79 protein-coding genes (1 of these 79 running past the window's edge) are annotated in these 115343 nt (G+C 69.1%); 44 read left to right on the forward strand and 35 right to left on the reverse strand.

The window, feature by feature from the left end; genetic code table 11:
- Nucleotides 1–11 precede the first annotated feature (11 nt).
- A complete protein-coding gene (locus ACJ8AT_RS09690) occupies nucleotides 12–386 on the reverse strand; it encodes a two-component system response regulator (protein WP_407737371.1) in 375 nt (124 codons plus the stop codon).
- Nucleotides 383–1885: an RAD55 family ATPase gene (locus ACJ8AT_RS09695; RefSeq protein ID WP_407737372.1), complete on the reverse strand. Its 1503-nt coding sequence runs from the start codon at nucleotides 1883–1885 to the stop codon at nucleotides 383–385. The genes ACJ8AT_RS09690 and ACJ8AT_RS09695 overlap by 4 nt, the downstream gene beginning before the upstream one ends.
- Nucleotides 1886–2352: 467 nt before the next feature.
- On the opposite strand from ACJ8AT_RS09695, the gene ACJ8AT_RS09700 reads away from it, so the two are divergent.
- Nucleotides 2353–3105: a hypothetical protein gene (locus ACJ8AT_RS09700; RefSeq protein ID WP_407737373.1), complete on the forward strand. Its 753-nt coding sequence runs from the start codon at nucleotides 2353–2355 to the stop codon at nucleotides 3103–3105.
- A 36-nt stretch (nucleotides 3106–3141) separates the two neighbouring features.
- Here the strand turns inward: ACJ8AT_RS09700 and ACJ8AT_RS09705 are convergent, their stop codons facing one another.
- The 6 genes from ACJ8AT_RS09705 to ACJ8AT_RS09730 form a co-directional block, all read right to left on the reverse strand.
- Nucleotides 3142–4095: an endonuclease/exonuclease/phosphatase family protein gene (locus ACJ8AT_RS09705; RefSeq protein ID WP_407737374.1), complete on the reverse strand. Its 954-nt coding sequence runs from the start codon at nucleotides 4093–4095 to the stop codon at nucleotides 3142–3144.
- Between the two features lie 111 nt (nucleotides 4096–4206).
- Nucleotides 4207–5382, reverse strand: coding sequence for an MlaD family protein (locus ACJ8AT_RS09710; RefSeq protein WP_407737375.1), 1176 nt, complete (start codon nucleotides 5380–5382; stop codon nucleotides 4207–4209).
- Entirely contained in the window at nucleotides 5379–6197 is an 819-nt protein-coding gene (locus tag ACJ8AT_RS09715; RefSeq protein WP_407737376.1) for an ABC transporter ATP-binding protein, read from the reverse strand. The genes ACJ8AT_RS09710 and ACJ8AT_RS09715 overlap by 4 nt, the downstream gene beginning before the upstream one ends.
- Before the next feature lie 4 nt (nucleotides 6198–6201).
- Entirely contained in the window at nucleotides 6202–7026 is an 825-nt protein-coding gene (locus ACJ8AT_RS09720; protein WP_407737377.1) for an MlaE family ABC transporter permease, read from the reverse strand.
- The gene (locus ACJ8AT_RS09725) at nucleotides 7023–7529 is read right to left on the reverse strand and encodes a hypothetical protein (protein ID WP_407737378.1); all 507 of its coding nucleotides are present in this window, start codon (nucleotides 7527–7529) and stop codon (nucleotides 7023–7025) included. The genes ACJ8AT_RS09720 and ACJ8AT_RS09725 overlap by 4 nt, the downstream gene beginning before the upstream one ends.
- Before the next feature lie 86 nt (nucleotides 7530–7615).
- A complete protein-coding gene (locus tag ACJ8AT_RS09730) occupies nucleotides 7616–10750 on the reverse strand; it encodes a two-component regulator propeller domain-containing protein (protein WP_407737379.1) in 3135 nt (1044 codons plus the stop codon).
- Between the two features lie 236 nt (nucleotides 10751–10986).
- Between ACJ8AT_RS09730 and ACJ8AT_RS09735 the strand changes: the two genes are divergently transcribed.
- Nucleotides 10987–11850 carry a DMT family transporter gene (locus ACJ8AT_RS09735; protein WP_407737380.1) on the forward strand — a complete coding sequence of 288 codons (864 nt, stop codon included), beginning with the start codon at nucleotides 10987–10989 and terminating at the stop codon, nucleotides 11848–11850.
- A gap of 50 nt (nucleotides 11851–11900) precedes the next feature.
- On the opposite strand, the gene ACJ8AT_RS09740 is transcribed toward ACJ8AT_RS09735, so the two are convergent.
- Genes ACJ8AT_RS09740 through ACJ8AT_RS09755 form a run of 4 tightly spaced genes read right to left on the reverse strand, consistent with a single transcriptional unit; the run spans nucleotide 11901 to nucleotide 21359 of the window.
- Nucleotides 11901–13448, reverse strand: coding sequence for a hypothetical protein (locus ACJ8AT_RS09740; RefSeq protein ID WP_407737381.1), 1548 nt, complete (start codon nucleotides 13446–13448; stop codon nucleotides 11901–11903).
- Between the two features lie 19 nt (nucleotides 13449–13467).
- Nucleotides 13468–15156 (reverse strand): multicopper oxidase family protein, encoded by a 1689-nt coding sequence (locus ACJ8AT_RS09745; protein ID WP_407737382.1) that lies wholly within the window; start codon nucleotides 15154–15156, stop codon nucleotides 13468–13470.
- Between the two features lie 35 nt (nucleotides 15157–15191).
- On the reverse strand, nucleotides 15192–16679 hold the full coding sequence (locus tag ACJ8AT_RS09750) for a hypothetical protein (protein WP_407737383.1): 1488 nt from the start codon (nucleotides 16677–16679) through the stop codon (nucleotides 15192–15194).
- Between the two features lie 33 nt (nucleotides 16680–16712).
- Nucleotides 16713–21359, reverse strand: a complete 4647-nt coding sequence (locus tag ACJ8AT_RS09755) for a molybdopterin cofactor-binding domain-containing protein (RefSeq protein WP_407737384.1) — start codon at nucleotides 21357–21359, stop codon at nucleotides 16713–16715.
- Nucleotides 21360–21505: 146 nt separating this feature from the next.
- On the opposite strand from ACJ8AT_RS09755, the gene ACJ8AT_RS09760 reads away from it, so the two are divergent.
- Nucleotides 21506–22558, forward strand: coding sequence for a ribonuclease T2 family protein (locus tag ACJ8AT_RS09760; RefSeq protein WP_407737385.1), 1053 nt, complete (start codon nucleotides 21506–21508; stop codon nucleotides 22556–22558).
- A gap of 132 nt (nucleotides 22559–22690) precedes the next feature.
- Nucleotides 22691–23074, forward strand: a complete 384-nt coding sequence (locus tag ACJ8AT_RS09765) for a hypothetical protein (RefSeq protein WP_407737386.1) — start codon at nucleotides 22691–22693, stop codon at nucleotides 23072–23074.
- Nucleotides 23075–23086: 12 nt separating this feature from the next.
- Here ACJ8AT_RS09765 and recF read toward each other — a convergent pair whose 3' ends face one another.
- Both recF and ACJ8AT_RS09775 read right to left on the reverse strand, forming a co-directional pair.
- On the reverse strand, nucleotides 23087–24208 hold the full coding sequence (recF, locus tag ACJ8AT_RS09770; RefSeq protein WP_407737387.1) for a DNA replication/repair protein RecF: 1122 nt from the start codon (nucleotides 24206–24208) through the stop codon (nucleotides 23087–23089).
- Nucleotides 24209–24304: 96 nt separating this feature from the next.
- Nucleotides 24305–25495: a hypothetical protein gene (locus tag ACJ8AT_RS09775; protein ID WP_407737388.1), complete on the reverse strand. Its 1191-nt coding sequence runs from the start codon at nucleotides 25493–25495 to the stop codon at nucleotides 24305–24307.
- Nucleotides 25496–25630: 135 nt separating this feature from the next.
- Between ACJ8AT_RS09775 and ACJ8AT_RS09780 the strand changes: the two genes are divergently transcribed.
- Nucleotides 25631–26188 carry a toxin-antitoxin system YwqK family antitoxin gene (locus tag ACJ8AT_RS09780; protein ID WP_407737389.1) on the forward strand — a complete coding sequence of 186 codons (558 nt, stop codon included), beginning with the start codon at nucleotides 25631–25633 and terminating at the stop codon, nucleotides 26186–26188.
- A gap of 64 nt (nucleotides 26189–26252) precedes the next feature.
- On the opposite strand, the gene dnaN is transcribed toward ACJ8AT_RS09780, so the two are convergent.
- Nucleotides 26253–27359, reverse strand: coding sequence for a DNA polymerase III subunit beta (dnaN, locus tag ACJ8AT_RS09785; protein WP_407737390.1), 1107 nt, complete (start codon nucleotides 27357–27359; stop codon nucleotides 26253–26255).
- 345 nt (nucleotides 27360–27704) lie between these two features.
- On the opposite strand from dnaN, the gene msrB reads away from it, so the two are divergent.
- Both msrB and ACJ8AT_RS09795 read left to right on the forward strand, forming a co-directional pair.
- Nucleotides 27705–28118 (forward strand): peptide-methionine (R)-S-oxide reductase MsrB, encoded by a 414-nt coding sequence (msrB, locus tag ACJ8AT_RS09790; protein ID WP_407737391.1) that lies wholly within the window; start codon nucleotides 27705–27707, stop codon nucleotides 28116–28118.
- A gap of 150 nt (nucleotides 28119–28268) precedes the next feature.
- Entirely contained in the window at nucleotides 28269–28637 is a 369-nt protein-coding gene (locus tag ACJ8AT_RS09795) for a DUF6748 domain-containing protein (RefSeq protein WP_407737392.1), read from the forward strand.
- Nucleotides 28638–28718: 81 nt separating this feature from the next.
- Here ACJ8AT_RS09795 and ACJ8AT_RS09800 read toward each other — a convergent pair whose 3' ends face one another.
- Together ACJ8AT_RS09800 and ACJ8AT_RS09805 are read right to left on the reverse strand one after the other, a co-directional pair.
- On the reverse strand, nucleotides 28719–30017 hold the full coding sequence (locus ACJ8AT_RS09800) for a universal stress protein (protein ID WP_407737393.1): 1299 nt from the start codon (nucleotides 30015–30017) through the stop codon (nucleotides 28719–28721).
- 52 nt (nucleotides 30018–30069) lie between these two features.
- Nucleotides 30070–31149: a 2-hydroxyacid dehydrogenase gene (locus ACJ8AT_RS09805; RefSeq protein ID WP_407737394.1), complete on the reverse strand. Its 1080-nt coding sequence runs from the start codon at nucleotides 31147–31149 to the stop codon at nucleotides 30070–30072.
- Nucleotides 31150–31435: 286 nt separating this feature from the next.
- Here ACJ8AT_RS09805 and ACJ8AT_RS09810 point away from each other — a divergent pair, with 286 nt between their 5' ends.
- From ACJ8AT_RS09810 to ACJ8AT_RS09825, 4 genes are all read left to right on the forward strand, one after another.
- On the forward strand, nucleotides 31436–31786 hold the full coding sequence (locus ACJ8AT_RS09810) for a thioredoxin family protein (RefSeq protein ID WP_407737395.1): 351 nt from the start codon (nucleotides 31436–31438) through the stop codon (nucleotides 31784–31786).
- A 43-nt stretch (nucleotides 31787–31829) separates the two neighbouring features.
- The gene (locus ACJ8AT_RS09815) at nucleotides 31830–33170 is read left to right on the forward strand and encodes a nicotinate phosphoribosyltransferase (RefSeq protein ID WP_407737396.1); all 1341 of its coding nucleotides are present in this window, start codon (nucleotides 31830–31832) and stop codon (nucleotides 33168–33170) included.
- A complete protein-coding gene (locus ACJ8AT_RS09820; protein WP_407737397.1) occupies nucleotides 33167–33856 on the forward strand; it encodes a phosphoribosyltransferase in 690 nt (229 codons plus the stop codon). Before ACJ8AT_RS09815 ends, ACJ8AT_RS09820 begins: the two co-directional genes overlap by 4 nt.
- A gap of 259 nt (nucleotides 33857–34115) precedes the next feature.
- The gene (locus ACJ8AT_RS09825; protein ID WP_407737398.1) at nucleotides 34116–35999 is read left to right on the forward strand and encodes a GNAT family N-acetyltransferase; all 1884 of its coding nucleotides are present in this window, start codon (nucleotides 34116–34118) and stop codon (nucleotides 35997–35999) included.
- A 51-nt stretch (nucleotides 36000–36050) separates the two neighbouring features.
- Here the strand turns inward: ACJ8AT_RS09825 and ACJ8AT_RS09830 are convergent, their stop codons facing one another.
- The 6 genes from ACJ8AT_RS09830 to ACJ8AT_RS09855 form a co-directional block, all read right to left on the reverse strand.
- Nucleotides 36051–36848, reverse strand: coding sequence for a hypothetical protein (locus ACJ8AT_RS09830; RefSeq protein WP_407737399.1), 798 nt, complete (start codon nucleotides 36846–36848; stop codon nucleotides 36051–36053).
- A gap of 35 nt (nucleotides 36849–36883) precedes the next feature.
- A complete protein-coding gene (locus ACJ8AT_RS09835; protein ID WP_407737400.1) occupies nucleotides 36884–37948 on the reverse strand; it encodes a nicotinamidase in 1065 nt (354 codons plus the stop codon).
- 124 nt (nucleotides 37949–38072) lie between these two features.
- Nucleotides 38073–39944: a hypothetical protein gene (locus ACJ8AT_RS09840; RefSeq protein ID WP_407737401.1), complete on the reverse strand. Its 1872-nt coding sequence runs from the start codon at nucleotides 39942–39944 to the stop codon at nucleotides 38073–38075.
- A gap of 4 nt (nucleotides 39945–39948) precedes the next feature.
- The gene (locus tag ACJ8AT_RS09845; protein ID WP_407737402.1) at nucleotides 39949–40752 is read right to left on the reverse strand and encodes a protein phosphatase 2C domain-containing protein; all 804 of its coding nucleotides are present in this window, start codon (nucleotides 40750–40752) and stop codon (nucleotides 39949–39951) included.
- A 56-nt stretch (nucleotides 40753–40808) separates the two neighbouring features.
- Nucleotides 40809–41498 carry an NUDIX hydrolase gene (locus ACJ8AT_RS09850; protein WP_407737403.1) on the reverse strand — a complete coding sequence of 230 codons (690 nt, stop codon included), beginning with the start codon at nucleotides 41496–41498 and terminating at the stop codon, nucleotides 40809–40811.
- A gap of 132 nt (nucleotides 41499–41630) precedes the next feature.
- Entirely contained in the window at nucleotides 41631–42635 is a 1005-nt protein-coding gene (locus ACJ8AT_RS09855; protein ID WP_407737404.1) for a diacylglycerol/lipid kinase family protein, read from the reverse strand.
- Nucleotides 42636–43190: 555 nt separating this feature from the next.
- On the opposite strand from ACJ8AT_RS09855, the gene ACJ8AT_RS09860 reads away from it, so the two are divergent.
- From ACJ8AT_RS09860 to ACJ8AT_RS09875, 4 genes are all read left to right on the forward strand, one after another.
- Nucleotides 43191–44936, forward strand: coding sequence for an Ig-like domain-containing protein (locus tag ACJ8AT_RS09860; RefSeq protein WP_407737405.1), 1746 nt, complete (start codon nucleotides 43191–43193; stop codon nucleotides 44934–44936).
- 101 nt (nucleotides 44937–45037) lie between these two features.
- Nucleotides 45038–46549, forward strand: coding sequence for a PEGA domain-containing protein (locus ACJ8AT_RS09865; RefSeq protein ID WP_407737406.1), 1512 nt, complete (start codon nucleotides 45038–45040; stop codon nucleotides 46547–46549).
- An 87-nt stretch (nucleotides 46550–46636) separates the two neighbouring features.
- Nucleotides 46637–48052, forward strand: coding sequence for an IgA Peptidase M64 (locus ACJ8AT_RS09870; RefSeq protein WP_407737407.1), 1416 nt, complete (start codon nucleotides 46637–46639; stop codon nucleotides 48050–48052).
- A gap of 122 nt (nucleotides 48053–48174) precedes the next feature.
- The gene (locus ACJ8AT_RS09875) at nucleotides 48175–51624 is read left to right on the forward strand and encodes an Ig-like domain-containing protein (RefSeq protein ID WP_407737408.1); all 3450 of its coding nucleotides are present in this window, start codon (nucleotides 48175–48177) and stop codon (nucleotides 51622–51624) included.
- Between the two features lie 75 nt (nucleotides 51625–51699).
- Here ACJ8AT_RS09875 and ACJ8AT_RS09880 read toward each other — a convergent pair whose 3' ends face one another.
- A complete protein-coding gene (locus ACJ8AT_RS09880) occupies nucleotides 51700–52242 on the reverse strand; it encodes a hypothetical protein (RefSeq protein WP_407737409.1) in 543 nt (180 codons plus the stop codon).
- Between the two features lie 409 nt (nucleotides 52243–52651).
- Between ACJ8AT_RS09880 and ACJ8AT_RS09885 the strand changes: the two genes are divergently transcribed.
- From ACJ8AT_RS09885 to ACJ8AT_RS09895, 3 genes are all read left to right on the forward strand, one after another.
- Entirely contained in the window at nucleotides 52652–54067 is a 1416-nt protein-coding gene (locus ACJ8AT_RS09885) for a methyl-accepting chemotaxis protein (protein WP_407737410.1), read from the forward strand.
- A 90-nt stretch (nucleotides 54068–54157) separates the two neighbouring features.
- The gene (locus ACJ8AT_RS09890; RefSeq protein ID WP_407737411.1) at nucleotides 54158–55990 is read left to right on the forward strand and encodes a sigma 54-interacting transcriptional regulator; all 1833 of its coding nucleotides are present in this window, start codon (nucleotides 54158–54160) and stop codon (nucleotides 55988–55990) included.
- Between the two features lie 56 nt (nucleotides 55991–56046).
- On the forward strand, nucleotides 56047–56646 hold the full coding sequence (locus ACJ8AT_RS09895) for a hypothetical protein (protein WP_407737412.1): 600 nt from the start codon (nucleotides 56047–56049) through the stop codon (nucleotides 56644–56646).
- Nucleotides 56647–56669: 23 nt separating this feature from the next.
- Here the strand turns inward: ACJ8AT_RS09895 and ACJ8AT_RS09900 are convergent, their stop codons facing one another.
- Together ACJ8AT_RS09900 and ACJ8AT_RS09905 are read right to left on the reverse strand one after the other, a co-directional pair.
- Nucleotides 56670–60302, reverse strand: coding sequence for a two-component regulator propeller domain-containing protein (locus ACJ8AT_RS09900; protein ID WP_407737413.1), 3633 nt, complete (start codon nucleotides 60300–60302; stop codon nucleotides 56670–56672).
- A gap of 402 nt (nucleotides 60303–60704) precedes the next feature.
- Nucleotides 60705–62252, reverse strand: coding sequence for a hypothetical protein (locus tag ACJ8AT_RS09905; RefSeq protein WP_407737414.1), 1548 nt, complete (start codon nucleotides 62250–62252; stop codon nucleotides 60705–60707).
- Nucleotides 62253–62514: 262 nt separating this feature from the next.
- Here ACJ8AT_RS09905 and ACJ8AT_RS09910 point away from each other — a divergent pair, with 262 nt between their 5' ends.
- The 4 genes from ACJ8AT_RS09910 (at nucleotide 62515) to ACJ8AT_RS09925 (ending at nucleotide 68041) form a co-directional block, all read left to right on the forward strand.
- Nucleotides 62515–62973, forward strand: a complete 459-nt coding sequence (locus ACJ8AT_RS09910; RefSeq protein WP_407737415.1) for a response regulator — start codon at nucleotides 62515–62517, stop codon at nucleotides 62971–62973.
- A 23-nt stretch (nucleotides 62974–62996) separates the two neighbouring features.
- Nucleotides 62997–65657 (forward strand): bifunctional lysylphosphatidylglycerol flippase/synthetase MprF, encoded by a 2661-nt coding sequence (gene mprF, locus ACJ8AT_RS09915; protein WP_407737416.1) that lies wholly within the window; start codon nucleotides 62997–62999, stop codon nucleotides 65655–65657.
- Nucleotides 65654–67174, forward strand: a complete 1521-nt coding sequence (locus ACJ8AT_RS09920) for a virulence factor family protein (RefSeq protein WP_407737417.1) — start codon at nucleotides 65654–65656, stop codon at nucleotides 67172–67174. Before mprF ends, ACJ8AT_RS09920 begins: the two co-directional genes overlap by 4 nt.
- A 186-nt stretch (nucleotides 67175–67360) precedes the next feature.
- Complete coding sequence (locus ACJ8AT_RS09925; protein WP_407737418.1) at nucleotides 67361–68041, forward strand: RDD family protein; 681 nt, start codon at nucleotides 67361–67363, stop codon at nucleotides 68039–68041.
- 9 nt (nucleotides 68042–68050) lie between these two features.
- On the opposite strand, the gene ACJ8AT_RS09930 is transcribed toward ACJ8AT_RS09925, so the two are convergent.
- Together ACJ8AT_RS09930 and ACJ8AT_RS09935 are read right to left on the reverse strand one after the other, a co-directional pair.
- Nucleotides 68051–70456, reverse strand: coding sequence for a serine/threonine protein kinase (locus tag ACJ8AT_RS09930; protein WP_407737419.1), 2406 nt, complete (start codon nucleotides 70454–70456; stop codon nucleotides 68051–68053).
- Nucleotides 70457–70589: 133 nt separating this feature from the next.
- Nucleotides 70590–70976 (reverse strand): DUF2750 domain-containing protein, encoded by a 387-nt coding sequence (locus ACJ8AT_RS09935; protein ID WP_407737420.1) that lies wholly within the window; start codon nucleotides 70974–70976, stop codon nucleotides 70590–70592.
- A 265-nt stretch (nucleotides 70977–71241) separates the two neighbouring features.
- Here ACJ8AT_RS09935 and ACJ8AT_RS09940 point away from each other — a divergent pair, with 265 nt between their 5' ends.
- The 3 genes from ACJ8AT_RS09940 (at nucleotide 71242) to ACJ8AT_RS09950 (ending at nucleotide 74733) form a co-directional block, all read left to right on the forward strand.
- Nucleotides 71242–72969, forward strand: a complete 1728-nt coding sequence (locus ACJ8AT_RS09940) for a S8 family serine peptidase (RefSeq protein ID WP_407737421.1) — start codon at nucleotides 71242–71244, stop codon at nucleotides 72967–72969.
- 22 nt (nucleotides 72970–72991) lie between these two features.
- On the forward strand, nucleotides 72992–73414 hold the full coding sequence (locus ACJ8AT_RS09945; protein WP_407737422.1) for a hypothetical protein: 423 nt from the start codon (nucleotides 72992–72994) through the stop codon (nucleotides 73412–73414).
- Between the two features lie 158 nt (nucleotides 73415–73572).
- Nucleotides 73573–74733 carry a cytochrome-c peroxidase gene (locus ACJ8AT_RS09950; RefSeq protein ID WP_407737423.1) on the forward strand — a complete coding sequence of 387 codons (1161 nt, stop codon included), beginning with the start codon at nucleotides 73573–73575 and terminating at the stop codon, nucleotides 74731–74733.
- Here the strand turns inward: ACJ8AT_RS09950 and ACJ8AT_RS09955 are convergent, their stop codons facing one another.
- From ACJ8AT_RS09955 to ACJ8AT_RS09965, 3 genes are all read right to left on the reverse strand, one after another.
- The gene (locus tag ACJ8AT_RS09955) at nucleotides 74734–76119 is read right to left on the reverse strand and encodes a hypothetical protein (RefSeq protein WP_407737424.1); all 1386 of its coding nucleotides are present in this window, start codon (nucleotides 76117–76119) and stop codon (nucleotides 74734–74736) included.
- A 141-nt stretch (nucleotides 76120–76260) separates the two neighbouring features.
- A complete protein-coding gene (locus ACJ8AT_RS09960) occupies nucleotides 76261–77652 on the reverse strand; it encodes a M24 family metallopeptidase (protein ID WP_407737425.1) in 1392 nt (463 codons plus the stop codon).
- Between the two features lie 119 nt (nucleotides 77653–77771).
- The gene (locus tag ACJ8AT_RS09965; protein WP_407737426.1) at nucleotides 77772–79052 is read right to left on the reverse strand and encodes a Kelch repeat-containing protein; all 1281 of its coding nucleotides are present in this window, start codon (nucleotides 79050–79052) and stop codon (nucleotides 77772–77774) included.
- 120 nt (nucleotides 79053–79172) lie between these two features.
- Between ACJ8AT_RS09965 and ACJ8AT_RS09970 the strand changes: the two genes are divergently transcribed.
- Nucleotides 79173–80831: a DUF2339 domain-containing protein gene (locus tag ACJ8AT_RS09970; RefSeq protein ID WP_407737427.1), complete on the forward strand. Its 1659-nt coding sequence runs from the start codon at nucleotides 79173–79175 to the stop codon at nucleotides 80829–80831.
- A 46-nt stretch (nucleotides 80832–80877) separates the two neighbouring features.
- Here the strand turns inward: ACJ8AT_RS09970 and ACJ8AT_RS09975 are convergent, their stop codons facing one another.
- Entirely contained in the window at nucleotides 80878–81333 is a 456-nt protein-coding gene (locus ACJ8AT_RS09975) for a hypothetical protein (RefSeq protein WP_407737428.1), read from the reverse strand.
- Between the two features lie 217 nt (nucleotides 81334–81550).
- On the opposite strand from ACJ8AT_RS09975, the gene ACJ8AT_RS09980 reads away from it, so the two are divergent.
- From ACJ8AT_RS09980 to ACJ8AT_RS10030, 11 genes are all read left to right on the forward strand, one after another.
- A complete protein-coding gene (locus tag ACJ8AT_RS09980; RefSeq protein ID WP_407737429.1) occupies nucleotides 81551–84289 on the forward strand; it encodes an AAA family ATPase in 2739 nt (912 codons plus the stop codon).
- Entirely contained in the window at nucleotides 84286–85515 is a 1230-nt protein-coding gene (locus ACJ8AT_RS09985) for an McrC family protein (protein ID WP_407737430.1), read from the forward strand. The genes ACJ8AT_RS09980 and ACJ8AT_RS09985 overlap by 4 nt, the downstream gene beginning before the upstream one ends.
- A gap of 129 nt (nucleotides 85516–85644) precedes the next feature.
- Nucleotides 85645–86592 carry a HipA domain-containing protein gene (locus ACJ8AT_RS09990; RefSeq protein ID WP_407737431.1) on the forward strand — a complete coding sequence of 316 codons (948 nt, stop codon included), beginning with the start codon at nucleotides 85645–85647 and terminating at the stop codon, nucleotides 86590–86592.
- A 24-nt stretch (nucleotides 86593–86616) separates the two neighbouring features.
- Entirely contained in the window at nucleotides 86617–87801 is a 1185-nt protein-coding gene (locus tag ACJ8AT_RS09995; RefSeq protein WP_407737432.1) for an acyl-CoA dehydrogenase family protein, read from the forward strand.
- Between the two features lie 91 nt (nucleotides 87802–87892).
- On the forward strand, nucleotides 87893–89749 hold the full coding sequence (locus ACJ8AT_RS10000; protein WP_407737433.1) for an SIR2 family protein: 1857 nt from the start codon (nucleotides 87893–87895) through the stop codon (nucleotides 89747–89749).
- Nucleotides 89746–94251, forward strand: coding sequence for a hypothetical protein (locus ACJ8AT_RS10005; protein WP_407737434.1), 4506 nt, complete (start codon nucleotides 89746–89748; stop codon nucleotides 94249–94251). Before ACJ8AT_RS10000 ends, ACJ8AT_RS10005 begins: the two co-directional genes overlap by 4 nt.
- A 287-nt stretch (nucleotides 94252–94538) precedes the next feature.
- Nucleotides 94539–95570 carry a YbhN family protein gene (locus ACJ8AT_RS10010; protein ID WP_407737435.1) on the forward strand — a complete coding sequence of 344 codons (1032 nt, stop codon included), beginning with the start codon at nucleotides 94539–94541 and terminating at the stop codon, nucleotides 95568–95570.
- The gene (gene mgtA / locus ACJ8AT_RS10015; RefSeq protein WP_407737436.1) at nucleotides 95563–98118 is read left to right on the forward strand and encodes a magnesium-translocating P-type ATPase; all 2556 of its coding nucleotides are present in this window, start codon (nucleotides 95563–95565) and stop codon (nucleotides 98116–98118) included. The genes ACJ8AT_RS10010 and mgtA overlap by 8 nt, the downstream gene beginning before the upstream one ends.
- A 139-nt stretch (nucleotides 98119–98257) precedes the next feature.
- Nucleotides 98258–98620, forward strand: coding sequence for a nuclear transport factor 2 family protein (locus tag ACJ8AT_RS10020; RefSeq protein WP_407737437.1), 363 nt, complete (start codon nucleotides 98258–98260; stop codon nucleotides 98618–98620).
- Between the two features lie 492 nt (nucleotides 98621–99112).
- Nucleotides 99113–99385 (forward strand): hypothetical protein, encoded by a 273-nt coding sequence (locus ACJ8AT_RS10025; RefSeq protein ID WP_407737438.1) that lies wholly within the window; start codon nucleotides 99113–99115, stop codon nucleotides 99383–99385.
- Nucleotides 99382–100218: a hypothetical protein gene (locus ACJ8AT_RS10030; protein ID WP_407737439.1), complete on the forward strand. Its 837-nt coding sequence runs from the start codon at nucleotides 99382–99384 to the stop codon at nucleotides 100216–100218. Before ACJ8AT_RS10025 ends, ACJ8AT_RS10030 begins: the two co-directional genes overlap by 4 nt.
- Nucleotides 100219–100279: 61 nt before the next feature.
- Here the strand turns inward: ACJ8AT_RS10030 and ACJ8AT_RS10035 are convergent, their stop codons facing one another.
- Nucleotides 100280–100759 carry a diguanylate cyclase domain-containing protein gene (locus ACJ8AT_RS10035; RefSeq protein ID WP_407737462.1) on the reverse strand — a complete coding sequence of 160 codons (480 nt, stop codon included), beginning with the start codon at nucleotides 100757–100759 and terminating at the stop codon, nucleotides 100280–100282.
- A 99-nt stretch (nucleotides 100760–100858) separates the two neighbouring features.
- Here ACJ8AT_RS10035 and ACJ8AT_RS10040 point away from each other — a divergent pair, with 99 nt between their 5' ends.
- The 5 genes from ACJ8AT_RS10040 (at nucleotide 100859) to ACJ8AT_RS10060 (ending at nucleotide 110296) form a co-directional block, all read left to right on the forward strand.
- On the forward strand, nucleotides 100859–101023 hold the full coding sequence (locus tag ACJ8AT_RS10040) for a hypothetical protein (RefSeq protein ID WP_407737463.1): 165 nt from the start codon (nucleotides 100859–100861) through the stop codon (nucleotides 101021–101023).
- Nucleotides 101024–101377: 354 nt separating this feature from the next.
- Complete coding sequence (locus ACJ8AT_RS10045) at nucleotides 101378–103921, forward strand: GAF domain-containing protein (protein WP_407737440.1); 2544 nt, start codon at nucleotides 101378–101380, stop codon at nucleotides 103919–103921.
- A gap of 72 nt (nucleotides 103922–103993) precedes the next feature.
- The gene (locus ACJ8AT_RS10050) at nucleotides 103994–105328 is read left to right on the forward strand and encodes an amidohydrolase (protein ID WP_407737441.1); all 1335 of its coding nucleotides are present in this window, start codon (nucleotides 103994–103996) and stop codon (nucleotides 105326–105328) included.
- A 268-nt stretch (nucleotides 105329–105596) separates the two neighbouring features.
- Entirely contained in the window at nucleotides 105597–109625 is a 4029-nt protein-coding gene (locus ACJ8AT_RS10055; protein WP_407737442.1) for an immunoglobulin-like domain-containing protein, read from the forward strand.
- Between the two features lie 23 nt (nucleotides 109626–109648).
- On the forward strand, nucleotides 109649–110296 hold the full coding sequence (locus ACJ8AT_RS10060) for a phospholipid-binding protein MlaC (RefSeq protein WP_407737443.1): 648 nt from the start codon (nucleotides 109649–109651) through the stop codon (nucleotides 110294–110296).
- A gap of 9 nt (nucleotides 110297–110305) precedes the next feature.
- Here ACJ8AT_RS10060 and ACJ8AT_RS10065 read toward each other — a convergent pair whose 3' ends face one another.
- Nucleotides 110306–111289, reverse strand: a complete 984-nt coding sequence (locus ACJ8AT_RS10065; protein ID WP_407737444.1) for a 2-dehydropantoate 2-reductase — start codon at nucleotides 111287–111289, stop codon at nucleotides 110306–110308.
- Nucleotides 111286–112815, reverse strand: a complete 1530-nt coding sequence (locus ACJ8AT_RS10070; protein ID WP_407737445.1) for an acyl--CoA ligase — start codon at nucleotides 112813–112815, stop codon at nucleotides 111286–111288. The genes ACJ8AT_RS10065 and ACJ8AT_RS10070 overlap by 4 nt, the downstream gene beginning before the upstream one ends.
- Before the next feature lie 225 nt (nucleotides 112816–113040).
- Here ACJ8AT_RS10070 and ACJ8AT_RS10075 point away from each other — a divergent pair, with 225 nt between their 5' ends.
- Complete coding sequence (locus tag ACJ8AT_RS10075) at nucleotides 113041–114969, forward strand: hypothetical protein (protein WP_407737446.1); 1929 nt, start codon at nucleotides 113041–113043, stop codon at nucleotides 114967–114969.
- Between the two features lie 102 nt (nucleotides 114970–115071).
- Nucleotides 115072–115343 carry the beginning of a hypothetical protein gene (locus ACJ8AT_RS10080; RefSeq protein WP_407737447.1) on the forward strand. Its footprint extends 751 nt past the window's final position, so the window shows 272 of its 1023 coding nt (coding positions 1–272); the start codon lies at nucleotides 115072–115074; the stop codon falls past the right edge of the window.

A 115343-nucleotide genomic window follows, 5' to 3' on the forward strand; every position in this document is an offset into this window, starting at 1 on the left:
CCCGCCCGAACTCAATGATGCTCGTGCATGCCCGTCAGCTCGCGGAGCCGATCGAGGAGCTTCCACAAGTCGAACGGCTTCTGGAAGAAGTCGGCGCAGACGAGCGGCCCGTCGCGGGTGAGGATGGACTGAGACACGGCGCTCATCATCACCACGGGGATGTCCCGCCACCGGGCGTCCGCGTGCATCTCGCGCAGCAGCTCGCGCCCATCCATCACGGGCATCATCACGTCCACGAGCGCCACGTCCGGCTTTGCCTGCTCCATGCGGGCGAGCGCCTCCCGCCCATTCCCGGCTGTCACCACCCGGAAGCCCTCGTCTTCGAGGATGCCGGAGAGCGCATCAAGGATGGCGTGCTCATCGTCGACGAGGAGAACAGTCTTCACTTCCTGCTCCCTCGCCGCTTGCGAGCGGTGGAACCGCGGGTGCTCCGCCGAGTCGAGGGCGACAGCCCCTGGTCGGTGAGCACGGCCCCCGTGCTGTCGAAGCGGCCCCCAAGCTGGAGGCCACGGTCGGTGATGAGCAGCTCGCGCACGCCCGGGTCATGCCCGCTCTCGCGCGTCTTGAGGATGGCCAGCACCCGCCGCAGCTCGCCCTTCCACTCGAGCTGGCGCAGGAACAGGTGGTTCTCCACCAGCGCGGACAGCCCCTTCACCGGCGTCTCCACCTCCGGGCCAAAGAGCACCCGCATCTCCTCGGTGAAGACCGTGGTCACCTCCAGCGCGCGCAGCTCGTTGGTGAAGGCCGCGAAGAAGCGGTTGATGCGCTCGGGGTGAACGGTGGACTCCTTGAAGCCCACCAGCCCGTCGATGAGCAGCCGGTGCACACCCCGGCGCTTGATGGCCGCGACGATCTTCACCGCCAGCGCATCCAGCACCAGCTCCACCGGCGGCTGCCAGATCATCTCCAGCAGCCCGCCGCGCACCGCCTCCGCCATGTCCAACCCGATGGCCTGCCCCTTGCCCACCAGCCGCGGCGGCGACTCGTAGAAGCCAAAGTACAGACAGGGCTCGCCCTGCCGCGCGCCCTCGGCCAAAAACTGCAGGCCCAGCAGCGTCTTGCCGCTGCCCGAGGGGCCCATGATGAGCGTGGCGCTGCCGCGCTGCAGCCCGCCGCGCAGCATCTCGTCCAGCGCCGGCACCCCTACCGGCACGCGCGCGCTGTACTCGCCCGGGACCGCGACGGGGTCCGACAGCATCGCCTCCGAGCGTGGGTAGACGGTGATGCCTTGATGGGAGATCTGAAAGACGTGGCGGCCCCGCAGGTGCGCGCTGCCGCGGAACTTGCGGACGATGAGCTCGCGCACGGCGCGCACGCCGATGAGCTCGTCCGTCAGCTCGATGAGGCCGTCCACCATGGTGTGCTCGGGGTGGACGTCCTCGGGCGTATGGCCGTTGGTGAGCAGGAAGGTGGTACAGCCGATGACGCTCACCAGCGTGTTCAGCTCGTGGACGAACTCCTTGAAGGCCAGCTCGTTGGGCGCCGAGGCGCTGGCGCTCACCAGCCCGTCCAGCACCAGCATGCTGGCGCGGTGCTCGCGGATGAGCTGGCGCAGCATCTCCAACAGCCCCTTCAGCCCCTCCTGCGTGAGCACCCGGTAGGCGCTCACATAGTGCAGCGCGGAGGCCAGCGGCTCCTCGGAGAAGAAGGCCATGCCGCGCAGGTGCGCCAGCATCCGCCCATGCGTCTCCGCCAGCAGGGTGACGTAGACCACCCGGCCGCCATGGGCCACGTGGTGGAAGCAGATCTGGTTACCGAGGATGGTCTTCCCCGTGCCCGGCATGCCCGCGACGATATAGGTCCCTCCCTGGAGGAACCCTCCATCGAGCACGGCGTCCAGTCCAAGGACACCGCTGGGGATGCGCTGAAGCACGGGTGGAGCCACGGCCGTCATTGCAGGGAGCCTCGGTGCCCCGAGGGGGAGAGGCTGAGACCCGCCAGGCCAGAGGGGCGGGCCGCCGGGGGCACGGCGGAGCGGGTCACCCTGGCCTGGAAGCGCCAAGGCGCGCGCAAGCTAGCACCCGGAACATGCCCTGTGTGCCACTGAATAGAGCGGAGGAGGGACGCAGGGAGGAATGAGCGCGGAGGGGGACGAGGTGACATCACGGTGGCTTTCCGCTTGATCAGGCAACAAGTCGTACGAAGGTGCACCGGCATTTTTCGGATCTGGACTGAAAAGCGACATGCCGAGGCAGGCGGGCGTCTTCCAGCAGACACCGTGTCCGAGCCCTGAGGGGAAAACCCCAGGGCCTGGAGTGGCGTGGCCGACGGGCCGAAGCGTTCTGGTTCTACCCAGCCCTTCGCCCTCGTGGACACACGCCAAGCCGCACGGAGCATGCTTTCGTGCGTGGCATGAGACGACTCCACCTCCTGCTCTTCGCCCTCCTGCTGCCCACCGGCGTCGCGCTGGGTCAGGAGGGAGCTCAGCCCTCGGCGCCGCCTCCTCCGGCCGAGCCCGCTCCACCGCCACCGCCACCACCGCCTCCGCCGGAGGCGCCGAGCCCGCCCGAGGCGCCCCCCACTCCCAGGGCGGAGCGTCCTCCCCCCGAGGAGCAGAAGCCGGGCATGGAGACGCTGATCTCCGGCCAGGCCACTCAGGGCGCTTATGGCGCCCCCGTGCTCATGTACAGCCGCGTCATGGACCGGGATGCCCTCTTCTTGGGCGGCCAGGGCGGATGGATCGCCAACCACCAGTTCGTCATCGGCGCGGCCGGCTATTTCATGGCGACCCGCATCCCCGCGCCCCCTGGCGTGGTGAACCTGGGCGAGGACCTGCGGCTCGAGTTCGGCTACGGCGGCCTCTGGCTCGAATACATCTTCCTCCCCGACAAGATCGTGCACGCCTCGCTCGGCACGCTCCTGGGAGGAGGAGTCACCAACTACGTCCGGCTCCACTACAGCTCGCATGAGGATCGAACGCGGGAGAGCGATGTGGTCCTGGTCGCCGCGCCCGTCCTTGCCGTGGAGCTGAACATCACCCGCACCATCCGGCTGTCCGTGGGAGCGGGCTACCGCTACGTGGGCAGTGTCGACCTGACGGGGATGCACTCGCAGGACGCGAACAGCTTCACCGGCTCGGTGCTGGTGAAGTTCGGCCGGTTCTGAGGCAGGGCTCTGGGCACGGGCGAGCCTCTGGCCGCCTCACCCGCGGGGCAGCTCGAAGTCGGCTTGGATGGCGGCGTGGTCCGAGCCCGCCAGACCGCTGCCCGGAGCATCCCGGTCCACTCGGAACGAGCCCGGGGCCTCGTGGCCGGCGGCATCACGAGCCCGGTAGAGATGATCGATGGCCTGCGAGGCCCCCTGGAACCACACCGTGCCGATCTCCTCCAGGGGGAGGCTGCTGGAGACCCGCTGAAGCGCTCCACCCTGCTCCAGCGCGTCGAGCGGCGGCGAGCCCGGGACATCGTTGAGATCTCCCCCGAGCACGATGAGCGCTCCCGGGCGCTCGGCGGCCACCGCGGTGATGATGTCATGCGCGGCCGCGGCCTCCGCGTAGCGGCGGCCCGGATCGTCGTCCACCTTGGAGCGGAAGTGGGCGGCGAAGACGATGACCTCGGCGCCCTCCACGCCGAGGCGCACCTCGAGAAACTCCCGAGCGAACGACGTGGCCGTCCCATCCGGCCGGATCAAGACGGTTTGAGCCCGGTGACGGCGCACCTCCCGGAGCGGGTACGGAGAGAGGACGGCCACGTCCACCGAGGCGGCCGTACCAAGCTCTCCGAGCACCGCCGTGGAGAACCCCGGCAGCCGGGCTTGGAGCGCGTCCAGACACGCCTGGGTCTCCACCTCCGAGAGCAGCATCACCCCGGCCTTCATCGAGGCAATGCCTCTGGAGAGCTGCTCCGCGCGAGCGGTGAAGGCCTGGAGCGTGGGCAACTCCTCGTAGGCCGAGCCCCCGCAGCTTCCGGAGTCACAGACCGTGTCGAAGAAGCGATGCACGTTGAAGGCGGCGATGCGGACCGTGCCGGAGGCCGGCTCCTGCTGAACGTTCGGATCCGGCTGCGCCCCTCCATCGTCGGAAGAGGGAGCAGGAGAGCCCGGGCTCTGCGGAGCGAAGCTCTGGCCTTCGAGGCACCCCGCCGAGCCCACGAGCACGAGCAGCAGGCCCGCGAAGAGCCACCTCCCAAGGAGGAGGGGATGCGCCGAGGCACGCGAATCACTCAGGAGCCACACAGGCTCAGCCTAGCCCGGGCGCCGAGGCATCGCTCACTTCTTCGAGCCAGAGCCTCCGATTCCCGTCTCCGTCTCCTCGGGGGCCTGCTTCACCTTGCCAACCTGATCCAGGTTCTCGTGCTTGTTCACCGAGAAGCGCACCAGCGCGCGCAGCAGGCGGTTGCGCTTCACGTTGCCGATCACCTGCTGGAGATCCTCGTACACCGTGGGATCGGAGATCAGCCCGCCCACCGTGCCCTCGCCGCTGGCGATCGTGGAGGTGATCTTCTTCAGGTCCGCCGCCGCGCTCCCCAGGTCCGCGAACATGCCGCGCGCATCCCCGTAGACGAGCTGGTGCACCGCTCCGTTCGGGCTCGCCTTCGCGTCCTCGATGAGCCCCGCGAGCTGCCCGGCCGCCGCGCCCAGCTCACTCAGCGCCTGGGCGCCCTCCTTGCCGTAGATGAGCGCGTGCGCCGTGCCGTTGCCCTTCTGCACCTCCGCCAGCAGCGCCTCCACGTGCCCCACCGCCGTGTCCATCCGCTGCGCCATCTGGGACGCGCTCGCCAGCAGCCCCCGCACCTGCCTCCCGGATTCCTTGTCGTAGACGAGGGCGTGCAGCACGCCGTCCCCCTTCTCGACCTCTTCCAGGAGCGCGCGCAGGCTGTGCAGGCTGGCCGACACGTCCTCCGCCAGCCGCGGATCCGCGTACGTCTCCACCGCGGCCCTCAGCGAGTGGCTGATGGCCCTGGAGTCATTCAGCACGTCCCCGGCCGCCTGCATCAGCGTGTTCAGGTCTCCGCTGGTGTCCGTGCGCAGCTCTCCCCCGGGAGGAATGGGCGGCGTCTTCATCGTGCCCAGCGAGATGTCCACCGCCTTCTCGCCCAGCATGCCCAGGCTCGACAGCCGCGCCACCGAGTCCTGCCGCACCCGCTCCGCGTACTTCCGCGTCACTCGGATGCTCACCTGGATGCCGCGCTCCGCCGAGTCCTCGGTGAAGGCGATGCCCACCACCCGGCCCACCTCCAGGCCGCCGATCCACACCGGCGACTTGTCGGTCAGGCCCTGCACGTTCGGGAAGAAGGCGCGGTAGGTGATTTGCTCCTCGAAGAGCTGCGTCTCCTGACCGATGAAGGAGACCACCACGCCGGCCAGCACGAGCCCCGCCGCCACGAAGAGCCCCGCACGCCAGGCCATGCGCCGCTCACGCGGAGTGGACGTGAACAGGCTCATGACACCACCTCCTGCCGCTGGAGCTCCGCCCGCCGCGCGTCCATGAAGGCGCGCACCTCGGGCACGGTGGAGTGACGCACCTCCTCGGGGGTGCCCACCTGGACGATGCGCCGGTTGGCCAGCATGGCGATGCGGTCCGCCACCTCGAAGGCGCTCATCATGTCGTGAGTCACCACGATGGATGTACAGCCCAGCTTTTCCTTCATCGAGTTGATCATCGCGTTGATGCTCTGGGTGGTGACGGGATCCAACCCCGTGGTGGGCTCGTCCCAGAGGATGACCTCCGGGTTGGTGGCGATGGCGCGCGCCAGGCCCACGCGCTTGCGCATGCCACCGGACAGGTCCGCGGGCATCATGTTCTCGGTGCCCGGCAGGTTGACCCAGGACAGCTTCTCGGCCACGCGGCGGGCCACCTCCTCGGAGGGCAGCTCCGGGAAGTGCTCGCGCAGCGGATAGGCCACGTTCTCCCCCACCGACAGCGAGTCGAAGAGCGCCGCGCCCTGGAACACCATGGCCACGTGGCGGCGCACCGCGAAGAAGTCCTCCTCGCGGAAGCGCGTCACGTCCTGCCCCTGGAAGAGGATGCGCCCCTCGTCCGGGGACAGCAGCCCGATGAGGCACTTGAGCAGCACGCTCTTTCCCGAGCCCGAACCGCCAATGACCGCCAGCGTCTCCCCGGCGCGCACGGACAGCTCCACATCGTCGTAGACGCGCTTGGTCCCGAAGGACTTCTTCAGGTGCTCGAAGTGAATGAGCTCATCGCCGGCTGCGGGCGGGTGGAACTCCAGCTTGGGACGGGGTGCGGACAGGCGCATGGCGCTAGAGGTAGAGGGAGAGCTTGGTGATGAAGAAGTCGGCCAGGCAGACGGTGACGGAGGTGATGGCCACCGACTGCGTGGTGGCGCGCCCCACGCCCTCGGTGCCGCCCTCGACGGTGAGCCCCTTGAAGCAGCCCACCAGCCCAATGGTGACGCCGAACACGGCGCCCTTGATCACCCCCGAGACAAAGTCGCTCATGATCACCGAGTCCAGCGCGCCCTGGAAGAACAAGCTCAGCGAGATGCCGTACTGCACGTTGACCACGAGCGCGCCGGCCACCATGCCGATGACGTCCGCCAGCACGGTGAGCGTGGGCAGCACCAGCAGGCACGCGAACACCCGAGGCACCACCAGCTTGCGCAGCGGATCCGCGCCCAGCGCGCGGATGGCGTCCACCTGCTCCGTCACCGTCATGGCCCCCAGCTCGGCCGCGATGCCCGAGCCGATGCGCGCGCCCACGGTGAGCGCGGTGAGCACCGGGGCCAGCTCGCGGAACAGGGTGAGGATGACGACGCGGCCCACGGTGTATTGCACCCCGAAGCGCGCCAGGAAGAAGCCGAACTGCAGCGAGATGACGAGCCCCGCGAACGTCGACGTCAGCAGGGCGATGGGCATGGAGCGCACGCCCAGGGACTCGGTGTGGAACACGAGCGCGCCCCAGTCGTACGGCGGGCGCACGGCGCGGGAGAAGACCTTGCCCGCCATCACCATCATGGCCCCCAGCGCCTCCAGCCGCTGGCGGAGGCGCGCGCCCACCGAGAGCCGGGGCTCCGCGGGCGAGAGCTCGGCGCTGCCGGCCGGGGAAGTCTCCACCAGGGTGCTCATGACTTGCGCTCCGCATGGAAGCCCGCGACCAGCTGGTCGAAGTCCCGCATGCGAGGCTCGGCCTGCCCGGGCGGGGCGACGTAGGTGAAGTCGAAGACGCAGCCGTCCTTCTTGAGCACCACCAGCTCCAGCTCCACGGGCACGCCGTCCAGCTTCGCCAGGTGGCGCGAGCGCAGGGCCTCGCGGCCGTCGAGCGGGATGAGCTGCTGGGACACCTCCCGCCGCTCGGTGAAGCCCATCAGCAGGTGGCGGGTGAGCACCGGCAGGGGCGGATCATCATACCCCTCGCAGGTGGAGTTGACGGAGAGCGCCCGGCCGGTGTCCGCCTCCGAGAAGGCCAGATCATTTCCCTCCACGAAGACGCGGTGCCAGTAGTCCGGCAGCTCGCCGATGCGGTAGCCCACCTGCTTCTTGGACAGGACGGAGTCCTCGAAGCTCACGCGATGACACCCCGTGGCGGCGAGCAGGACCATCAGTGTCAGGAACAGGGGAAGCCGCGTCATCACTCCGTCTCCGAGGAAACGAAAGCTAGGCACGGACTCCCAGATGACTAGGGGTCCCCCAAGGCAAAGGTTGATTCGGCGGCACTCTAGGAGGCAACCTCGGGCGCGGCCTGGACGGGCGGCAGGAGGATCCGGAACGTGGAGCCTCGGCCGGGCTCGCTCTGCACCTGGATCTCTCCGCCCATCGCCTCGATGGTGGCGTGGCAGATGGACAGCCCGAGCCCCGTGCCTTCCCCCGCCTCCTTGGTGGTGAAGAAGGGCTCGAAGATGCGAGGGAGGATCTCCGGGGCAATGCCCTGGCCCGTGTCACTCACCTCGATGACGGCGCGCCCTCCCGTGTCCCGGCGGGTGGTGACGCGGATCTCGTGGCGCTCGGGGTCGCCCCCGGGGATGGCGTGCACGGCATTGGCGAGCAGGTGCAGGAAGACCTGGCCCAGCCGCCCCTCATCCCCCATCACCGGCTGGGACACCCCATAGTCCTTCACCAGCCGCGCGCGGCCCCGCAGCTCCTGCTCCATCATCCCCAGGGTCCGGTCGAGCACGGTGTGGAGATCCACCTGGCTGGGGGGCTCGGCCTGCGCGCGGGCGAGCGTCCTGAGCGCCTGGACGATCTTGCGCACCCGCTCGGCGCCATGGAGCGCGTCGGTGAGCGCCTCCTCCACCTCCTGCCAGCGCTCGCGCTCCTCCTCGCGCTTCGTCAGGGCGCGCAGCTCCGTGGAGAGGTAGCGGAGGTTGGACAGGATATAGGCGAGCGGGTTGTTGATCTCATGCCCGACGCCAGAGGCCAGGGTGCCCACCGCCACCAGCTTCTCCGCGTGGGCGAGCCGCTCCTGGGTGGCCTCGAGCTGCCGCAGGCGCATGGCCAGCTCCGCGGTGCGCTCGTCCACACGGGCCTGGAGCTGAAGCTCGCGCTGGCGGGCCTGATAGAGGCGGAACCACACCAGGCCCGCCGCGAGCAGCACGGCGGCCAGGACGCATCCGACACGGAAGAGGATCGTCTCGACGAAGCGAGGCCGCAGGCGGAACGACACCACCGCGCTCTGCCGGGGTTCCCCACGGCCCGCCGCGGTGAAGGCCTCGACGAAGAAGCGGTGCTCTCCCGGAGGCAGCCGGGTGTAGTAGGCGACGCGCCGGGCCCCGGCCTCCACCCAATCCGCGTCCACGCCCGCCAGCTTGTAGCGAAAGTGCAGCCGCTCCGAGGCGCCCAGCGCCGCCGAGGTGTAGTGGATCTCCACGCGGCCCTCTCCGGGAGGAATGCGGGGCCACTCGGAGGCGGGCACGAGACGCCCGTCCACCCACAGCTCCTCGATGAGCAGCGGTGGCAGGGAGGTGGACACCTTCTCGTGCCTCGCTTCGTAGGCCACGGCACCGCGGATGGTGGGGAACCACAGCCGGCCGTCCTGGGCGCGGATCCCCGAGGGACCTCCCAGCGCGTTGCATTCGGCGGCTCGCATCCCATCGTCCACGCCGTAGACGCGGGGCGTGACGCGGGCGAGCCGCCCGTCCGCCACGGCCTCCAGCTCCTGCTGCGAGACGCGGGAGATGCCCTTGTTGCAGGTCATCCACAGGTTGCCCTTCCCGTCGGGAACCAGCGCGAGGACGACATCGTCGAAGAGCCCCTGGGCGCGCGTCAGGCGGACGAAGCGCCCCTGCTTCCAGCGGTAGAGCCCATCCGAGGTGCCGACCCAGAGCGTGTCGCCGTCCTCGAGGAGGCTCCGGATATCGCCCTGGATGGGGGCGCCCTGGGAGGACAGCGGGGTGGCCTGGCCCCGGTCGAACCAGGCCAGGCCTCCTCCCTGGGTGCCGATCCAGAAGCCTCCCGCGGCCCGCCGCTCCAGCACGCGAATGGAGGCGCCGAGCACCTTGTCCTGCGGAGCCACCACCACGAACTGCTGCCCATCCCATCGAGCCAGCCCCTGCTGGGAGCTGACCCAGAGCGTGCCCTGCTCGTCCTCGTAGACGGCCTGCCCCAGGGGATTTCGGGGGGGCTGGCCCTGCTCGGGGAGGGTGGTGAACGCGCCATCCCGCCAGCGGATGAGGCCCTTGCGCGTGGCGAACCAGACGCTCCCGTCGTGGCCCTCGGCGATGCCGAAGACCATGTCGTCGACGAGCCCATCGCGCTTGGTCCAGCTCGTCATCTGCCCGTCCTTCCAACGGGCGACGCCGCCGCCCAGCGAGCTGAACCAGAGGCTGCCGTCCCGCGCCTCGAGCAGGGCGCTGATCATGCCGCTGCCCATCCCCTCGGGCGGGCCATAGGGAATGAAGGGAGCGTCCTTGAGGCGGTACAGCCCTTGGGTGCCCATGCCCAGCCAGAGGTTCCCCTCGGAGTCCTCCAGCAAGGACAGGATGGAGCCGCTCTCCAGGCCGTTCGTGGTGTTCAACACGGAGCGCTGGCCGTTCACCCAGCGCAGCAGCCCCTGGCCCCTGCTCGCCACCCAGAGGGCGCCATGATGATCCACGAGCAGCTTGGAGATGGGACTGCCGAGCAGGCTCGCCGCCGGGACCGGGAGCATCATCCCGTCTTGCAGCCGGTACACGATGCCGCCGAGATCCGCCGCCCAGAGGACTCCCCGCGCATCCACCACCAGGGACGACACCAGCGGTGGAGGCCCCTGGAAGGAGGGGCCGGGGAGGAACGCCGAGCCATCCCAGCGCTGCAGCCCCTGGGAGGTGGCCACCCAGAGGCCGCCGTCCTCGCCCTCGGTGAGCGCCAGCACGTGATTGTCCGCCAGCCCCTGCTCGGTCTTCCAGACCTGGAACTGGCCTCCGGACAGCCGCATGAACCCGCTGCCGAGGGTGGCGATCCACACGCCCCCGTCCCGCGCCGGCTGCAGCATGTGCACGTCGCGTGCGATGACACCGTCAGGCAGGGGGACGGAGAAGAAGCTCCCCGCTCGCAGGCCGGCCAGCCCCTGGTTCGTGTTGATCCACAGCGTCCCATCCCGGTCGAGCGCCAGGGCCGTGACGGAGCGGTCCTGCAGTGCGGGCGTGTTCGCCGGATCGAAGACGGTGAAGCGCACCCCGTCGAAGCGCACCAGGCCCTCGTAGGTGCCAGCCCAGAGGTAGCCATCCGGCGTCTGCGCCAGGGCCTGGGTGCTGTTCTGTGGCAGCCCGTTCTCCGCCTGCCAGATCCGGTGGGGGAATTGGTTGAGTTCCTTCCCCGGCTCCAGGGCGGACGCGCTCCCCGCCACCACGAGCACGCCCACGAGCACGCCTGCCATGAGCCGGCGAGCATGGGCATCAAGGAGGGCAGCGGGGGGACTGCGCCTCCGGCGAGGGCTTCGGGGGAGACGGCGCATGGGGTGGGCGATCCGGATTCTACGCCCGAGCCGCCGTGCGAGTGGAGCACTCTGCCCAGGAAGTGGGTCCCTTGGAAGCTGACGCGCCGGGCTCGCGCAGTGCGTCGAGGCAGTGGCGTTCGTCTCCCAGCCAGCATATGCCCCGGCCCAGCCACACCATGATCCGCCCTCGCCTCTACCTCCTCGCCGCCGCCGTGCTTTGGTCCACGGCGGGCGCGGCCGTCAAGCTGTCCACCCTCAGCGCCTACCAGATCGCCTCGGGGCGCTCGTTGATCGCGGCGCTGGTGCTGTGGCTCGCCTTCCCGGCTGGGCGCAAGCGGCCCTCGCTGCGCGCGCTCGGGATCGCGGTGGCGTACGCGGCCACCGTGGTGCTGTTCATCATCGCCAACAAGCTCACCACCGCCGCCAACGCCATCTTCCTGCAGGACACCGCGCCGCTCTATGTGCTGCTGCTGTCGCCCTTGCTGCTGCGCGAGAAGCCCACGCGGGGAGAGCTGACGGCGGCGCCCATCTTCCTCGTCGGCCTGAGCCTGTTCTTCCTGGATCAGCTCCAGCCCGGCCAGCTTTTGGGCAATGGAATCGCGCTGGGCTCGGGCGTGGCGTTCGCGCTCACCATCCTCGGGCTGCGGGCAGCCAGCGCCGAGGGGCAGGTGGTGCTGGTGTGGGGCAACCTGCTGGCGGGGGTGAGCGTGCTGGTGCCCGCGCTGAGCGGCCCCACGCCCACGGTGCTGGATGGAGGGATCCTGCTCTTCCTCGGCGTGTTCCAGCTGGGGCTGGCGTACACGCTCTTCAACCTGGGCATCCGCGAGACGCCCGCGGTGGAGGCCTCGCTGCTCATCCTGCTGGAGCCCGTGCTCAACCCGGTGTGGACCTTCATCCTCGCTGGGGAGCGGCCGGGCCCCTGGGCCGTGGTCGGGGGCCTCATCATCCTGCTGGCCACCGCGTGGCGGACGGTGCTGGGCGCACGGAGCGCGGGCGCCTCACCGCCCAAGCCCGGGCCCCCCGAGAGACAGCCGGGCTGAGCAGACATGGGAGGGAGGCGGCGCACCGCCTCCACTCCCCGCCCGTGGGCTTACCGCGCCGGCAGGATGCCCTCCATCACGCGAGGCCCGGTGGGCTCGTCCACCTGGTCCGACTGCCACTCCGCCCACTGGTCCAAGCCGATGGAGAGCTGCAGCGAGAAGTCCGTGGAGACCCACTGCGTGGCGCCGTTGGCGTACTGCGGCTTCTTCACGCCGGTGCCCGAGAAGGGGGTGCTGCACGCGAGGTTCGCGAAGTACGTGGCATCCACGTCCGGCTGACCGGGCGCCTCCGCGCACTGGCCCTCTTTGGGCTTGTCATTAGGCGTAACGATGAAGGCGGGCGTCGCGCGCGTCTTGTCCGGCACGGAGCCCGTCATGTGGCAGGACAAGCAGGAACTGCGCGTGCTGTCGGCGGGGCCATCGAGCCGGCTGTTGCAGCCCAGGTGGCCACCGTCCGAGTCCGCGTTCCAGCGATCCACCACATCCCACTCGATGACCTCCTGCGTGAAGCCGTTCTTGCGAGGATCCACCGGCTCGAATTTGGCCAGTTTCCCCGCGGGCGGCGGATCGTTGAACCACATCAGCCCCAGGGTGGACAGCCGGTCCCAGGGGTTCTTCTCCGAGGCCTTGGCCTGCCCATCCGCGACGAAGGTGCCATACACCCAGCCCGAGGGCGAGCGTTTGTCCGCCACCGCGATGTCGACCTGCATCAGCGTCACCTCGCCCAGGGTGCGCTTGCACTCATTGCTGATCTTCTGGAACGAGCAGGGCTCGCACATGCAGAACTCCGCACTGCTGATGTTGGCCTTCCACTTGGGCATGTTGGCCAGGATGGGGAGTTGCTTCTCATTCGCCGTGGTGAACAGCAGCTTGCCGATCACCGCCCCGTCCGGGAACGCCACGTTGCTGGTGGGAAACACCGGGGTGCCGTTCGGCTTCCAGACCTGCCCCAGCGTGTACGCGGCGCGGGGGTTGTAGAAGCCCACCGCCCAGACGGTGCTCTTCAGCTCGCTCTTATCCTTGAGCTTGAAGGTGACGGGCGCCTCGCGCGTGAGCCCGTGGACGAACTCGCGCCCGCTGAGCGGCTCGTAGGTCTGGAAGGGCATGTGGACCCAGTGGCGCACCGGGTTGTTGCACAACGTCCAGTCCTTCTCGATATCGCCTCCGGAGGCGCCCTGATCCACGTTGCCTTCCTGGATGTAGTGCAGCACGGCCCAGGAGTACTCATGGGCCTGCTTGTGCATCTCCTCCTGGCTCAGCCCCGGCTTGAAGGGGTTGAACGCCATCCAGGGCTCGTTCTGCTCGGCGGGCAGCTCGGAGGGGTACTGCTGGCTCAGCCGGAAGACGGGGCCATTCCAGTCAGTGGGCGGCTGGTTGGAGATCTCCTGCCCCATCCACATGCCCGTGCTGGTGAACTTCGGATCCTGCCAGTAGTTGGGATAGGGCCCCTCGCACGTGCCCGGAGCGCTGATACCGCCGCCTCCCTGTTGGCCGCCACCTCCCTCTTGGCCGCCTCCATGGCCCATGGTCGCGCACGCCCAAAGCGTGGCCGACGCCGCGACGGCCCCGACGGCCAGCATCCACTTCATTCTCGTCATGTGTGTCTCTCTCTCTCAGCTACTTCGTCACCAATAGGTTCTGCATCATCCCCGCGTCCTCGTGGGGGATAATGTGGCAGTGGAAGACGTCCTTGCCGGTCCACTCCTTGAACTTGATGCGGATGACGACCGGCGTGTTGTGGGGGACCCAGACGGTGTCCTGGATCGTCCCGGGCTCCATGAGCTGGTCTCCCACGGAGATCACCTCGAAGGAGTTGGTGTGCAGGTGGAAGGGGTGTCCCTCGTTGGAGCTATTCGTGTGGTGACCGTTGTCGTGGATGGTCCACTCTTCCACCGCGCCCAGCTTCACCTGCACGGGCGTGGCCGTCTCCTCGTACAGCGAGCCGTTGACGGCGAAGTCCAGGCCCACCACCAGGTTCTGCGTGGGGGGGAACATCATGTCGAAGCTGATGTCGCGCCGGGTCCCTATCTCGCTGATGAGCGGGTAGTGCCGCTTCGGCAGGGGCAGGCTCTTGGGCAGCGGCATGTCCATGGGGTCGCCGGTGATCTTGATCTGGGCCAGCACCTTCGCCTGGCTCTCGAGGAACTGCTGCTTCTGAGCCAGCTGCATGATCGAATAGACGCCCGGCGTGGTGCTGCCCTTGATGAGGAACTCGGCGCGGCCACCGGGGGCCAGCAGCACCTGCTCCTGGCCATCCACGGCGTCGGGGTTGTAAGGGCGCTCACGCGGCGCGGGGTAGTTCACCCCGTCCATGGCCAGCAGGTACATCGTGTGCCCCTGGACCTCCAGGGGGATCATGTTGTCGCTGCAGCCGTTCAGCATGCGGAAGCGGACCACCTCGCCGGGACGCACCTTGTAGATCGGCACGGTGTCAAGGAGCTCCTTGCCCAGGGGCTGGGTGGGGCTCGCCGCGTTGTGCGTCTCCTGGAAGACGGGCGCGCCGTTGACGAGGAATAGCCGCAGCGGGAAGTCGCCCGTCGTGAAGCCGCTATCCGCCGGAGCAATCGTGGCTCCCTGGCCATTCTTGACGGAGGCGGTGCCGGCGAAGGTGTCCCAGATGGCGTTCTGCGGAGGATCGTAGCTCCAGACGCCCGGCTGGCTCTGGGACTCGAAGAGGCCGACATCCTGAACAGCGATCGGACAGTCCTTGGCGGCGGCGATCTCCGGCACCTCGTCAATGGCGCCCTTGACGATGATGAGCCCCGCCATGCCGTTGCCCACCTGCACGGCGGTCGAGCCGTGGTGGTGGGGGTGGTACCAGTAGAGCCCGGTCGGGTGATCGTCCGGGAGCTCGAAGGTGTAGTCCTTCTGCGACCCGGGCTCGATGGCGATCATGCGGGCCGACGGATCCTCGGTCCCGACGGGCTCGAAGAGGTGCGGGACGACCTCCAGCCCGTGCACGTGCAGGTTGGTGGTGTTGAGGTGGTGCGGAATGTTCATCTTCACCGTGTCCGAGAGGCCGGTGAGGCTGGCCCAGGCCGTCGAGTCGTAGGGCGGCAGCTGGTTGTCGATGTGGAAGGAGAGCTTCGCGCCCGGCTTGGTCCGGACCGTGGGGCCAGGGATGGCACCGCCGTAAGTGCGCAGCCGCACGTTGTAGCCAGCGAGCGTGAGGTTGGCGAACTGGACCGTCAGGTTGGTGGGCTCGGAGGGCTCGGGATCCGGGCAGCCGGTGAAGTTGGTCAGGCTGACCCCGGCCACCAGGCCGGTGCCAGCCTTCAGAAGACTCCGCCGCGAGAAGGGATTCATGAGAGGGACTCCAGGGACAAGAGGTGGCGGAGCTTCTACTTCTTCATGGGCAGGCCGCTGCGGACGACGGGGACTCGGTCCAGCTGGTAGTCGTTCGCGTAGGAGCCCTGCAGCAGGCCCGTCTTCACCGTGTAGAAGTTCTGCAGGCTGATGGCGACCTGGAACGAGAAGTCCGTGGAGTAGACGCGCGGATCCATGGAGGTGGCGGCCGGCACGTTCTGGAACCACTTCATCCACTCCTTCGAGCCCCCCCCCTTGGGCGGCGTCGCGCCGCCGTCCGGAACGGAGCCCGGCGGCACCAGCGCCGTCACCGCGGGGTACTGCGCCGTGATGTGGCAGCCCAGGCACGAGGTGGTGTTCAGGTCCGCGGGCCCGTTCAGCCGCCCGTTCCACCCCAGGTGCTGCGGCGGCAGCTGCTGCGAGGCGAAGATGACGCCCTGCTTCAGGTCCGGGTTGATCTTCGTCTGGGTGGGCGGGAACGGATTGGTGGCGTTCACCGTGTTCTCGGGATCATTGCCCCACATGAGCCCCACCGGCACGAGGTTCAGGAACTTGTTGGGGTTGTTCACCTGGCCGTTGTACGCGAACGTCCCGAACACCCAGCCCGTCCCGTCCTTGCCCTCGGCGCGCACGTCGCGCACGGCGATGTCCATCTGCAGCAGGTTGACCTTGCCCACCACGCGCGGCTTGGTGCTGTAGAAGGACTCGGTGATGTACGCCGTCCACTGCAGGGGGTTCTCGAGGAACGGGAGCTTGTCGTCACCCTGGGGCGCGTCGGTGAACAGCAGCTTGGCGAACACGGTGCCCGGCGGGAAGCCGCCGCCGTAGCGCGCGTCCGTCGTCTTGGGGTCCGGGTTCATGGGGTCCTTCCACATCCGGCCCAGCGTGTACCCCGCCATGTCGTTGACCAAGGTGATGGCGTAGACGGAGTAGCTCCCGTCCTTGCCCTTCTGGCCCGGCCCGAGCTGCAGCGGGCTGAGCGGCGCCTCCTTGATCAGCCCGTGGAAGCCCTCGGTGCCCCCATTCGGAGGATAGGCGTTGGGCCCCGTCGCCGTCGGGTGGAGCCAGGGGATGTGGTACCAGCCACGCTTCGAGTTCTTGAAGGGATCCCAGTCCGGCAGGTTGCCCTCGAAGGCGTAGTCCCGAACGGCCAGCAGGTACTCCAGCGGGTTCTTCCGGAAGTCGATCTTCTGGACGAAGTCGGGCTGCTTCTTCGGCTTGACGGTGGGGAAGTCCGTCTTCAGGCGGAACAGCGGCTGATCCGAGTACTTCTGCATGTACTCGTCGACGGGGACCATGAAGCCAAAGTCCGGGAAGGGGCTCTGCTCGAGCTTGTAGCCCTCGGGCTTGCGCAGCAGGGCCGCGGCCTCGGCCGGATCCTTGGCCAAGGCCGCCGGTGCGGGCGCGGTGACCTGGGCGAGCGCCCCGCTCGAAACCACTGACAGCGCCACCGTAACGCCCAGCAGGGCGGACCGCGAGAAGCCGCGTCGGCAGAGCCGGGCGGCCAGGGTTGGGGAGTTCATTCCGTGTCTCCTGACTTGGAGTGGGGGATCGCGTTACACCGTGAGATCGCTCGGGCTGACCTCGCAGGCCTCGCGCACTGCCTGCACGGTGGCCGGGGCATCCAAGCGGAAGAGTCCATTGAGCTTGCGCTCCAGGCGAGAGGCGCGGATGGCCGCCTTCACCGCCAGGAACACGCTGGTGGCCAGCACCAGCGGCGGCTCGCCGATCTCCTTCGAGGAGAAGATGCCGTCGGTGGGGCTCTCCGGCACGTCCACCGAGTCGCGCGGGAACAGGTACACGTTGAGCTGCAGCGGGATGCTGGTGATGGCGGGCGGCTTGTAGCGCCAGGTGTTCAGCGAGTTGAGGCGCCCGGCCTCTGGGCCATTCGGCTCGAACTCCAGCTTCTCGGACAGCACGTAGCCGATGCCCTGGACGAAGGCGCCCTCCACCTGGCCCACGTCGATGGCCGGGTTGAGGCTCCAGCCCATGTCGTAGACGAGATCCGAGCTGATCACCTTCGTCTCGCCCGTGAGGATGTCCACCTCCACCACCGAGCACGCGGCCGAGTAGGTGAAGCCGACGAACGAGTCGAACGCGCCGGGGTTCTTGTCCTTGGGGAACTCTTTGGCCTCCCCATAGGCGTTCTGGTAGTCGGGCAGGGTGCACTGCTTGTACGGGGGCTTGTAGGTGATCACCGGCACCGGCGTCTCTCCTCCTGGGATGGGAGCGGTGAAGGTGGCCACCAGGCTCACGCGGTACTGGTAGGCCAGGGCCACCAGGTTCTGCCAGATGAGCTTCGGCGGCGCGTCATTGATCTTCACCTTCGTGTTCCAGCCCGCCTGACCGTGGTTCCAGAAGTCGATGCCCAGCCCCTTGCACCAGTCGTTGCCCTTCTCCTTCAGCATCTCGTAGCCGAAGGCCATCAGGCGCGCGCTGAGCTCCTGGCAGGTGCGCTTGACCGCCTCGCCGTTGTAGGCCGTTCCGGTCGACGCGCCGGTGCTGGACGGGTTGGGGGTGACGAGCGTCTTCGGGGCCTCCACCTGGATGAGCTCCATGGGCACGTTCAGCACGTAGGCGGCGATCTGGCGGACCTGCGTCAGCAGGCCCTGTCCCATCTCCACGCCTCCCTGGTGGATGACGATGCTGCCGTCGGCCTGGAACACCGAGACGACCGCGGCCGCCTGCTCCAGCATCACCAGGTTGTAGCCCGAGCCGTACTTGACGGGCATCATCGCCAGCCCGCGCTTGCGCCACTTGTTCTGCTTGTTGAAGTCGTCCACCTCTTGGCGCTTCGTCTTGTAGTCGCACTGCTTCTTCAGGTAGGCCCAGACCTCACGCATGTAGCAGTACGAGAGGGCCTGGCCGAACGGCGTCACATCCCCGCGCTGATAGAGGTTCTTCTCCCGCACGTCCTCGGGCAGCATGCCGATGGAGAAGGCCGCGTCATCCACGGCGTTCTCCAGCATCAGCTTGCCCTGGATGTCTCCGAACGCCCGGAACGCGGTGCTGGGCGCGGTGTTGGTGCGGCACACGTCGATCTGGCTCTCGAAGTTGGGGATCAGATACGCGTTGTCCGAGCGCGCCTGGATGCAGTTGGAGACGATGAACGAGCAGTCGTAGAAGGCGCCGCCGTCTCCCCACATCTTGTTGAGCAGGCCGCGGATGCGGCCCTTGTCCTCCGGGTTCACCTCGCCCTTGTCGATGGCGATCTGGTACTGGCTGAAGTAGGCGTGGCGCTTGCCAATCATCGCCGTGTCCTGCTCGCGCGAGAGGACCAGGCGCACCGGCCGCTTGGTCGCGTACGCGGCGATGGCCGCCGCGCCCACCACGAAGCGGGTCTGCTCCGTCTTGCCGCCGAAGCCGCCGCCCACCGGAGGCACCTGCACGTCGACGTTGTTGTACTGCACGGCCAGCGTCATGGCGGCTGTCGTGTGCATCTCCTGGGGGCTCTGCGTGGAGGGCCGGATCAGCATGCGCTGGCCGTCCAGGGGCTCGGCGATCGCCGCCTGCGTCTCCATGTAGAAGTGCACCTGGCCACCGCACGTCTGCGTGCTCTCGATGACCTGACAGGGGATGCCGTCCAGCGTCGCCTGCCGGTTGACGGGTTTCCGGTTCACCTGCTTCTTGTCGGTGCCCTGGGGGATGATGACCGGGTCCTTGGGGGTGACCCAGTCGAACCGGCTCCCGTTGCGCGTCACCTTCCAGACGTGCGACACGAAGGGGGCCTGGGTGGGCCAGTCGGGGTAGATGCTCTCCTTGACGATGGCATCGTCCAGCGTCAAGACGGGCTCGGCCCACCAGGGCGGGCCCCCCTTGGGCGGCTGGTACGGGCCGTAGGCGATGCACCGCTCGCTGACGTACCCGGCGATGCGCTCGGCCTCCTGCTCCGTGCCGGCGAGCACCAGCGCGATGGACTGGCCCACGTAGTCGACCTGGCCCTCGGCGAGGATCGGCTGGTCGGAACCCATGCCCTGCTTGTTGATCCGGCCGTCCTTGAAGACTTCGCAGGTGACCAGATCGACGAAGCCCCTGTAGCGGCTCGAGAGGTGCTCGCGCAGCTCGCTGACGTCGACCTCCTCGTCACTGCCGGGGATGACGAAGTGGTAGGTGGCCAGGGCCCGCCGGCTCTGGACGAACGAGGCATTGACGGTGCGCGGCGGGACCGCGAGCTCGTGGGTGTAGTGAAGCTGTCCCGAGGCCTGCTGCATCGCGGTGGACTTGATGTAGGGCAGCGCGACCGGGGCCTTGTAGTACTGGGGCTCGTAGTGCTGCGTGCCGTCGCTGACGCCCCAGTGGCCCCAGTTGATCTCTCCGGCCGACTGGACCGGCTTCGGGACATCGCCTCCGCGCTCGACCAGCGCATTCACCACGGCCTTGTAGAGGAACGCCGTGGCGAGCTGTATCCGGTACTTGTCCGTGAAGCCCTCCGACGGCAGCCCTTGCATGCGCTTGGACCAGCGCGCGAGCTCGGCGCCGACCTCGGCGTCCAGGCTCTTGGCCAGGGACGGGACGGCGGCCAGGGACAGCGGCTTGCCCACCATCAACTTCTCCGTCTTCCGGGCGCGCCACGGGTAGGGCGCGATGCCGCCGAACACCAGCACGGCCTCCTCCACCTCCAGCGAGCGCGACAGGTGCAGCCGGCTGGTCCCGTTGATGATGCTGTGCGCGTTCACGTCGCGCAGCGCCACCTTCTGCGCGAGGACGACCTCGTTCCGCTTGCCGAAGGGCACCAGGTAGGTGAGCAGGACGATGGAGTCGGCCAGCTCGGGCCTGGCGATGACCCGATCCACCAGCTCCTGGGTCGTGCAGCGCTCGGGCTTGGCGTCCTCTCCTCGCTCCGTGTCCAGGAACTCGATCGCCGCGTCGATGGCGGCCAGCACCGTGAAGACATCGGACGGGAACGGCTCGCCGGTGCCCGCGGCGATGTGCTTGAGCACCAGCATGGAGTTGCCGCCCAGCGACGCCGCGTTGCGCACGATGCGCCCGGCGGTCCGCCGCGCCATGAAGCGGGTGGCGCCCAGCCGCGTCGTCTCCGCGTAGTGCGTCTCTCCATCCTTCCGGGCCTTGGCCTCGCCGCGCGAGAGCATCGTGCTCTCCAGGATCTGGATGAACTCGCTGTAGTTCATGCCCGCCCCGACCCTCAGCCCGCCATCCATCTCCTTGGGCGGCGCGTTCAGCTCGGGGATGAACCGGATGTCGAGGAAGATCTCCGTCTCCAGGTACTCCTCCTTGTAGATGCCGTAGGAGGTGTTGGAGTGGATGAGGCGGAACTTCTTGCCCTGGTACTGGCGCATGAGGCCCGCGAGCTCGGCCAGGGCGGTGGGAGTCCGCCAGACGCGCGAGCCGTCCTCCACCGAGACGCCATTGGCGGACGTCTGGGCCTCGGGCGGGAACGGGATCACGACGTTCGGAGCGGGGAGCTGCGAGGCGGCGTAGTCATCCGGCAGGCACTTCATCCGGTTCTCTTCGTCCTCCTTGGTCCAGTTGGAGGCGAACGTCTTCATGCCGGTGAGGATGGAGCGGTAGCCCGTGCACCGGCAGAGATTGCCGTCGAAGATGTCCTCGATCTCCTGCTTGGTGGCCTTAGGGTGGTTGACGATGAACTCGGACATGTTCATCACGAAGCCCACGGTGCAGTAGCCGCACTGGGTGCCGTTGTTCATGGCCAGGCGGTGGGCCACGGGGTTCATGCCCTGGTGCGAGAACTCCGTGGGGTGAACCGGCACCTCCTCTCGGAGCGTCGCCTTCAGGGCCTTGGGCTTGGCCTTGTTGACGCTGGCAATCACCTCGAGGCGCTTCTTGTTGGCATCTTCCTGGGCCTTCGTCAGCGTCGGCTGGGGAGGGTTCTTCATCTCCGGCACCGCGGAGGCCCGGAAATAGGTGGCGGAGTGAACCAGGTGCGCGGGGTTGGGCCGCCGCGCGGCGCCGGTGCCCTCCACCGTCGTCACCACCATGCCCTCGATCGCGAGGACCGGGCGCAGGCACGAGTTAATGGCGCGATGCTCGGCGCGATGCTTCTTCTCGTTCCAGTTCGAGAGGATGACGGTGCATCCACCGCATCCGCCCTGGCCGCAGGGCTTCTTCGGGCCCGCTAGCGCGACCTCGGGAGATCGCAGGTAATCGATCAACAGCAGGTCTGGAGATGGATCCTCGATGGTGACGGATCTGCCATTGAGAAAGAACGAGACTTGCTTGGCCATGACACTCCCCGACGTGAAAGCGGGCCACACTAATGGTGCATTTCTGACAGAGCAATCGTTGTCCTGTTTTCTTTTCGAAGAAACGGCCTTGCGCTGCGCGCGAAAGCGTCAGTGTGGCCGCGCTTCAACTCCCCAGGGTCCTTCCCATGCGCCGAATCATCCCAAGCCTCGTCCTCGTCAGCCTGTGGTCCGCCTGCGTCCGTACGACGCCCGCGCCCTCGGAGTCCTCGGAGTCGAAGAAGCCGAGCGCCCAGTCCATCCGCGCGGCTCCCGACAAGGTCGCCCGGGAGTTCAACCTGCGTCCCCTGGAATCAGGAGTCACCCCGGCCGTGGAAGGCGCGACGGGCAGCCCCAACGGAGGCCCCGGCAGGGCGGCCACCTTCGGGCTCTACGTCCTGGCGCTCTCGTGGTCTCCCAACTTCTGCTGCAGCCACTCGGAGAAGCAGGAGTGCCAGGGGCTGGATGGCAGCTTCGGAGCCACGCACCTGACGATCCACGGCCTGTGGCCGAACTACACGGACGCGCAAGCGCAGAAGGCGGGAGCCAGCTGGCCTCAGTACTGTGCCCCCTACAGCTCCTGCAACTCGAAGAGCCCCGCCGCTGGCTGCGACCCGGACCCCGCCACCATTCCGGCGGACATGAAGACCTATGGTCCCGGCTACGTGTCCGATAACGACTTCCTGGCGGACCACGAGTGGCCCAAGCACGGCAGCTGCACGGGGCTGGACTCCGGCACCTACTTCTCCTCGGCCATCTCCGCGTTGAAGGGCCTGCCGGGCGACCAGGGCACTCCGGCGCTGCTGACGCAGAGCGTGGGCGGCACGGTGGCGGCCACGGATCTACAGGCTGCCTTCGGCTCCCCCGAGTCCGTCATGCTCAGCTGCGACTCGAGCTGCAACCTGACGCAGGTGAGCATCTGCCTGGCGAATGCGGCCTCGGGCCAGCCTTCGACCCGGACCGCCTGCCCGAGCAACACGACGGGCTCCGCCTACGACAACGGCTGCTTCGTCAACCATTGCCAGAACGTGACGGTTCAGGCCGCGGGCCAGTGTTCTTCCGGCAGCTCTGGCTCCAGCGGCAGCGGCGGTCAGTGCAGCAGCCCTGGCCAGGGGCCCGCCTGCACCGAGGACTCGTCCTGTGTCTCTCAGGGCTACCTGCGCTGCGCGAAGTCCGGCTGCTGCACCACCGTGCCCCACTAGGCCTCCCCGTCCGGCGCCGAACCTCCGCCGTTGCTCTCCAGGCAGGCGTGGCCTTGCGCTCGCTCGTGCCGTGCCCCGCCCTGCCGCAGTGCGGATGTTTCTCCTTGGACACTTCAACCCGGAGGGAAACCCATGGACGGAGGACTGGCCATCTTCGGCTTTGGTCTTTTCTTGCTGTCGATCGCGGGCCTGTATGCTCGATCGGCGTTCGGGCTGGCGTTGTTCGTGCTCGCCCTCTCGCTCGTGTCGATGGGCATGGCCTTCAGCGAGTCGAAGCGCCTGCGGGAGGTGTCGCTTGGGATCGGCGTCCTGCTGCTCGGCGCCACCATCGTGAGCCTCATCGTCGGCGTCGTGTGGTGGATGGTGCTGGCCACGGCCCTCTTCGCCCTGGCCTTCGGGGTGCTCTGGGCGGAGTTCCGCTTCTCCGGCTTCGGCAACGTCACCGCGGACCAGGTGCCTCACCACGAGCGCGGCCGGTGGCGCATCCACTGGCCTCGCCGCGCTCACCGTATGTAGGCGCGTGGCACCTCACGGGGGCCGCGGCGTCACCTGTCCCGCGTGCACGTCCATCCACAGCGTGTCCGCGGCCGCCGCGCCCCGCACCAGCGAGCCGTCCGTGGTGGTGAGGAACACCTGCGCGCCGCTCTGGGCCAGGTAGCTCATCAGGTACGCGTTGCGCTCTGGATCCAGCTCGCTCGACACGTCGTCCAGCAGCAGCAGCGGCAGGAAGCCCATGGCGGTGTGCAGGTTTTCGATCTCGGCGATCTTCCACCCGAGCACCAGCGCCCGCTGCTGGCCCTGGCTCGCATAGGCCCGCGCGCTGCGCCCGCCCAGCGTCACCGTCACGTCGTCCACGTGCGGCCCCACCGAGGTGAAGCCTCGCTCCAAGTCCCTGCGCCGCCGCCCCGCCAGCGCCTCCAGCAGCGCGTCCGCCAGGCCTGTCTCTTCCGCCTCGGCGAAGTCCTGCCCCAGGTGCGAGGGGTGGTAGCCATACACCGCCGGATCCGGCGTGCGGCCAATGGAGGCGAACGTGGCCTGCGCCCGAGGCGCCAGCTCCGCCATCAACGCCCGCCGCCGCACGTACACCCGAGCCCCCGCGCGCGCGAGCGTCTCGTCATACGCGTCCAGGTACGCGGGATCCGCCGCGGGCCCCTCGCGCAGCAGCCGGTTGCGGTTCTTCAGCGCCCGCGCGTAGTCCCGGCTCTCCTTGAGGAAGGCGGGGAAGCGGTTGAACACCGCCCGGTCCAGGAAGGAGCGCCGCGCGTCCGGCCCGCCCTTCACCACCTCGAGATCATCCGGCGTGAAGGCCACCACCGAGACACCGCCGAAGTAGTCCTCCAGGCTCGCGGCCTTCTTGCCGTCCACCAGGGCCTGGCGCACCCCGTTGCTCACCTCCACGGAGATCTCCCGCTCGGCTCCCTTGAGGAGGAAGCGGCCCGTCACTCGAGCGCCCTGCGCGCCCCAGCGCACCAGCTCCGCCAGCCGGCCCGCGCGCAGCGGCTTGAGCGTGGCGAGGAAGTAGAGCGCCTCCAACAGGTTCGTCTTGCCCTGGCCGTTCTGCCCCACGGCGATGGTGGCGTGGGGACTCGGCGCCAGGGAGACCTGGTGCAGGTTGCGGAAGTCCTGGACGTGGAGCGCGAGCAGGCGCATGGCCTCACACACCCTAACGCTCTCGGGGCGGCCGTGGGGGCTCAACCTGCTCCCCTGCCCAGGGGCTGGCCGAACCTGGACGTCCTTCCGGCGGCGTCACCCTCCCGGGCGAGCCACGGCCCGGGCCGCCTGGACGAGCTCCACCAGCCCCTTCGCCTCCGAGCTGAGCTCTCGGGAAGGCAGCGCCGCGCGCTCGGGAGAGAACAGCCGGGCGGGGGTGCGCGCCTGGCCTCGGAGGCGGATGAACAGGTGCAGCGCGTCTCGCAACGGCTCCACGTCCGGGCCGGCCTCGCTCCGGGCCCGGAACGCCGCGCTGCCCAGGCGGGCCCAGGCGGCCTCTTCGTTCCACACCCCCACGGGCCGGGCCCGGGACAGCCGCGCCAGCTCGGCGGCCAGCTCGAAGAGGCCCGCCCTGCCCTCACCGAAGGCGCCTCCCGCCGCCAGCCGCGCGTCCGGAGAAGTCTCGCTCGCCGCCAGCCACACCAGCAGCTCCGGCACCTCCGCCTCGCGCGCCTCCAGGGGGGCGAGCCGCGCCTCCAACAGCTCGCCCAGCCGGGCGCGCGCCACGTCGTGCCAGAAGGCCGCGTGCAGCAGCAGCTCCGGCCCGCTCCGAGGCGCTCGCACCGGCGCACGGCGCACGCGGCGCTGGAGGAAGGCACGAACCTTGCCGCTCCCATCGAAGTGATCCAATCGCTCCCACAACGCCCGCAGCGCCACCTCGGCCAGGGGGAGCGCGCGGCAGAGCTCCTCCGCCTCGGGGACGTTGAAGGGCAAGGCCCCCTCGGGCGTGGGCCGCTTGAAGACGCGCTCGAAGGCCTCGGCGGCGGCGCACGCGGCGCGCAGCTCCGGAAGGTTGCGCGGCAGCACCTCCACCGCCCGAGCCCACGCGCGCCGTCCCAGCAGCGGCCCGGTGTTGAGCACCTCCTCCTCGAGCCGCAGCAGCGCCGCGCCCAGAGAGTCCGGCGGCTCGCCCGGGGCCAGCCTGCGCCCCACCGCGTGAGCCACCTCCTCGCGCAGGTGTTTCACCTCCTCCATCAGCTTCACCGGGGCCAGGTGCCGAGGCCACCCTTCGGCGGCGGCGCGACGGCCCACGGCGGCCAGGGTGACATCCACCTCCGGCTGGGCCAGGGCCACCTCGCGCAGCAGCTCCAGGTTCGACCGGACGCGATCCCTCCAGAAGAAGGCGTTCAGCAACCCCCGCAGCGCGCGGTAGCGCAGGCGCGTGGCCTCCAGGAGGTCCGCTCGGTCCTCCAGCCTTGCCCGCAGGGTGTCGGGGTGGGTCGCCACGATTCCTCCACTATAAAGAGGAGTCGGGCTGTCGGCAGGCCTCCCCTCTCGAGCCCGAGGCTGGTGAACGGTCAACCCCCCTTGGCAGGAGCCTGTCGCACCGGCGATGTTGACTGTCTTGAAACGAGGCCACCCATGAAGCTCCCGCCGTCTCCCCTCGCCGCTCTCGCCGTCGCGCTCCTGGCCGCACCGCCGGCCCTCGCCATGGATCAGCGACAGGCGGACGCCAGCTGCGCCTCATGGAAGCTCGAGTGTCCGAAAGGCGCCACGGCCCCCACCGGCCCGGCCAAGAAGGCGGGCGTGCTGGAGTGCAAGGCGAAGGGAGGCGCCGTGAAGGAGGGCCCGTCCGTGTCCTGCAAGGACGGGAAGGCGCTGGCCTGGGGGGATTGGAAGGCGGGCAAGAAGCACGGGCTTCAGGTGACGATTCGCCCCAACGGCTCGTGGATAGAGGAGCTCTTCGCGGAGGGCAAGCAGGAGGGGCGCTCGGCGGAGTACAGCGCCGACGGTCAGCTCCTGAAGGAGACGTACTTCCAGGCCGGGAAGAAGCACGGCCCCGAGCGCACCTTCCAGGTGGACGGAACGCTGGCCACCGAGGAGCTCTGGGACAAGGGCGTGAAGGGCAAGAAGCCAGCGCCCACGGCCGCGGCGAAGCCCAAGGCGCGGGCGGCGGCTCCGGCGGGCGAGACCCCGTAGCGCTCGAGGAGCCAGGCCGCCAGCGGAGGAGAACCCGGCCGGCGAGCCCGTACCGCCCCGCGCGTCAGACGCGCATGGGCATGACGACGGCGGTGAAGCTGCGGTCGCCGGGGGCGTGGATGACGCCGGGGCTGTGCTCGTCACCCAGCTCGAAGGACACCTCATCGGTCTCCAGCACGGAGAGCACGTCGGTGAGGTAGCGCGCGTTGAAGCCGATGGTGATGTCCCCGCCGCGGTAGGCCACGTCGAGCACGTCCTTGGCCTCGCCCAGGTCCGGGTTGTTGGAGGTGATGAGCAGCTTGTTCTCCTCCAGGCCGATGCGCACCGCGTAGCTCTTGTCCGCCGAGAGCAGCGCGATGCGCTTGAGGCTCTCGAGGAAGCTCGTCTTGGGCACCATCACCACCTTCTCGCCTTCCTTGGGGATGACGCGCTGGTACTCGGGGAACTGCCCGTCGATGAGGCGCATCACCATGGTGAGGCCCGGCTTCTTGAAGAGCGCCGAGTTCTCCGCGAAGCCCAGGTGGCACTCGGCGTCGGGGGCCTCATCCAGCAGGCGCTTGAGCTCCATCAGGCCCTTGCGGGGGATGATGACGCCGCTCTTGAGCTTGAAGTCGCCGGTCAGCTCACGCTCGATGAGCGAGAGCCGGTGCCCGTCCGTGGCGACCATGCGGACCTTGCCGCCGGCCTGGGGCTCGAAGAAGACACCGTTGAGGATGTAGCGCGTCTCGTCCGAGGAGATGGCGAACTGGGTCTTCTTGATCATCTCCAGCAGCACGTTGCCGGAGATCTGCACCAGCGGAGCGTTCTCCTCCTTGGGCAGCTTGGGGTACTCCTCGGCGGCCATGCCGACGATCTTGAAGTGCGCCGAGCCGCTGGAGATGTCCACGTAGTTGTTGGCCAGCTTCTTGAGCGTCACCTGCGCGTCCGGCAGGTTCTGGACGATGTCGAAGACGTACTTGGCGCTGAGGGTGACGGAGCCGGGCTTGGAGACCTCGGCGGGGTGCTCGGAGACGACGCCGATGTCGAGATCGAACGCGGTGACGGTGACGCCGCCCTTGGTGGCGTTGACGAGGACGTTGGCGAGGATGGGCATCGTCGTCTTGCGCTCCACGATGCCCTGGGCGCGGTAGAGGGCCTTCTTCAGCTCGTCGGTAGCGATGCGGAATTCCATCGGGGGGCTTCCTCGGTCCTCTGAAAGACGAATCGACCTGGGGGGGTGTAGCCTGGGGGAAGGGGTGCGTCAACGAACCGGCTCGCGGCGGTGTGAACCAGTGCCCCAGGCTGGCCGATCAGCGGCGCAGTCCGGCCCCCACCTGCTCGGACATTCAGGTGGGACAAACACGGATCGTGAAGACGGGTCCACGCTGCCCTCTTACGGCGTCCAACCCGTCCAGTCACCTGAATTCTTCACGCCCTGGTGGGTAGGGCGCCGCTCCACCCATCCCCGGGCATCCAGGCGGGCCTGAAACTGGAAGAGGGAGCGCTACGTATAGAAGAGGAACCCAGGAGGTCACCCATGGACATGCCCGCCACCGCAGCGCCGCTGACAAAGACGGACGACGAGTGGAAGAAGCAGCTCAACCCGGAGCAGTACCGCATCCTCCGCAAGAAGGGGACCGAGCGGGCATTCACGGGGGCGTACTGGAACAACCACGAGGCCGGAACGTACCGGTGCGCCGGCTGCGGCCAGCCGCTGTTCACCTCGGAGACGAAGTTCGACTCGGGCACGGGCTGGCCCAGCTTCTGGGCCCCGGCGGCCAAGGGACAGGTGGCCGAGCATGAGGACAGCTCGTTCTTCATGCGGCGCACGGAGGTGGTGTGCAGCCGCTGCGAGGGGCACCTGGGACACGTGTTCCCGGATGGCCCGGCGCCCACGGGGCTGCGCTACTGCATCAACTCGGCGGCGCTGACGTTCGACAAGAAGGGGTGACAGTCGACACTCGGACTGGCCTCCACGGCGGAGAGGACCGAGACTGAGGCCCCTTTTTCGAGGGCCTCTATGACCGTGCGTCCCTTCTTGCTGTCCATGCTGTGCCTCGGCCTGGTGGTCGGGTGCTCCACTCCTGTGACTCCTGACCCCATGCCCACTGACTCGAAGACTCCCACGCAGCAGACGAACCCCTCGGGCGGTACGCCCTCCACCGGAGCGGCCACGCAGGGCCAACAGCCGGTGGCCTATGTCGTGAAGAACAGCGGCATCCGCTGCATCGCGGCGCCCTGCCCCACGCACATCGCCAGGCCTGTGAATGATCCGAACGCGGAGGGGATCCAGATCCACCAGATCGACTTCCAGGACATCAACCCCTCGGACGACAAGCGGGCGGAGCTGATGAACCAGGCGGACGGCACTCCGGAGGGCCTGAAGGTGGAGGCCGTGCTGGAAAAGAAGCTGAAGGCCGGCCCCGCGGGAGACGCCACGGTGCTGCGTGTGAAGAAGGTTCTTCCGTAGCTCGCTGAGCCCGAGTGGCTCACCGGCCCGGGGGCCTCACGGCCTCCGGGCTTTTTCATGCCCGTGGACTCCACCGCCCGCTCACGGCGTGGGCGCGCGCACCATCACCACGGGCCGATCACTGCGCGCCATCACCGCCTGCGCCACTGAGCCCATCACCGCCCTCACCAGGCCCGTGCGGCCATGAGTGCCCATGCAGATGATGTCCACGCAGTGCCGCTCGGCGGCCTGGGTGATGACCCCCGCCACGTCATGCCCGGCCACCACCTCCACCTCCACCTTGCACCCGCGCTGAGCCGCCGCGCGAGGCACCCGCTCCTCGAGCTGCCGCCGCAACGCGCTCAACTGCTCCTCCGTCATCTGCTGCGGAGGCGTGACGTTCAGCAGGTGCACCGTCCCCCCCGGGGGCGCCAGCGCGCACGCGTAGGCGATGGCGCGATCCCCCAGCTCGGAGAAGTCCGTCGTCACCAGCACGGTGCGCACCTGCGGCAACTCCACGTCCACCCCATGCGAGGCGGCCTGCGTCGGCACACACGCCACCGACATCCTCGCCAGCCGCAGCGCGTGGTGAGACACGCTCCACAGCCTGCCCAGCGCCCGCCGGTGGTGCGTGCCCACCACCAGCAGATCCACCTTCTCCTCCGCCGCCAGCGCGACCAGATGGTCCGCGATGCGGCCCATGCCAATCTCCACCCGCACGCGCACCGGCTGGCCGCTCTCCGCCAGGGGCTCCACCAGCGCCGCCGCCTCCCGCTCCAGCGCGTCGCGCAGCTCCGGCGTCACATCCCCGAAGCCCAGCGGATTCTCCAGCCCCAGCCGCACCGCCTCCTCCTGGGCCCAGAAGACCCGGCCGCCAATCACCTCCACGGGCCCCAGCTTGCGCAGCGCCTTCACCCAGTCCCGTGCCGCCTCGAAAGGCAGCGAGCGATCCACCCCCAGCATCACCCGGAGCGGCCGCTCCCCACGCCCCCAGGCCTCGAGTGCCGGCACCTCCCGGACGATGAGCATCGGCACCTCGAGCGACTGCGCCAGCCGGTCCACCGTGCCCCCCAGCCCGAGGAAGGGCGTCTCGTGGCTGGGCGCCGCCGTCACCACCAACGTGGCCCGCTGCTTCATCGCGAAGTCCTGGAGCGCGGAGGCCGGCTCTCCGGTCAGCAGCGTGCGCTGGACCTGGGTGCCCTGCTTCTGCAGCCGCTTCGCCTCGTCTCCCAGCGCGGCCTCGGCGGCCTCCAGCAGCGGCTTGCCGAACGCCCGCACCGAGTCCGGCAACAGCACATGGACGAGCCACAGCGGCTGGCCCTCCTTCCGGGCGAGCAGGGCCGCGGCATCACAGGCCGCCTGGGCGGCCTCGGAGAAGTTGGTGGCGCAGACGATGGGCATGGTGCCTCCGCATGGAACTTCTACTCTTCTGTTCACACCGCGTGCCAGGCTCCTAACGCGCGGGCACCCGGAGCACCTGTTCCGCCTTCACCTCGTGCACGAGCGGCTCGCCGCGCTCGAAGGCCTGAACGCTCGCCAGGGTGGTCTCGGCGATGTTGCCCAGCGCCTCGCGCGTGAGGAAGGCCTGGTGCGAGGTGACGAGCACGTTGGGGAAGGTGAGCAGCCGCGCCAGCACATCGTCCTGCAGCACCTTGCCGCTCAAGTCCTGGAAGAAGATCCCTTCCTCCTCCTCGTAGACATCCAGCCCCGCCGCGCCGATGTGCCCGTGCTTGAGCGCGTCGATGAGCGCCCGGCTGTCGATGAGCGCGCCACGGCCGGTGTTGATGATCATCACCCCGGGCTTCATCTTCTCCAGCGCTCCGGCATCCACCAGGTGATGGGTGCCGGGCGCCAGCGGCACGTGCAGGGTGATGATGTCCGCCTCGCGGTAGAGCGTCTCGAGCGTCACGTAGCGCGCCCCCAGCTCGCGCTCCAGCGCGGCATCCGGCGCGGCGTCGAAGCACAACAGCCGGCACCCGAAGCCATGGAAGATGCGCGCCGCCGCCCGGCCGATGCGCCCCGTGCCCACCACGCCCACCGTCTTGCCGTGCAGATCGAAGCCCACCAGCCCATCCAGCGAGAAGTTCCAGTCGCGCACCCGCGCATAGGCCTGGTGGATGCGGCGGTTGAGCGCCAGCACCAGCGCCACCGCGTGCTCGGCCACCGCGTAGGGCGAGTACTCGGGGACGCGGACCACCTTGAAGCCCAGCCGGCCCGCGGCCACGAGATCCACGTGGTTGTAGCCCGCCGAGCGCAGCGCCACCAACCGCGTGCCCCCGGCGTACAGCGCCTCCAGCGTGGCCGCGTCCAGCTTGTCATTGACGAACGAGCACACGCCCATGAAGCCCTGGGCCAGCTGCGCCGTCTGCGCCGTGAGCCGCGGCTCGAAGAAGACGAGGGAGTGTCCGTGGCGGGCGTTGGCCGCCTCCAGGGCCTCCCGGTCGAATCGGTGTGTGTCGAAGACGGCCAGCCGCATGTTCGCTCCCGCTCTCAAGGTGGGGATGCGCCCGGAGCCCATCACCCTTCGTTGCAAGGCGCGCTCCCATGGTTGACGGGCGTCCGAGCGTGAAAATCCTGCGTGAGGCGGGGCTCTCCCGCGAAATTTGCGCCGCGCTATCGAGAATCCGCGGGCCTGGACGGGAGGCTCCCAAGCCCCATCGAGAAAGCGGGCGAGCGTCTTCCATGGGCCGCTTTATCTTCAATAGAGGCGCGGAGGTGTCCCCATGTTTCGCTGTCCATCCTGTGGTGCTTTCAATCGTGTGCCCCAGCCTGCTCCAGCGGGGACTCCCTCTTGTGGCCGCTGTCAGGGCGTACTGGATGTGTCGGGCAAGCCGCAGGAGGTGAACGGAGAGGCGCTCGCGCGGGCTGTCGCCTCATCCCCGGTGCCCGTGCTGGTGGATCTCTGGGCGCCCTGGTGCGCGCCGTGCCGGGCCGCCACACCCGTGGTGGAGGCCGTGGGGAAGGCCCAGGCGGGCCGGCTCCTCGTGCTCAAGCTGAACACGGATGAGCACCCGCAGGCGGCCTCGGCGCTGGGCGTGCGAGGCATCCCCACCTTCGTCGTCTACGCCCAGGGCCGCGAGGTGGCGCGGCGCAGCGGGCTCATGCCCCGAGCGGAGATGGAGCGCTGGGTGATGGAGGCCCAGGGAGGTTCAGCGGGCATGCGCACGTAGAGCAGGAGCGTTGGAAGGCTGGGGCCGAGGAAGGAGCCGAACCATGGACGACAGCGTCGCGCTGCTCACGGACCTGTACGAGTTCGCGATGGTAGACACCTACCTCGACGAGAACCTGCACGACGAGGCGGTGTTCAGCCTCTTCGTCCGCCGCCTCCCGGCGCGCCGCAACTTCCTGCTCGCCTGCGGCCTGGAGGACGTGCTGCGCTACCTGGAGACGCTGCGCTTCACGCCCGAGCAGCTCGACTACCTGGCCTCGCTCGACCGCTTCTCGGATCGGCTGCTGCGCTACCTCGAGCGCTTCCACTTCTCTGGAGAGGTCTGCGCGGTGCCCGAGGGGACTCCCATCTTCGGTGAGGAGCCCATCCTGGAGGTGGTGGCGCCGCTGCCCGAGGCGCAGCTCGTGGAGACGTACCTCCTCAACCAGATCCACCTGCAGACGCTGGCGGCCTCCAAGGCCGCGCGGGTGGTGGAGGCCGCGGGGGGCCGGCCGGTGATGGAGTTCGGCCTGCGTCGCATGCATGGCTCGGATGCGGGGGTGAAGGTGGCGCGTGCGGCCTTCATCGCCGGCATCGACTGGACTTCCAACGTGCTGGCCGGGCAGCGCTACGGCGTGCCGGTGGCGGGCACCATGGCGCACAGCTTCGTACAGGCGCATGACGACGAGCTGGAGGCCTTCCGGGCCTTCGTCCGCTGCTTCCCCGAGACCACCCTGCTGGTGGACACCTACGACACGCTGCGCGGCGTGCAGCACGTCATCCGCCTGGCCCGCGAGCTGGGTGACGGCTTCCATGTGCGCGCCATCCGGCTGGACTCGGGAGATCTGCTGGCGCTGTCACGCGCGGCGCGGCAGATGCTGGACGATGCGGGGCTGCAGCGCCTGAAGATCATCGGCAGCGGCAACCTGGATGAGGACTCCATGGCGCGGCTGCTCTCGCAGCAGGCCCCCATCGACGGGTTCGGCGTGGGGACCGCCCTGGGGGTGTCCTCGGACGCGCCCTGCCTGGACATGGTCTACAAGCTGGTCGCCTACGGGGGGAAGGATCGCATCAAGCTGTCCGCCTCCAAGGTGCTCTTCCCTGGGCGCAAGCAGGTGTTCCGCATGGAGGAGGAAGAGGTGGCTCGCCGGGACGTGCTCGCCCGCCATGGGGAGCAGCGGCCGGGCCGGCCCCTGCTGCGCCCGGTGATGCGCGCTGGGAAGCGGGTGGAGGGAACGTCGCCCTCGCTGGCGGAGATCCGCGAGTACTCCCGGCGCGAGCTGAAGCGGCTGCCTCCCGCGCTGCGGGGCCTGGAGCCCGTCACCCCTCCCTACCGCGTGGAGGCGAGTCCGGTGCTGGCCTGGACGCGCGAGCAGCTGACGGAGGCGTGGGAGGCGAGCCCATGAACGCGAGACGAGGAGGGCTGGAGATGCGGTTCCGAGATCGAGAAGAGGCGGGGCGGCTGCTGGCGGAGCGGCTGCGGGAGCACGTGGGAGAGACTCCGGTGGTGCTCGCGCTGCCCCGCGGTGGCGTGGCCGTGGGGTACGAGGTCGCCCGAGCGCTGGATGTCCCGCTGGACGTGATGATGGTGCGCAAGCTCGGCGTGCCGTGGCACCCGGAGCTGGGCATGGGCGCGCTCGCGGAGGGCGGCGCCCTGTACCTCAACCGGGAGGTGCTGGGCTCGGTGGACCTCACCGCCGAGGAGATCGCCAACGTGATCGCCGAGGAGACTCGGGAGCTCGAGCGGCGCGTTCAGCGCTACCGCGGAGGCCGGCCTCTCCAGGACCTGAGGGGACGCACGGTCATCCTCGTGGACGATGGGCTGGCCACCGGAGGCACGGCGCGTGCGGCGGTGGGAGCGCTCCGGGGCCTCGGAGCGCGGAGCGTCATCCTGGCGGTGCCGGTGGCAGCCTCCCAGACGGCGGAGGCGCTCCGCCAGGAAGTGGACAAGCTCGTCTGTGTCCAGGAGCCGAGCGACCTGTGGGCCATTGGCACCTGGTATGAGGACTTCCACCAGATGAGCGATGAAGAGGTGCTCGTGCTGCTGGATCAGGCCCACCGCCACCTGGGAGCGAGCCCGGCGAGCCCGTGACAAAGCGGACCTCCGCGTGCGACCCCCATCTCACGCGGAGGCCCGCCCCCACGAAACTCATGCGCCGCCCCCGGCGCCTCTTCAGCAACCCGCGTGCCGAGACCTCTCTCCCTGAGAAGACGCGCCCAGGCCCGCAAGAACTGCGTCACGGTCGGCCGCTCAACGCAAAGCATGCGGGGGCGTGAAGGCATGGCCTCACCGGAGGTTTCTGGAATGAAACCTGCTCCAAGCGAGCACTCTCAATGGAGGTTTCTGGCACGTGAGGGACTGGAGAGAGCGGTACGCGGACAAGGTGGTGACGGCGGACGAGGCCATCCGGGGGATTCCTCCGGGGCGGCGTATCCTCATCGGCTCGGGGGCGGCGGAGCCCGTCTCGCTGGTGAAGGCGATGGTGGAGAAGGGCCCCCACCTGGCCGACAACGAGGTGGTGCACCTGCTGACGCTGGGGCCCGCGCCCTACGTGGAGCCAGAGCACGCCGAGCGCTTCCGGCATATCGCCTTCTTCATCGGCGCCAACGTGCGCAGCGCGGTGCAAGAGGGCCGAGCGGACTTCATGCCGGTGTTCCTCTCGGAGATCCCTGAGCTGATCCGCACTCGGCGAGTCCGTATCGACGTGGCGCTGATCCAGGTGAGCCCGCCGGATGCACATGGCTACGTCAGCCTCGGCGTGTCCGTGGACATCGTCCGCAGCGCGGTGGAGTCGGCCACGCTGGTCATCGCCGAGATCAACCCGCGCATGCCGCGTACGCACGGGGACTCCTTCTTCCAAGTGAGCCGCATCCACAAGCTGGTGCCCGTGGACGCGCCGCTGCTGGAGCACCAGGCCGAGCCGCTGGATGAGGTGGCCAAGCAGATCGGCCAGCACATCGCCCGGCTCATCCCCGACGGGGCCACGCTGCAGACAGGCATCGGGAAGATCCCGGATGCGGTGCTGGCGCAGCTCGGCGATCACAATGACCTGGGCGTGCACACGGAGATGTTCTCCGACGGGGTGATGCGGCTGGTGGAGGCGGGCGTCATCACGGGGCGGCGGAAGACGCTGCTGCCGGGCAAGGTGGTGACGTCCTTCATCATGGGCAGCCAGCAGCTCTACGAGTGGGCGCACGAGAACCCTGCCATCGAGATGCGCCCGAGCGACTTCACGAATGATCCCGGCAACATCGCGCGCAATGACCGGATGATCGCCATCAACGGCGCGCTGGCGGTGGACCTCACGGGGCAGGTGGCGTCGGACACTTTGGGAGGCCACTTCTTCTCCGGCATCGGCGGACAAGTGGACTTCATCCGAGGAGCGCGGCGCAGCCGGGGGGGCAAGCCCATCATCGCCCTGCCCTCCACGGCGAAGGGGGGCAAGGTGAGCCGCATCCAGGCCTCGCTGGAGCCGGGCACGGGGGTCGTCACCAGCCGCGGCGACGTGCACTACGTGGTGACGGAGTACGGAGTGGCGGACCTGTGGGGGAAGAACATCCGCGAGCGAGCGCTGGCCCTGATCAACATTGCTCACCCGGACTTCCGCGCCGACCTGCTGTCGGCGGCGAAGGGGCGGCGCTTCGTGCTGCCGGATCAGGTGGTGCCCCGGGCGCGCTACCCGTGGACGGAGGAGCAGCGGGAGCGGACGCTCTCCGGAGCGGAGCTGCTCATCCGCCCGGCGCGCATCACGGATGAGCGGGCCCTGCAGGAGCTGATGTACTGCCTGACCGACGAGAGCTGCTACCGGCGGTTCCTGACGTACAAGAAGACGCACCCGCACGAGGAGATGCAGGACCTGGTGGACCAGGACTACGAGCAGAACATGGCGCTGGTGGCCTGCGTGCCGGGCACGGAGGAGATCATCGGCGTGGTGCGCTACGACGTGGAGCCCGCCACGCGGCTGGCGGACGTGGCCTTCGTGGTGCGCGACGACTGGCAGGGCAAGGGCGTGGGGACGCTGCTGATGCGACGGATCCGCGAGGCAGCCGTGGCGCGCGGCATCCCCGGCTTCCAGGCGGACGTGCTGGTGACGAACAAGCCCATGCTGGACGTGTTCCACGAGAGCGGGCTCAGCGTGCGCGCCACCCTGGAGGGTGGCACGTACCACCTGGAGATGCTCTTCCCCGAAGCCCACCCCAGTCCCGTGAACGCTTACTGCTACTCTTCCTCTTAGCTTTACTCATGCATCATCTCCTTCAGGCAGAATGCGGAAACACTTTACTGCTCAGCGCCCAAAGCCGCCCAGGGCCGTGCGGCTGAAGCTGGCGGCGCCCTGGCTCACGCGCACGGCGGACTGGCTGAAGACCTGGAAGGCCTGGCGGATCTCCTTGTCACTCTGGCCCGGAGTGAGGATCCACTTGTCCTCGATGCCCATGTCCCGGAACACCTTGCGGAAGTCCGTGCTGCCGTCGCTGATGCCCATCGCGGCGACGATGTGATTCTCGGCCCGCTGTAGGTCCTTCACCAGCGCCGCCACATCCTTGGCCCGGGAGTTCTGTGAGTGGCAGTCGCCTCCATCGGTGATGATCAAGGTGACGGTGCGAGCGGACACGCCGTTGCGAGTGAACTCCTGGGCCTTGGCCAGCACGGTGCCCAGCAGCACCACGGTCTGGTCATACAGCGGCGTGCCCAGGCTGGGGTTGTAGTTCTTGTCATGCATGCGCACGACGTCCTCGATCGGCCGGTATGGGTTGAGGACGAACCCGTTGAGGTAGCGGGTGTGGAACAAGACGGTGTCGCGCTGCTTGCTGTTCAGCAGCGAGTCCAGGACCTGGTTGTGCCCGTCGCACACCAGCTGGGCGTTGTTGGCGTGCTGAATGCTGCCGGAGTCATCCGGCATGACGGTGACGAGGACGACCTCGCTGGCCTGGACGTCGTCCACGCTGACGCCGAGCCCCGCTTGTATCTGCGCGCCCAGGTCCACGACGGTGAGCGCCTGGAGGCTGGCGGGGCTGAGGACGCCCTCGGCGTGGGCGCTCTGGAAGAGCTGCGAGACCTGGGTGCCGCTATTGCTAGTGCTCATGGAAGGGTTCCTTTCTTCGTGTGGGTTCTCGCGACTCAGCTGATGCGCAGGTCCGGCCAGCTCGCCAGTGGATCCGTGGACTTCACCAGGTGCATGCCGGCGTCAGCGAAGCGCTTGAGCGCGGCCTCGGCCTGCGGGGTGAAGTCGGCGGCGAAGCCTCCCTTGCCATCCGGCACGGTCACGGCGGACATGCAGTCGGTGAGCAGGTACACCTTCCGGGCGAGCGCGGCGTCCTGGGCGACGATCTCGCTCAGCAGGTCATCGATGGAGCTCTTCACGCAGTGGCTGGCGGCCTGGCCGGCGATGACGACGGCATCCGCCGTGAGCAGCGTCTTGAGGAACTGGGTGTTGCGCTGGGCCAGGGGCTGCCCGTCGTGGCGGCTGAGCACCTCGGGGCGCAGCACCGAGTAGTTCTCCGTGAGCGGGTTGCCGCCCTTCACCTCGCACCAGGACTGGGCGCCTCGGGCGAACGCGTGGAAGAGCCGGGCCTCCTGCACCACGCCCACCAGCGCGTGCCCGTCCCCGCCGAGCAGGCAGTGCGGCGGCCACAGGTAGAGCGTGTACTTGCCAGCCCGCTCCAGCTCCTCGCAGTAGTACTTCACCTGCTTGAGCAGCCAGGGGTAGTTGCCTCCGCACAGCCACTTCGCCACTGCGGGGTTGGGGCGCACATGGCCGCGTTCGATCTGCTCGCGCGTCACCTCGCGGTAGGGCGTGAGCGGCTGGTCGTTCTGATCCACCCAGAAGGACGGGGAGAAGATCTGGTACGCGAAGTGGGTATCGAGCGTCGTGGTGACATTCGTGAGGGCGCCGAGGTTGCGGTACATGAACTCGGCGATGCGGCGGCTGTCCTCGATGGCGCCCTTGCCGCTGCGGCCGGCGACGTAGAGCGAGCCCTCGGGGAAGCAGAAGTCCTTCTGCACGTCGATGAGCAGCAGGTGCAGGTTGAACTTGTCCGTGGCGGAGGGCGTGAGGTTGTTGGCGGCGCTCCACGTGGCGGCCTCCGTCTGGAGCTTCCCCGCGTCGGGGCCGTAGCCGTAGGAGCCCGCGTTGCTGGGCCGGTAGAACGACGGAAGCGGCAGCTCCTTCACCTGGGTCTTCATCGCCTTCTCCTCTCCTTGGGGGGGCCTCCTTGGCTCCACCCTTTGTGTTTCTACGACACCAACATAGTGTCCAACTAACACTATGTCAAGCAGACCTGCTCCTTTCGGAGGGTCACACCCCGGCCTACCCCATGCGCAGGCCGGTGATGTCCTGGCGGCGGACGACAGTGAGTCCGTTGCGGGTCATGAGGAGCCGGCAGTCGGCATCCACGAAGGGCTCGGCATCGGGGAACTCACGAATGGCCTCGAGCCGTCCCTGCCGCAGCTCCACGCGGGTGAGCCCGGTGTCCGTGCCCGCGAAGAGCACGTCCCCCACGGCGCACTTGCCGCGCAGCGAGCCGAGCCACGAGCCATCTCCCGCCTCGGCATGGGCGCTGGCGCGAACCGTGCCGTCCGCGCCGACCACGACGCAGTGGTGCACGGTGCGCCCGTTGCTCTCTTCCGCGAGGAAGAGCCAGGCATTCTGTCCCTCGAAGAGACACTCCACGTCGACGAGCCTTCCCGCGGGCCATGGCAGCGCCAGGCCATCCTTGATGCCAGAGCGCTCGGCATCGAAGACGAAGGCGCCACGCAGGTTGCCCGCGCGATGGAAGCCGAGCCCGAACCGAGGCCCCACGAAGAGCCGTGTCTGGCCTTGCAGCACGTCACCGATTCGCTCGGGGCCAAAGGCTCCATCCCGCCACAGCCCGCCCGCGTGAGCCCAGTAACGGTGACGCGCGTTGACGGCGAAGGCCGGGCGGCCCTCCGGGGCATCCACCCCGAGCCTCTCGGGCGGCCGGCCCGTTGAGAGCACCGCCAGCTCTCCGCCACGGCCCACCAGCGTCACACCTCCTTGAATGGCCCACTGGAGCGACGGATCCAGCGCGCCGTGCAGCACGGGATGTCCGTCCTCGCGGCGGTAAGCGCCGTCCTCGTGGTAGAGCCAGCGCAGCACGCCCTCCTCGGCGCACGCGTGAACGAGCACGCCTCGCGTGGAGAACAACCGGGTCGCGGACACCTGACCGCGCACGGAGGTGACGGGCGTCGCGCTGGCGGCGGCGTGGGGGCTGCACGTCGGGCACGCGAGCCGAGAATGCTCCACTCCGCACGAGGGACACACCGTGAAGCGCAGCGCGTCCAGCAGCCGGGTGGGAAAGGGGCCGCGCGCATCCTCGACGAAGATGCGGTGGAGCTGGTGCAGCACCTCGTCCGGGAGCGTGGCCAGCGGGAGCGCGGGCTTCGGGTACTGCACGTCCGGGTGGAAGACGGTGAGGCGCTGGTGGACACGAGCCGCGGGCGTGGCTCGCGGCGCGGGCGCCTGAGGCCGGTGGACGCCGCCGTAGGGCCCCACGCACAGCAGGCTCTGCATCAACGCCACGGAGAAGGCATACCAGTCGCTGTCCGCGGAAGCCGGGCGGCCGGGGTTCAGCGAGGCGGCCGTCGTGCCCGTGAGGCGCAACGGATCCAGGAACCGCTCGGTGAAGACGGCGGAGAGGAACGAGCCGAACTGGAAGCTGTCCGCGTCGATGAGGTACGCATCCGCTCCCACCACGAGGACGTTGAGATCGTTGAAGTCTCCCACCACCGCGCCCGAACCATGGACGGCCTCCAGCGTGTGGTGCAGCCCTCGGAGGACGTCGACGACGCGCGCAGAGGTGGCTCCGGCTCGGCGAAAAGTGGGGTCGCTGAAGCGGCGCAGGGGCTCGACGCTGTCCAGCTTGCGCATGGCGTAGCCCAGCACGGTGCGTCCGCGCCGATCCGTGGCCAGCGTCTGCGGCACGATGACCCGGGCCGGCATCACCTTCGGGAAGGCCGGGAGCTTGCGCTGGTGCTCGTCCAGACGCGAGCGGGCCGCGGCCTGCTCCTCGGGCAGCCCCTGGTAGTCCGGATGCTCGGGTGGCTTGAAGACCTTGAGGGCGCGCCCATCGCCCAGATCGAACACGTCCGCCTCGCCGCCCTTGCCGAGCGCACGCGTCGGATCCAACCGCACCTTCTTTCCCTCGAGATAGACCTCCATGGCGTCAGGCCCTCCCCATGCGGCGGCGCAGGACGATGAGCGTGGTGTCGTCAGCGAGCAGGCTCGGCGTGCGCACCAGGCGGTGCGCGGTGAAGTCAGCGCGCACGGACTCGCGCCCCAGCAACGCGAGCCTGCGCCGGAGCGCATCCGGGTTCTGGAAGTAGCGCTCGTCCGTCCAGTACTGCGAGAGCGGACCCACGGGCTCATCCCGCTCGGGCACGCGAGCCTCGGAGAGCTTCGCGAGGTCCGCCGCTCCATCCGTGCCGAGCATCAACGCCATCACCTCGTCCGTAGGCACGAGCGCCTGCCGCTCCAGGGGAACAGCGCCTGGGGCCAACAGCCCATAGGCCAGGTACGGGGGAGCGTTGTTGGGAAACGGCCCCAGCGAACGCACCTCCCCATTGAGCGCCCAGAGCCCATCCCCCGCGGAGAAGACGAGCGTGTGCCGGGGAGTGATGACCGCGCCAACCACGGTGAAGAGCAGGTGCTCGCCCACGAGCGAACCACCGAGCTGCTCGGTGAGGCTGGTCAGGAACTTCAGCACCCGGGCGCGCACGGCCTCGAGGAACTCGGGGGCCTCCACGGAGACACCCTCGCCCGCCACCGCGAGCACGGCCTGGGCCACGCACCGCGCGCCGAGCTGCGCCCCCACCTCGCTGTGCGCTCCGCTGCCGCACCCATCCGCCACCACGGCCGAGAGCACCTCCCCCTGCGCGAGCAGGCTGAGCGCATCCTGGTTGTTGCGCCCCGCTCGGGCATGCTCACGACCGATGATGGAGGCAGCGGCGATGTCGAATGGAGGAAGCATGGGCACACCTCTCCCGGGCCCGGCGAAGGGCCACGGTGAAACGGGTGGGGAACGGGCTACAGCTCGAAGTTGAAGCCAGCCTTCTCGAGCTGCTTGTACTTCTTGTGATCGAACCGGTAGAGGCGCGCGGCGCGGTGCGAGACGTCCTGCTCCACCTCGTCGAGCTCCTCCAGCAGATCCATGGAGAGGATCTTCTTGCGGAAGTTCCGCTTGTCGAGCTCGCGCTCCAGGATGATCTCGTAGAGCCGCTGGAGCTGGGTGAGGGTGAACTTGGGTGGAAGCAGCTCGAAGCCGATGGGCTGGTAGCGCACCTTGCCCTTGAGCCGCTGCAGCGCCGTGCCGAGGATGTCCGCGTGGTCGAACGCCAGCTTCGGCGCGTCCCACACCGAGAACCATGCCGCCTCACGCGCGTCCGTCGAGGCATGGACCCGGTGGTCGCTCAGCTTCACCAGGGCGAAGTACGCCACGGTGACGACTCGGCCACGCGGGTCCCGCCCCGGCTCGCCGAAGGTGTAGAGCTGCTCCAGGTGGCTGGGGCGGATCCCGGCCTCCTCCTCCAGCTCCCGGCGCGCCGCCGCGTCCAGGGACTCCTCCATCCGGACGAAGCCGCCGGGCAGCGCCCACTTCCCCTGGAAGGGCTCCAGCCCACGCTTGATGAGGAGCACCTTCAGGTCCTCCTCGTCCATCCCGAACACCACGCAGTCCACCGTCACGGCGGGCCGTGGGTACTCGTAGGTGTAGCTCACGCTCGCTCTCCTTCGTGCCCTGTCCATATCCAACATAGTGTCTGATAGACACTAAGTCAAGGGATCCGGCATGGAGCGGGCAGCCCCGCGGCTGGAAGCTCGGGCAGGGCTTCTACGGGAGCGGGCGGAGGCTCAGGCCATCACCAGGCTCGACAGGCGGTGCCAGTCGACGAGCTGCACGCGCTCCTCGGCCAGCTCGAACTCCACCGAGCGGCGCAGGCCGATGACGTCCCCGGCGATCTGGAACGGCACCTCGCGGTCGAAGTCCATGCGCACGCGCTCCACGAGGAAGTCGTGCATGTTGGGCATGGGGTGCTCGCCGCGCCACAGCTTGAACATGTTGCGCGTGGCCTCCATCACCCCCGCGCCGTAGACGCGCACCGAGAGCCGGTGGGGCATGGCCTGCGCGAAGGGGAAGGCCTTGAAGCCGAAGCCCCACTCGGGCGTGGTGGCGGCGCCGGCCACGCCAAAGGGGCCTCGGTAGAGCAGCTCGCCCGTGTCGCCGTGAGGCAAGGGGCGGATGGCGCGGTTCGCATCCACCGTGAGGACTGGCGCCCCGAGGTTGTAGACGGAGACCTGGGCCTTGCTCGAGCTGAACAGGTGGCGGGGGATGGTGCGGGTGAACATGGCCCCGAGGTAGCCCCGCAGGCCTGCCTGGGCACCGCGCAGCGGGCCCGAGGCGGCGAGCTGGTTCTTGAAGTCCTGGATCATCTCCGCGTCCCAGCCGGTGCCCGCGAAGGGCGCTACATGGCCATCGACTCGGACGAGGCCGAAGGGGCGCAGGGGAGGCAGGCGCTCGCCGTAGGCCGCGAGCTGCTTGAGGGCCACGGCGGGCCGAGGCGCGCCGGTGACACGCGCCCACGCATTGCCCGTGCCCATGGGCAGGACGCCGATGGCCGGCAGCGCCAGGCCTTGCGCACGCAGCTCGTTGAGCAGTCCGGTGATGGTGCCGTCGCCGCCCCCCGCGAGCAGGAGCGCGGGAGGGTTGGGCCGCAGTTGCTGGTCGATCCAGGCGCGGGCCTCCTCCACCGAGCGGGTGAGGGCCACGCGAGCCCGGGGGAGAAAGCGCTGCACGAGGCCCTCCATGACTTCGGAGCCTCGGCGTGCGCGCAGGTTGACGAGGACGGCGATGTTCATATGGGCTGAGGACTCTCCTCACGTCATGTCATGGCACTGTCACGACAGGCGGGATGGGATGGGACATTCCACAGTGCCCAAAATGGCGACGGCGCCCTGTGGCGCACTTCGTCAGAAGTCGGTACCTCGGCGAGCGAGCGTGGTGCCAGGCCGTCGCCCGCCTGAAGAGGAGGAACAGCGGGAGTCTCGAACCGTGGACTCGGCAGTCCGAGCTCCCAGAGAGTAGGTGCCCGGCTCATCCGCCGTCAGAGGTTGGCTCCCGTCGCGACGCACGTTACCCAGCAGGTCAGGGAACGCCAGTCAACCCCTGGAAAAGACGAGGCTTCCGAGCCTTGGAGGGAGACGGGTTGTAGGGGGGCTGGAGCGGCTGGTATCTCGGAGCCCTCGGTCCGGTAGTCGACGGAACGCTCCCTGCAATCAAGCTCCTCGATGATCCCCACCAAACTCCTGTTCCTCTCCCCCGTAGTCCTCCTCACCGCCTGCATCAGCCTCCCGGACGTGGAGGCGCCTCAGGGTCCTCCCGATGGGTCGCCCGATTCAGGCACGCCTCCCAGCGTGACCCTGACCCTGGCGGCACCCGGTGGAACGACCTACACCAACGGCACCGTCAGTGTTCAGCTCCAACTGCAGGGAGACACGCCAGAGCAGGTGGAACTGCTGGTGGATGACCAACCACTCACCACGCTGCAAGTCCCCTATACCTTTACCTGGGACACAACCTCGGTAGCAGAGGGTTCGCATCGGCTCGCTGCGCGGGCTCGCATTGGAGACAAGACCTTCGCCAGCGAAGTGCGCGAGGTGGTGGTGGACCGAACTCCACCGCAAGTGGTGTCGCGCACACCAACGCCGGGAGCCCAGGATGTCTGGGTGCACCAACCCATCCAGGCGACGTTCTCGGAGCCGCTGAAGGCCAGCACCCTGACAGACGACTCCGTGAGCCTGGTAGTGAGTGGGAACATAGTGGATACGACTCGCTCCATCTCTGCAGATGGCAAGTCTCTAACGGTCATCCCGTCCTCGCCCATCCAGGCTCCCTGCAGCGTGCAACTCACCCTGAGTTCGGCAGTGACCGACATCGCTGGCAACAGTCTGAGCCCTCCCACCAGCACCTGGATCTGGAGTCATCCCATTTCTCTATCGCTCGGCGCACTCTTCGCTGCAGGAGATGTAGGTGGGAGGTCAACTCCTGCCTCAGCACCACACATGCGCCTCGACCCCAATGGGTTGCCATATGTGGCTTGGCTCGAAGAGGTGGACCCAGTCTCTCCCTTCTACAACATCTACGTGAGGCATTGGACAGGTAACTCTTGGGAACCCATCGGGGATGCTCTTGACCCGGACCCACTACGCTTGGGCGGCAATCCAGACCCTGTAGATCAAGTCATCCAGATAGACTCTTCCGGAGTCCCGCTCGTGGCTTGGATACATTATGACCTCAACTACGCCAATATTCATGTCAGCCGCTGGCACAGCAACCAATGGCACCCTGTCGGCTCACCAATAGTCCCAGTCGTTTCAAGCAACAACTATCCCCCTGCGTTCCCTTCCTTCCGCCTCGATAAGACCGACACTCCGTTGATTTCGTGGGTGCAAGAAGGAGTCGATTCCTTCCTATACCTTAACATCGTCAAATGGACAGGGCAGGACTGGGGACTGTTGGGAGACCCTCAGCGAATCTACGGCATATTGCCCTTCAACATCTTCTCTCAGAACGCCAAAACATCTCTCGCCATCGATCGTTCTGGTGCTCCTGTTATTGCGTGGCCCAATCGTGCTCAGGCGTCTTCCCCACCGGAACCGCACGGCATCCTGGTACGCCGTTGGAATGGCTCCCAATGGGAATCCCTAGGCCAAGCCATCACGGCACGCCCGGAGAACTATGATCACTTTCCGAGAGATCCCTATCTCCTCCTTGATGCTTCGGGGCGCCTGACCCTGGCTTGGAGCGAAAGCGACGGCACCACCTATAACGTCCATGTCTATCGGTGGAATGAGAGTTTCTCAGAATGGGAGCCGATGGGCACGCTGTTGAGCGCAAACCCTGGCTCCTCACCTGCCACAAACCCCAAGCTGGATATGGATGGCGCAGGCAACATGTTCGTCACCTGGGAAGAGTCCAATCCGAATACTGGCGCCTATGAGCAGCACCTCCGACGGTGGAATGGCACTGCCTGGGAAAGCATCGGAACTCCCATCATCAAGCCTGGTACAGATGATCGCTCTTTTGCTGTGGATGCTAATGGTAACTTCTACTTCGCGTGGGCATCCGGCGACATTCTCGTCCACCGCTACAACAAATGACCACACGCTGGGCCTTATAATCCTGTGACTCCGGCACTCACTCCGCCCGACCCATTTAGAGAATCAACATGAAGAAGGTATTGATTATCGTTTCGTATATCTTGGCCAGTACTGGATACGCGGCGCCGCGGCGGATGGTGGTGGCCAGCGGCGAGTGCAAGGACGCCGAGCTCAGCAGTCAGGCCCGCGCATTCCACGAAGCCCTCAAGGCCCGGCAGGACCAGGATGTCATGAGCCCGGCCTCCTTCACCGAGCGCGTCTTCCCCGCTCCCTCCGGCAGCTTCGAGGACCTTCAGCGTCAGCTCGATGCCGCCCAGGACCAGTTCTATGAGGCCCGCTACGCCAAGGCCGAGCAGGCCATTGATGACGCGCTCAAGGAGATCTCCCGCCTGCCCGTCGGGGATGCCCGCTGGCAGCTCTTCGCCAATGCCCAGCTCCTCCATGCCCTCAACTACCGCTCCATGGGCAAGGTGAAGGAGAGCGATACCGCCTTCCGCAACGTCCTGCGCCTCAAGCCCCAGTACAAGCTCGATCCCGCCCAATACGCTCCCTCCATCCGTCAGGCGTTCGAGAAGGTGCGCGGCGAGCTCTCCAAGGCCAAGAAGGTCAAGCTCGCCGTGAAGTCCACCCTCCCCGCCTCCGAGGTCTACCTCGATGGCCTCAAGGCCGGGCAGACCCCCCTCTCCCTCGATGTCCTCGCCGGCACCTACGACATCACCGTCGTGAAGGGCTCCGCCGTCAGCTTCCCGCGCCAGATCCAGGTGCAGGGCGCGGACACTCCCGTCCTCGTCGATCTCGCCTACGAGGGCTCTGTCTCCGCCAGCCCCTTCCCTTGCCTCGCGTCCACCGACAAGTCCGATGAACGCACCCTCAGCTATGCCGTCCGCCTGGGTGGCACGCTCGGCGTCGAGGAGATCATCGTCGTGCGCCTCGAGACTCCCAGCAGCGGGCCCAAGTGGTTCGCCGCCACCGTCCTCAACGTCGAAGGCGGTCAGAAGGTTCGCGAGGGCGGCTTCAAGACCCAGGGGCTGGATGCTCCTCCGAAGGCCCTCGCCGCCCTCGTGGACTTCGTCACCACCGGCAAGGAGCAGCCCAACCTCGTCGTTCCCAACACCAATGGCAAGGCTCCCTGGTCCCAGCAGCCGGCGGCTGGCGCTCCCGTGGCTTCCTCCTCGTCGTCCAGCCCGGACCTCTCCGCTCCAAACCGGCTCTCGGATGGAACGGGCTCGTCTGCCGCGTCCGTTTCACAGTCGCGCTCCGGCTCCACCTCGGGCCTGCGCACGGCCTCCTATGTGGCGCTGGGCGCCGGTGGGGCCGCCCTCGCTGGCGCGGGCGTCGTGCGGCTCATGGCCCAGAAGGATCTCAATGCCCTCAACAAGCGGCTCAATGCCAGCGGGCGAATCGACGCGGGCGATCAGGAGGCCCTCCAGCTCCGCGACTCGCTCGCCTCCAAGGGCAACCTCCTCACCGGGCTCCTGGTCAGCTCCGGGGCCCTGCTCACCACGGGCGCCGTGCTCTACTTCGTGTCGCCCTCGCACACCCCGCCTCCCATGAGCGTGGGCGTCTCGGCGGGCCCTGGCGGGGCTTCGGCTTCCCTCTCCGGCTCATTCTGAGCCCGGCGGCTGTCTCTCCCTCTTCCCTCCTGAAGAGAGGGGGAGTCCTGGACGCTCGCGCTCGCGGTCGGCGTAGAGTGCGCGCCCATGCGTTTCCTGCTCGCCCTGCTGCTGGCCACCAGCGCCTCCGCCGCTGCCCCCCGCACCTTCCGCGTCGACTACTTCCACACCGGTAACGCCACCGAGGAGCGCTTCAGCCTCGACCGGCTCGTCCTCGAGCCCCTGCCCTGGCCCGGCAATCCGTCCCGCCCCATCGACGAGACCAACCTCGGCAAGTACCTCTTCGAGGTCCGAGACCGCGCCACCAACCGCCTCCTCTACTCGCGCGGCTTCGCCTCCATCTACGGCGAGTGGGAGAGCACCGCCGAGGCCAAGGAGGCCCACCGCACCTTCCACGAGTCCCTCCGCTTCCCCGCTCCCGAGAAGCCCGTCCAGGTCCTCCTCAAGAAGCGGGACGCCCAGAACGCGTTCCGGGAGCTCTGGTCCCTCGTCGTCGATCCGCAGGACATGTTCGTCGATCCGTCCAAGCCTCCCTCGCCCGGTCCGCTGCTGCCGCTGCTCAAGAACGGACCACCCGAGGAGAAGGTCGACCTGCTCATCCTCGGCGATGGCTACACCGCCCAGGAGCGCCCCAAGTTCGAGAAGGATGCGCGCCGCCTGGTGGACATCCTCTTCACCGTCTCGCCCTTCAAGGAGCGCAAGGCCGACTTCAACGTCTGGGGCCTGATGCCCGCCGCCGCCGAGTCCGGCATCTCCCGGCCCTCCACCGGCCAGCACCGCCGCTCGCCCGTGGGCGCCACCTATGATGCCTTCGGCAGCGAGCGCTACGTGCTCACCTTCGACAACCGCTCCTTCCGAGACATCGCCTCCTTCGCGCCCTACGAATTCGTGGAGATCCTCGTCAACGGCAACACCTACGGCGGCGGCGGCATCTTCAACCTCTACAGCACCGTGGCCGCCGACAGCCTCTGGTCCCCCTACATCTTCGTCCACGAGTTCGGTCACCACTTCGCCGGGCTCGCCGACGAGTACTACACCTCGGACTCGGCCTACCTGCCCGCCGAGGATCGCCCCGAGCCCTGGGAGCGCAACGTCACCGCGCTCAAGGACCCCACGAACCTCAAGTGGAAGGCGCTCGTCTCGCCCAGCACGCCCCTGCCCACGCCATGGGACAAGGAGGCCTACGAGACCCACGCGCGGGAGGTGCAACAGAAGCGCAAGCAGATCCGCGCCGAGCGCCGCCCCGAGGCCGAGATGGATGCGCTCTTCACCGCGCAGCGAGACTGGGAGGAGAAGTTCCTCGGCTCGCAGAAGTTCGCAAGCCAGGTGGGCGCCTTCGAGGGCGCCATGTACGAGGCCCGCGGCTACTACCGCCCCCAGGTGGACTGCATCATGTTCACGCGAGACCGCTCGCCCTTCTGCTCGGTGTGCCAGCACACCCTGTCCGAGGTCATCGATCTGTACGCGGGAAAACCCGCGAGGCCCGCCGCGCCCACGCCCTGAAAACGGGCCTTGCTGGTTTATCGATGTGACAAGTCCAGGGTGCGCAGCGGTGCCCGTGGACGCCCCTTCCGAGCCGGGTGTAAGGGAGTCAACACCCGATTCAACCCTTGGAGGGGTGTTTCATGTTGATGCGCAGCTGGCTCCAGGCGCTTTGCGCCTTCGTGTGCATTCTGGCGCTCGCGGGATGTGGCGACGAGTGCGTCGATCAATACGACTGTCGAAACAAGAAGGGTCCTCCGCCCGCGGGCAAGGAGTACGTCTGTAACGACAAGCACGCGTGCGAGCTGAAGGACACGCCTTCCCCGGAGCCGACGTGCTCGCCCGAGTGCGCTGGCAGCGAGTTCTGCGACACCAGCTCCGGCACCGGCGTGTGCCGCACCTGCTCGGCGACCCAGGGTTGCTCCGCCACCGCTCCGGTCTGCGACACCGCCGCCAACAACGGCAAGGGCGTCTGCAAGGCCTGCACGGACACGGCGAGCGGCAACGGCACCGACCAGGGTTGCTCCGCCACCGCTCCGGTCTGCGACACCGCGGCCAGCAATGGCGCTGGCGTGTGCAAGGCCTGCGTCGACTCGGCGCAGGGCAATGGCACCGATGTGGGCTGCTCCGCCACCGCTCCAGTCTGTGACACCTCGGGTGGCAATGGCGCCGGCGTGTGCAAGGCCTGCGTCGACTCGGCGCAGGGCAATGGCACTGATGTGGGCTGCTCCGATGCCGCTCCTATCTGCAACCCCTTGGCGGCCAACGGTGCCGGCGCGTGCAGGACCTGCACGGACACCGCCACCGGCAACGGCACCGACCTGGGCTGCTCCGATGCCGCCCCCATCTGCAACACCTCGGCGGCCAGTGGCGCCGGCGCGTGCAGGGCCTGCTCGGACACCGCCACCGGCAACGGCACCGACCTGGGCTGCTCCGCCACCGCTCCCATCTGCAACCTCTCGGCGGCCAACGGCGTTGGCGCGTGCAAGGCCTGCGTGGACTCGGCCACCGGCAGTGGCACGGACGTGGGCTGCTCGGCCACCGTGCCCTTCTGCGATGCCACGGCCAGCAATGGCGCCGGCCTGTGCAAGGCATGCCTCGACTCGGCCACCGGCAGTGGCACCGACCTGGGCTGCTCGGCCACCACTCCCCTGTGTGACGGCACCGCCAGCAACGGCGCGGGCACGTGCAAGGCCTGCATGGACTCGGCCACGGGCAATGGCACGGACGTGGGCTGCTCCGGGACTACGCCTCTGTGCGACACCGCGGCCGCCAGCGGCGCGGGCGTGTGCAAGGTCTGCATGGACTCTGCCGCGTCGGGCAACACGGATCTGGGCTGCTCCGGACCGGCCTCCCTCTGCGATGCGACGGCCAACAGTGGCCTGGGCACCTGCAAGGTCTGTCTGACGAGCAGCAACGAGGGCTGCCCTGGCGCGCAGACGTGCAACGCGACGGGGACGGCCTGTGAAGGCTGCGCGGACAACAGCTCGTGCACCAACGCGTCGACGCCCATCTGCAAGCCGCCGCCTCCCGTGGCCGTCTGCGTCGAGTGCACCGACGACACGCACTGCGGCGCGCTCCGGCCGACCTGCAACACGGCCACCAACTTCTGCGGCTGCACGAGCGATGCGGCCTGCAAGTCCGCCGCGGGCAACACGGACTTCTGCGACACGGCGGCCAATAGTGGCGGCGGCGAGTGCCGGGTCTGTGTCACGAATGCCAACTGCGCCTCGGTGGATGCGTCGAAGCCCTTCTGCGACAACCAGACGGCGTGCATCCAGTGCCGCACCAACGCGGACTGCTCGCTGAGCCAGGTGTGCGACGCCAGCAAGAGCTGCGTGGCCCCGCCGGGCGCGGATCCGGCCGGCACCAGCGCTCAGATCCAGGCGTTCATCGACGCGCCCGTGGGCCCCTTCACCACGCCGATCACCATCGAGAACGCGTTCGTCACGTACATCAAGCCCGTGCTCGGGGATCCCGCGTCCGGGGATGCCACGGGCTTCTTCCTCCAGGCGCAGTACAACGGTCCCGCGATGTTCGTGGATACGGACCCGTCCCAGCTGCAGGTAGGTGACCGCATCACCCTCACCGTCGGCGAGAAGTTCGAGTACGCCAGTGGGAAGGTGCGCGCGGCGCGGAGCATCTCCGGGCTGACCATCGTCGCCCGGGGCTACCCCGTGCAGAACCTGAACACCGCGACGCCGCCGGGCCTCGCCGTGGATGTCTCCAGCGCGACGGACCTGGTGACGGGGGTCGAGGGCTACTTCGGCAAGATCCTCCACCTGACGGGCACCATGTCCGGAACTGTTTTCGGCAGCGGCCAGGGGCACTCCACCCTCAACTTCAAGACCGCTGGCATCACCACGGGGACGCTCCCACGGCTGCGCGTGCCCACGACGTTTGCCACCCAGTATGACTTCGTGGACACCTGCACGTTCACGCTCGACGTGGGCCCGATGTGGAAGAACACCAACACCGCGACCCCGCCCGTGACCAGCGCACAGCCGTCGGCCTACGGCCTCGAGGACTTCTCGGCCCTGAGCTGCCCGGCGCCCAAGCTGATCAACGGCAGCACCCCCACCGCCACGACGCTGAAGCTGGCCTTCGACCGGAACATTGACCCCGCCAGCATCACGAACGCCGCCGCGCAGTTCACCTTCACGGGGGGCCTGACCACTTCGTCGGCTGTCGTCACCGGCAGGGAGGTGCTGCTCACCACCAGCCCCCAGACGACGGGGACCTCGTACACGCTCACGGTGGCCACCTCGGTCAAGGACACCCTCGGGGTTGGGATCGGGACTCCGAACACCCTCACCTTCACGGGCTTCGCGCCGCTGGTGGTTCGGGGCGGCTCCACCACCGTCTCGGGGGCGGGCTTCACGGGGGCGACCAACGTCACCATCGGCGGTACGAGCCAGACGTTCACGGTAGACTCGGATACCCAGCTCACCGTCACCAACCTCTCCGATGCGACGCCGCTGGGCTCCCAGCCCATCGTGGTGACCACTCCGTCCGGTCCGGTCTCCACCGGAAACACGACCGTCATCAACCTCGTCATCAACGAGCTGGACTCGGATCAGGTCGGGACCGATGCCGCGGAGTTCGTGGAGATCTCCACGGGCGTGCCGAACCTGAAGCTGTCCGGCTTCGTCCTGGTCTTCTTCAACGGAACCGATGACAAGTCGTACCTGGCGCTCGACCTCAACGCGACCGCGGATGCCAACGGCCTCATCGTGGCCGGCAACACGGGAGTCAACCCGAACGGTCCCATCATCCCAGGCAACATGCTGCAGAACGGCGAGGATGCCGCCGCCATCTACCAGGGAAGCTCGGCCTCGTTCCCCATCGGGACGCTCGTCACCAACACCGGGCTCATCGATGCCCTCGTCTACGACACGTCGGATCCGGATGATCCGGGGCTCCTGGACACCCTGCTGTTCCCGGCGCCGGATCCTCGCCGGGTCCAGGTGGACGAGAACGTCAACACCAAGGGAACCACTGAGTCGATCCAGCGCTGCGGAACGGCTCGGCGTGATGGCCGGGTGTACAAGGTCGCCGCGCCTTCCGAGGGCCTGCCGAACACCTGCCCGTAGAAGCGCTCCTTGTCGTGAATGACCTGGCGGCGCGGGGACCTCGGTTCCCGCGCCGCTTGCCGCGCTGACGAGCGGCTACTTTGGCGCGGACTCGGACAGGGCTCCGCCGGCCCCTTCCTCGGGGGGAGGCTCCGGCTTGCGCACCAGCTCCACCTCGCGCGCCACCCACTCGCCCTGCGCCACCGTGTAGGCCACTCGCACCTGCACGCCCTGCTCCACCATCCGCCGGCTCACCTGCCGATCCCCTTGCAGGAAGCGGGTGTCGGGCTGGATGCGCACGTCCCGCTCCACGCCTCCGGTGTCTCGGACGAGCAGCTCGTCATTCCCCACCCACTCCACCAAGCCCAGGGTGCTCGCGGCGGGCTGCGCACTCTCGGGGGAGTCCTGATCCGGCGCCGCGCTCGGATCCCCCTCGGCCCGCAAGTCCTTGTGTTGGGCCTGGAGCGCCGGCGGCTCCGGCATCTTCTCGCGCGAGGCAACCAGGTCGCGCAGCAGCTCGGAGCGCGCCTCCCGCGCGTGGCCACTCGGTGGCTTCTCCGAGACCTCGCAGGCCACCCCCAGTCCACACAGCCCCCCCGCGACAGCCAGAATGGCCGTCCATCGATGCCGGCGGTTCATCACTTCCGTCTCCCCCTTTCCTATGCCCCTGGGGCTGCCCCCGGACCTGCCTCTTCAGGCGTGCTCATTCGCCTCCAAAAGATGCGGCCTCACCCAGAGTAGAAAACCGACCGGCGGACGGCTGGCCGCCCTCTCCCACCGAGCGCCAAGTCACAGCGTCCCTGGCGCTCTGCTGCCTGCTCGCTCTGTCCTGGACTCTGGACCTGAGGCCTACCCCCCCGGTCCCTTCCCGAAAGATCCAACCTAGCGGATACTATGGGCAATGATGATGGATCCCACTCCTCCCTCATCCCAAGCCTGGGCCAGCTACGCCTCCTTTCTCTCGGAGCAGTGGCCCCGGCGCACCCAGCGTGCGGGCCTGATTGCCCTGGCGGGTAGTGGGTTCCTGCTAGTTTCCGACCTGTTGAGTATGGAGCTTGGGGCGGTCTCCCCTCCCCACTCCCTGGCGCTGGTGGCCGGAATGCGGCTGCTGGGCCTACTGCTCCCGGCGGGGCTGCTCTGGGTGCTGCGCACATTCCCCGAGTGGAAGACCAGCCCCATCCCCGGCGTGCTGGCCATGGGCTTCTGGCTGGTGCTCAGCCAGGCCACCTTCTACCTGGCGGGGACTCAACACTCGCTGCCGCATACCGCCCTGCTGGTCTGGAGCCTCTTCTTCCTGCCCCTGGTGCTGCCGCTGCACGATCTGGCCCGAGGCCTCTTCTATGCCTTCGTGGTGATGAGCTACGCGGTGCTGGAGCTGGCCATGGACACCGGCGCGCCGCTGGTGTCGCGGCTGCTGGGCATCGTGGGGCTGATCGCCGTGGCCGCGTGCGTCGCGTGGTCGCTGGAGCGGGTGCTGCGCTCGATGCGCCAGCACTTCTTCCTCAAGCAGCGGACGGGCTCGATGGTGCGGACGTTGGAGAGCTCTCATGCCCGGGTGGGCCACGCCGCCGAGACGATCACCCAGCTGGTGGACAAGCTGCGCAAGTCGATGCTGGAGCTGTCCAACGAGTCGAGCCGCGCGCGCATGGAGACCTCCCGCATGGCGCACGTGAACTCGGCGGTGGCCAGCATGGCGCAGGCGGCCTCGGTGCGCGCCTCGGGGGCCGGGATCATCGTCTCGCAGGCCACCGGGCACACCCAGCGCATCGACACCGAGATGGACCGCGTGGAGACCGGCATCAAGGAGATTGGCCTGGCCATGGGCCACACCGAGGCCAGCCTCCACGAGCTGGAGATGCACACGCTGCACATCGTCGAGTTCACGGACACCATCCAGGAGTTCGCCAACCAGACGGATGTGCTGGCGCTCAACGCCGCGATGGAGGCGGCGCGTGCGGGCGAGGCCGGGCGGAGCTTCGCGGTGGTGGCGCGCGAGGTGCGCCGGCTGGCCGAGGCCTCCAAGGGCAGCTCGGTGAAGGTGCAGGAGGTGGCCCATGGCATCCGCTCGCAGCTCGACTCGGCGGTGCAGGGCATGGTCATCATCCGCGACAGCACCCGCCAGTTCGCCACCAGCTTCACGGATGCCCGCAGGACGCTGGAGTCCATCCGGCAGATCGTCACGCAGATCGAAGAGCTGATGCACTTCACGGTGGCGGACGCCAAGGAGCAGGCGGGGGTGACGGAGGCCATCTCGGCGGGGACCGGGCAGCTCCAGCAGCTGGTCAACGCGCATGAGGAGCTGGGCCAGGATGTGGCCACCACGACCGATCGGCTGGTCCAGCTCGCCGACGAGCTGCGCGCGCAGCTGCCGAAGAAGGAGCCGGAGTCCCAGGAGCAGGAGCCTCGGGTGCCGCCCTCCGCCTCCGAGAGCACGCTCCAGGCGCCTCACGCGGCCGTGGCCTGACGCGCCCCCGCGGTCCGCTAGCCGACCTTCCCGGCGGGAGACTCGCGCCCAGGCCCAGCAACCCCCCACGACGCCCCGACACCCGTTAGAATGCTGGACGTGGCGAGACTGGTGGCGATGTTCGGCCCCTGCCGGGGCATAGCGCGAGAGCTGGATTCCCCCCTCACCGTGGGCCGGACGGCCGAGGGCGGGCTTCAGCTCCTCGACGACAAGGTCAGCCGGGAGCACTGTGCCATAGAGCCCATTGGCCCCGCCGGCCACGTGGTGAGGGATCTGGGCTCACGCAATGGGACGTGGCTCAACGGTCAGCTCCTCAAGGAGACCACGCGGCTGCGCCCCGGAGACCACATCTCCGTGGGCGAGAGCGTCCTGGTGTATGAGCCCTCCTTCGAGGCCCTGCGCGCACGCGATGGCGAGTCCACCCTGGTCCTCACGCGCACCCGGCCCGAGGCGGCTCGCAGCGGTACTCCGCCCACGCCCGCGGCGCTCGCTCGCGCCGGGGAGCTGGCCCTGCGCGCCGCCACCGCCTCCTCGCCCGAGGCCGCCGCGGGGATTGTCCTCGAGGCGCTCGATTCAGCTCTGCACCCGGCCGCCCTCACCGTGCTGCGGCTGGCGCCCAATGGCATGCTGCACCCGCTGCTGGCCCGGCCCGTGGGCGCCCACCTCACCCTGAGCCGGGAGATGGTGAACGCGGCCTTGAAGCTCGGCCGCGCCCTGGCCATGCCCGAGGCCCAGGCGCGCCCCGAGACGGACAACCTGCTGACGCGCGTGCGCCAGGGCGAGGCCCACGTCCTCTATGCGCCGCTCTACACGGGCGGCGGCCCCGCTGGCGCGCTCTGCATCCTGCGCGACAGCGCCTTCACCGACGAGGAGCTGGCGCTGGCCGGAGCGCTGGCCGGAGCGGCGGGGCCCTCGCTCTGCCCTCCGCCCGAGCCGCACGTGCCGAGCACCCTCACCTACTCGGCGCCGGTGGCCGAGAGCGCCGCCATGCGCGAGGTGATGCGCCAGGTCCAAGCCGCCGCCCAGGTGCAATCCACCGTGCTCATCACCGGCGAGAACGGCTCCGGCAAGGAGGAGGTGGCTCGCGCCATCCACACCCTGGGCACCCGCTCGCGAGGCCCCTTCATCGCCGTCAACTGCGGCGCCATCCCCGCGGAGCTGGCCGAGAGCGAGCTGTTCGGCCACGAGAAGGGCGCCTTCCCGGGGGCGGTGAACGCCCGCGCCGGTGTCTTCGAGCAGGCGGACGGCGGCACGCTCTTCCTCGACGAGGTGGGTGATCTGCCCGCGGCGCTCCAGGTGAAGCTGCTGCGCGTGCTGCAGGATCGGCTGGTGCACCGCGTGGGCGGGCGCGCGGGCGTGCCGGTGGACGTGCGCGTGGTGGCCGCCACGGACCGCAACCTCATCGAGGCGGTGCGCGCGGGCCACTTCCGCGAGGATCTCTACTGGCGGCTCAATGTAATCCGCATCCCCGTGGCGCCCCTGCGAGACAGGCCCGAGGACATCCTCCCGCTGGCCGAGCGCCTGCTGGCGAAGATGGGGCCCCAGCTCGGCCGCCGCGCCGCGGGCTTCACCGAGGAGGCTCGCGCCGCGCTGCGGGCCTGTCCGTGGCCGGGCAATGCGCGACTGCTCGCCAACGCCATCGAGCGCGCGCTGGTGCTCAAGGGGCCGGGAGAACTCATCGGCCTGTTGGATCTGCCTCCCGAGGTGGTGGCGCCCGAGCCCAAGCCGGCGGCTCCCGGGAACGGCGCGCCCGCCACCGGCATCACGCTCGCCGAGGTGGTGCGGGCCGTGGAGCGGGAGCACATCGTCCTGGCGATGAAGCGGGCCAAGGGCGTGAAGTCCGCCGCCGCCGAGGCGCTGGGGATCTCCGGCCCGGCCCTGGACCAGAAGATCCACGAGTACGGCATCCACCTCCCCGAATGAGCTTCCGCCGCTGAGGCTTCGCGGTAGCCTCTCCCGTCAGACAGGAGGCCAGGTCGATGCGGTGGCTGCTCATCATGCTCGCGGTGGGTGCGGCGGGAACGGCGGGCTATCTCGGGACGCTGGCGAGGAACTCCTTCTCGGCCTACTCCGGCGAGCAGCTCGACATGCTGGAGCGCGAGCTGTCCCAGGAGCTGGGCTCGCCCAAGTCCTCCGGCAAGCACGCCGGCCCGAAGGAGCAGCTCGCGGGCAGCCAGCAGCTCCTCCAGGAGGAGCGGCAGCGGCGGCTGTTCTTCACCCTCGCGCTCGGTGTGGCCGGCGTGGCGGGTGTGGCCTCCTTCTTCGTCCGGGGAGGCTCCTCCTCCAGCCCCGTCCTCCGCGGCTCGGGCGATGAGGACGCCCGGCTCCTGGCGGCGGTGGGAGATCCCTCCGTGCTCCGCGAGGGGGCTCGGCAGAGGGCCGCCTCCCTGCTGGGAGTGGCCCCCGACGCGCCGCCCGCCGTCATCGAGGCCGCGCTCCAGGCCCAGCTCCAGCAGCGAGACCCCGCGCGCCTGGAGGGGCTGGCGCCGGACCTGAAGAAGATCGCGCTCGAGCAGCGCGAGGAGCTCGTCCGCGCCAGGGACTTGCTGCTGAACAAGCCCCCGGCAGCTCGCGCGTGACCTGAGGCCAGGGCCTCTGAGCGCTACGTGGGCGTGTCGGGGGACTCGCCGCGCGCCATGGCCACCCACTCGCGCACGCGCTCGCGCAGCTTCTCCGGCTCGAAGGGCTTCTCCAGGCGCGGGTTGGTCACCCGCTCCAGGAAGGACTGCGCCGCCGGCGTGTACGCCCCGCCGGTGACGAACACCATCCGCTGAGCCCGCTCCGGGGCCGCGGCCTCGAGCTGCGCGTGCAGCTCCATGCCCGTCATCTCCGGCATCATCAGGTCGCAGAGGACGACGTCGTAGAGCCCTTCCGCCGAGATCAGCATCTCCAGCGCCCGCCGCGAGCTGACCACCACCTCCACATCATGCTCGCGCGACAGCGTCCGCCTCAGCGCGGAGCTCACCAACGGATCATCATCCACCACCAGCACCCGACCTCGCATCGATACTCCCTTCTTGGACTCCACCGCTTGCGGGGCCTGAACCGACTCGCCGCGAGCCACCGGCAACGTCACCCGAAACATCGTCCCCCGACCGACCTGACTCTCTACCTCGATCCGGCCTCCCATCGAAGTGATGAAGGTATGGCATAGCGCCAGCCCCAGCCCCGTGCCTACACCTACCGGCTTTGTTGTAAAAAATGGGTCGAAGATTCGACCCACCACCTCTGGGGGGATCCCACTACCCGTGTCGTGGACCTCCCCCGCCACGAAGCCCTCTCCCACACGCCGGGTGACGAGCCGGACCTCGTTCTGATCTGGCTTGCCCTCGGGCAGCGCCTGTGCCGCGTTGATGATCAGGTTGAGGAACACTTGCGCCAGCCGCGCCTCGTTGCCCTCCACCCGAGGGACTTCTGTGTAGTCCCGGACAAGTTGGGCCCGAGGGCGCAGCTCTCCCACCGCCAGCTTGGCCGCTGAGTCCATCACCGCCCGCAGGTCCACCGGCTCGCGGGTGTCCTCGTCCTGGCGGGAGAACGTCTTCAGGTCGCGGACGATGCGCCGCACCCGCTCCGCTCCCATCAGCGCCTCGCGCAGCACCTGCTCCATCTCCCGCAGCCGCTCGCGCACATCCTCCGGCCCCTGCTCCAGGCGGTTGATCAGCACGCCCGACTCCTCGCACGCGTGCTCCAGGTTGGAAACGATGTAGGAGAGCGGGTTGTTGATCTCATGGCCCACCCCCGCCGCCAGGGTGCCCACCGCCGCCATCTTCCCCGCTTGCACCAGCTGGGCCTGGGTGGCGCGCAGGGTGCGCAGGTGGGTGTCCAGCTCCTGGTTGGCCCGGGCCAGCTCCTTGGTCCGGTTCTCCACCCGCGCCTGGAGCCAGCGCTCGCGCTGCTTGAGCCGGCCCACGCGCCAGCCGTAGCTGATGGCCGCCATCCCCCCCACTCCCAGCACACACAGCACGTAGAACCACACCGTCTGGTGGAACCAGGGCTGCAGCGTCACGTCCAGCACGGCGCCGGGCTCGCGCCACACCCCATCCCGGTCGGCCGCCACGACGTGGAAGCGGTACGGGCCGGGCGGCAGGCGGGTATAGGAGACCGCGCGCCGGCCCTCGGCATCCACCCAGCCCTCGTCCGCGCCCTCCAGCCGGTAGCGCACCGGCACCCGCTGGGGGGCCTCGGGCGCGAGCACGGTGAAGCGGATGTCCAGGTCCTGCTTGCCCGGCGCCAGCTCCAGCCTCGGCGTCAGCGGCACCACCTGGCCTTGCACCCGCACGTCCTGGATGCGCACCTCGGGCGAGCGGCGCTCCAGCCGCGGATCCTTCGGATCCACCACCACCGCGCCGCGAGAGGTGGTGAACCACAGGCGCCCGTCATGCGCCCGCCACGCGGAGGGCTGCGAGCCTCCGCTGGCCTCGATGCTGCGCAGCCCGTCCCGCTCGTCATAGGTGCTGGCGCGCACCCGCTCGCGCCGGCCGTCGGCCACTTCCTCCAGGTCGCGCTGGCGCACCCGCGAGAGGCCCTTGTTGCTGCTCAGCCAGAAGGAGCCTTCCGAGTCCGGCAGCAAATCGAAGACGTTGTCATCCGCGAGCCCCTGGGCCGCGGTGATCCGCGTGCCCTTCCCGTCCTTCAGGCGCACCAGGCCGGAGAGGGTGCCCACCCAGAGCGTGCCGGACGGCTCCGCGTACAGGGCCATGATGGCCTCGTTGAGGAGCGCCGGAGCCGTCATGCGCAGGAAGTTGCCGTTGGCGTAGCGCACCAGCCCCGAGTGCGTGCCGAACCAGATGGTGCCCGTGGAGTCCTCCAGCATGGAGATGACGGCCTCGGGCACGGGCCCCTGCTCGGGCGTGTACACGGTGAAGTGGCGCTCGTGCAGGCGGACGAGCCCCGCGGAGGTGCCGAACCACACGTCTCCCCGCGAGTCCGGGAGGATGGCCCAGACCAGCCCGAGCGGCAGCCCGTCCTCGCGCAGCAGGGGCGAGAAGCGCTTGCCGTCATACCGGAAGGCGCCGCGGTGCGTGCCCACCCAGAGCGTGCCGTCCGAGGCCTCGGCGAGCGAGCGGACGTTGTCGTCATCGAGCCCCTCGGCCGCGCCCACCCGGCCGATGTGCCCGTCCTTCAGCCGGTGCAGCCCGCCCCCCAGCGTGCCCAGCCAGAGCGTGCCGTCGCGCGTCTCCAGCACGGTGCGGACGAGATCATGCGCCAGCCCCTCGGGCACTCCGTAGGCAATGAACGGGGGAGCGCTCAGGCGGTTGAGGCCACCGTCCGCCGTGCCCACCCAGAGGTTGCCGTCACGGTCCTCGAGGAGAGAGTAGACGCGGCTGCCCGACAGCCCCTCCTTCGGGCCGAAGAAGGCGAAGCCCTCGGCGGTGTGGCGGGACAGGCCCGTCTCGTGGCCCACCCACAGCACGCCGTCACGATCCTCCCACAGCGCCGACACCTCGTAGCGCGGCAGGCCCTGCTGCGGGCCGAACCAGGTGAACGTCCCCTCGCGGAGGGACAACAGCCCGGAGTACGTGCCAATCCAGAGCGTTCCATCCCTCGCCGCCAGCAGGCTGCGCACCCGCGTGTCCGCGCCCGCGGGCAGGGACACCCGCTCCAGCCGGCTCGAGGACAACCGCGCGAGGCCCTCGCGCGTGCCGATCCACAGCGTGCCCGTGCTGTCCTCGGCGAGCGCTTCGATCTGCGAGCTCGGCAGCCCGTCCTTGTTCGTGTAGCGCCGCCGCGGCCCTTTTCCGGAGAGGGGGACCTGCTCCAGCCCCACGGCGGTGCCAACCCACAGGGTAGAGCCCTCCAGCGCCAGGGCCTGCACGTTCACCTGCTGGAGCTCTCCCTCGTCCGGCAGGCGCTCGAAGCGGCCCTGCTGGTAGTGGACGACGCCCTTCTTCGTCCCCATCCACAGCCCGCCGGCCCCATCCTCCAGCAGCGCGCGGATGGTGTGGTCGGCCAGCTCCGGCGTGTTGTTCCGGTTGTAGAGGGTGAAGTTGGCGCCATCGAAGCGGACCAGCCCGTCGAAGGTGCCCAGCCACAGGTAGCCATCCCGGGTCTGCCGGAGCGAGAGGACGGTGTTCTGCGGCAGCCCATCCTGGGTCTGCCACGCCTGGTGGGTGTACTGCGAGAACGCGCGGTGCGGATCCAGCCCAAAGCCCGGCGTCCCCGTGAGCAGGAGCAGGAGCACCACCGGAGCGAAGAAGGCGCGGCGCCCGACACCGCACTGGGCCCACAAGGACATGGAGTCCCCAGTGTCCAGCAAACCGGCCCTTGCCACCAAGCGTCATTCACCCGTCCGGCGGCAGCGGCGAGACCCCACCTGCTCCCTTGCCCGCCCTTCTCGCCGCTGCCGCCGTGTCGCGCAACGAAGCGGTCCCCAGGTCCATCCGGACCCGCGTGCCTCCCTCGCTTGGGGTGTGCTGTCCCCTATCGCGTGAGAGCGCTCGGGCCGAGACAGGCAACCCACCGGCGGCTTGCCGCTTCGATCCCCGTACCACTCAGTCCACGCGTGCGAGTCTGTCCCGCTCCGTGCTGGTCTGAAGATGGGGTGTGAAGACAGAGGCGACCACTGCGGAAAGTCGACACCGCTGTACAACCCAGGACGGGGCCGTGCGGCCTTGCCCCAGTAGCCTCTGCTCGGCGCTCAGGGCGGAGGCGAGGTGGGAGGAGGCCGTGCGGACAGCAGCACCTGGAAGCCCTGGGCCTGGCCCTTGCGCACCGCGTTCGCCACGTCCTCCAGCGAGGCCTGATCCGTCACCGTGAGGTAGAGCAAGGTGTCCTTGGGAACGCGCTCCTCGGCCGCCGGATCAGGTCCCGCCAGCTCGAACGTCCGCGTCACCTTCGTGTCCACTGGCACCTGGGAGAGGCGGATCCGATGCTCGGCGCCGAGCTCTCCCACCCAGACGGCCGAGGGAGTGAAGGCGCTGGAGTGGAGCAGCGGCAGCAGGAGCACTCGGGCAGCCTGAGGCGTGGACTTCACGAGGGTGGCGAGCTGCCACAAGAAGGGGTGAGCGCCCAACATGCGCTTGGGTGCTTCCGGGGCAGCCTCCGGCGCGGGGAGGCTGGTGCCCACGAGGGAGAGCACGGGCAGCTCCAGCTGCGTCGCCACGTCGATCAGCCGCCGCAGCCCAGACACGGGGACGCGCGCATCCACGGCCAGCACGAGCGAAGGCGCGGCGTCACTCGGGTTGGGCTCCTGCCGAGCCATGCTCCCCGTGGCGCCGCGGAGGAAGTCGGAGAGGGCCTTGTCATTCGAGCTCCACGGCACCTCGGCGCCCCCGGGCTGCGAGAGCCCTTCCGCCGTGGCCACCACGGCCACATGGGAGACGCTCTCCTCTCCTCCCCATGGCAGGAGCCGCAGCTGGGAGAGCACCGCCGGAGCCTGGGAGGCCTGCTCCACGGCCTCGCTCATCCGGGCCAGGGGCCGTCCATCCGCCCAGAGGGCCCCCGCCACGACGAGCACGAGGAGCCCCCGCAAGAGCAGCCTCGTGGGGTCCCGGAGCCACCCTCTCTGCCCGCGCTCTCGCCACGGGAGCGCGAGGAACACGAGCACCACCAGCGCTCCGGCGCGCAGCATCAACGGCCGCCGCAGCGCGAAGGCCCCCACCCGGAGCAGGGTGACACGATCGGCCGGGAGAGCGCTGCTGGCCGCGATGAGCACATTGGACAGGCCCTTCGACTCGACGGCGGCCAGCGCGCACACGAGCGCCAGCAGCAGCACCGCGCTCACCTCGAACCTCCGGTCTCCCCCGCTCGCGCTCGTGGGCTCCTCACCCGAGCGCCCCAGGCTCGCGAGGAGCAGCGCGCCCGCGGTGGCCAGGAGCAACGACGCGCTGGCCCATGCGCCGAGCAGCCGCGCGCAGATCAGCTCGCCTGTGCCCTGCATGAGCAGCAGGAGCCGGTCGTCCTGGGAGACGCTGGCGAGGGCCTCGAGCACGCTCCGCGCGCCTCGCAGCGCTCCAGTCACCCCCACGAGCCACGGCACCGTCGCGAGCACCACCGGCACCACCAGGGGCACGTTGCGCCCCGAGGCCCGGAAGAACAGCACGAAGGCCAGAAGCACCGTGCTCGCCAGGGAGAGCACGCCCATGAGGTGAATCGGCCGCCCGGCCATGCCCAGGGTGCGTGAGAGCCCATCCAAGCCGCCAAGCCACTCGAGCAGCACCACGGCGGAGATCGGTTGAAGCACCAAGGGGAGCGCTCCGCCGAACAGTCCAGGGAGGAGGCTCCGCTTCCGGGGCGAGGACATGGGGCGTACCGTAACCGCTTCCCGCTGAACGTTCCCAGGGCGGCGTCTCGGGGCAGACTTCCTCAATGGGGCAATCTGCCTCACTCCCGGGCCCGCGGGGCGCCTCCTGTCCAAGGCTGCTCCCCTGGCATGTCCCATGCTCCTTCTGCCGGCGTAAACCCCCCACGTCGGGGACGGGAGGCTTTCACCTTCCTGGGAGGCATGGATGTCACGGCTGCAGTGGATGGCAGAGCACTTGTTGAAAGAGCATCCAGAGGGGAAGGACGCGCAAGAGCCCCAGGAACCCCTGCGCGTGCTCCTGGCCGAGGATCAGCCCGAGATGCGCAGCCTCATCCGCTCGGCGCTGGTACGGGATGGCTATGAGGTCATCGAGGCGGAAGACGGGCCGGCGGTCATCCGAGCGATCATCTCCGGGCTCGTCGAAGAGCGTGCTCGCGCGCCCGACCTCATCATTACGGATATGCGAATGCCGGGCTACACGGGGCTCGAGGTGCTGGCCCGGCTCCGGCGTGAGGATTGGCCCACGCCGGTCATCCTCATCACCGCCTTTGGGGATGAGGCCTTGCACGCGGAGGCGGCCCGGCTGAGGGCTCGCGTGCTCGACAAGCCCTTTGAGCTGGAGGATCTGCGAGCAGCAGTACGTGCGCTGCTCAAGCCTCATTGAGTCCGCAGGCAGGAGGTGCTCCCATGCGCGAGGCAAACACGCTCTCTCCCATGCCCGTGCCCCAGGCCCCTGAACACCCCCCTGCTCGGAAGTCCTCCCTGTCACGCTGGTGGGAGAAAGCCCGCCATGGCCCCGTAGGCAAGCTGGCGCAGACCCTGCTGGCCCTGCTCCCCCTGGCCCTGCTCCTGGCGGCGAGCCGAGCGCTCTGGACGGAGCTCGCTCGGCTGCGCTGGGCGGATGTGGCCCGCGTGCTGGCCTCGCTGCCCCCCTCGCGCGTGGGGCTGGCCGTGCTCGCCACCGCCGCGAGCTACCTGGCGCTCACCCTGTATGACGTGCTGGCGCTGCGCTACGTGGGGCGGAAGCTGCCGTACTCGCGGGTGAGCCGCACCTCCTTCACCGCGTGCGCCCTGGGGCACAGCATCGGCCTGTCGGTGCTGGGCAGCGGCTCGGTGCGCTACCGCCTCTATACGAACGAGGGCCTCACCGCGAGCGAGGTGGCGCGCATCGCCGCCTTCGTCGCGCTGACCTTCTGGACGGGGCTGCTGTTCGCCGGCGGGCTGTGCGTGGCGTGGGCGCCCGAGGGCCTCGCCCTGCTGCGCCTGCCGCCGCTGGCCGCGCGAGCCGTGGGCGGGGGGCTGCTGCTGCTCGCCGCTGGCTACGTGGCGCTCAGCGCTCGCGCGCACCACCACCTGCCGGCGCGAGGGCTCCTGGCGCTGCTGCCTCCGCCCCGGCTCGCGGTGCGGCAGGTGCTGATCTCCAGCGTGGACTGGACGATGGCGGCGCTCGTCCTCTTCCTGCTGCTGCCCGCCGAGGCGGGGCTGTCGCTGCCGCAGCTGGTGGCCCTCTTCGTCGCCGCGCAGGCGCTGGGCGTGGTCAGCCAGGTGCCCGGCGGGCTGGGCGTCTTCGAGTTCGTCATGCTCGCCGCGCTCTCGCCGCGCGTGCCCGTGCCGACGGTGCTGGGGATGCTCGTCGCCTACCGCATCCTCTATTACCTGCTGCCGCTGGCGCTGGCCTCGGCGCTGCTGATCCAGCACGAGGTGACGCACCGGCACGAGGACTTCTCGCGGCTGATCAGCGGAGTGCGCGCCACATTGGGGCCGGCGGTGCCGCTGGTGGCCGCGTCCGCGTGCTTCGTGGCGGGCACGGTGCTCCTCTTCTCGGGGGCCACGCCGGCGGAGCCCGAGCGGCTGAGGCTGCTGGCGCACATCGTCCCCTTGTCGCTGCTGGAGCTGTCCCACCTGCTCGGCAGCCTCACCGGCATCGCGCTGCTGCTGCTGGCGCTGGGGCTCAAGCGCCGGTTGGACGGGGCCTTCATGCTGACGCTGGGGCTGCTGGTGGCCGGTGGCGTGTTCTCCCTGGTGAAGGGCGTGGACTACGAGGAGGCCATGCTGCTCTTCGTCATCGCGCTGGCGCTGGCGCCCTTCCGCTCCCGCTTCTACCGCCACACCTCGCTGCTGGCCGAGCGCCTGAGCCTCATGTGGTTGGTGGCCGTGGTGGCCGTGGTGGGCGCCTCCGTGTGGCTGGGCTTCTTCTCGTACCGGCACGTGGACTACAGCAACGAGCTGTGGTGGCAGTTCACCTGGCAAGGTGACGCCCCGCGCTTCCTGCGCGCCATGGTGGGCACGCTGAGCGTGGCGCTCCTCTTCGGCGTGGCCCTGCTGCTGCGGCCCGCCATCCCGCGCACCCTGGCGCCCACCGGCGTGGAGCTGGCCCTGGCGCGGCCGCTGGTGACGCACGCGCCCGAGTCCTCCGCGCACCTGGCGCTGGTGGGGGACAAGTCGCTGCTCTTCAATGACTCGCGCACCGCCTTCATCATGTACGGCGTGGCCGGGCGCAGCTGGGTGTCCATGGGAGATCCGGTGGGGCCCGCGGACGAGGCCACCGAGCTGGCGTGGCGCTTCCGCGAGCTGGCCGATCGCCACCACGGGTGGACGTGCTTCTACCAGGTGGGGCCCGCGGCGCTGCCGCGCTACCTGGACCTGGGGCTGGCGCTGCTGAAGCTGGGCGAAGAGGCCTCGGTGCCGCTGGGAGGCTTCCGCCTGGACACGCCCGACTACCGGACCCTGCGCCACAACTACCGCCAGATGGAGAAGAAGAAGCTCACCTTCGAGGTGGTGCCCAAGGAGGGCGTGCTCGCGCTGCTGCCCGAGCTGGAGGCCATCTCCGCCGCGTGGATGCGCGAGAAGCACACCCGGGAGAAGGGCTTCTCGCTGGGCTTCTTCTCTCCGCGCTACCTGCGCGAGGGGCCCCTGGCCCTGGTGCGCCAGGAAGGAAGAGTGCTCGGCTTCGCCAACCTGTGGGCGCCGCTGTCCCGCGAGGAGCTGTCCGTGGATCTGATGCGCCACCTGCCCGAGGCGCCCAGCGGAGTGATGGACTACCTGTTCACCTCGCTGATGCTGTGGGGCAGGGAGCAGGGCTATGCGCGCTTCAACCTGGGCATGGCGCCCTTCAGCGGGATGATGTCTCGCAGCCTGGCCCCGCTGTGGCACCGCCTGGGCACCTTCCTGTTCCGCCACGGCGAGCACTTCTACAACTTCCAGGGGCTGCGCCAGTACAAGGAGAAGTTCCACCCGGTGTGGACTCCTCGCTACCTCGCCGCGCCCGGGGGCTTCGCGCTGCCGCGGGTGCTCGCCAATGTCGCCGCGCTCGTCTCGCGCGGCATCACCGGAGTGGTGACACGATGAGATCCACCCTGTTCACGCTGGCCGTCCTCAGCGGGGCGTTCAGCACGCTGGCCCAGGCCGAGCCGCAGCAGGCCGGCTCGGCGCCCCCCGCCGCGGCCCAGCCTGCCGCGAAGCCACCGGCTCCGAGCGAGAAAGGCCCGATGAAGTCGATCACCTTCGATCGCTTCGGCACCGTGGCCCTCACGCACCCTCAAGGGGCCCCGCGGAGCGTGGCGATTGTGCTCTTCACGGGCCCGGCGGCCGACACGACGGCGAAGACGCTGGCGAACGCGGGCGCGCTCGTGCTCATCGTGGACACGGCCCACTACCTGGAGGCCTTCCGCCACGCGGGCAAGTGCGCCTACCCCGCCGGAGACCTGGAAGCGCTCGCCCAGTACACCGAGAAGACGTTGGATTTCCCCGAGTACCTCCACCCCATCCTGGTGGGCTCGGGCCCAGGCTCCGCGATCGCCTACGCCTCGCTGGCCCAGGCGCCCGAGAACACGTTCCTGGGGGCGATGAGCATCGGCTTCCGTCCCGAGGTTGCTCAGCCCATCCCCACCTGCAAGGCCGGTGGGCTCCCCCACTCGCGCTCGGCCAACGGCAAGGCGGAGGTGTTCGGTTCCGTTCCGGCCCTCAACGCTCCCTGGCGGCTGATCCCCGGCCTGAAGGAGAGCAAGGAGGACCTGGAGCGGCAACAGGCCTTCATCCAGAACATGCAGGGCGCGCAGCTCGTGCCGCTCCCCGCGGGCCCTCAGAGCCCCGAGGCACGGCAGGCCCTCATCCAGCAGAGCTATACCGAGCTGGCGACACCCTCCGCTCCGGCCACTCCCGCCCCCGTGGCCTCGGCCCCCGCAGCGGCCTCGGACGCGGGCGTTCCCAGCGCTGACGCCTCCACGCCCTCGCAGCTCGAGTCCGTCACGGATCTGCCGCTCATCGAGGTCCCCGCGCCGACGCCCTCACCGGACAGCTTCGCGCTGCTCATCTCGGGCGATGGAGGCTGGGCCGGCATCGACAGGCAGCTGGCCGCGGCGCTCAACACGCAGGGCCTGTCCGTGGTGGGCTTGGACTCGCTGCGCTACTTCTGGAAGCGGCGCACGCCCGAGGACACGGCGAGGGACGTGGCTCGGGCGGTCACGCACTACCTGGCGGCCTGGCACACGAAGAGCGCGGTGCTCATGGGCTACTCGCGCGGCGCGGATGTGCTCCCGGCCACCGTGGCGCGGCTCCCCCCCGAGCTGCGCCAGCGGGTGAAGCTGGTGGCGCTGGTGGCCCCAGGCCGCATCGCCGAGTTCGAGGTCCACGTCACGGATCTGCTGGGCGGCGGGGGCGGAGACTACGAGATCCTCCCCGAGGCGCAGGCCCTGGGCGGAATGCCCCTGCTGTGCATCTACGGAGACGCGGAGATCGACGAGAGCCTCTGTCCGCTGCTGAAGGACATGAAGGGCGCCAAGTCGCTGATGCTCCCGGGCGGACACCACTTCGGCGGGGACTACAACCGGGTGGCCCGCGCCATCATCGACTCGCTGGGGCCTTGAGTCGGGCCCCGGCCCAGCGACGCACGAGGAGCGCCTCATGGCCCCCTCGTACAAGGGCGGTGTCGCCTCATGGCCACCTGCCCCGGAGGAGGTGTCACGGCGCGACCATCTGCCTTTGAGCCGGGTCACTTCACGGCATCTCCGCCTGGGAAGGTCTATGTTGTCCGTGAAAGGAGCCGCAGGCGGATGAGCGAAGGGGCGCTGTTCGGATCACATTTCACACCCGTGCACTCCCAGTACCGCTACCGGCTCTGGGGCGCGGACCTGGTGGACCTGGGGACGGCCGCGCTGCTGGGCTGGGGCGCCGCGCGCGCGCTGAACTGGGAGCAGCCCCTGGGCCGTGTGCTCGCGTGCATGCTCTGCGCCTGGGTGCTCATCTCGGTGGTGGGCGGAGTGCAGGGGTGGACGCTGGGGCGGCGCCTGTTCGACGTGCGGCTGGTGAACGCTACGGGCCACCCGCCGGGCCTGCCCAGCGCTCTGGCTCGCGCGTTCGCCTCGCTCCCGGATGTGCTGATGGCGCCGCTGCTCCCCGCGCGCCCCCTGGACCGGCTGTTGAGGCTGCATGGCGAGCGGCCTCCCTCCAAGCGCAAGGCCCGAATGTTGGGGCTGGGGGCCCAGCTTCCGTGGGTGGCCGCGCTCGCGGTGGCCGCGTGGTTCATCGCCAGCCCCACGCGCCACGAGTCCTTCGTCTTCCTCGGCGGCAAGCTCACGGGCTGGAAGTGCTGCCATGGCTACAAGCAGCACGTGGGCACGTGGATGTGCCGGCGCTCGCTCACCCAGCTCGCCAGCGCGGTGCGCAGCCAGGATCCACAGGCGCTGGAGCTCCAGAACGAGTGTCCAGAGGTCACCGAGCGCCTCAAGCCGTAGCGCGCCTGGCTAGTGGACGCCCACGTCCGCGCTGCCCTCGGCGCATTCGATGAGCATCCGGCCCTTGGGCAGGCTGGGCGCGTTCATGTCCCGCCTGAACGAGGAGCCGTTGATGGGCGTCTCGCCCTTCGGGAGGCCCTTGAGCTCGCTGCGCATGTTGCCACCCACGGTGGCCCTGCACTTCGACAGGGGAGTGGGCTCCTCGCTGGTGATGACGAAGTTGGGGACGAAGTCCTTGTTCCTCAGCGCCAGACTGGCTCGGAGCGACCGGCTCGCGGACAGTTTCAGTGGGCGAGGCGCCAGAGGCGGAGGCGGCGCGGGAGGTGGCGCGGCTTCGGGCCCCGGAGCCTCGGCCACCGGCTCGGGCACGCTACCGTCCTCGGGCACCACCACGAAGCGCTTGCCCTTGGCGGCCCTGGCCCCTGCGTCCAGCGCCAGCTGCAGCCCCGGCACCCCGGGCTGCTTCTCCAACACCGTCGCCTGACCGAAGAGCTTACGCTTGCCGTTCGACTGCGGCTCGCCCACCACCAGCACCTTCGTCTCCGGCTGGAGCCCTGCCCTGCGTCCGGCCAGCGCGATGGTGATGTCTCCATTGGAGACCACCGGCACGACCTTCTGCGCCACGATCCACTTCTCGGGCTTGCTCGCCGGAGGGTGAGACTTGGGAGCCGCGGGCTCCACGTGAGCCTCCGGTACCTTCGCCACGGCAGGCACGGCCTCGGCCGAGTCCGCCGTGCCCGAGGCGGGGACGACGGAGTCAGGCGCACCCGGCCGGGTATCCATCGCCTGAGCCCCCTCCGGCGGAGGCATTCCCCCCGGAGGCGGTCCGCCCGGAGGCATTCCCCCCGGAGGCGGTCCACCCGCAAATCTCCCATCCGGAGGCGGCCCAGGGAACCGTCCATCGGGAGGCGGTCCTGGGAACCGTCCATCCGGGGGCGGTTCTGGAAAGCGTCCATCCGGCGGCGGTCCCGGGAATCGTCCATCCGGCGGAGGAGGCGGCGGCACCGGAACCCCCGCGTAAGGAGGCGGGGGCGACGGGCGCATGAGGAACGCGGTGGCGACCGCCGTGCCGATCATCAGCATGAGCAGGATGACGCCAGCTCCCACGAGCTTCGACCGGCTGAACCCGGACGAGGGTGCCACGACGCCGGACTGCGCGGGCGCCAGCGGCGAGCTGCCCTGCGCGCCCACGATGGGCCCGGAGTGCGTGCCCTGGCGCGCGAGCGCTCCCCCATGCCCGGGAGCGGATGCGAGCATCCCAGGCAAGGGGGTGGCCATGGGGCGAAGCGTGGCCCCGAGGTTCTCCTCCTGCATCTGGCCGAGCTGCCGGACCGAGGTGGCCTCCAGCCCTACCCGGGGATCCGCGCCCGCCGGCAGCGGGGAGACGCCCACCTGCATCACCCCGGCGGCGGGCGGCGTGGACGGCGCGCGGCGCACGCTGGAGATGCGGGAGATGAGCGTGCGCTGCTGGGAGAAGGCCTCCGGGCAGAGCCCCTTGACGAAGTTGCCCACCTCTTCGGCGCCCAGCGAGCTGCTGGAGCGCAAGAGCTGCTCATTGAGGGCGCGAGCGAACTCGTCCGAGCGGCCGTAGCGCTCCTGGGGGTTGGGCGCCAGCGCGCGGCGCACCACCGCGTCGATGGCGGGATCCACCTCGGGCCGCAGCTCGTGGATCGCCGGCGCGCGGGGGTTGGCCATGGCGGCCATCATCTCGCCCACCGTCCCATGGGCGATGAGCGGCTGGCCCGTGAGCAGCTCCCAGACCATGACGCCGCACGAGTAGATGTCGCTGCGGTGATCCAGCGGCTCGGCGCGGGCCTGCTCGGGGGACATGTACCCCAGCTTCCCCATCACCGTGGACGGCAGGGTGTACTTGCTGCGCGCCGCGGACTTGGCGAGGCCGAAGTCGATGACCTTCACCTCGCCCTCGTAGGACACCATGACGTTATGCGGGGACACGTCCCGGTGGACGATGCCCAACGGCGTGCCATCCGGCCCGGCCTTGCGGTGCGCGTAGCCGAGCCCCTCGGCCACCTTCTGGCCCAGGTAGAGCGCCACCGGCACGGGGATGCTCTTGGCTTGGACGCGCGCCTGCTCGGCCAGGTACGCCACGTCCACGCCGGCCACGTACTCCAGCGCCATGTAGTAGGTGCCGTGGGCCTCGCCCATGTCGTAGACCTGGGCAATGGACGAGTGCACCAGGTGCACCAGCACCTTGGCCTCGTGGTGGAAGCGATCCAGGAACTGCGAGTCCTTCAGCAGCGCCGGGAGGATCGTCTTCACGATGCACGGCTTCTCGAAGCCCGCCGCGCCGGAGATCTTCGCGAGGTACACCTCGCCCATGCCGCCCTGGCCCAGCAGGTGGACCAGCTCGTAGCGCCCGAGGCTGCGCGGCGATTCGTTGAGTTCAGTGGTCATCAGTCATCCGAAGCGCACCACGGAGGCGAAGGTAGGCGCAAGCCGCCCGGGCAATCCCCTCCGATTGGACACTGAACCCGCCGAAAAAGAAAAAGTCTGACGCGCGCTTCAGAGAGCAGGCGGGCAGGCGGCCTCAGGCGCTCGCCCCCCCCAGCAGCTGCGTGCGCAGCTCCGCCGCTGTCACCGGCAAGCCCTCGCCCTTGGGCGTGAAGAAGACACCCACGGGGATGCCCTCCTGGGCCAGCTCCGGCAACAGCTCCTCCACCAGCTCCGGCAGCGGGATGCGGCGCGGCTCGAAGCCCTCCCACAGGCGCGTGGCGCACAGCCGGGCGGAGGTCGCCGTGGGCCACAGCGGCAGCACGTCCCGGCCCTCGTCATCGAAGGCCAGCGCCCAGCCCTCCGCGTACAGCCCCCACACCTCGCCCGCCTCGCGCACCCGCTGGAGGAACCACGCATGGCGCCGGGAAGGAGGCAGCTCCAGGACGGCTTGGAGCCGATCGTCGGACATCTCCTGCGTCATCCTTCCGCCTCCCTCACTGAGCGCACGCTAGCGCCCGGGACTGACGTGCGCCCACCTGCCGGCGAGCGCCAGCGACACTCTCGTCCACTGCGGACTTCACGGCGACAACAGAACGCCTGTGCACCGGCATACCTCCGATACGTCCGCGGTCTCCACACCGTTGTCAGAGCCGGATGCGATGCACTTCCTGTGTGCGGCTGACCCGCGCGACGGAAGTGCCCCTGTGCTCGCTCCCGTCCCGAGGGCCCACATTTGGAGATCGTTCATGAAGACGCGCTGGGGACTCCTCGGGGTGCTGGCACTCGTGGCCTGCGGTGGGGCGGATGAAGACACCCGCTCACAGGCGCTGGAGTGCCCGGGCGTGGTGGCGGGAGCCGAGCCGGGCGTTGAGTCCGCCCAGGCGCTGAGCTCGCGCACGAGCGCGCTCACGGACGGCCGTCAGCGCTTCCTCATCCGCTACCGGGATGCGCAGGGCGTGAGCGCCTCGCGCGTGTCGAGCCTGGGCAGCAACGTGCTCCGGGTGCTGCGCAGCCAGCCGGTGGTCGTCGCGCGGCTGACTCCCGACGAGCGCGCCGAGCTGGCCGCGGATCCGGACGTGGAGTTCATCGAGCCGGACTCGCCCCGGAGCTCGCTCGGCGTGACGGCTCCCGCCAGCCCCTGGGCGGCGCAGCCGGCGGTGCGGCAAGGCAGCCCTCGCGAGTACACGCCGGGCCTGCACATGGTGGGAGCCCCCTGGGTCTGGGACAAGAGCCAGCTGGGCGTGCTGGACGCGGATGCGCCCATTGGCGAGGGCATCCAGGTGTGCCTCATCGACAGCGGCATTGATCTGGATCACCCGGAGCTGAAGGCGGCCCTGGTGGGCGGCAAGGACTTCGTGGATGGGGACGGGCTGCCGTGGGACCGGAGCGTGGAGGGCTGGGGTGAAGGCCACGGCACGCACGTGGCGGGCATCATCGCCGCGCAGCTCGGCTCGGGCGGCGCCAACGTCAGCCCCGACATGGACCGCAACGGCGTGGTGGGCGTGGCCCCGGGCGCCCGGCTGCTGATTGCCCGGGTGATTGGCGTCGAGGGCATCGCCTGGGCCAGCGACATCATCGCGGGGCTCGAGTGGTGCCAGCAGCAGGGGGCGCAGATCGCCTCGCTGTCCCTGGGAGGAGGCACGGGCAGCCGCATCGAGCGCGAGGCGTTCAAGGTCGCGGCTGATCACGGCATGCTCATCGTCGCCGCCGCGGGCAACAGTGGCGGACCGCTGGACTACCCGGCCGCCTATCCCTCGGTGCTGGCGGTGGGAGCGGTGGATCAATCGATGCGCCGCGCGCCGTTCTCCGCGCGCGGGTGGAACCTGTCGCTGATGGCCCCGGGGGTGTCCGTGCTCTCCACCGTCATCCGCGAGCAGGGCACCATCTCCCAGGTGGAGGTGGGAGACATCCACTACGCCTCGCGCCCGCTGTACCTGGCGCCCGCGGGCCAGCAGTCCGGCAAGCTGGTGGACTGTGGCGACGGAGACTCGCTCAGCTCGTGTCCCAAGGCCACCTGTGACGGCTTCGTGGCCTACGTGGACCGCAGCGACCGGGTGCCGCTGCCGACGCAGCTCTCCAACGTGATGAAGCAGGGCGCTCGCGCCATCATCGTCGGGGACCTGGAGCGGGAGGGCGCGCAGGGAGATCTCTCCATTGGCCGGCGGGGGCACTGGATTCCAGGCGTCCTGGTGAGCCACGACGTGGGCCTGGCCATGCGGCGGATGGCGGGCCTCAACGTGCACGTGAAGCTGCACAAGACGGACTACGCGCTGGCCTCGGGCACCTCCATGGCGGCCCCGCACGTCTCGGGGGTGGCGGCCCTCGTCTGGAGCAAGCGGCCCTCGCTCACCGCGGCCCAGGTGAGGGAGCTGCTCGAGAGCACCGCGAAGGATCTGGGCGAGCCGGGCCTGGACTGGGACACCGGCTACGGGCTGGTGCAGGCCTCCGCCGCCATTGAGGCGCTGAAGCGCTGAGGCAGGCAGGTTAGAAGGGGGCATGATCAAGCCAGGCCTCACCCTCGCCACCCTCCTCGCCCTCGCCTCTTCGGGTTGTGCCTCGGGCTCGGGGACGCGGCGCCTGGAGCGGGAAGGCAATGCCAGCCTCACCGGCGTCGTGGTGCCTCCCGCGAGCGCGGTGCGACAAGGGACCACCTCCTGTGCCGGAGTGAGTATTCGTGTGGCCCACGCCAGCGAGCCCGCGCGTTTGCTGGGCAGCGTCATGGTGAAGCCCAGCCGGGAGCGCTGTCTGTATGTAGTCTCCAACCTCCCGAGCGAGGCGGAGCTGCGGCTCGAGGTAAACCCTGGCAGCGACTGGCGCTGTGAGAACGGGCACCCCCTCACACTCAGCCCGAGGCCTGGGACGTTGAAGCTGCACGACTACGAGACGGCCACGCGGGACTACCGCGCCACATGCGGCTAGCTCTCCATACAGGGGCCATGATTCGAGCCTGCTTGCTTGCTCGCCGCATGGCTCCCGTGAGGATGGATTGATTCCGCGGCCCCAAGCACGGCAATGTGCTCCAGCTGACAAGGCTCTCTCACCCGTCCGCTGCCCTTGTCCAAGGAGCACCTGCTGCTATGAACGCGAATCGCCTGAGCGCCCTCCCGGCCTCATTGCTTGTGGTGGGCCTGCTGGCCAGCGCTTGTGGGAATGAGGCCCCGTTCCCCTCGCTCGATGAGATGGACAAGCTGAACCAGCTGCACACCATGCCGCGCCACCCGCCGGCGGACACCACCAACCGGCTCGCGGATAATCCGATGGCGTCCTCGCTGGGCAACCGGCTCTTCCATGATCCGAAGCTGTCGAGCTGCGGCACGGTGTCATGCTCGAGCTGCCATGACGGGGACGGACGCACGGTGGCCAAGGCCAAGGCGGACGGCTGCAATGGCGGAGTGACGGGCCGCAACCCGCCCACCATCCTCAACGTGGACTACCTGCGCTGGTTCATGTGGGACGGGCGCGCGGACCGGCTGTGGAACCAGGCCATCCTGCCGATGACGAGCGAGGTGGAGATGAACTCCAACCCCGCCATCCTCCGCGCGCAGCTCAACGCCACGTACATGGCCGACTACACGGAGCTGTTCAACAAGACGCCGGATGACACGCCGGACCCGGAGGTGCTGGCCAACGTGGGCAAGCTGATGCAGGCCTACGAGCGGACGGTGAAGCGGCTGGACTCGCCCTTCGACGAGGACGTGAAGCGCTTCCTGGCGGCGGTGGATGCGGGCACGGAGGAGCAGGATCCGGCCTACCTGGGGCTGAAGACGTTCTTCCGCAATGGCCAGTGCATCGCCTGCCACCAGGGCGTGACGATGAGCGACGGCCTCTTCCACAACCTGGGCGTGGCGGACTCCAGCGACAGCGCGGCGGGGCAGCAGGCGAAGATCGACTTCATCCTGAACTGGGAATACAACGCGGCGGGCCCCTTCAGCGACAACCGGAACGGGCAGGACGCGGAGCGGCTGGAGGGGGTGCGCTCGACGCTGGGGGAGAAGCGCCCGGCGATGGAGGGGGCCTACAAGACGCCCTCGCTGCGCAACGTCGCGCTGACGGCGCCGTACATGCACACCGGCGAGTTCAAGACGCTGGAGGACGTCGTCGAGTTCTACAACAAGGGTGGCGACGAGGCGGGCACGTTCGCGGGCGTGCGGACCCAGACCATCAAGAAGCTGGACCTCAAGCCGGAGGAGAAGGCGGCGCTGGTGAAGCTGCTCGAGTCGATGACGGGCACGCCCTGATCAGCCGCCTCCCCCGCCGCGGAGGGCCCGGCGCACCTCAAGCGCGAGCGCCGGGTCATCCGCGGAGGAGAAGTGCTCGGGCAGCCGCGCGAGCGCCCGGGTGACGCAGACGCGCCAGGCGGCATGCTCCGGCGCGCTGATGAGGCCGAGCCGGCGCAGGAAGTGCCCCCAGGGCAGCAGGGCCGCGGCGACGGCCGCCTCCGCATGCGGGTGGCGGTAGCGGCTGTCGGAGCCGGAGCGAGCCCACTCCTCGAGCACCCACTCGGCGGGGAGCAGCAGCGCGGCGGGCTCGCGCGAGGGCTCCTGAAGGGCGCGCAGGCCCCGAGGCACCTCGGGCAACATCACCAGGAGCCACGGGTGCAGCAGTTGAGTGCGCCCCAGCGGCCAGTCGTAGCGCAGGAGCAGCTCGCGCTCGAAGGCCATCACCAGCGCCTGCTGCTCGAGCTGGAGCTGCCGCGGGGAGAGCTGGGCCCACTGCTCGGGAGTGCCGCTCCACGTCCCGCTGCCGGAGCGGCTGGCCTGAGCGCGCTCGAGCCAGCCCGGCTCCAAGTCACCCAAAGGCTCGAGCTGCTCGCGCAGCCAGTGCTCGCTGGGGGCGGGCTCTCGCAGCAGCGCCGCGTCCAGGGTGGTGAAGACGGCGCGCTGGGCGAAGTTCTCGATGTCCCAGCCGAAGAGCCGGGGGCTGTCGCGCACGCCCGGCCACGCGGTGGTGAGCCCCGCGAGCGCCGCCTCCACCCGCCCCCGGTAGAGACACCACTCGGCGAGCTTCAGCAGGGGAACGAGGTGCCCCCTCCACGCGGCCAGCCCGAGCAGGGCGCCATGGACGTCCGCGCCGGGGCGCTGCAGGGCACACTCCACGCGCCAGCTGAGCACCGCCGGCTCGGCGCGGTAGGCGTCGGGAGCGTGGGTCTCCCAGGCGGCGAGGACCTCTTCCAGCTCGGCCTGGCGCCCGCTCTCTCGGAGCAGGCCCCGGAGCCCGCGGCCCAGCTCCAGCGCATCCTCCGCGTCGAAGCGAGGATCCGCGGCGACCTCCCGGGCCAGCGCGAGCCGAAGCTCCAGGGGCACGCTCGTGAAGCCCTCGTGAAAGCCGCGAGGCAGTCCGGTAGCGGCTTGCTCCCGCGTAGAGCCCTGGGGCCGCGAGCCGACGCGCCGCCACAGCTCGAGCACCTGTTGGACGAGCCCGGAGGCCGAGGTGCCCCGGAGCCTGGCCCGCCTCACGCCCGCAGCCGCCAGGGCCAGGGCTTCGGCTAGCCCCCCAGCACGCTCGAGGCGCTCCAGGTCCACGCTCACGCCGCACTGGCGCAGGCGGTGGAGGAACTCCTCCGCGGAGGAGTCCGCGAGTTCAGGCTCGCGCCGGGTCTCATCGAGTCGCTCTTGGCCGCTCATGCCCGTGCCGGGGGAAACACTACCCACCCATAGGGTAGTGCTACCCGAACGCCACGTAAAGCGTAGTGCCCGCAAAGGCACCGGGAGCGGCAGGCGCGCACCGCTCCCAGAGCGGCAGCGGCGCGCGAGCTGAGAGCGGCCTCAGCGAACCAGGTGGAAGGCGGTCTGCCGCTGGTACGCCCAGCGCACCTTGCCCTCCGGGCCGATGATGACGTCCTCCTCCTGGGCCGAGCGCACGGGCTGTCCGCCCCACTCCGGCACCGGCGAGGTCGCCTGCAGCTCCACCGAGTACCACATGCTCGGGATGAGGGTGTGGTCGCCATTGCCCGGCACACCCTCCTGCCGGTCCCACAGGCCGATGATGGAGCCGGCGCCGTGCCCGTTGAGCCCCACGGGGTGCGAGTAGACGCTGCCGTTGATGTTCTCCTGCCGCATCCGCCCGAGCACCGTGCGCAGCACCTCGTTGCCCGTGCGGCCCGGCCGTAGCTCCTCCAGCACCAGATCCTGCAACCGGTTGGACTGGGCCAGGGCCTTCTTCAGGCCCTCGGGCACATCCGTCTCTCCCTCACGCAGCACGTAGCCCAGGTGCTGCGTGTCGGTGTTCAACCGCATCGCGGTGACGCCGAAGTCACAGTGCAGCACGTCTCCGCGCTGGATGACCGGGTCCTCTCCGAGCTGCTCCTCCGTGACGCCCTGCCGCTGCACATCCACCTCGGGCGGGAACCACGTGTCCACGCCCAAGTCACTCAGCCGCTGGCGCATCCACCACTCCACGTCCCGGACATGGGTGACGCCGGGGGTGATGACCGCGCTGGAGAACGCCGTGTCGATGATGTTCCACGCGAGCTTCGTCTCGTCCTCGAAGAAGCGGCCCTCGTCCTCGTTGCGCCACGCCAGCAGATCCACCGGCAGGCCCCCGGAGGGCTTGAGGCGCGCGGTCCACTCGGGGCCCAGGGCCTCGGTCATTCCCTCGTACTCGCCATGGGTGAGCCCGTCGCCGAACGCGAAGACGCGCGAGACGTTGATGGCGATGGACTTCGGCTGACGCTCCTCGAGCACCTGCTTGAGCATCTGCCACTGGTCCGGCCCCCACGGCTCGATGGCCCGCTGTCCGGCAACGGTGGCCCCCGGCTGCGTCATACGCCGTTGCTCATACATGCCGCCCTGGGTGCCGCCTCCGAGCGTGAGGCGCACCACGCCCTTGTCCGGGCCCATGTCATGGAACACGAAGATGGTGCGGCGCCGCGCCGAGTACGCCTTGGCGGAGACGAGCGCCTTGAAGACAGGATCCTCGTTGTACTCGCGCATGGGCACCACCCACATCTCCACGCCGTACTGGCGCATCAGCTTGGGCAGCGCCACCTCGAGCCGCTCCTTCAGCCACGCCTGCTGGCGATCGGCCTGGGCGCGGAGCGTGCCGAAGGGGTGCTCCGGCGCGGCGTGCTCGGAGGAGGTGGGAGGCTGCGCGCCAGTCGTGGCGCAGGCAGAGGCCACCCATAGGGACGCGAGGAGGACGGACAAAGGCGTACGCATGGCCGCGCAGCATGTCACGGCCACAAGCGCCGGGCGTGGCCAAGAGAGCAAAGGGCGCCCGAGGAGCCGCCTACCGCCGCTCCCCGAGCGCCCTCGCACCACCCGGTGCCACTCAGCGCCTACCGCTCGACGGGCCCGCGGGAGAGCACTGAGGCATCCGCCTGGGCTCCCGCGGCACAGCCCTCCGGGGCGCACTGCGGGCCCCCGTCACACGGGCCGCAGTCGAGCAACCCACCGCACCCGTCCGGCACCACGCCGCACGCCCCGCCCTGCGCCGCGCACGTCGCCGGAACACAAGCGCGCCCCGGCACGTACCGCTCGACGCTGGCGAGTGTCCCGCCGGCATCGTTGAACCCGCCCACCAGCAGCACCTCGCCGCCCGGCAGCCGGACCACCCCGCCCCCGCGACGCGGCACCTGGAGCGCCGTCACCATGCTCCATGTGCCCGTGGCTGGATCAAAGCGCTCGGCCGAGGCGAGCGTCCCCGAGGAGCCGTGGTAGCCCCCCACCACCAGCACCGCGCCGTCCTCGGTGAGGACCGCGCCGTGGCTCTCGCGCGGCATGTGTGGAGGAGCCACGAGCGTCCACGTGTCCGTGGCCGGATCGAACAGCTCCGCCGTCTCCGCCGCGCGAGAGGTGCTGCCGCCCACCACCAGCACCCGCCCATCCGCCAGCCGCGTCACGGTGTGGTCCGAGCGGTGCGTGCCCGCCGCGCCCCCCACGGACCCAGCCTTCGTCCAGTGGCCCGTCGACGGCTCGTACAGCTCCGCCTGCATGCCGCTCACGAAGAGCGCCCGCCCATCCGCCAGCACCACCGCCGCCTGCGCGCCACCGTGGCCCCAGCCCGGAGCCTCCGTGGGAGTCCACGTGCCCGTGGCCGGATCGAACAGCTCGGCCGAGCGGAGCTGGCGCCGATCCACGTCCGCGCCGCCCACCACCAGCACCCGTCCATCCGCCAGCAGCACGGCCGTCGGATCGACGCGCGGCATCGTCATGGGCGCCACGAGCTTCCACTCGCCCGTGGCCGGCTCAAAGAGCTCGGCGCTCGACAGCGCGCCGATGAGCTGCTGAGGCGAGCCGCCCACCCCCAGCACGCGCCCGTCCGCCAGCGTCACCGCCGCGTGGTTGCGCCGCGCCACCTTGAGCGAGCCGGTGACGGTCCACAGGCCGGTGGCCGGCTCGAACAGCTCGGAGGAAGAGAGGGTGCGGGTGCCATCATGGCCTCCCGCCGCGAGCACGCGCCCGTCGGCCAGCTGCACGAAAGGCAACAACCGCCGAGGCGTGGACAGCGCCTGTCCCACCTGCCCGGAGACTGGCTCGTCGGCCGCGGGGCCGGAGCTGCAGGAGAACACCGCCGTGAAGAGAATGGCTGCGATGAAGGATTTCGAAAACCGATGCATGACCCCACCTGCCGCGATACGTCGAGGGGGGTCTGAGTAGCCTGACGGTCTGACATGCTTTCCCGTTAACTCTTGAGTGATTCCCGACGGTTGGGACGACACACGAGGACGCACGCGCACATGAGCGCAGAGGATGGGGATCAGGAGCTTCGAGCGCGGGTGCAGCGGCTGGAGACGCTCGTCGCGTCGCTGGAGGATCGGCTCCAGCAATTGGAGGCGCAGGGAGTCTCCGCGGCCCCCACGTCCGGGCCCGCGACGGCCGCGCCTCCGGCGGCCACCGTCTTACCGGCGCCACGCGAGCGCGAGGATCTGGAGGCGCACCTCGGCACGTACTGGCTGAGCCGGGTTGGCATCGTGGCGTTGATCACCGGCATCGCGTACCTGATCACCTACCACTTCGGAGAGCTGGGAGTGTTCGTGCGGGTGGTGCTGGGCTACCTGCTGAGCGCGGGGCTCGGCGCGTTCGGGCTCTGGTTGTCGAAGCGCTACTCCCTCTTCGGCCGCATCGTCTTCGGGGGCGGGCTGGCGCTGGCGTACTTCGTCACCTACGCGCTGCACTTCATTCCCTCGGTGCGGGTGATCGACAGCGAGGCGCTCGCGCTGGTGCTGCTGGCGGGGCTCGTGGTGGGCATCGTGGTCATCGCCCACCGGATGCACTCGGAGACGGTGGCGGGCATCGCCCTGTTCCTCGGGCTGCACACGGGGATGCTCAGCGACATCACGTCGTTCACGCTGATGTCCACCACGCTGCTGGCGGCTGGCGCGCTCTTCTTCCTGGTGAAGAACCGCTGGGTCATCGTGCCCCTGTCGAGCCTCGTCGCCGTCTACAGCACGCACGTCAACTGGGCGCTGCGCGGTGACGGGGTGCCGCCGGGCACACCCAATCCCGAGCGGCTCCTGCTCAGCCTGGGCTTCCTGGCCGTCTACTTCCTGCTCTTCTCGGTGGCCTTGCTCGCCCGGCCGAAGGAGCTGTCCGTCCGGGCCAGCCTCTGCTTCGCCCTGCTCAACTGGGTGGGGCTGGTGGGGCTCGGGGCCTATGAGGTGGAGCGCCGCAGCAGACCGGACCTGTTCACCTTCATCCTCGTGGCGGCGGTGGCGCACGGAGCCGCGGCGGCGGTGGCCCGGTGGCGGCAGGCCCCGGCGATGCTGTTCCATGCCTACCTGTCGCTGGGCGCCCTCACCCTCGCCCTGGCGATGCTTGCGCACTACAGCGGCGCGGCGCTGGCCGCCTCGTGGCTGGTGACGGGCCTCGTGACGGGGCTGTCCGCGCGAGCCACCGCCTCGCCCATCCTGCGCTGGGTGGGCGTGGGCATCCTGTTCGTGGGGCTTGGGGCCACGGGGTTCATCGTGGACAGCCCTCCGGTTCTCGACGCGGTGGCCTTCGCGTGCTTCCTGCTGGTCGAGCGTGCAGGCGAGCTCCGAGCGGACTGGCTGCCTCCACCGGACACGCTCCAGGCGCAGGGCGTGCTCCGGGCGCTGTGCACGGGTGGCGCGGCGCTCGCGATGGTGTGGCTCGTGGGGGAGTGGATGCCTCAGGGGCTCACGACGCTCGGGTGGGTGGTGGCGGCGTTCGGCATGTTCGCCGTGGGCTTTGCCCTGAGCGAGCGCCGGTACCGGCTCGCCGGACTGGGCGTGCTGGCGCTGGCGCTCGGGCGGTTGCTCATCGTGGATCTGGCGAAGCTGCCCACCAATCAGCGCATCATCACCTTCATCCTGCTCGGGGTGATCCTGCTGATCATCTCGTACACGTACACCCGCGTGCGCCACCGCAAGGGGTGATCCGTCTCGAGCTGTAGTTCCCACCTCTATATGTTCTGGGCGCGGACTACTTCGCGTCCACCACCAGGACCATCCAGCGATCCGTGGAGTGGTCGATGCGGACGTTGGAGGCGCCGGCCGCCTGGAGCTGCTGGACAATCTGCTCCAGGAACACGAGCTGCTCCTTGGGCGCCTCCACGAAGAGGTTCTTGGCGCCCTTGGCCTTGACCTTGGCCTTGGCGGGCTGGGAGGCCGCCCCATTGCCAGCGGTGGCCTCGGAGGCGCCGTTGGACGGCTTGGAGTCGTTGTCCTCCTGCGAGGGCTCTTCGGCGGCGGCCGGAGCCGGACGATCTTGCTCCACCTGCTCGCGGAGCTGCTGGAACGTCTTCGGGTTGAGTGTGGCGTCGAACTTCTCCTCGAAGCGCTCCTGCGCCTCCTGGCGGGAGATGTCCGGCTGGTTGCGGATGAGCTCGAGCAGGAACGTGTTGCGCTCCTCGATCTGGGCCTGGGGAATCCTGGGCATCGTCGTTTCCTCGTGAAGGGGTGTCCGAAAGGGCGGCGCAAGCTAGTCGAGTGCCGCCCTCCAGGAAAGGGAGCACACAGGCCGTGAAATGGAGGGCCTCGGACCCGGAATGTCGCCCGGCCCGGGCCCCACCTGGCAGGCGGCCCGAGCGCGGAAAACCTGGCCCCGCGGCCCGCCGGTGGGTAGTGTGCATGGCACCCTACCTGGCTGGTTTCGCGTGAACGTCCTGCCGCCCCTGCCCGAGCTCGTCGCCCAGTTCCTCCAGCGCTTCGTCCACCAGCCGGTGGGGCAGGCCCACCTCGCCCGCTACGCCGTGGATGCCGCCTTCGCTCGCTCCGCCTTCGAGGACCTCTGCCGCCGGGCCGACGCGGGCGAGGACGTGACGGAGCGGGTGCTGATGAAGCTGCTGCCCCACCGCGACACTCCGTTCAACCGCCAGCGCGGGGCGTGGACCGCGCAGTGGGCTGTCATCAACCGCGAGATCAAGCTGTGGTTCCAGAACGTGGGCTGGGTCCCGGACGCGGCGGCGTGGCGGGACATCGCCGGCAACCTCCTGCGCCTGCTCCGAGCGCTGGAGCGAAGCCCCCAGCAGGCCGCCCTGGATGCGTTCGCCGCCTCGGCGCTGTCGAAGGGCTTCCGCTCGGGGTTCCTCAGCCCGGCGCTGCACTGCCTGCGGCCGGACTTGTACCTCGTCGTCAACGCCAAGAGCCGCCGCGCGGGCAACTTCTGCCTCGCGCTGTGGGGCGAGCCCCGCGAGGTGAGCGTGGCCATCGAAGAGTACCTGGAGGCCAACACCACGCTGCGCTCCGTGCTCGAGCGCCTCAAGCCGCTGGGCATCCAGGACGCCGACCACTTCGACGCCTTCTGCCACTGGCTCTGTGACCGGAAGCTGGGGGGCTACCTGGCTCGGAAGAAGGTGGAGGAGCTGGAGGAGGGGCCACCGGCGGATGACGTGGGCGGCGAGCCCGAGGAGGAGGTGGGGGCATGGGTCGTCCGCAACATGCTCTCGCGGCGCAACCTGCGCACCGAGCTGCGGCGCGGCCGGCGCAGCGTGTGGACGGCCACCCAGCGCAGCTCGCGCGAGTGGCTCCAGGATGCCGAGCCCGGGGACCTGGTCTTCCTCTATCAGGCCAGCCCCGTGCGCGAGGTGCTGGGGCTGGGCCGGCTCGTGGCCGCGCCCGTGCCGGTCGGCGAGGAGACCCGCTTCGAGGTGGAGTTCCTCACCGACGTGCTCTCTCAGCCGATTCCGCTCGCGGCCATCCAGGCGCACTCGACGCTCTCGGGGATGATGATGGCCTCGCCGCGCAGCGGGATGGTGCTGCCCATCCGCGCCGATGAGCTGCCCCACCTCGCGCGGCTCGTCTGCGATCGCAACCCCGAGGTGCGCGAGGTGCTCGCGCCGTACCTGCCCCCCGAGGCCACGGGGCTCGAGCCATCCACGCCCCAGGTTCCGCGCGTGCTGGATCTGGCGGCGTGGGTGGACGAGTGGCGACGAACCTCGGGCTACCCGGATGAGACGGACTCACGGGACGCGCAGCAGCGCGAGGCCTGGGCCCGGCTGCTGGCGAAGGAGGCGCTGGATCGGCTCACGCCCGAGGACTTCCGGCCCGTGTTCCAGCTTGGGGTGCTGGGCTCGACGGGGTCCGTGGCCCGCCTCAATCGCTTCTTCCTGGAGGCCAGCGAGGAGGACCTGGGCCGCTTCCGCGCCACGCTGCGCGACGTGCTGTACGGCGAGGGGCGGGAGGAGCAGCGCCTGGACCGAGCGCTCGACAAGAGCGGCGCCGCGTACGTGCCGGGGCTGAGCGAGGGCGTACTGATGAAGTGCCTGGCGCTCGTCCAGCCCGAGCGCTTCCTGGGCGTGTACTTCTCCGAGGGAGACCACGGGAAGGCGCGGATGATGGAGATGCTCGGGTTGCCGCCGCTGCCCGGCTCGCTCTCTCCGGGCATGTTGGCGGTGCGCTCCAATGATGCGCTCCGCGAGGCGCTGGCGCCTCACATGCCCTCGGCGGGGCTGCCAGCCACTCAGGCCATGCGGCGCTTCCTGTACTGGCTCAAGGCCCGGTTGGATCAACAGCCGCCGAAGGAGCTGGATCCGGCCGAGCGCTTCCTGCACGTCACCTCGCTGCGGCGCGAGCGGCTGGAGGAGCTGTGCGCGCTGCTCGAGCACCGGCACCAGCTCATCCTCTATGGTCCGCCGGGCACGGGAAAGACGTTCATCGCTCGAGAGCTGGCGCGCTACCAGGCTGGCTCCGAGGCCCGCTGCGAGCGCGTCCAGTTCCACCCCGCCTACTCGTACGAGGACTTCGTCGAGGGGCTGAGGCCCCAGGTGGATCCCCAGGCGCCGGGCGGGCTGCGCTACGAGTACCGAGCGGGGATCCTCAAGGCGCTGGCGGAGAAGGCCCAGGCCTCGCCCACCGAGCGCTTCGTGCTGCTCATCGACGAGATCAACCGCGCCGCCCTGCCGCGCGTCTTCGGTGAGCTGCTCTACCTGTTGGAGTACCGCGAGGAGCGGGTGAGGCTCGCGGGCTCGGGGGATCTCTTCGAGCTGCCTCCCAACCTCTACTTGATTGGAACGATGAACAGCGCGGACCGCTCCATCGCGCAGATCGACGTGGCGCTGCGGCGGCGCTTCCACTTCGTGCGGATGGATCCGGACGTGGAGGTGCTGCGGCGCAACCTGCTCAAGTGGGACGTGGCGCCGGACGTGTGTGACTGGGTCGTCGAGGGCCTGGAGGCCGTGAACGCGCGGATTGCCCGCTCGCCGGGCCGCGAGTTCTGCGTGGGCCACTCGTTCTTCATGGACAAGGACCTGGACGCCGCGCGAGTCGAGCGCATCTGGCGCCACGACATCGGCCCGATGCTGGAAGACTGCTTCTATGACTCGCCGCAGGTGGTGATGGAGCTGCGCGCCCTCTTCGACGCGGCCCGGCCGGGCGCGGTGGACATGGCTGAATGATGGCGTGGACGCTCACCGAGTGGGAGTGGACCGAGCTGCCCCTCTCGGCCTCGGATGTGCTGGAGGCCCAGGCGCACCTGGGTTCGGCACTCTCCGTGGAGCCCTCCGTGGGAGGCTTTCGGCTGCGCGCACAAGGAGTGGCGGGGCTGATCGCGCTCCCGGGAGGAACGCTGCACGTGCAGCCCAAGGTGCCGGCGCTCAACCTGCTCGCGCTGATCGACTACGCCGCGAGGGAGGTGAGCTGGGGGGAGGACGTGGTCGGCTCGGGGGCGGAGGAGGAGCTGCTCTCGTTGCTCGGCGCGCTCTTCGTTCGCCGGGTGGAGCGGCTGGCGCGCGGAGGCTGGGTGCGTGGCTACCGCGAGGAGGAGGCAGAGCGCCCGACGCTGCGCGGACGGTGGCTCGTGGGAAGAGACATCTCCCGGCCTCCCACGCACCGTCACCTGCTCTCGTGCCGGTTCGACGAGTTCACCAGCGATGTCGCGCCGAACCGTGTCCTGCTCGCGGCGCTGGGGGTGTTGGAGCGCTCCAGCGCCTTCGGTCCGCGCGTCGCGGCCCATGCGAGGGCCCTGGCCTCCACGCTGACCGACGTGCAGCCGCTGGCGGAGGTGCGCGCGGCGGTGAAGATGCTCGCGGCGGATCGCCGCTTCACGGCGTACGGACCCGCGTTGGGGCTCGCGCGGCTCATCCTGGAGAGCGCTGGCGCCCAGGCCACTCCGGGGATTCATCCGCTCTCGTCCTTCATCATCCGGCTGGCGCCCCTGTTCGAGGCCGCCGTGACCCGGGCCTTGGCGAAGGTGGCCGGCGCGAGGGGAGTGATGTGCCACGCGCAGCGCGCGCTCGCGCTGGATACAGGGGGCCAGCTCACCGCCATACCGGATCTCGTCATCGAGCATGGCGGTGCGCGCCTCGTCATCGACGCCAAGTACAAGCTCCCCGCGGAAGGGCTGCCGCCCGCGGAGGACTTCCAGCAGCTCGTCACCTATCTGGCGTGCCTCGACACGCGCCGAGGAGCGCTCGTGCTCCCGGCTCCCGGAGCGGTGCCGGAGGAGCGCACCCTGCGGCTGAAGACCTTCGGGCGCCCGAGCGAAGTGCGCGTCATCAAGGTGCCGCTCGGGGGGCGCGCGAGCCGGATCAGCACGGCGCTGGAGTCCGCCGCAGAGCGGCTCGTGGCGTGGCTGCCCAGCTCCAAGGCGAGCAGCCAACCGATGTGGGAAACCTCCTCGTAACCGAAAGTATCTATTCATCCCTCAGCGCTTTGCGTGGATAAAGTCAGGTAGTTTCAGCAATTTGCGCTGACCAATCCATTCAGCTATCTATTCAGGAAGCTATTCATCTCTCCCTGAGGAGGTTCGCTCGTGGCCTCGGTGGACCAGCTCCTGACCGAACTCGGTCTATTGGGCTCGGCTCGGACGAGCGACCTGGCAACTCGGCTCGGCGTCTCCCAGCCCACCATCTCCCGGCTCATCTCCGCCGCCGGAGACCGGGTCTGCCGAATGGGCTCGGGACGTGCCCGACGGTACGCGCCCACCCGCTCCCTCTCCACGCTGGGCCCGCAACTACCGGTCTATCGCGTCGATGAGTCGGGAAAGGTCCACAGGGACGGCGAGCTCAACCTCCTCGCGAACGGCCGGCACTGGTTGGAAACAGCGAAGGGGATGGGTGTGCTCTTCGAGGGCCTGCCTCCCTTCGCAGCCGACATGAGTCCTCAGGGCTACGTCGGCCGGAGCTTCACCACTCGGTACCCTGAACTCGGCCTGCCCCAGCGCATCACGGATTGGAATGACGACCACCGGCTGATCGCGCTCGCTCGGCGCGGGGAGGACTGCACGGGCAACCTCATCATCGGCGACGAGTCATTGAATCGATTCCTCGCGCAGACACCCACGTCCGTTCGTCCCAGCGACTACCCGGCGCTGGCTCGCTCTTCCATGGCAGGGCAGCCAGGCTCCTCCGCGGGCGGTGCGCAGCCCAAGTTCGCCACCTATTCGGAAGACCGCCATGTGCTCGTGAAGTTCTCGGGTGCTGACGAGGGTGCAGCCGCCCGGAGGTCGAGGGATCTCCTCGCCTCAGAGAGCTTCGCGCTCGAAACCCTTCGTGTCGAGGGACTCCCGGCCGCGAGCTCGCGGTCCTTGTCCATTGAGGGGCGCCGCTTCCTGGAGGTCGAGCGCTTCGACCGCGTGGGCCTCCGAGGAAGACGCGCGCTGCTGTCACTGGGCGCCATTGACGATGAGTACTTCGGACACCGTGACCGGGCCTGCGGGAAAACCGTCGAAGTGCTCGCACGTCAGGTTCCTGGCGCATGAAACGGATGCGGTAGGCTCCGCGCCATGAGGCTCCCTACCGCTTCCTCGGGCAACTCTCTGGCCCACTCATTGCTCGCCACCGCTCAGCAGCTCGCTCCCCGTGTGGCTGCTCGCTCCGAGGAGATCGAGGCCGCTCGCAGGCTCCCGGCGGATCTCGCCCAGGAGCTGGCCCAGGCCGGCTTCTTCCGCATGTTCATCCCCGAGGCCTACGGCGGCCTCGAGCTGCACCCCGCGCGGATCATCGAGATCATCGAAGAGCTCTCGCGAGCGGACGCCTCCACGGGCTGGTGCGTCATGATTGGCTCGGCCACCGCGATGATCTCGGCCTGGCTGCCCGAGGCCACCGCTCGCGCCATCTTCGAGCCGCAGGAGACCATCACCGGCGGCGTGGCCGCGCCCATCGGCCGGGCCGAGCGCGTGGAGGGCGGCTATCGCATCTCCGGCCGCTGGTCCTGGGCCAGTGGCAGCCAGAACTGCCAGTGGCTCGTGGGAGGCGCGGTCATCACCCAGGGAGGCAAGCCGGTCCTGTCCCCCAAGGGCATCCCCGAGATGCGCACGCTCGTGTTCCCCGCCCGAGACGCGGTGCTCCATGACACCTGGCATGCCTCGGGCCTGTGCGGCACGGGCAGCTGCGACATGGAGGTGAAGGAGCTCTTCGTCCCCGAGGCGTACAGCCTCTCGCTCGTCTCCGAGCGCCCGCGCGTGGCTCGCCCGCTCTATGGCTTCCCCGCCTTCGGGCTGCTGGGCGTGGGGCTGCCCGCCGTGGCCCTGGGGATTGCGCGCCGCGCCCTCGACGAGTTCGTCACCCTGGCCCAGCAGAAGGTGATGTACCCGAGCCGCAAGCTGCTGGCCACCCGGCCCGCCGTGCAGCAGACCGTCGCCGAGGCCGAGGCCCTCCTGCGCTCGGCGAGGGCCTTGCTGCACGAGTCCGTCCACCAGGCCTTCGACGCCGGAGCCCGAGGCGAGCTCACCGTCCGCACCCGCGCCGACCTGCGGCTGTCCTATACGCACGCCACGCGGGCCTCGGCGCGCGTGGTGGACCTGGTGTACGAGGCCGCCGGAGGCCCCGCCGTCTTCCGCACCAGCCCGCTGCAGCGCTGCTTCCGGGACGTGCACGTGGCCACCCATCACGCCATGGTGGCCGCTCCCACGCTGGAGACCATCGGCGGCGTCCTGCTCGGCCAGGAGACCGAGACCTCCCTGCTGTGATCAGCCCCATGACTCCGCGTGGAGGCGAGGGCCTGGCGCCCAGAGGCGAGCACCTCCCGGGCGGGCTATCATCCTCCCCACGAGAGGCACGATGAACTTCCCGAGGGAGCTGGTCGAGGCGGTCCGCAGGAACCAGGTCGTCCCATTCGTGGGCGCCGGCGTCAGCATGGGCGTGAAGCAGGGGATGTTTCCCTCGTGGAAGCAGCTCCTGGAGGGGCTCGCCGAGCGGATGACCGACGAGGGCCTGCCCGAGTCCGCCGTCACGGAGGTGCGGCAGCGCATCGCCCAGGGCGACTTCCTCACCGCCGCCGAGCGGGCCTTCACGGAGCTGGGGGCCTATCGCTTCAACCGCTTCCTGCGCGAGCGGCTCCGGGTGCGCCAGCCGACCGATGCGGACCTCCGGGTCATCCGCGCGCTCTGGGAGCTGCGCCCGCCGGTGGTGCTCACCCCCAACTACGACGACGTGCTCCTGTGGGGCCGCGAGGACGCCGAGCCCGTCTCCAATGATCAGGACGACGAGCTCAACCTCATGGACGCCGAGGCCTCCCCGGACACCCCGCGCGTCTGGTACCTGCACGGCACCATCCACCGGCTGGGCACGCTGGTGCTGGCGGGCGCCGACTACAAGCGGCTGTATGGGGACACGGGGCAGCCCTCCAGCTATTCGCAGTACACGAACGCGCTGGTCCGCCTGCGCTCGTGGATCCAGGCGAAGCCCTTCCTCTATATGGGCTTCAGCTTCAGCGATCCGTACGTGCTCAAGCAGCTCGAGCACGTCATCGGCATCACCAAGGGCCGGCAGATCCCCAGCTTCGCGCTGATGAAGAAGGGGCAGATTGACCGCGGGGCGCTGTGGCCCAAGTACAACATCCAGCTCGTCGAGTACGAGGACCACGGCGAGCCGCTCGCGGAGTTCCTGCGCGGGCTGGCACAGGCGGCGTTCGGGAGCAGGAGGCCCGGCGGGGCGCCCCTGTCCTTCTCGACCCCGCCCGCCGCGGGAGATCCTCCGACCGTGGCCCGGCCCACGCTGGAGCAGGAGTACACGCGCATCCTGCGCAGTCAGCATCGGCTGGTGCTGCTGGCTCCCGAGGACGGAGGGGCGCGCTCCCTGGCGCGGCGGGTGGCGGCTCAGTATGGGGACCGAGTCACGTGGCTTGCGCCCCCGAACGTCCCGGACTGCACCGAGGCCGAGTACTGCCGCGCCCTCGCGGGAGACGATGAGAACGCCAGCAGCGTCACGAGCTTCGACGCGCTGGTGGCTCACTTGCGCAAGAAGGCGGCGAGCCTGGGACGGGATCACCTGATCGTCCTGCGCTACGAGTGGGGGCCGTTTGAGCACCTGACGGCGCTGGGGCGCCACCTGCGGCGGATGATGGACGAGCCCTCCTCCTCGGTGGAGTTCCACTTCCTGATTGCCGGGGGCGAGCGCTCGGCGTGGCTGCTGCACAACATGAAGAGCTTCTCGGTCTTCAAGGACGCGCCGCGCCGCGAGGTGCCGGACCTCACGGTGGACGAGGTGCACCAGTTCCTGGACGGCGCGGGCTTCGACGGCTCGCGCTGGGCGCAGAGCGTGCACGAGGCCACGGGCGGCCACCTCGGGTTGCTCAGGGAGGTGCTGAGCAGCGATGGGGCGCTGGACACCGCGACCGTCACCGCGCGGCTGGCGCGCAGTCCGTCGCTCCGGAGCACCATCCACGAGTGCCTGCGCCAGGACGAGCGCAACGGGTACACGGGCGAGCGCAGCTGCCAGGGGGTGCTGGAGAAGCTGCTGGCGGGGCAGCCGGTGCGAGAGCTGGAGCCGCTCGACAACCAGGTGGAGTACCCGGAGGTGCGGCTGTACTTCGCGGGCTTGGTGCGCAGTGACAAGGCCGGGAAGACGACGTTGCGGTGCAAGGCCGTGGAGCAGGCCGTGCGTGAGGCGCTGGCGCGCAAGGACGTGAGGCCGTGAGCCGGTACGCCCTGGCGCTCTGTGTCGCTGTGGTGCTTGGGGCCTCGAGCGCCCGGGCGGCGGCTCAGAGCGATGTGCTGGTGCCCGAGGGCGAGGACACCTCTATTCTCGAGGAGGCCCGCTGGGCGTTCATGGACAAGGTCAACGCCGTCGCCTTCAGCCCAGATGGGCGGCTGGTGGCCTCGGGCGGCGATGACAACCTCGTGCGGCTCTGGGAGGTGAGCACGGGGCGTGAGGTGCGACGTCTCGAGGGGCACACCGATGCCGTGGTGTCCCTGGCCTTCAGCCGAGACGGACTCACCCTGGCCTCGGGCGCCAAGGACACCACCGTGCAGCTGTGGGAGGTGGGCACCGGGCGGGCGCTGCATTCCCTGCGGGGGCACAGGGAGCTCGTCCGGTCCCTGGCCTTCGACACCAAGGGAGAGTTCCTGGCCTCGGGCAGTGGCGACAAGACGGTGAAGCTGTGGAACGTGAGCAGCGGAAAGCTGCTGGACTCCCTGGAGGGCCCGGCGGAGCCCATTCTGGCCTTCACCCCCAGCGGGAAGCTGCTGGTCTCGGGCGGCGGCGGTGCCACCGTGGAGCAGTGGGCCGTGGGTACCGAGCAGCGGCCCGAGTCTCCTCAAGCCTTCGCGAAGGCCTCTTCCTCTGGGAGCCCCTCCGCTCTCGTGAGCCCCGAGTTCCCCAGAGATGCGCCCCTGCCGCTCAGGGAGCCGGGCACGGGCCGCGCCCTCCAGCAAGAGAAGGACGTACAGGATCCCATCCTGGTCTACAGCCCGGATGGACGCCTGCTGGCCTCCGGGGGCAGTGACACCACCGTGCGGCTGCGTGATGCCCGCTCGAAGCTCGTGCTGCACGAGCTGAAAGGGCACCTGGCCCCCGCGCAGTCCCTGGCCTTCAGCTCGGATGGGCGCATGTTGGCCTCGGGCGGCGGCGACAACACCGTGCGGCTGTGGGACGTCGCCACGGGCCGTGAGCTGCGGCTCCTGCAAGGCAACCAGTACCCCGTGTCGTCCGTGGCCTTCACCCAGCAAGGGCGGACCCTGGTGTCGGCGGGCAGCGACGCAGTGATCCACCTCTGGGATCTGAACCAGGGCCGTGAGCAGCAGCGCTGGGAGACCCAGGCCAGCGCCGTAAGCTCCGTGGCAGTCAGTGCCAATGGGACCTTCATGGCCGCGGCCGGAAAAGACGGCTCCGTCTACCTGTGGGAGCCCGCCACCAGCCACGTGCCAAGGAAGCTGACGGGTCACTTGGGCCCTGTGTACTGCGTGGCCTTCAATCCAGACGGGAGTCTCCTGGCCTCGGGCTCGAAGGACGGCACGGTGCGTCTGTGGAAGACGAGCAACGGGGACACCCTCAAGACCTGGACGTGGCACACGGGTCCTGTCCGGGCCTTGGCCTTCAGTCCAACCGAGGAGGTCCTCGCCTCGGGCGGGGATGATGGAAACGTTTTTCTGACCTCCGTCCGGGAGGATCTCTCCTATCGGCTTGATCCCTCCGTTCGCGGCCAGCTGAGTCCCGGGCACGTCCTGTCCTTCGGCTTGAACGTCCCTCTGGCGACCTACAATGGTCCGAGTCCGCATGAAGGCCCCGTCTACGCCCTGGCATTCCGGGGGGACGGACAGCTGCTGGCCTCCGGCGGAAAAGACGCAACCATCCGGCTCTGGGAGCTTCAGACGCTCACTCTCGTGCAGCCCGTACGAGGGCAGACCCGGATCCACGCCGCCTCGCTGAAGAAGCTCCTCAAGGACCCCAAGCTCTCCAAGGCCGTGTGGTCCCTGGCCTTCAGCCCGGACAAGCGCACCCTGGCCCTGGGAGGGGAGAAGATGCTTCAGCTGTGGAACCTGAGCACCGGCCGCCCCTCGCGTGAACTGGAGAGCGCCACGGGCTGGGTCAACTCCCTGGCCTTCAGCGAGGATGGGCTCAGCCTGGCCTCGGGGGATGAGAGCGGCGGCGTCAGGTTGTGGGCTCCGCAGGAAGATCCGCCCCTCCGAGGAGAGCTCCGCGGCGCCAGACAGGGCTGGCTCAGTCACCTTCAAGGCAAGCCGATCTACCGCCATGACGACGGGAGCTTTCTCTTCCGCCAGAGTGAGAATGACTCGCTCGAGCCCATCCGGCCCACGAAGCCGGAGCCGGCACCCCGGCTCTCGCTCGCCAGCCATGAGCTCCGCACCCCGCCTGGGGACTTTGGAGAGCCGGGCGAGCTGATCCTCACCCTCTCCAACGCTCCGGACGCGGGCCGGGCCTATTGGGTCCGCGTCGAGCCGGTCGAGCTTCCTCCCGGGCTCATCCTCGTACCGCCTGACACCGTGCTCCGTCTGGAGCCAGGAAGCTCGGCGGAGCTCCGCGTGGTGCTGTCCTACTTGAGGCCCAAGGATGCTGGCATCCCTCAAGACCCCAAGGCCCAACTCCGGATCATCCACGCCTTTGAAGAGGGCCCCACGGAGGAGCCTACGGAGGGGCTCACGGTCGAACTCCCCCTCGAGCTCCGCACTCCCCAGCTGGAGCTCATCGAGGGGCCGCACGTCGAAGACAAGACCCTGAGCGTCACCCTCAAGAACACCGGGACGCAGCCCATTGGCCCGCTGCTCTTCAAGGGTGATTTCCAGGCGGGCGAGACGAAACAGTCCGGCCCACAGCAGGAGTTCAGCATCGAGCCCGGGCAGGAGCAGTCGCTGAAGTTCTCCGTCCCGCCACCCTTCCTCAAGGCGGGCAAGTTCGCCTTCGCGCTCTCGGCGAATTACGAGAAGTGGCCGCGCACGTGGATCTTCCCCTCCTCCGAGGTGAAGGTCCCCATCCTTTATGGCCTGTACATCGCGCTAGGGCTGGGGGCGCTCCTGCTCTACGCCGCCGTGCACTATGCCCGCGTGTACCGCAACCCCATGGTGGTGCACGCCCAGAAGTCTCCCACCGCCATCAAGAGCTACTCCTTCGAGCACATGATCGCGGCCGACCACGCCCTCCGGCGTGCGAAGCGGCGCGACTCCACCATCACCGCCGCGGGCATCCCCGTCACTCGCTGGGAGCGGGCGCTCTGTGGCGCCAAGACGCCGCGAGACGCGGCCACGGCCTTCGCGGAGTCCATCGGCGGCAGGCTCGGCGCCAGCCTGACCCCCACTTCCTGGGCGCTGTCGCTGCCGCCGCTCCGGCTGCGCTTCGCGCGTGACAGCGCGGTCGTCGTCATCGACGGCACCCGCCTGGAGTCCGGGGATGCCGAGCGGCTCATGGCCGATGTCTTCCAGGAGGGCCGCGGCCCTGGGCAGGTGCTCGTGCTCGACCGCACGCAGGCGCAGAACGCGCGCCAGGTGCTCGAAGGCGTGCCCCGCGTCCGCTCCGTGGTCTTCTCCACCTACCGGCTGCGAGATCTGCTGCTGGCCGATGAGCCCGTGCGGCTGCTGGAGACCACCATCTCCGAACAGGTTGCTGTCTCGGAGTTGTCGCCCTACCAGGTGGCCGGTGGCGTGAAGCTGGAGAACCTCTTCTTTGGCCGCGAGCGCGAGGTGCGCGCCATCGCCGACCGCGCGGTGCGCAACTTCCTCGTGGTGGGCCAGCGGCAGATGGGCAAGAGCAGCCTGCTGCTCGCGGTGCTCCGGCGGCTCCAGGCCCGCTCGGACCTGGATGCTTGCTATGTGGAGCTCGCGGATGGGGATCTGCACCGCCGGCTTGCCCGGGAGCGCGAGCGCGGGCCCGCGGACGGCGCGCCTCTTCCACCCTTCGAGGAGGTCGCCGCAGGTGTGCCCTCCCGGCCCCGCGTGTGGCTGATCGACGAGGCCGACGACTTCATCAGCGCCGATGCCAAGGCCGGCTATCCGGTGTTGCAGGCCATGCGCGCGCTGGCCGAGGAAGGCCGGGCCTACTTCATCCTCGCGGGCTTCTGGGATTTGTACCGGGCCGTGGTGCTGGACGAGAAGCAGCCGCTGCGCAACTTCGGCGAGCACCTCCGGCTGGAGCCATTGGATCAGCGCTCGGCGCTGGCGCTGGTGACCGAGCCGATGACGGCTCTGAGCCTCCAGTGGGACGCGCCCTCCACGCCCGAGTTCCTGGTGGAGCAGGCGGGCCGCCGGGCCAACATGCTCGTGCTGGTGTGCAAGGCGCTGGTGGAGTCCCTGCCACCCGAGACGCACGTGCTCACCCGTGAGCACCTGGAGCGCTCCTTCCGCGAGGACAAGGACTTGCGAGATCAGGGCCGCCGCTGGCGAGGGGATCATCCGCTCCACCGGGCCGTGGTGCGGCAGGCGTTGCTGCTCGGGAAACCCACGCGCGAGGAGGTGCGTGAGGCGCTGAAGACTCGCGGCGCGGACATCCGCTCGGTGGACTTCGACGAGGCGATGGATCACCGCGAGCTGAGCTACGTGCTGGTGCCGGACGGAGATGGGCGCCTGTACTGCCCCGTCCCGCTCATGCAGCGCTACATCGAGTCCGAGCGAAGCCTGGAAGTGGGGCTCGCCGAGGATCTCGAGGACCTGCGCCGCCGAGGCCTGGCCGAGGTGCCCAAACCCGCGTGACGCGAGCCAAGACCCTCACATCAGCTTCACGAAGTTCACGGCGGGCTTCCGCCGAGAGCATCAGCTTCCGGCTCATTTCCCGGTAGCGATTGCTCCTCGGGCGAGAGCTTGAGGGCTTCGTCGAGCACCTGTCGAGCGCGACGCGTCATACCAGGAAGATAGTGCCTCCCTCACGCTTCGTCGAGCAGGCCTCAACGCCTGGCCGCGCAATACGTTGAACACTGTCGCACGCGCTCTCGCCTAGAGTGCGCGCCAGTCCCACGGATTCAGCTCCCGCGGAGGCCTGGGTGGCGCAGAGCCCGTCAGCACCGACGGATGACAAGACCGAGCCCCCGCCCCTGGCCGCCCTCTCCGGGCGCAAGCGCTGGAGCTGGGTCCCGGGCGTCGTCCTGTTCATCGCCTTCACCGTCTTCGTCGTTACTCGCTATACCGAGGAGAAGCGGCTCGCCCAGCTCTTCCTCCAGGCCCGCCCCCTCTGGCTGCTCGTGGCCGCCGGGTTCCAGCTGTGCACCTACCTGTGCGCCGCCACCCTCTGGAGGCGCGTGCTGCGGCGCACCGGCGTCCGGGCTCCGGTGCTCGCCCTGGCGCGCCTGTCCATCATGAAGCTCGCGTTTGATCAGATCCTCCCGAGCGCCGGCCTTGGAGGCTCGCTCGTGGTGGCGCGAGGGCTCCGGCGAGAGGGCGCCTCCACGGGCGCGGCCACCGCCTCGGTGCTAGTCACCAACCTGTGCCTCTACATCTCCCAGGCCCTCACGCTGAGCACCAGCGTCGCCTTCCTCTGGTGGCGGCAGGAGCTGAACGCGCTCGTGCAGTGGCTGGCCACCGCCTTCTGTGTCGTGCTCGCCATCGTGCCCGTCACCATGCTGTGGCTCACCCGCCGCCAGGGCTGGACGCCGCCCCGGTGGACGCGCCGTGTGCCGGGGCTCGAGGCCCTGCTGGGTGCCATCTCCCAAGTGCCCCCCCACCTGCTCCGCAACCCGCTCCTGCTCGCCGAGGGCACCCTGCTCTCCCTGTCCATCTTCCTCCTGGACGCCGCCACCCTCTCCGCCGCGCTCCGCTCCCTGGGCTACGCCGCCCCACCCAGCACCGTGCTCGTCAGCTTCATGCTCGCCTCCGTGGCGGAGACCGTGTCCCTCATGCCCGGGGGCGTGGGCACCTTCGATGGCGCGTGCGTGGGGCTGCTGAACTTCCTGGGAGTCCCGCTCGAGGAGGCGCTCGCCGGCACGCTGCTGACGCGCGGCTTCACCCTCTGGCTCCCCTTGCTGCCTGGGCTCTACCTCCTGCGGTGGAGCACCCCTCGGGAGAAGAGAGATGAGTGAGAAGCCGCCCTCTTCCGCGCCGGCCTCACCGGCTCCTCCGGCCTGGAGCGCTCCCGCCGGAGCGCTGCTGGCACAACTCGGTGGCAGCTCCTCGGGGCTGTCGAGCGCGGAGGCCGCGGCCCGGCTGGAGCGCTACGGGCCCAACGTGCCCGAGCAGCGCGGCCGGCACTCCCCCGTGAGGGAGTTCCTCTGGCGCTTCCGGGATCCACTGGTGCTGGTGCTGCTGGTGGCCAGCGTCGTCTCCGCGCTCACCGGCGACCTGACCAGCGCCTCCATCATCGCCACCGTGCTGATGATGAGCGTGACACTGGACTTCCTTCAGGAGCACCGCGCCGGGGATGCGGCGGAGCGGCTGCGGCGCTCGGTGGCCCCCCGCGCCCGCGTGCTGCGAGACGGAGTGGAGCAGGAGGTGCCCTCCGCCACGCTCGTGCCGGGTGACGTGGTGCTGCTGGAGGCCGGCAGCCTGGTGGCCGCGGACGCGCGGCTGCTGGAGGCGAGAGACCTCTACGTCAACCAGGCGCTGCTCACCGGCGAGCCCTACCCGGTGGAGAAGGACCCGGGCGAGGCCCCCGCGGACGCCAGCCCCGCCGAGGCGCGCAACGCCGTCTTCATGGGCACCTCCGTCATCAGCGGCACGGCGAAGGCGCTCGTGTTCGCCACGGGCGCGAGGACGTCCATGGGGAGCATCGCCCACACGCTCACCCAGCGCGCGCCCTCCACGGCCTTCGAGCTGGAGATGCGCCGCTTCGGGCTGATGCTGATGCGGCTGACGGTGCTGCTGGTGCTCTTCGTGCTGCTGGTCAACCTGCGCGCGCACCGGTCGCTGCTGGAGTCCTTCCTCTTCGCCGTGGCGCTGGCGGTGGGCCTCACCCCGGAGCTGCTGCCCATGGTCATCTCCGTGACGCTGTCACGCGGCGCGCTGCGCATGGCGGCCCGGCACGTCATCGTCAAGCGGCTGAGCGCGGTGCACGACCTGGGGAGCATGGACGTGCTGTGCACGGACAAGACGGGCACGCTCACCGAGGCGCGCATCCACCTGGAGCGGCACGTGGACGCCACGGGCCAGGAGCGCGCACGGGTGCTGGAGCTGGCGTGGCTCAACAGCCACTTCGAGTCCGGCCTGCGCAGCCCCATGGACGAGGCCATCCTCGCGCACGAGGAGGTGAAGGCGGACGGCTGGCGCAAGGTGGACGAGGTGCCGTTCGACTTCGAGCGCCGCCGCGTCTCCGTGCTGCTGGAGCACGAGGGCCGCCGGCTGCTGGTGGTGAAGGGCGCGCCGGAGCAGCTCTTGCCCTGCTGCACCCATTACGAAGAGGACGAGGGCCGCACCCTGCGCCCGCTGGACGGCGCGGCCCTGGCCGACGTGCAGGCGCGCTTCGCGGCGCTGGGCGAGGACGGCTTCCGAGTGCTGGCGGTGGCCTGGCGCGAGGAGCCGCGGCACATGCAGGTGGCGCGCACCGGAGACGAGGTGGAGCTCACCTTCGCCGGCTTCGCCGCCTTCCTGGATCCGCCCAAGCAGAGCGCCCGGGCCGCGCTGGAGGAGCTCACCCGAGGCGGCGTGCGGGTGAAGGTGGTGACGGGCGATGACGAGCGGGTGGCCCGCCACGTCTGCCGCGAGCTGGGGCTCCAGGTGGAGGAGGTGCTCACCGGCAAGGAGATGGAGGCGCTGGACGAACATGCGCTCCTGGTCCGCGCCGAGCGCGCCTCGCTCTTCGCCCGCGTGTCCCCCGCGCAGAAGAGCCGCATCATCCACACCCTGCGACTGCGCGGGCACGTGGTGGGCTACATGGGGGATGGCATCAACGACGCGCCCTCGCTGCACGCCGCGGACGTGGGCATCTCCGTGGACAGCGCCGTGGACGTGGCCCGCGAGGCGGCGGACCTGCTGCTGCTGGAGCAGGACCTGGCCGTGCTCCACGAGGGCGTACTGGAGGGCCGGCGCACCTTCGGCAACGTGATGAAGTACATCCGCATGGGCACCAGCTCTAACTTCGGCAACATGCTGAGCATGGCGGGCGCCTCGATGCTGCTGCCGTTCCTGCCAATGCGGCCCATTCAAATCCTGCTCAACAACCTGCTCTACGACGTGTCGGAGCTGGCAATCCCGCTGGACGAGGTGGACCCGGAGCAGCTGGCCCGGCCGCCGCGGTGGGATCTGCGCTCGGTGCAGCGCTTCATGGCGGTGTTCGGCGTGCTCAGCTCGCTGTTCGACGCGGCCACCTTCGCCGTGCTGCTGCTGCTCTTCCAGGCCCGCGCCGCGCTCTTCCAGACGGCGTGGTTCATGGAGTCGCTCACCACGCAGGTGCTCGTCATCTTCATCATCCGCACCCGGCGCAACCCGCTGCGCAGCCGCCCCTCGCGCTGGTTGCTGCTGTCCTCCCTGGGAGCAATGGCCGTGGCCAACGCGGTGCCCTTCACGCCCCTGGGGGCGTGGTTCGGCTTCGTGCCTCCACCGGCTCTGTTGCTGCTGGCCCTGGCGGGACTGGTCGCCCTCTATCTGCTGTCGGCCACCGTGCTCCACCGCGCCTTCTCCCGGCGCTCGGCCTGAGCTGGCCCAGCGCTCATGACGCAGCTCGCCATGCGAGACGACCCGGCAGGTAGTCATTACCGCACGAATTGCTGGGGTGCGGCTTGACGTAACACGACGGGAACGATCAGATGTACCACGTCACTCGTCAGGAGGGGACATGGCTGACCATTCCTGGGTGCACGAGCTGTTCGCGAAGTTCGACCAGGGCGACATCGAAGGTTGGGCCGCGTACCTCTCGGAGGACGCCTCGTTCCGCATGGGCAGCGGCGTTCCCGTCTCCGGGCCACAGGGCGCCAAGCAGGTCATCCACGCGATCCTCAGCATGGCGCGCGACCTGCGCCACGAGCTGCTCGACGTGTGGCAGACCCCGCAGGGCGTGGTGGTTCGCGGCGAGCTGTCCATGCACCGCATCAAGGATGGCCGCCGCATCACCGTGCCCTTCTGCAACGTGTTCGACATGAAGGAGCAGCGCATCCAGCGCTACCACTCGCACCTGGATCCCTCGCCCATCTTCGGGTGAGGCCGGCGCCGCGCCGTCGCCTCTCGAAGCACGTTCCCATGGGCGCCCCCCCTTGGGTGAGCGGCATCACGTAGGATGCCACCCATGAGAACCGTTTCCGTAGCCCGGAGGGTCCTGGCTACGAGCCTCGCCCTTGCGCTCGTTGCCTGTAGCGCAACGCACCACTCAGTCGCTGGGCCCACAGGTCCCCGGGACCTAGCGAGATACGTTCTCGTTGTCGAAGAGACTTCTGACGGGCAGGTGTCGCACGCTTGGAAGCCCGTTGAGAATTTCGACCTGAAGAACTTCCACTACAACCCGAGCGCGATGAGAGCACGCCGGGGCATCGTGCGTGTCTCGACGGGCCTGAAATCCTATTGTGCTGGCCGACGTGAACAGTGCGAGACCGACTGCCTGGCAAGTCGCAGACCAATCCCTGTCGGCCACCTGCAGTACCCCGCCTACCGCGGGCCGTGGCGTGTGAACAAAGGATGGTGGTGCCAAGAGGCCTGCTTGAAACTCGAGGACATGTGCAATCGGGGAATGGGTGAGTGGGCCGAGGACCACGCTGCGGAGTTTGATGCGATCGATCCTGCGGTTGACTGGATCAAGAAGCACCGCCAGCAGCTTCTCGCGGGCACCGTCATCGTCATCGCTGGGGTTGCCTTCACGGTGGCGGTGGCTGCTTCGGCGGGAGGTGCTCTTATCCTGGTGCCCGTGGTGCTGCTCGTGGAAGACGCCTCTGGGCCGACCCCGGCTACACGGCTCGCGGGGAATGTCCCGTGAGGATTTTTGAGACGCTTGCTGACGCATCGCAGTTTGCCCGGTCCCGGCAGCATTCAGCTACGTCCGCAGGCCAAGAGGAAGAGGGCGAACTCTGGCGCTACCTCCGAGAGACCACCGACTTCAGCCATCAACTGGGGCAAGCCTACCGCTTTGAGGATTATCTTCAGGGTGTTCCCTCCACGAGCCCGCCCTACGTGAGCGCAGCGCTGGACTCACGTCAGGAGGCAACATCGCGACGTGCCATGGCTCTCGCGCTCAAGGCACTCGCGGTGACACACGGCCCGGAACAAGCGCGGCATGCGCTCGTACTCGTCCACCTTGTGAACTTCCTCGCGGACACTGGGCAGCTCGATGATTTCGCGGACTTCTTTACCCACCGCCTCGACTATGCGCCGCTGGCCATGGCTTCCTTTGCAACGCGTGAAGAGGCGGAAGCCTGGCTGAAGGAGCTGGAGGAACCTCCCAGTCCGGCCCGCATTCTCATTGGAGATAGGTATTATCTCGCTTGGTATTCCCGCGAGGACGGCTCTCAGGATATCGCTCGCGACTTTACGATAGAGCCCTACATTGAAGAGCTCACAGCGCGTGGAATTCCTCCCAACTCACCCTCTTTCCAAAGCCGAAAAGAAGCCGAGTCGTGGCTGGCGAGTCACCCTGCCTCTCCCTTCGCCTTCCTTTCCCTTGCTGGGGAGTATTACTTCGCGGTGCACCACAAGCGGCTGAGGCGGCACACCCTTCACCCGGTAGCACTCAGCTTGAGTGAGTGGGCAGCAGAGAAAGAGGCCGCCAAACGTCAGCCATCACAACGTAGGACGGTCCGACAAAGCCAATAACCGTGGCCATAGTGCTTACTTGCGCACCAGTGTCCCTGGCATTGCTCCTCCTTGAATACTTTTACGCTACGCTTCTCTGATCCTCGGAAACGGCTTCAGGAAATGTTGCACCACAGTTCGCGCACCGTGCCTGACAGTGGGAACAGCGCTTCCGTATGCTCACAGAATCATCAAGGCTTGTTTCTGGCGACCATTCTACCGGCTTGATACCACCAGACAATTTGGCGCGGCGACAAGCTGCATCTGCCTGATCGACCAATCGTTTGAGAGTGGCCTCATTATCCTGACGCACGGAAAACCCGACGGCGCCGCGCACGGTCAGTTGAGAGGCTTCAAACGTGATGAGAAACCCAGGTCCGAACGCCTCGGCGAGTGCGTCTGCGCATTGCTTGGCATCTCGAGCGTTCGTGGTCAGTAGTACGAACTCATCACCGCTCTTCCTAAATGGAATCGCCGAAAACCGTGCTCCTATCTCAGCAATCCGGCTGCCAGCTGCGGAGAGTGCAGCATCTCCCGCATCGTGCCCAAAACGATCATTGATCTCCTTGAACCCGGGTGGATCTCGAGGCGCGCGTGGGGACGTTCTCCGCGGGAGAGAAGCAGCGGCTGGAGCTCCTCCGCGCGCTCCTGCAGGGCGCCCGTGTCCTCATCTTGGACGCCCACCAGCGTGCTCATGCCTCAAGAGGTGGAGCCCTTCTTCCAGCAGCTCGCCCGGCTCAAGGCCCAGGGCCTGGCCATCCTCTTTATCAGCCACAAGCTGCACGAGGTGTTCGCCCACTCCGACCCAAGTACGCCGAGGCGCTGAAGAAGGCGCAGATGGCGGTGGGCGGCAAGTCGGCGTGACACGAGTGCCGGCGGGCAAGGTGATGAGCGTCCAGGAGCTCAACCAGATGCAGTGGGTCGCTCTGGGCGTGGCAGGCCCGGTGGCCGACGAGCCCAAGTAGTCCCCTCTCAGGGCGCGCGTCCAGACGTCCCCTGCGTCTGAACGCCACCCCTGGAGCCCGTGAGCCGAGCCCGGGGGCGACCCACCGCAATGTTCACCACCCTGCCGGCCAAGGCGGCGGATCACCCAGGGCCTTGCGGGGGTTGATAACGTGAGACCCTCAATGAGGAGCCACTCCCTGGCCAGTCGAGGAGCGCGGCGTTGTCAGAAGCGCAGATGAGCCCCCTGCTGCTGGTGGATGACGACCCCTCCAGCCTCCATGCCCTCGAGAGCGCCCTCGCTCCCCTCGGACATCCTCTGGTGAAGGCCTCCTCTGGCAAGGAGGCGATCGAGCACCTGCTCCACGCTCCGTTCACCCTGATCCTCCTGGCCGTCACGATGCCAAGCCTGGAGGGCTTCGAGACAGCGCGGCTCATCCAGCAGCGCACGCTCGCCCCGCATCCTCCCATCCTCTTCCTCGGTACCTCGGCCCCTGAGGTGGCTCACCTCCGGCAGGCCTATGCCTTGGGCGCGGTGGACTACCTCGTCAGGCCCTTCGACGCGGACTTGCTCCGGACGAAGGTGTCCGCCCTCGTGGAGCTGGCCGCCGCCCGGCAGCACGCGACGGAACAGCTTCGCTTCCAGGAGAGCATCCTCCAGCACGCCCAGGACAGCATCATCGTCACCGATCTCTCCGGTCACATCACCCACTGGAGCCAAGGCGCCGAAGCGCTCTTCGGGTACACGGCGTCCGAGATGCGCGGCCAGACGGTCCAGCGGCTCTACCCCGAGCAGGACACCTCGGCCCTGGCGCAAGATCTGACCCGGATCCTCGAGGGCCAGGACTACGCCGGCGAGTGGCGGGGGCGCCGCAAGGATGGCACCGCCCTCTGGGTGGACGTCCGGACCAGCCTGATGCGCGACGGCGGCGGCAAGGCGGTGGGCTTCATCGGCGTGAGCCGGGACATCACCGCGCGCAGGCGCGCCGAACAGCGGCTGCGCTTTCTTTCCGACGCGGGGCGGCTCCTCATGGAGGGCACGGATGATGTCGATGCCCTCCTGCGGCGCGTGGCTCAGCTCGCCACGGACTCCCTCGCGGACATCTGTAGCGTGGACCTGGTGCAAGAGGACGGCACGCTGCGCCGGCTGTCGATCGCCCACCGCAAGTCCCTGCCGGAGCCGCTGATCCAGCAGAGCCTGCGCTTCCCGCCGCGCCTGGACTCCCAGAGCCCGTTGGTCCAGGCGCTGCGCAGTGGCAAGACGCTCCTGTTCGCGGACTTCGTTCCCCTGCGGCAGCAGGCAGCACAGTCCGCCGAGCACCTCCAGCTCATCGAGGCCCTGGACGTCCGCAGCACCCTGGTGGTGACGCTCCAGAGCCAGGGGCGGGCGCTGGGCCTCCTCTCTCTGTCCGTGTGCGCGCACAGCCCGTCCTTCGATCAGGATGATCTGGAGCTGGCCGAAGAGCTGGCCCGGCGCGTGATGGGCTCGCTGGAGACACGCAGCCTCTTCCGGGAAGCCCAGGCGGCCCTGCTCCAGGCGGAGAAGGAGAAGCGCACGGCGGAGATCCTCTCCCGGGTGGGCCTGGCCTTCGCCTCCGAGCTGGACCGGGACAAGCTGGTCCAGCGCGTGACGGACGAGGCCACCGAGCTCACGGGGGCGGCCTTCGGGGCCTTCTTCCACAACCTCGTCAATGACAAGGGCGAGTCCTACCTGCTCTACACGCTCTCGGGAGTGCCCCGCGAGGCCTTCTCGCGGTTTCCCATGCCGCGCAACACGCGCATCTTCGCGCCGACGTTCGAGGGCAAGAGGACGATGCGGCTGGATGACGTCACCCAGTCTGCGGAGTACGGCCACAACCCTCCCCATCACGGGATGCCAGCGGGGCACCTGCCGGTGCGCAGCTACCTGGCCGTGCCGGTGAAGAGCCGCTCCGGACAGGTCCTGGGAGGGCTCTTCTTCGGGCACCCAGAGCCGGGCCGCTTCCGCCAGGAGCATGAGCACCTGGTCGAGGGCCTGGCGGCTCAGGCCGCCGTGGCGCTGGACAACGCGCTGCTGTACCGGCAGGCGCAGCTGGCCGCCAGCCTGCGAGACGAGTTCCTGCAGGTGGCCGCCCATGAGCTGCGCACCCCCACCACCTCGCTCACGCTGAACGTCCAATCGCTCCTGCGCGCCGCCAAGGAGACGGGAGCGGTGCTGTCGCCGGAGAAGCTCCGCGCCCGGCTGGAGGGCGTGGAGCGCAGCGCCGGAAAGCTGAACGTGCTCGTCAGCGAGCTGTTGGACATCTCGCGCATCACGTCCGGGAGCCTCCACCTGGCGTGGGAGGAGGTGGATCTCTCGGCGGTGGTCCGGGAGGTGGCCTCGCGCTTCGAGGCCCAGGCGGCTCAGGCCCACGCTCCCATCCATGTGGCGGCGGATGGGCCGCTCGTGGGCCGCTGGGACAGGCTCCGGCTGGAGCAGATCGTCACCAACCTGCTGAGCAATGCCCTCAAGTACGGCGCGGGCCACCCGGTGGCCGTGGACACGCGTGTCATCGGCGCGCACGCGCAGCTGACCGTGCGCGACGAGGGCATCGGGATTGCGCCCGAGGCCCTGCCGCGCATCTTCGGGCGGTTCGAGCGCGCCGTGTCCGAGCGCCACTACGGCGGGCTGGGGCTGGGGCTCTACATCACCCGGCAGATCGTGGTGGCGCTGGGAGGCACCGTCCACGTGGAGAGCCTCCCCGGCCAGGGCGCCACCTTCACCGTCGAGCTGCCCCTGTCTCCACCGGGCTCCATTGAGTGAGCCCCGGGCGGGTGCTACGAGCTCCAGTCTCTACCGCCGCGCCAGCCGGCCTCGCCTCCCTCCGAGCCCTCGATGACGAACACCCTCCTCCGCAACTGCCACGCGCTCGTGCCCGATGCGCGCGGTGTCCCCACGATTGCGCGCAACCAGGACATCGTCGTCCGAGGCAATCGGATCGTCGCCCTCCGCCCCACCGGCCAGCCTCCCGAGCCGGACCTCGACGTCCTCGAGGCCCACCAGATGCTCGCCATGCCCGGGCTCATCAACACGCACGCGCACGTGCCCATGGTGCTCTTCCGAGGCCTGGCCGAGGACGTCCCCATCGAGCGCTGGTTCAACGACTTCATCTGGCCCCTGGAGAGCAACCTCACCGAGGAGGCCGTCTATTGGGGGATGCAGCTGGGCTTGATCGAGATGATCGAGGGCGGCGTCACCACCGTGGCCGACCACTACTTCTTCATGGATCAGGTGGCCCGCGCCGTCGAAGAGGTGGGCACCCGGGCCCACCTGGGCTGGGCCGTGTTCGGCAGCCGGGGGCTCAAGGCGCTCGAGGAGACCGCCGCCTTCGCCGAGCGCTGGAAGGGCGGGGCGGGCGGCCGCATCACCACCTGCATGGCCCCGCACGCGCCGTACACCTGTGATGACGGCTTCCTGCGCGCCTCCGTCGAGCACGCGAAGCGGCTGGGCATCGGCATCCACATCCACGCCGCCGAGGAGATGAACCAGACCCGCGCCAGCCTGGAGCGGCGCGGGATGACGCCCATCCAGGTGCTGGATGACACGGGCGTGCTCAGCGTGCCGGTGATCATCGCCCACGGCTGCGGCCTGCTGCCCGAGGACACCGAGCGCCTGTCGCGCTACCGCGACCACGTGGGCATCGCGCACGCGCCCAAGACGTACCTCAAGCTGGCCATGGGCCTGACGCCCATCCCCGCGCTGCGCCGGGCGCGCATCCCCGTGGGGCTGGCCACCGATGGCGCCGTCAGCAACAACACGCTCGATGTCTTCGAGAGCCTGCGCCTCATGGCCCTGATGCAGAAGCACGACGCGAGCGACCCCGAGGTGCTCCCCCTCTCCGAGGCGCTCGACATCGCCACGCGCGGCAGCGCGGCCGTGCTGGGGATGGGCGATCGGCTCGGCCAGCTCGCGCCCGGCTACCTGGCCGACATCATCCTCGTGGACACCAGCGGCGCCCACTGGCAGCCGCCCCACAACCTCGCCGCCGGCCTGCTCTACAGCGCCCGCGCCAGCGACGTGCAGACCGTGATGGTGGATGGCCGCGTCCTCATGCGCGACCGCCGCCTGCTGACGATCGACAAGGCGCGCGTGCTCGCCGAGGTGGCCCGCCACATGGAGCGCTTGGCCCAGCGTGTGCCCAACGCGCGTATCCAGACCTACAAGCCGTAGCACCCGAATACATGTATCGGCCCGCTGATCCGCGGAGCCATTCATGACGCACGAGGCAAAACCTCGCGCGCCGGGTCGTTCATTGCCTCACACCCTCAACTCCAAGTGTTTTCGACTTGCCGTTTTTCACTGGGCGAGTAACGCTTTTTCCTCCAATTTCTCACTGGGCAAGAATCCCTGACTGTTCTCGGAAACAGCCAGTGTCCCGGTGCAGAGGTGGTCGCGGCTCCGCCAGCCGCTCTCTCGAACATCGAGGGGGGGATACCCCATGACGCTGCGCACTGTAGGAAGGGCACTCCTGCTATCGGTGGCTCTGACCGCCATCTCCTGCGGTGGGAGCGCGAGTGAACCCTCACCGGATCCAAGCCCGCCCCCTCCGCTCACGGCCCGCCAGGCTGTCCGCAGCACCAACAAGGTGCTCATCCTCGGCAGCAGCGTGGCCGGTGAGCTCAGCAGCCGCGAGGCAGCGGCCGTCCAGGCCTGGGAGCCCACCGCGCAGATCGACGTGGTGACACCGGAGCGATGGAGCGCGCTCACGGCCACGGACTTCATGTCCTACCGCGCGCTGCTCATCGGCGACGCGGCATGCCAGAGCGGCACGGCCGCGTTCCAGGCGGCCATCGACAACCGCAACATCTGGGGCGCCGTCGTCGATGGCGATATCGCCCTGCTCGCCACGGATCCGACCAGCAACGGCACGGACCAGCTGGTCGAGAACGGCATCCGCCACGTGCTCAACTCGGCGCAGAACCTGACGGGCATGTACATCTCGCTCGGCTGCGCCTACCAGGACGCCACGGCCGACACGGCGGTGGCCCTGCTGGAGCCGTTCGGCGCCTTCACGGTGCAGGGCGTGCCGGACTGCGCCAACGCCGGGCACGTGTTCGAGATGAACAACGATCTGCTCTCGCGAGATCTCCGGGACGGGGGGCTCGGCGGCGCGGGTGGCTGCGTGGCGCGCTCGGTGTTCACCTCCTATCCGAGCCACACCTTCGCGATCGCGGCGCTCGCGATGAGCGCCTCCGGTGTCACCGTTCCCGGCCAGCGGTTCTACATCGACTACACCTCGAGTCAGGACGGCCCGGTGCCCTACCTGGGGACGCCGTACCTGCTCGAGCGCGGCTCGATGCCGGTGGGCGCCGGGTGCGGCATGCCCGAGGCCCCGCCCAGTGAGGAGTGCGACCTGGGCGATGGCATCAACGGCGCTCCGGCGACGGACGGCCAGCTGCCTGAAGAGACCTGCTCGTGGTCGTGCCACAACCACTGGTGCGGCGACGGCCAGGTGGACACCGAGCTGGGCGAGGAGTGCGACAACGGCGCCAAGAACGGCCGCACCGGTGACAGCTCCGGCGCCATCGGCACGTGCACCTCGTTCTGCAAGATCCCCCATCTCCCCATCCATCCGCCGACCGCGCTCTGCAAGAACGTGACGGTGCAGGCGGGGAACGCCTGCGGCGCGGCCGCCGACATCAACAACGGCTCGTTTGATCAGGACCACGATCTGGTGGGCTGCACGCAGAGCCCGGCCGGCCCCTTCAACCTGGGCAACACGACGGTGACGCTCACGTGCACGGACCAGGGGGACCGCTCGGCCACGTGCACCAGCGTGGTGACGGTGACGGACAACGTGCCGCCGACAATGACCCTCGTCCAGCCAGTGAACCAGTCGCTCGAGTGCACCAAGGGCGCCACGTACACCGACCCGGGTTACAGCGCGAGCGACGTCTGTGAGGGGCCGCTGCCCCAGAGCAGCATCACCACGACCGGCACGGTGAACATGGGAGCGTCCAACACCTATACGCTGAGCTACCAGGCGAAGGACATCTCCGGCAACCTGTCTCCCCTGCTCTACCGCACGGTGACCGTCGCCGACACGCTGCCGCCGGTCATGACCCGCCTCGGCGCGGAGGTGATGACGAAGGAGTGCGGCACCTCGTACGTCGAGCAGGGCGTCACGGCCAGCGATCAGTGCGATGGCAACCTCTCCAGCAGGGTGACTCGCACGGGCGCGGTGAACATCTCGGCGGTGGGCGACTACCTGCTGCGCTTCAACGTGAAGGATGCGGCCGGGCACTCCGCCGCCGAGGTGACTCGCACCGTCTCCGTGCGCGACAGCTTGCAGCCCACCGTCACGCTCAATACCCCCACCAGCCAGACGGTGGAGTGCGGCAGCACCTACGTGGATCCGAGCGCCACGGCCACGGACAAGTGCGTCGGGACGCTGCCGGCCACGGTCAACACCAGCAACCTCGACATGGGCGTGCCGGGTAACTACACCCTCAACTACAAGGCCACTGATCCTTCGGGCAACACGGGCGTCTCGGCCAACCGCACGGTGACGGTGAGCGACACGCTGGCGCCCACGCTGACCCTCAACGGCTCGGCCACCGTGGCGCTGGAGTGTGGCTCGACCTTCATCGACCCGAAGGCCAAGGCCATCGACCAGTGCTACGGCGACCTGACGGGCTCCATCGTGAAGACGGGCAGCGTGGATAACAAGGTGCCCGGCTCGTACACGCTCCACTACAACGTGCAGGATCCGAAGAACAACGGCTCCCCCGAGGTGACTCGCACCGTCACGGTGCGCGACACGGTGCCGCCCATCATCACCATGTCCGGCCCGCCGAGCCAGACCGTGGAGTGCGGCAGCGCGTACGTGGATCCCGGCGCCACGGCCAATGATGCGTGCGCGGGCCCGGTGGCGGCGGTGGCTTCCAGCTCGGCGAACGCGAACACCCCGGGCAGCTACACCCTCACCTATACGGCGACGGATCCCTCGGGGAACAAGGCCACGCTGTACGCCGCCCGCACGGTGACGGTGAGCGACACGGCGCCGCCCACGCTGACCCTCAACGGCTCGGCCACCGTGGCGCTGGAGTGTGGCTCGCCCTACGACGACGCTGGCGCTACGGCCAATGACACGTGCTTCAAGGACCTCACCAGCCGCATCGCGCGCACGGGCTCGGTGAACCCCGGCGCCCCGGGTACCTACACCCTCACCTTCAACGTCTCGGATCCGGCGGGCTGGAGCGCGCCCTCCGTCTCGCGCACGGTGACGGTGACAGACTCGCTGGCGCCGACCCTCACGCTCGCGGGCTCGCTCAACCCGCAGGTGGAGTGCGGCACGCCGTACACGGATCCTGGCGAAACGGCGGCCGACGTCTGTGCCGGCGACCTGAGCTCCTCCATCGCCAAAACGGGCTCGGTCAACACCGCTACGCCGGGCGACTACCCCCTGAGCTACTCGGTGGCGGATAACGCCGGCCACAGCGTCACCGCCAGCCGGCTGGTCGCGGTCCGGGACACGCTGGCGCCGCAGATCCAGCTGCTCCCGGGAGCCTCCGTCCTGCCGTGCAATGGCTCGCCCTATGTGGATCCGGGCGCCACTGCCTCGGATCTCTGTGCCGGGAACCTCACTCCGAACATGGTGATTGCCAGCAACCTCGACCAGTCCCACACCGGCCAGTACGCCATCACCTACAGCGTGGCGGACCACGCGGGCCACACCACCACCGCCGTCCGCCCGCTCACGGTGCAGGGAACGAACATCCACCTGAACGACTACAACCTCTTCCTGCTCGAGGACTACACCGGGGGCCACGACGTGCAGGGCAAGGTGGCCGCCGGCGGCAACATCTCCATGACGGGCTTCTCCGTGGCCGCCAGCCTCTATGAGAGCGACATCTCCCAGGCCCTGGTGGCGGGCGGCAACCTGACCCTCTCCCAGGGCGGCATCTGGGGTGACACCTTCTACGGAGGCACCTACAGCGCCGACTCCGCTGTGGTCCAGCACCGCGGCACCCTGGCGAAGGGCACGCCCATCAACTTCGTCGCCCGCTTCGGCGAGCTGCGCACCCTGTCCTCGCAGCTCGCCGGCATGAAGGTCAATGGCACCACGACCGTCGAGTCCTGGGGCGGCATCACCTTGAACGGCACGGATCCGTCCGTGAACGTGTTCAACGTGAGCGCCAGCGCCTTCACCGGCGCCAAGGCCCTGTCCATCAGCGCGCCCGCCAACTCCCTGGCGGTGGTCAACATCCGCGGCACCTCCGCCACGCTCAACAGCTTCGCCACCTCGTTCGGTGGGGGGCTCGATCAGCGCACCGTGCTCTTCCACTTCCCGGAGGCCACCACCATCTCCGCTCAGGGCATCGGCATTCCGGGGACGGTGCTTGCTCCCTACGCTCGCATCACCTTCAACAATGGAAGCTGGGATGGAGGCATCTACGCGGTGTCGCTGACGGGCACGGCCGAGGGCCACGTCAACCCGCTGCCCGATCGCAGCGTCTGCCAATGACGGTTGTCATATAGAGGGGAGCCATGCTTGTCCCCTTCGTTGCTCTCGCCCTGCTCGCCGCCGCGCCGAGCCCGCTGGAGGTCGTCAAGTCGGGCTACACCGACGTCCAGGAGACGGCTCGCGCGCCTGGAGTCAGCATCGAGCGGCTCGTCACCGCCGTGGACAAGTTCGTCGACTTCGAGGAGCTCGCGCGGCGGGCGCTCGGCGAGACGTGGGAGAAGATCACCCCCGCGCAACGCAAGGACTTCACGAGCGCCATGAGGGGCATGCTGCGCGCCTTCTACGCGCAGAAGACCCTGGCCCTGGCCAATGCCGAGGTGGAGTACGGCCAGCAGACCCTCGACGGGGATGACGCCCGGGTCAGCACCTTCGTCACGATCGAGGAGCTGCGCGTCCCCATCGATTACAGGCTCTACAAGCTGGCCCGGAAGGCGGGAGGCTGGCGCATCTACGACGTCATCACGAACGGGATCTCGCTGCTGGAGGACTACCGCGGCCAGTTCCGAGAGATCCTGGCCCGTGACGGCTTCGCTGGGCTGCTCTCCACCTTGAAGATGCGGCAGGCGCAGGTCGAGAGAGCCGCTGGCCAGCTCGGGAGCGGAGCGAGCGGCACCCACGGCCCAGGGGCTCCGGCCCACGGCAAGAAGCTCCGGACTGGGAAGAAGCCGTAACGGCGCGAGTCACCGGCTCGGATAGCACCCGGCTTGCCGGGCGCGCTCTCGCACCAGCGCCAGCACCAGCTCACAGGCGGGCATCGGCCGGCCCACGAGCTGGCCGAGCTCGACCACCGCGCCGAGGAGCGCGTCGATCTCCATTGGCCGCCCTCGCTCCAGGTCCTGCAGCATGGAGGTCTTGTGCGCGCCCACCTCCGCCGTGCCCTGGATCCGCTGATCCAGGCCGATCAGGAACCGGACTCCGAGCGCCTCGGCGACGGCCTGGGCCTCGACCATCATGGTGCGTGCGACCGCTCGCAGATCGCTCTCAGTGGCCAGCCGTTCGAGCGTCGCCCCCGTCAGCGCCGACAGCGGGTTGAACGCGAGGTTCCCCCAGAGCTTGACCCAGAGCTCATCCCGGATGCGCGGCCGCACCGGGGCCTTCAGCCCCGCCTGGATCATCACCTTTGACAGCGCCTGCACCCGGGGGCTCTTGCTGCCATCCGGCTCGCCCAGGGTGATCCGGTCTCCATCGAGGTGGGTAATCACGCCGGGCTCGACCACCTCCGCCGCGGGATAGACCACCGAGCCGATGACGCGCGACGGAGGCAGCAGCTCCCAGAGCTTGCCCCCCGGATCGACACTCTCCACTCGCCGGTCCCGGTAGGGGCCATCGAGCCCGTAGAAGTACCAGTAGGGGACGCCGTTGATGCCCGTGACGAGCGCCGTCTCGGCTCCCAGGAGCTGGGCGATCTGGGGCGCGGCCACCGGCAGCGAGTGGGCCTTCAAGGTGACGAACACGTAGTCCTGCGGCCCCGCCTCGGCGGGCTCGCTCGTGCAACGCGGGTGCACGGTGACGGTCTCGCCTCCGCTCCGGAGCGTGACGCCTTGGGCGCGCATCGCCTCCAGGTGCGCCCCTCGCGCGATGAAGGTGACGTCCGCCCCCGCCTGGAGCAGCTTGACGCCCAGGAAGCCGCCAATCGCTCCGGCGCCGAAGATCGCGATCCTCATGCCGTGAGTCCCAGACGCTGGGCCAGGCCGATGCGCTGCAGCTTACCCGTGGCTCCCTTGGGGATCTCCGCGAGGAAGACGATCTTCCGCGGCACCTTGAAGTCCGCCAGCCGCTGAGCGGCGAACTCCCGCAGCTCCCGCTCTCCGACGCTCGCGCCTTCGCGGAGCACCACGGCGGCGGCGACCTCCTCGCCGAGCTTCGGGTGAGGCATGGCGAAGGTGACCACCTGCTGCACCGCCGGGTGATCCATCAGCACCGTGTCCACCTCGAGCGGGCTGATCTTCTCACCGCCCCGATTGATGAGCTCCTTGAGCCGGCCGGTGAGCCTCAGGTAGCCGGCCTCATCGAGCGTGCCCTGATCCCCGGTGTGGAACCAGCCGTGGGCGAAGGCCTTCGCGTTGGCCTCCGGGTTGTTCTCGTAGCCAGCCGTGACGTTGCGGCCACGGATGACGACCTCACCCACGGCGCCCGGCGGCAGCAGGTGGCCCGCCTCGTCCATGATGGCGAGCTCCAGCCCCGCGGCGAGGCCCACCGAGCCCGCATGGCGCGGCCTCGGCGGGAGCGGGTTCGAGGCCATCTGGTGCGACGCCTCGGTCATGCCGTAGCTCTCGATGACCGGCACCCCGAAGGCCTGCTCGAGCGCCTCCATGACCTGCGGTGGCAGCGACGCGGAGGAGGAGCGGATGAAGCGCAATCTCCCGCCTCGGAGCAGGCCCGCGTTGCGGCTGGCCCGGTCGAGGATCACCTGATGCATCGTGGGCACGGCCGTGTACCAGGTGGGCCGCACCTCCTCGAGCCAGGAGAAGAACTTGAGGGCGTTGAAGCCCGGAGCGCACACCACCGAGCCACCCGCCGCGATGCTCGACAGCACCGCCGCGATCAGCCCGTGGATGTGGAACAGCGGCATGATGTTGAGGCAGACATCCCCGCGCCCGAGCTGCAGCGTGCGGCCGATGTGGCCCGCCGAGGCCGTGAGGTTGCGCTGGCTCAACGGCACGAGCTTGGGCCGCGAGGTGGTGCCCGACGTGTGGAGCATGAGGGCCACCTCCTCGGGCGAGGCGAAGCCCGCTCGGGCCGGCGCGCCCGCGAGCGGCTGCTCGGGCCGGAGGGTGAAGCTCCCGGCGGGCCCGTGGGTGTCGAGGACCAGCTCGACGATGGGGATGCCTCGCGCCGAGGCGACGGCCCGGGCCGGGCTCTCCATGCCCTCCTGGATGACGAGCGCCCGGGCCTTCAGGTCCGACAGATAGAACTCGAACTCCTGCGCCTGATAGGCCGGGTTGAGCGGCGCGGTGGTGGCTCCGCACGCGATGCTGAGGAAGGCCGTCGCCATCTCCGGTCCGTTCGGCAACACCAGCGCCACTCGGTCGCCTCGTCCGAGGCCCAGGGCATTGAGCGCGGAGACGGTGCTCCGGGCCAGCGCCCTCAAGCCCCCGTAGGACAAGGCCGTCCGCCCTGGGGCGCCGACCGCGACGTCGGTCTCGGCGCCGTGCTCCATGAGCCCCGCGATCGTGTCCGCATGCTCCATGCCGATGCTCCTCCGCTTCCTTGTAACCGGATTCGCGGGCCTCGCGTATCACCCTCGACACTGTCGATGCGTGAGGCCCGCCCGAACTCGGAGCGGCCGGGGCGAGACGTGTCCATCCCGCATAACCCACTGAAATCATTAATAATTTACGCGAAACTCAGCGCCGCGAAGTCCGAGAATTCTCTCAAAGGCTTCCTACCGCAAAGCCGCCTCGGAGACTTCGCCATGCAGATCTCGAACACGCTGAACGCCATTCGCAACGCCGCCGCTCGCATCGTTCCGCAGAAGAAGCCAGTGCCTGCTCAGGCGAAGCCGGCCGTCGCCACCCAGCCCAAGGCGCAGATCCAGGACGCGGCGCGCCGCTTCGCCCAGGTGCGCAACACCAGCGCCTTCGAGGGCCAGGTGAAGGACTTCAGCAAGGTGCTCGGCACGTCGGCGGCGCTGAAGGCCACGGCCGCGACCGGCAAGCGGAGCGTGGATCAGCAGAAGGTGGACCACGCCTATGACGCGGTGACCCAGGGGCCGGGCGGCGCCGATCGCCTCGCCCACACGCTCCAGAGCCACGACCTGAGCCCCGAGGAGAAGCGCGCGCTGATCAACAAGGTCGCCACCACGAAGGATGGCGTGCACGTGCTCACGGGCGTCGAGAACCAGCACCCGCGCAACCGCGCCTACGACAACCAGAAGATCATCTCCTCGGCGCTCGGCGACGCCTACCGGCATGGGGCGCTCAACGATGACAACCTCCGGGTGCTGCACGACCGGCTCGGGCCGGACGCCTCGAAGGACTTCGCCTCCAGCCTCGCGCTCGACCCGCGCAACGTGCGCCCCGGCGGCGTGACCGAGGCCTTCGGCCGGCAGGCCAACGCGGCCGGAGACAAAGACAGCGCGGCCATCGCCTTCAGCTCGTCCAACAGCCTGATCGAGCGCAACCTGAAGACCCCCGAGGCCCAGCGCGACGCCTTCAACCGCGTGAAGTCCTACGCCGACGCCAACAAGGACGCCGCCAAGGAGAGCGAGGTCGCCGGCCCGCGCCGCGCGGACTTCACCCTGGCGCTCGGCAACCTCGCGCGCCTGTCGGCCAACGGCAACGGCTTCTCCCAGAGCCAGTTCCAGGACTACGTGGCCGGCCTCGGCGACACCCTCACCAACGAGTCCATCACCCGCTCGCTCCAGGTCCCGGGCGACAAGCACGTGGGCGGCCCGCTGGAGCTGTTCGGCAAGGTCTCGGAGAACCTCGCCGCCAAGCAGGATGACGCGGGTGACAAGCAGGACTGGAAGGTGAACGCGGCGCTGTCCTTCACCTCGTCCAAGGAGCTGATCCACGCCGACCTGAACTCGCCGCAGAAGGCGCAGGACGCGTTCACCACGCTGAAGACCGAGCTCCAGGACAACTACGACGACGCGAAGATTGCTCACAAGGAGGGCTACGGGCTGCTGAAGTATCCGGCGCTCGTCCAGGGCAGCGCCAACCTCTTCGAGGCCAAGGGCAAGCAGATCCTCGATCAGGCCACCGGGGGAGACCCGAGCAAGGCCGCCGAGCTGAAGGACTTCCTGCGCGAGACGGTCTTCTCGCCCTACTCCGACAACGGGGCGAAGCAGCGCATCCAGGGCACGCTGCACGACTACATCCACGACAACCTGAAGGCGGCGCGCAGCGGGGACTCCGGCGATCATGGCCGCAGGGTGGGCACGCTCCTGGGCACGCTGCAGATCGCCGCGCAGGAGGGCGTCAACCGCGCCGGGAAGGACGGGCTGAGCGAGGCGGACCGCGAGAACTTCATCAAGGAGACCGCGCGCGGCTTCGTCAGCACCGTGATTGGCGTGGCGGCCGACTCCGCCGGCCCCGAGGCGGGCTTCGCCTCGTCGGTGGCCACGGATCCGCTCCTCAAGAAGCTGCTGCCGGACACGGACCCCCAGGAGCTGCAGCAGCAGTACGAGAACGAGTTCCGCAACGAGCTCCAGCATGACGGCGTCGACACCCAGCAGGGGCAGCACAAGCTGGATCTGCTCGAGCGCATCTACGACAAGCTGATCGAGCGCACCGAGCAGCGCGGCGGCAACCCGGACCGGCTGCAGGACACCCGGGACACGCTCGGGCAGGGCTACGAGAACGTGGTCAGCCCGTGGCTCACGCAGCAGACCGGCAACTGAGCCCTTTCCAACTCCAGGCGCGGCGGGGCGGCAGTTCTCTTCTGCCCCGCGCGCCGCGGCGGTACGCTCGTGCCACCTCCACCCCTGTCAGGAGAGTGAAGCGTGGTGCTCGAAGTCGCCATTGGCCTGATCTTCGTCTATCTGCTTTTCAGCCTCTTCTGCTCGGCGCTCAGCGAGATCATCGCCTGGGCCCTCAACCTGCGGGCCAACACGCTGCGCGGCGGCATCGAGACGCTGCTCAAGGACTCGGCCCTCCCGGCGCTGGTGAAGGAGAACCCGAAGCTCCAGGCGATGGTCGCCAAGGTGTCCACCCGCTGGAAGCAGACGGAGCAGGACGTCGCCAGCACGCTCTACGCCCACCCCCTCATCCAGGG

It is taken from the genome of Hyalangium sp. (assembly GCF_045802625.1).
Lineage (GTDB): Bacteria > Myxococcota > Myxococcia > Myxococcales > Myxococcaceae > Hyalangium.

Coding starts and splice junctions, on each gene's coding strand:
- ACJ8AT_RS09700 (WP_407737373.1), top strand. CDS start 2,353: ATGAGACGACTCCACCTCCTGCTCTTCGCCCTCCTGCTGCCCACCGGC.
- ACJ8AT_RS09710 (WP_407737375.1), bottom strand. CDS start 5,382: ATGAGCCTGTTCACGTCCACTCCGCGTGAGCGGCGCATGGCCTGGCGT.
- ACJ8AT_RS09715 (WP_407737376.1), bottom strand. CDS start 6,197: ATGCGCCTGTCCGCACCCCGTCCCAAGCTGGAGTTCCACCCGCCCGCA.
- ACJ8AT_RS09720 (WP_407737377.1), bottom strand. CDS start 7,026: ATGAGCACCCTGGTGGAGACTTCCCCGGCCGGCAGCGCCGAGCTCTCG.
- ACJ8AT_RS09725 (WP_407737378.1), bottom strand. CDS start 7,529: ATGACGCGGCTTCCCCTGTTCCTGACACTGATGGTCCTGCTCGCCGCC.
- ACJ8AT_RS09730 (WP_407737379.1), bottom strand. CDS start 10,750: ATGGCAGGCGTGCTCGTGGGCGTGCTCGTGGTGGCGGGGAGCGCGTCC.
- ACJ8AT_RS09735 (WP_407737380.1), top strand. CDS start 10,987: ATGATCCGCCCTCGCCTCTACCTCCTCGCCGCCGCCGTGCTTTGGTCC.
- ACJ8AT_RS09740 (WP_407737381.1), bottom strand. CDS start 13,448: ATGACGAGAATGAAGTGGATGCTGGCCGTCGGGGCCGTCGCGGCGTCG.
- ACJ8AT_RS09745 (WP_407737382.1), bottom strand. CDS start 15,156: ATGAATCCCTTCTCGCGGCGGAGTCTTCTGAAGGCTGGCACCGGCCTG.
- ACJ8AT_RS09750 (WP_407737383.1), bottom strand. CDS start 16,679: ATGAACTCCCCAACCCTGGCCGCCCGGCTCTGCCGACGCGGCTTCTCG.
- ACJ8AT_RS09755 (WP_407737384.1), bottom strand. CDS start 21,359: ATGGCCAAGCAAGTCTCGTTCTTTCTCAATGGCAGATCCGTCACCATC.
- ACJ8AT_RS09760 (WP_407737385.1), top strand. CDS start 21,506: ATGCGCCGAATCATCCCAAGCCTCGTCCTCGTCAGCCTGTGGTCCGCC.
- ACJ8AT_RS09765 (WP_407737386.1), top strand. CDS start 22,691: ATGGACGGAGGACTGGCCATCTTCGGCTTTGGTCTTTTCTTGCTGTCG.
- recF (WP_407737387.1), bottom strand. CDS start 24,208: ATGCGCCTGCTCGCGCTCCACGTCCAGGACTTCCGCAACCTGCACCAG.
- ACJ8AT_RS09780 (WP_407737389.1), top strand. CDS start 25,631: ATGAAGCTCCCGCCGTCTCCCCTCGCCGCTCTCGCCGTCGCGCTCCTG.
- dnaN (WP_407737390.1), bottom strand. CDS start 27,359: ATGGAATTCCGCATCGCTACCGACGAGCTGAAGAAGGCCCTCTACCGC.
- msrB (WP_407737391.1), top strand. CDS start 27,705: ATGGACATGCCCGCCACCGCAGCGCCGCTGACAAAGACGGACGACGAG.
- ACJ8AT_RS09795 (WP_407737392.1), top strand. CDS start 28,269: ATGCCCACTGACTCGAAGACTCCCACGCAGCAGACGAACCCCTCGGGC.
- ACJ8AT_RS09800 (WP_407737393.1), bottom strand. CDS start 30,017: ATGCCCATCGTCTGCGCCACCAACTTCTCCGAGGCCGCCCAGGCGGCC.
- ACJ8AT_RS09815 (WP_407737396.1), top strand. CDS start 31,830: ATGGACGACAGCGTCGCGCTGCTCACGGACCTGTACGAGTTCGCGATG.
- ACJ8AT_RS09820 (WP_407737397.1), top strand. CDS start 33,167: ATGAACGCGAGACGAGGAGGGCTGGAGATGCGGTTCCGAGATCGAGAA.
- ACJ8AT_RS09830 (WP_407737399.1), bottom strand. CDS start 36,848: ATGAGCACTAGCAATAGCGGCACCCAGGTCTCGCAGCTCTTCCAGAGC.
- ACJ8AT_RS09835 (WP_407737400.1), bottom strand. CDS start 37,948: ATGAAGACCCAGGTGAAGGAGCTGCCGCTTCCGTCGTTCTACCGGCCC.
- ACJ8AT_RS09840 (WP_407737401.1), bottom strand. CDS start 39,944: ATGGAGGTCTATCTCGAGGGAAAGAAGGTGCGGTTGGATCCGACGCGT.
- ACJ8AT_RS09845 (WP_407737402.1), bottom strand. CDS start 40,752: ATGCTTCCTCCATTCGACATCGCCGCTGCCTCCATCATCGGTCGTGAG.
- ACJ8AT_RS09855 (WP_407737404.1), bottom strand. CDS start 42,635: ATGAACATCGCCGTCCTCGTCAACCTGCGCGCACGCCGAGGCTCCGAA.
- ACJ8AT_RS09870 (WP_407737407.1), top strand. CDS start 46,637: ATGCGTTTCCTGCTCGCCCTGCTGCTGGCCACCAGCGCCTCCGCCGCT.
- ACJ8AT_RS09875 (WP_407737408.1), top strand. CDS start 48,175: ATGTTGATGCGCAGCTGGCTCCAGGCGCTTTGCGCCTTCGTGTGCATT.
- ACJ8AT_RS09880 (WP_407737409.1), bottom strand. CDS start 52,242: ATGAACCGCCGGCATCGATGGACGGCCATTCTGGCTGTCGCGGGGGGG.
- ACJ8AT_RS09885 (WP_407737410.1), top strand. CDS start 52,652: ATGGAGCTTGGGGCGGTCTCCCCTCCCCACTCCCTGGCGCTGGTGGCC.
- ACJ8AT_RS09890 (WP_407737411.1), top strand. CDS start 54,158: ATGCTGGACGTGGCGAGACTGGTGGCGATGTTCGGCCCCTGCCGGGGC.
- ACJ8AT_RS09895 (WP_407737412.1), top strand. CDS start 56,047: ATGCGGTGGCTGCTCATCATGCTCGCGGTGGGTGCGGCGGGAACGGCG.
- ACJ8AT_RS09900 (WP_407737413.1), bottom strand. CDS start 60,302: ATGTCCTTGTGGGCCCAGTGCGGTGTCGGGCGCCGCGCCTTCTTCGCT.
- ACJ8AT_RS09910 (WP_407737415.1), top strand. CDS start 62,515: ATGTCACGGCTGCAGTGGATGGCAGAGCACTTGTTGAAAGAGCATCCA.
- mprF (WP_407737416.1), top strand. CDS start 62,997: ATGCGCGAGGCAAACACGCTCTCTCCCATGCCCGTGCCCCAGGCCCCT.
- ACJ8AT_RS09920 (WP_407737417.1), top strand. CDS start 65,654: ATGAGATCCACCCTGTTCACGCTGGCCGTCCTCAGCGGGGCGTTCAGC.
- ACJ8AT_RS09925 (WP_407737418.1), top strand. CDS start 67,361: ATGAGCGAAGGGGCGCTGTTCGGATCACATTTCACACCCGTGCACTCC.
- ACJ8AT_RS09930 (WP_407737419.1), bottom strand. CDS start 70,456: ATGACCACTGAACTCAACGAATCGCCGCGCAGCCTCGGGCGCTACGAG.
- ACJ8AT_RS09935 (WP_407737420.1), bottom strand. CDS start 70,976: ATGACGCAGGAGATGTCCGACGATCGGCTCCAAGCCGTCCTGGAGCTG.
- ACJ8AT_RS09940 (WP_407737421.1), top strand. CDS start 71,242: ATGAAGACGCGCTGGGGACTCCTCGGGGTGCTGGCACTCGTGGCCTGC.
- ACJ8AT_RS09945 (WP_407737422.1), top strand. CDS start 72,992: ATGATCAAGCCAGGCCTCACCCTCGCCACCCTCCTCGCCCTCGCCTCT.
- ACJ8AT_RS09950 (WP_407737423.1), top strand. CDS start 73,573: ATGAACGCGAATCGCCTGAGCGCCCTCCCGGCCTCATTGCTTGTGGTG.
- ACJ8AT_RS09955 (WP_407737424.1), bottom strand. CDS start 76,119: ATGAGCGGCCAAGAGCGACTCGATGAGACCCGGCGCGAGCCTGAACTC.
- ACJ8AT_RS09960 (WP_407737425.1), bottom strand. CDS start 77,652: ATGCGTACGCCTTTGTCCGTCCTCCTCGCGTCCCTATGGGTGGCCTCT.
- ACJ8AT_RS09965 (WP_407737426.1), bottom strand. CDS start 79,052: ATGCATCGGTTTTCGAAATCCTTCATCGCAGCCATTCTCTTCACGGCG.
- ACJ8AT_RS09970 (WP_407737427.1), top strand. CDS start 79,173: ATGAGCGCAGAGGATGGGGATCAGGAGCTTCGAGCGCGGGTGCAGCGG.
- ACJ8AT_RS09975 (WP_407737428.1), bottom strand. CDS start 81,333: ATGCCCAGGATTCCCCAGGCCCAGATCGAGGAGCGCAACACGTTCCTG.
- ACJ8AT_RS09985 (WP_407737430.1), top strand. CDS start 84,286: ATGATGGCGTGGACGCTCACCGAGTGGGAGTGGACCGAGCTGCCCCTC.
- ACJ8AT_RS09995 (WP_407737432.1), top strand. CDS start 86,617: ATGAGGCTCCCTACCGCTTCCTCGGGCAACTCTCTGGCCCACTCATTG.
- ACJ8AT_RS10000 (WP_407737433.1), top strand. CDS start 87,893: ATGAACTTCCCGAGGGAGCTGGTCGAGGCGGTCCGCAGGAACCAGGTC.
- mgtA (WP_407737436.1), top strand. CDS start 95,563: ATGAGTGAGAAGCCGCCCTCTTCCGCGCCGGCCTCACCGGCTCCTCCG.
- ACJ8AT_RS10020 (WP_407737437.1), top strand. CDS start 98,258: ATGGCTGACCATTCCTGGGTGCACGAGCTGTTCGCGAAGTTCGACCAG.
- ACJ8AT_RS10045 (WP_407737440.1), top strand. CDS start 101,378: ATGAGCCCCCTGCTGCTGGTGGATGACGACCCCTCCAGCCTCCATGCC.
- ACJ8AT_RS10050 (WP_407737441.1), top strand. CDS start 103,994: ATGACGAACACCCTCCTCCGCAACTGCCACGCGCTCGTGCCCGATGCG.
- ACJ8AT_RS10055 (WP_407737442.1), top strand. CDS start 105,597: ATGACGCTGCGCACTGTAGGAAGGGCACTCCTGCTATCGGTGGCTCTG.
- ACJ8AT_RS10060 (WP_407737443.1), top strand. CDS start 109,649: ATGCTTGTCCCCTTCGTTGCTCTCGCCCTGCTCGCCGCCGCGCCGAGC.
- ACJ8AT_RS10065 (WP_407737444.1), bottom strand. CDS start 111,289: ATGAGGATCGCGATCTTCGGCGCCGGAGCGATTGGCGGCTTCCTGGGC.
- ACJ8AT_RS10070 (WP_407737445.1), bottom strand. CDS start 112,815: ATGGAGCATGCGGACACGATCGCGGGGCTCATGGAGCACGGCGCCGAG.
- ACJ8AT_RS10075 (WP_407737446.1), top strand. CDS start 113,041: ATGCAGATCTCGAACACGCTGAACGCCATTCGCAACGCCGCCGCTCGC.